Raw genomic sequence first — 111,968 nt, 5'->3', positions numbered from 1 at the left:
CCCGACAAGGGCTATGAGCTGGAGGACCTTACCGTTCTCGACAGCAAGGGCAAGGAGTTGGCGCTGACCGAGAAGAACGGCAAGTACAGCTTCAAGATGCCCGCCGGAAAGGTCGAGGTCAAGGCAACCTTTATCAAGGAAGCCGAGATCAGCCCGTTCGATGATGTGTCCACCAACGCCTATTACTATGAGGCGGTCAAGTGGGCGCAGGAGAAGGGCATCACGGGCGGCGTCGGCAACGGCCTGTTCGCTCCCAACCAGCCCTGCACCCGCGCGCAGATCGTCACCTTCCTGTGGCGCGCGGCAGGCAGCCCCGCACCCAAGAACACCGGCACCGCCTTTGGCGATGTGAAGCCAGGCAGCTTCTATGAGCAGGCCGTGGCGTGGGCCGTGGAGAACGGCATCACCGGCGGCACCGGCGACGGTATGTTCAGTCCCGACGCCACCTGCACCCGTGCACAGAGCGTGACCTTCCTGTACCGTGCGGCGGGCAGCCCCGCGGTCAGCGGCAGCGCCGAGTTCGGCGATGTGGCGACCAACGCCTATTACGCCGACGCGGTGGCATGGGCCGCCAAGAACGGCATCACCGGCGGCATCGGCGGCGGTCAGTTCGGCTCCGGCAACGACTGCACACGCGGCCAGATCGTCACCTTCTTGTACAGAGCGTACAACAAGTAATTCTGATCGCAGCAGACAGTCCGCAATTTAATTCAAAGCATCCATTAAAGCCGCAAGGCAGCTCTACGACGGAGCTGTCTTGCGGCTTCCTTTTTCTTGTTTTTCTTCAAATAGTTCAATAATCGACAAAAAACAGCAAATATCAGCCGGTTTTAGTAGGCCATTGTAGAGCGATTGTATGACACAAAGCGGCACTTATCGTGTATGATTGAGTTACGGAGGACAAGAATGATTATACGGAATTATAGCCGGACAGCCATTCTCCCGTTGTTCCCCCGCCATGCCGCTCATGCGGCCAAAACAGCAATTAAGGGTACACCTAACGACAGGACACTTTGCTTTTAGTTCAGCACAGCAGGGACTTTGGTTGAAAAGGCTGTCCGCTGGCCGAGAGGCCCGCCGTTGATACCCTTTCCCATCTTTCTATTTCAATCATATAGGAGGGGTATCTATGCCTTTGGTTTATTATCTTCCCGAATACGAAAAGGATAGCGCACAGGCTCCGCTGGACGCTGCGCGGCTCCTGCGGCTTCTCGGCGTGAACGGAAAGCTGGCAGGCTTCCATTATGCGGCCTATATGGTCGAGCAGGTGCGCGACCAGCCGGAGAACATGGTGCTGATCACGAAACGGCTCTATATGCAGACAGCGGAGCATTTCAACACGACACCGAGCTGTGTAGAGCGCAATCTCCGCACTCTCATCCAGAGTTGTTGGAGCTATCCCGACCACAGCCTTTTGAATCTGATCGCCGGCACGGAGTTGAGGCAACCGCCCACCAATTCCCATTTCATCGACATTCTGGCCGCATATCTGCGCAGCTGACAGAAACGGAGAAGGGCGGCGTATTGCCGCCTTTCTCTCTCCCTGTCATTGGAAATGTGGCTCATTTTGAGACAGATTTCGACACTGCCGCCATTCGGCACGGATGTACCAATCGCGGTGCCTCCGTGCGGGCTGGCGACAGCTTGGAAATTGAATAGGTCTATTGGATACATCCGATATGCGTCCGAAAGGAAAGCCGTGCGGGACTGAGCAGGCCATGATCCCAACTAAGAGAGGAGGTATAGGGGGAGCAGCCTTCCGCGCACAAACAGGCCGTGGCTGGCATGGGGGCGATGACACGCATATCGGGGAGATACGATTGTCCAGCCTCAGCCCGAGCGTTGAAGCGGCCTTGACAGGCTGTGAGCCGTCGCAGGCAAAGGGGGCAACCTGTGAGAACCGCAGGGGGTGAAATTCCCGTGTAAGGCGTGCCAGCGCCGTCCAATATGTTCCTGAAATGTACCTGTCAACAAACAAACCATATCAAAGGCCGCGCCTGCATGAGGACGCGGCTTTTGTCGATTTCAGACCGTACAAAAATATTTACAAGAGAGGGTGACAATATGGAAAAGAAATCCGCAAGCACCGTGCAGATGGAAAGGAAGATCGGCAATACCACTTATGTTGTCACCTCTCATTTCCTCGATGAGGGCAGCACCGCCGTTGATAAAATCAAGCGCCTGATCGACATAGATACCAAGACAACAAAATACGGCAAAAAAGTTTGATTTTTTGACCGTTTCTTTACAATTTGGTATAATAATATTGACCTGATAAACGCTTTTATCAATCATGGCGGCTGTCGGAACGGAGGGAATATGATTAGACAGTCCAAGCAATTCACGGCAATATATTGCCGTGTAGACAGCGGTGGAAACACCGCTATGATGGCAGATGCCATACGCCTTCAAGAACTTCAAGCAGTAGAATATGCTCACCAAAACGGCTTGATGCCGGTACAAGTTTTCTCGGACGCTGGCTTTAGCGGAAATACCATGAAACGCCCCGCCTTTCAGAAAATGCTGCAACAAATTGAAACGGGAAATGTGTCAGATGTTGTGGTTTGCAGTCTATCCCGACTGTCCAGAAATATGCTGTGTGCCAACCGACTTTTTGAAAATGCGCTCGTTCGGCACGGTGTTTCTCTCCATAGCGTAAAAGAAGGCTGCAACATTCAGCGTATGCTTGCTCCGTTCTCCTCTCTCATAGAGAAAGGGGGCTGGCGGTAATGACAGCTATTTCCAAGACGATAAAAACCGTGCTGGATAAATGGACGGCGTTCTACTGCCGCTTATCCCGTGACGATGATAACGAGGGCGACAGCAACAGCATACAGCACCAAAAGCAGATTTTGGAGAAGTACGCAAAGGACAGAGGCATTACGAACTACAAGTTCTATGTAGATGATGGTTACAGCGGCACAAACTTCAATCGTCCTGGCTTCCAAGAAATGCTGGCCGATATTGATGCAGGGTATGTTGATTGCGTGATCGTCAAGGATATGTCCCGGTTTGGACGAAACTATCTGGAAGTCGGAATGTACACCGAGATCATGTTTCCCGACAAAGATGTTCGTTTTATCGCCATCAATGATGGTGTAGACAGTGAGCGGGAGGACAATGATTTCACTCCTTTTCGGAACATCATCAACGAATGGTACGCGAAAGACACCAGCAAGAAAATCCGCGCCGTGTTTCGCGCGAAGGGCTTATCCGGCAAGCGCCTATCTACACAAGTGCCGTATGGCTATCTGATGGGCGAGAACGGGCAGCTCATCGAAGATACGGAAACTGCACCGGTAGTACGGCTTATTTTCCGGCTCGCCATTGAGGGGAACGGCCCCGGCAAGATCGCTCGTATTCTGCGGGAAAAGCAGATCATAACACCCGGCACACTGATCTTTCAGCGCACCGGGCGGACAGATCGTTATAATCCCGAGTTTCCGTGCCATTGGAACCCAAATAGCGTGGGGAACATTCTGGAGCAAAAGGACTACCTTGGGAATACCTATAACTTCAAAACAACGAAAAAGTCCTATAAGAGCAAAAAGACGATTTGTAATCCCGAAGAAAAACAGGCTGTCTTTGAGAATACCCATGTGGCGCTGATAGACCAAGAAACATGGGATTTGGTACAGAAGGCTCGTCAAAGCCGACGCCGCCCAACAAAGATGGGAGACATGGGAATGTTTTCCGGGCTGGTGTACTGTGCCGATTGTGGCAACAAGCTCCACCTATGCCGCACCAAATCATGGGAAAGGCATTTGGATAACTATGTTTGTGGGACTTATAAACGCAAGCGTGGAGAGTGCAGCGCCCACTACATCCGTTCTGAGGTGCTGGAAACGCTTGTTTTAGAGAATCTGCGAAAGGTCATCTCCCATGTCAGAAACTATGAGGCTGACTTTGTGCAGCAGGTTACAGAGAACAAGATGGCAGAGCAGATGGAAACGCTATCAGTCTCCAAACGCCAGTTGGAGAAGCAAATGCGACGCATCGCAGAGATCGACGGCATTATCAAACGGCTTTATGAGGACAATCTGAGCGGAAAGCTGTCCGACAGCCGCTTTGCCAAAATGAACGCTGACTATGAACAGGAGCAGCAAATTCTTGAAGCCAGCAGCGCAGATCTAAGAAGAACTGTTGACTTTTGCGAGGAGCAGACCGTGAACATCAAGAGCTTCTTAAAGTGTGTTCGGAAATATACAGAGCCGAGTGAACTGACCCTGGATATGCTTCACGAGCTGGTTGATAAAATCGTTGTTCATGCCCCCGACAAGTCCAGCGGCCACCGCACACAGCAAGTAGACATCTACTATAACTTTGTGGGGAAAATACCGCTATCCGAAGAAGTCGCAACAAGACAAACGGCGTGATATGCCGTAGCACATCACGCCGTTTGCCCGGAGCATGAAAACTTCTTTATTAACACACTCCTGAAGGCAGCGGGAGCTTTTTTACAAGTCGGAAGCGAAGCGGTCAGAGGACCATCGCCAGCAGGCGCGGCGTTACATAGGTCTCCATGAGCGCCGCCGCGGCGAGCAGCGGCAGAATGACATAGAGGAAGAGCGTCGAGACCTCGGAGAGTGTTCGCAGGATGCGGACCTCCTTGTCTCCGCGCACGCGCGCGGTCACGCGCGAGCAGAGGTACAGCCCTGCCGCGCAGAAAAGCACGAGCGCGGGCAGCTCAAAGATGCCGTGGGGGAGAATGCCGACGAGGTAGGAGCCGAGACCGACGCCGCTGCGTACATAATACACGCCCAGCGCGCCGATCAGGAAGAAGTTGAAGCCGAGCGGGAAGGCCGCAAGATAGGCAAAGGGGACAAGACCCCAGAGGATCGCCGAGAATGCGGCGGTGAGGTTGTTGGCAAAAATGGCGGCCGCCATGTCCCGCGTCTCGGTGACGGTGCTGAGGCCGGCGCTGTCGATCGCCTGCTCGAGCACGCCCATGACGTGATCGGTCAGCTGCGGAAAGAACCACGCGGCGGCGAAGCCGACAAGCGTGAGCAACGGCGCGACGATGGCGGCGCGGCGCGCCTCCTCGCCGTAGCCGCTCTGCCACGCCTCGCAGAGCGTGCGCCGGAGGTAGGAGCTGAGTTCGTTCATCCGCCGAGCTTTTCGATGCCGCACTTCACGCGGCGGATCGTCTCGTCCTTGCCGAGAATTTTGCAGATCTCGACCGCACCGCCGGGGGTGACGAGCTTACCGGCGCAGGCGATGCGCAGGGGCCACATGAGCGTAGCGTTCTTCACGCCCAGCTCCACCGCGAACGCGATGAGCATATCGTGGATGCCGTCGGTGGACCAGTCGTTCAGCGCCTCGAGCTTGGGGAGGACCTTCTGCAGCATATCGAGCGATACCGCCGCGTCGGTCTTGGACTTTTTGTTCGTGTAGAACGCGAGGTCGTAGTCGGGGAGGGCGTCGAAGAAATCGACCTTCTCGGGAATGTCGGTGAGCTTCTCGCAGCGTGCCTGCAGCAGCGCCGCGATCTCGGAAGCGGAGTACGCCTCATTCTTCACGCTCTGGCGGATGAACGGCTCGGCAGCTCTGGCGAAGTCCTCGGGCGCCATATTGCGGATATAGTTGGCGTTGAAGTAGGTGAGCTTTTCGATGTCGAAAATGGCGGGGGACTTGGAGATGCCCGCGATGTCGAAGGCCTCAGCCAGCTCGGACATGGTGAAGAACTCCTGCTCGGCGCGCTCGCCGCGCGGCGACCAGCCGAGGAGCGCCACATAGTTCAGAATGGCGGGCGTCAGGAAGCCCTGCGCCTTGAGATCCTCATAGCTCGGGTCGCCGTGGCGCTTGGACATTTTGTGCTGGCTGTCGCGCATGACGGGGGAGCAGTGGACATAGGTCGGGACCTCCCAGCCGAACGCCTCGTAGAGCAGGTTGTACTTCGGCGCGGAGGAAAGGTACTCGCTGCCGCGGACCACATGGGTGATGCCCATGAGATGATCGTCGATGACGTTGGCAAAGTTGTAGGTCGGCAGGCCGTCGCGCTTCAAAAGCACCTGATCGTCAAGCGTCTTGTTTTCCACCGTGATGTCGCCGAAGATGGCGTCGTGGAAGGTGGTGGCGCCCTCCTTGGGGATGCGCTGGCGGACGACGTAGGGCTCGCCGGCGGCGACGCGGGCCTTTGCTTCCTCAAGCGGCAGGTCGCGGCAGGGATCGTCCGCGCGGTCGAACTCGCCGGAATCCTCGGCGCTCTCCGTCTTTTCGCAGAAGCAGTAATAGGCGCCGCCGCGCTCGACGAGCAGCTCGGCGTATTTGCCGTAGGTGTCGCGGCGCTCGGACTGGATGTAGGGAGCCACGGGGCCGCCGACGTCGGGGCCTTCGTCGTGGTCGAGTCCGCACTCGGCCAGCGTGCGGTAGATGACGTCGGTCGCGCCCTCGATGAGGCGGCCCTGGTCGGTATCCTCGATGCGGAGGATGAAGGTGCCGCCCGCGTTGCGCGCAATGAGCCAGGTGTAGAGCGCGGTGCGCAGGTTGCCGACGTGCATATAGCCGGTGGGGGAGGGAGCGAAGCGCGTGCGGACCTTGCCGTGCGGGATCTTCGCCTCCATCTCGTTGAAGTACGTCATATCAAGGGACATGGGGTGACCTCCTGAAGCAAAAATTTCAGTGTTCTTCAGTTTACATTTTGTGCCCGCGCTTGTCAAGGTTCTCTTGTCTTTTTAGAATAAGTGTGGTATGATATCAAATTGAGAATATAGGCACTTCCCGCGCCCTGTGCGCTAATCACGATAGAAACGAGGAAAACATTATGGAAGCAAACGCTCCGGCCAAAAAGAGAATTTTCAGCGGCATCCAGCCCAGCGGCGAGCTGACGCTCGGCTCCTACATGGGCGCCATCAAGAACTGGGTGAGCCTGCAGGATGAGTACGACTGCCTGTACTGCATCGTGGATATGCACGCCATCACCGTGCGCCAGAATCCCGCCGACCTGCGCCGCCGCTCGGTCAACCAGCTCGCGCAGTACATCGCCTGCGGGCTTGATCCCGCGAAGAACATCATGTTCATTCAGAGCCATGTGCCCCAGCACGCGGAGCTTTCGTGGGTGCTCGGCTGCTACACGCAGTTCGGCGAGCTGAGCCGCATGACGCAATTCAAGGATAAGGCCGCCAAGCACGCGGACAACATCACCGCGGGCCTGTTCACCTACCCGGTGCTGATGGCGGCGGATATTCTCGTCTATCAGGCTGACCTCGTGCCGGTCGGTCAGGATCAGAAGCAGCACGTCGAGCTTTGCCGCGACATCGCGCAGCGCTTCAACGGCGTGTACGGCGACACCTTCACGCTGCCCGAGCCGTTTATCCCGAAGATGGGCGCGCGCGTGATGAGCCTCGGCGACCCGACGAGCAAGATGTCCAAATCCGACCCCGACGGCTGCGTTTACATGATGGACAAGCCCGAGGACATCATGCGCAAGTTCAAGCGCGCGGTGACGGACTGCGACGCCTGCGTGAAGTTCGATAAAGAGAATAAGCCCGGCATTTCCAACCTGCTTTCCATCTACTGCGCCGCGACCGGCAAGACCGTCGCGGAGGCGGAGGCTGAGTTTGCCGGACAGGGCTACGGCATCTTCAAGCCCGCCGTGGCCGAGTCGGTCATCGAGCTGCTGCGCCCCATCCGCGAGGAGGCCGAGCGCCTGACGGCGGACAAGGCATACCTTGAGAGCGTTTACAAGGACGGCGCGCAGAAGGCATCCTACCTCGCGGAAAAGACGCTGCGCAAGGTCTACAAGAAGGTCGGCTTCGTCGCCAGGTAAGAGGGAACATGGATATTCAGAAAGAGCTTTTGCTTTGGGTGGGCGCCGCGCTCGTGTGCGCGATGGTCGTGAGCTTCATCATGTGCCCGCTCGTGAAGTCGTTTGCCTATAAGATCGGCGCGATCGACGTGCCGAAGGACAGCCGCCGGATGCACAAGAAGCCGGTGCCGCGGCTGGGCGGGCTTGCGATCTTCCTCGGCTTCATGGTCAGCATCCTGCTTTTTGTCCACATCGACCACCAGATGAAGGGCATCCTGCTTGGAGCAGTCATCATCGTGGTGCTCGGCGTGGTGGACGATATGACGCCGCTGCGCGCGAAGTTCAAATTTCTCGTGCAGATCTGCGCGGCGCTGGTCGCCGTGTATCACGGCGTGGTGATCGAGATCCTGACGAACCCCAACGTCTTTTCCGACGCGCCCTACTGGTCGCTCGGCTGGATGAAGTATCCCGTGACGGTGCTGTGGATCGTCGGTGTGACGAACGCCGTGAACCTCATCGACGGGCTCGACGGTCTGGCCAGCGGCGTTTCGACCATCAGCGCGATGACGATGCTCGTCATTGCCATTCTTGTCTCCGAGCAGCAGGTCGCCATCGTGATGGCGGCGCTCGCGGGCGCGTGCCTCGGCTTCATGCCGTACAATAAGAACCCGGCGAAGATGTTCATGGGCGACACCGGCTCGACCTTTTTGGGTTACATTTTAGCGACCTATTCCATTCAGGGCCTCTTTAAGTATTACGCCATCGTTTCGTTCGCGGTGCCGTTTCTGGTGCTGGGCCTGCCGATCTTCGACACGGCCTTTGCCATCGTGCGCCGCGTGGCGCGCGGGCAGAGCCCCATGACGCCGGACCGCGGGCACATTCACCACCGCATGATGGATATGGGACTCAACCAGAAGCAGACGGTGGCGGCGCTGTATGTGGTGAGCAGTCTGCTGGGACTGTCCGCCGTCGTGCTCACGACGAGCGGCGAGCTGAAGGCGATGCTGCTGCTCCTTGCGCTTGCGGCGGTGGCCTATGTCGCCTCACGCGTCATTTTCCCGCGCGAGATCGCGGAGACCGCCCACGAAAAGGAACTGGAGCAGGAGGAAATGCAGGCAAAGTCTGCCGCGCCTGCGCCGGAGGAGAAGGAAGAAAAGCATGAAGAAAATTAAAGTGATGAGCGTCTTCGGCACACGGCCGGAGGCGATCAAGATGGCTCCGCTCGTCAAGGAGCTCGCGCAGCGCGAGGGCATTGAGAGCCTTTGCTGCGTGACGGCGCAGCACCGCGAGATGCTCGACAGCGTCATGCAGGTCTTTGACCTCAAGGCGGATGCCGACCTCGACATTATGACCCCGCGCCAGACGCTCTCGACCATCACCTGCAAGTGCCTGACCGGCATGGACGAGGTCATCGACCGCTTTGCGCCCGATATGATCCTTGTCCACGGCGATACCTCCACGACCTTTGCCGGCGCGCTCTCGGCCTTTTACCATAAGGTGAAGATCGGCCACGTCGAGGCGGGGCTGCGCACCTACGATAAGTATTCGCCCTATCCCGAGGAGATGAACCGTCAGCTCGTCACGCGGCTCGCCGACCTTTATTTCTGCCCCACGGAGAATAACCGCGCGAACCTTGCACGCGAGAGCGTGACCGAGGGCGTGTTCGTCACCGGCAACACGGTCATTGACGCTTTGAAAACAACGGTACGCAAGGACTATCGCTTTACGACAGAGCTGCTCAACGAGCTGGACTACACGAGCAGGAAGGTCATCCTTGTGACCTGCCACCGGCGCGAGAATTACGGACAGCCGATGGAGGACATCATGTCCGCGCTCGCGGAGCTTGCTGGGACGCACCCGGAGGCGGAGCTGGTCTATCCGGTGCATCTCTCTCCGGTGGTGCAGGAGTGCGCCCACCGGCATCTGGACGGCATCGGGAACGTACACCTGATCGCGCCGCTGAGCGCGGACGAGATGCACAACCTGATGGCGCGCTGCTATATGGTCATGACCGACTCCGGCGGCTTGCAGGAGGAGGCCCCGGCGCTCGGCAAGCCGGTGCTTGTCCTGCGGCGCGAGACGGAGCGCCCCGAGGCGGTCGCCGCCGGCACGGTGAAGCTCGCGGGCGTGGAGCGTGACGCGATCCTTGCGCTGGCAAACGAGCTGCTGAACGATCCCGCCGCCTACGCGGCGATGGCCCACGCGGTCAATCCCTACGGCGACGGTCACGCCTGCGCGCGCATCGCGGACGCGATCGAATGGTACTTCGGTCTGCGCGCGGAGCGGCCGGAGGATCACAGGGCTTAAAGGACTGCGGCGGAAAGGAGGCGGCAGGATGGGAAAACAGAAAATGACGCCGATCGGCATCGCGTGCATCCTGCTGGTCCTGCTCGTCGTCGCCTTTATGGTGCGCGGCAGTCTGCGCGAGCCGGAGAAGATCGTGCTGCCGCCGGAGCCGAGCACAACGGAGCCGAGCGGTCCCATTGTGGACAACGAGGCCGTTGACCGCGTGGAGGTCCGGCCCGACACGGTGCAGAGCGCCATTGAGGTGCTCGCGCGCCCGCGCGTTTACACGCGCACCATCACGGTCGAGCGCTACTGGAGCGGCGGCAGCGGCGTGAGCGTCATCACGGCGGCAGCCGCGGACGGCTGGCTGCGGCTCGACATCACGGAGACGGACGGACAGACCCGCCATGTCATTACCGGCGATGATGCGGTCTACATCTGGTACGGCAGCAGCCGAAAGGTCTATTCCGGCGCCTCTGCGCTCACGCAGGACGCGGAGCAGGGAATATTGACCTATGAGGACATCCTCGCGCTGCCGCCGGAGCGCATCGCGGCGGCGGATTACCGCGCGCTCGAGGGCGTGAACTGCATCTATGTGGAGACCGAGCCCGACGAGGCGGGCTATGTTGAACGCTACTGGGTCAGCGTAAGCTCCGGGCTGCTTGCCGCGGCGGAGCGCGAATGCGACGATGCGGTCGTCTACCGCATGGCGGCGCTGACAGTCAGCTACGACGGCGTGGACGCGGAGGACTTTACGCTGCCGAACGGCACGGTGCTCTATGAGCCGGTCGTTGCCGTGACCAAGGAGATAAGCGAAAACGACTGACCGCCGGTCAGTCGTTTTTCATAGAATGAGCAGCAATCCGAGAGCGATGAGCAGCTCGTCGTCCGCCTTTTCCTCAAAGAGGAAGAAGAGCAGGAGCAGCAGCATCAGGTCCGCGCCGTCGAGATCCTGCAGATGGAGCTTTTCCAAAAGACTGTCGAGAAACGGAATGCCCTCGCGGAACGCGCCGCTGTCGGCCTCCGGTCCGCCGCCGTTCGGCGGGGGAGGAGGCGTATCCCGCGGCGGCTCCCTTGGGGGAGACTCGCGATGCGGAGGCGGCGAGCGGCGCGGCTCCTCCTGCGGAACGCAGGTGTAAACGCCCTGATCGTTGCGCAGATAACGATTGTACACGGCTACTCCTCCCGCGTCGTCAGAAATACCTTGGCCAGATGGATGAGCTTGGCGAGCTGCGCCGCCCGCGCGACCTTGTCGCGCCGCTTGTCGCGCAGAAAGGGCTGCAGCGCGTAGAGAAGCGCAGAGGTCTCGCTGCTCTCGTTCCGGTTCATCTGGCTCAGCACCGGCAGGAGCCGCGATAAAAGCGCGGGGTCCAGCCCGCCGGTGAGCTGCGAGAGCATGGCATTCAGGTCGCCCGCACTCGGCATGGCATTTCCCGCCGCTGCTCCGCTCTGCGGCGGGGGAGGCGGGGCAGTGCTCCCGCCGTCCGCCGCTCCCGCACCTGACTGCGACAGGCTCTGCGCGAGCTGCATGACCTGCGCCATCGCGTCCTGGTTGGAGAGCAGACTATTGAGTTTGTCTTCCAGCTCGCTCATGCGGCCCGCCCTCCGTTTCGCTTATTTTTTCGCGCTCTCGCTGATGCGGCTCATCACCGCCATGCCCTCGGGGCTCTGCATCAGGCTCGAGAGCATCGCCGCGAGCTCCTTGGTGTTGCCCATCGCGGCGCTCTGCGCCGCGCGGTTGAGCGCTGCGCCGCCGTCCTGGCGGGTGAGCATCTGCATGAGCTTCTGTCCGTCGCCGGATTGCAGGAGCGACTGCGCCATGGCGGGATTCCTGCGGAATTTTTCAATGAGCTGAGCGGTATTTTGATCCATGTCTGTGCCTCCGTTCCGATTCGTTCAAAGCAGTATATGAGCGGGAACGAAAAAACGTGCCTGCGAAATCGCAGACACGCTTTCCGGTTTTCTGTTTTATGCCTTCTTGCTCTGCGCCTTCCCGAAGTCGCAGTCGGCGCGCAGCGGGCAGCCGTCGCAGTTCGCCTTGCGGGCGGTGCAGCGGTCGCGGCCGAAGAGCACCATGCGGTGGCAGAAATCGCTCGACTCCTCCGGCGGGAGGACGGCGCGCAGCTGCTTTTCCACGCTCAGCGGGTCCTTACTGCCGTCGGTGAGACCGAGACGGCCCGTGATGCGGATGCAGTGCGTGTCGCAGACGTAGGCGGGCTGGTGGTAGATGTCGCCGAGAATGAGGTTCGCGGTCTTGCGCCCGATGCCGGGGAGACTCGTCAGCTCCTCCATCGTGCCGGGGACCCTGCCGCCGTACTTTTCAAGGAGAATTTTCGCGCACTCGACGAGGTCTTTGGACTTGGTATTGTAAAAGCCGCAGGACTTGATGGCTTCGCCGACCTCTTCATAGCTGGCGTTGGCGAACGCCTCGAGCGTCGGGAACCTTGCGTACAGCGCGGGGGTGACCATGTTCACGCGCGCATCGGTGCACTGGGCGGAGAGCCGCACGGCGAAAAGCAGCTCATAATCCTTTTGGTATTGCAGCGAGCACATGGCGTCGGGGTAGAGCGTCTTCAGCGCCTCAACGATACGGCGGACAGCGGCTTTGGATTTCATGAGGTGACCTCCCGAATCATTCTTGCCAAAAGCATACCACACATTTCCCAAAAAATCGACAGAAAAAGTGTGGGCAAACGAGAAAAAATATGCTATGATAAAAGCACCGGGGAAATGGAGGTGCCGCCATGCGCTTACTCTTCAAGCAGCGCTTTTTTTCATGGTTCGACAGCTATGACATTTATGACGATAACGGTGCGACGGTCTTCACGGTCGAGGGCAAGCTCGCATGGGGCCATTGCTTACATATCCTCAACGCCGCCGGCGAGCACATCGGCACGGTGCAGCAGCGTGTGCTGACCTTCCTGCCGAAATTTGACCTGTATGAATTCGACCGCTGCATCGGCACGATCAAAAAGGAATTTACGTTTTTTGTGCCGCATTTCACCGTGGAGGGCAGCGATTGGGCGGTCGAGGGGCAGTTCATGGAATGGGATTACACCATCGTCAGCGCCTCGCGCGGCACGGTCGCGACGATCGGCAAAGAGCTGTTCCACTGGACGGACACCTATGTCATCGACGTGGCGGACCCCGCCGACGCGCTGCACGCGCTGATGGTCGTGCTGGCCATCGACGCGGAGAAATGCAGCCGCAGCAGCTGAGGAGGGGATAGCATGAGCACAAGACCGCTCGCGGACGAAATTCGCCCGCAGAGCCTGGACGAGGTCGTGGGCCAGCGCCATCTGATCGGACCGGGCGGCGTGCTGCGCCGTCTGATCGACGCGGGCACGAGCGCGAACATGATCTTCTACGGCCCCTCCGGCACGGGAAAAACGACCATCGCCAACATCATCGCCAACAAGACGAATAAAACGCTCTACCGGCTCAACGCGACGACCGCGAGCTTACAGGACGTGAAGGACATCATCGCGAGCGTCGGCACGCTGATGGCACCCGGGGGCATTCTGCTCTACCTCGACGAAATTCAGTATTTCAACAAAAAGCAGCAGCAGAGCCTGTTGGAGTTCATGGAGAACGGCTCCATCACGCTCATCGCGTCCACGACGGAGAATCCGTTTTTCTATGTTTACAACGCGCTGCTCTCGCGCTCGACGGTGTTCGAGTTCAAGCAGGTCGAGCCGCGCGAGCTGCTGCCCGCCGTTGAGCGGGCGCTCGGCATCCTCAAGGAGCGCAGCCCGCTCCCGCTTGCGTGGGAGGAGGGCGTGCCCATGCTCCTCGCGACCCAATGCGGCGGCGATGTGCGCAAGGCCATCAATGCCTGCGAACTGCTTTATGAGGCGGCGGAGACAAAGGACGGTGAGCTTCTGCTGACAAGCGAAGACGCCTTACAGGTGGCGCAGCGCAGCGCGATGCGCTACGATAAGGGCGGCGACGCGATGTACGACATGGCCTCGGCGCTGATGAAGTCGCTGCGCGGCAGCGACCCCGACGCGGCGCTCCATTACCTTGCGCGTTTCCTCGAGGCGGGCGACCTCGTGACGCCCTGCCGCCGGCTTTTGTGCTCGGCGAGCGAGGATATCGGCATGGCATACCCGCAGGCGGTCGCCATCGTGAAGGCCTGCGTGGATACCGCGATGCAGTTGGGACTTCCCGAAGCGCAGCTGCCGCTGGCGCAGGCGGCGATCCTGCTTGCCACCGCGCCGAAATCCAACAGCGTGGTCGAGGGCATCAACGCGGCGTGGGCCGACGTCAGGCGCGGCAGGACCGGCGATATTCCGCGTGAGCTGCAAAACGTTCACGCGGACTCCACGGGCCTTGAGCGCGAGCAGGGCTACAAGTACCCGCACGAGTTCCCGAACCATTGGGTGAAGCAGCAATACCTGCCCGACCCGATCAAAAACGCGGTCTACTATCGCTACGGCGACAACAAGGTTGAGCAAGCCGCGGCGAAATACTGGGAGGCGATCAAACATGCCGATGGACATTAGGCTCCGCGACAGGGTCGAAATGAAAAAGCCGCACCCCTGCGGCGAGAAGATCTTTGAGATCACACGCGTGGGTATGGACGTGAAGCTCAGATGCACCGGCTGCGGCCATGAGGTGATGCTGCCGCGCGCCAAGGCAGAGAAGGGCATTAAGAAGATTCTCGAACGGGAGGAGAAAGCCGATGAATAAGAAAACGCGCGCGATGGCGCTCATTCTGGTGGTCGTGATGATCGTCTCGCTGCTCGCGAGCATGGTCATTCCGTTTCTTGTATAATAAGAATTGAATGCAGGGCCGTCCGTACATTTTGTGCGGACGGCCCTGTTTCGTCCTTTTTCCGCGTCCGCGCTGTGGTATGCTGACGGCACGGAAGAGGGGGGGATGACCGGCATGGTGGTCTACTGGGACCTTGCGGCGCTGGTGAACGGCGCGGCGGACTATCTGCTGCTGCTGTCGGCGGCGCGGCTCGCGGGGCGGACGGTGCCGCGGCTGCGGCTCCTCGGTGCGGCGGCCTTCGGCGCGGCCTACGCCGTGCTCCGGCTCGTTCTGCCGTGCTCGCCGTGGCAGACCGCTGCGGCGTTCGTCGGGATGGCGCTGCTCGCCTTCCGCGGCACGGGACGGGCATTCAAACTGGGGCTGCTGACGCTGCTGCTCTCCTGCGCTCTCGGCGGAGGTGTGCTGCTGCTCGGCCAATGTTGCGGCACATTGGAGCGCGTCGCGCGCGGCGTGATCTTTGCACAGCTTCCGTGGGGCGTGCTGCTCGGCGCGATGGGCGTGACCTATCTGCTGCTCTCGACCGTTTTTCGCGGCGGAGCGCGGCACGACGGTGGGGAGCTGCTGCGCGTAACGCTCACGCGCGGCGGGAAGACCGTCACGCTTCGACTGCTGCACGACAGCGGCAATCTGCTCACCGATCCCCTCACCGGGGAGAGCGTTCCGGTCATCGGGCAGAGCGCCCTGCGCGCGCTGCTGCCGGAGCGTGAGGAGGGTTACATAACGCTTTCCTGCACGACGGCGGGCGGCAGCGGGACGCTACGGACGTTTTACTGCGACAGCATTCGCGTGAACGGCAGGGACTTGGGACGGCGGCTGGTCGCCGTTTCGCCGGACATTTACGGCGACAGCGGCTTTCAGGGCGTATGGCGCATGGAGGAACAGGAGGGGGCACATGAGTTGGTTCAGGCGGCTTTGGGATAGGCTCTGCGCGCGGCTTGCACGGTGCGGCCTGCTGCCGCGCAGCGGCATCTTCTACATCGGCGGCAGCGATTCGCTCCCGCCGCCGCTCTCGCGCGACGTGGAGGCACAGATGCTCGCGCGGCTCGACGAGGGCGACTTTGAGGTGCGGCAGATCCTCATTGAGCACAATCTCCGTCTCGTCGCCTACATCGCCCGCCGCTTCGACAACACCGGCATCAACATCGAGGATCTTATCTCCATCGGCACCATCGGTCTCATCAAGGCCATCAACACCTACCGCAGCGACAAGAACATCAAGCTCGCGACCTATGCCTCGCGCTGCATCGAGAACGAAATACTCATGTATCTGCGCAAAAACGCCAATCAGAAGGTCGAGGTCAGCTTCGACGAGCCGCTCAACACGGACTGGGACGGCAACGAGCTGCTGCTCTCGGATATTCTCGGCACGGACGGCGACACGGTGCTTCGCCCCATCGAGGACGACGTGGACCGCCAGCTGCTGACGACCGCGGTCAGCCGACTTTCCGAGCGCGAGCGTGAGATCATCACGCTGCGCTTCGGCCTCGGCGGGCGGGAGGAAAAGACGCAGAAGGAGGTCGCCGACTACCTCGGCATTTCGCAAAGCTACATCTCAAGACTGGAAAAGCGTATCATCGCGCGGCTCAAGCGCGAGATTCTCAAGATGTCTTGACAAATCGGTCAATATTGCATATAATAACAGCCGAAAATGCAAGGAAGCGGAAGAGTACGCGGCTCACGAAGCACAGAGAGAGGGCGGATGGTGCAAGTCCCTCGTGAGCGGGCCGCCGAAGTCACCGCGGAGCAGCCGGGCTGAACGATGCAGTAGGCCGGACGGGAACTCCCGTTACAGAGTCGCGAGTGTCCGCCGACCGGGCGGGAATTCAGGTGGTAACACGGACTTTTTGGTTCGCCCTGAGCAGAAATGCTCAGGGCGTTTTTCTTTGAAAGGAAGGCTCTATGGACTACTTTGTGCTGCGCTTTGACCACAGCTACCGGAAGGAAGATATTCTGGCTCTCAGCAAGCTGTCGAGCAGGATCATGCGCAAGTGGCGCAGCCGCATCATGCGCATCTTCTGCACGGTCTTGGGGATGGGGATTTTAGGGAGCGGCGTAGCTGTTCTGACGCTGCCGGGGATGACGCTGAATGGCATCGTATGGATCTTATTGGGCGTGATCCTGCTCCTCGTCTCTGTTTTCTACAACCGAATCAACGCATGGGGCACAAGGAAACAGACGCTTCAGGTCGAGAACTTGACGATAAAGTTCAGCGACGAGGGGCTGGCGCAGAGCAGCAGCAAGGCCGCGGCATCGGTGCCGTATCATGCGTTCGAGCGCTTGTATCACTATCGGGACCGCTATTTCCTCTTTGTGGACAAGCTGCACGCCTATATCCTGCCGAAGGATCGCTTTGTGGTCGGCGACAGTGCGGACTTCCGCGCGTTCATCGAGGCCAAGACCGGCAAAACGGTGGAATATATCTGAGCGAAAATCAAAACGATAACAGGAGAGAGAAGATGAAATTCGTATTTGAAGCCAAGGCGAGCGACTACGATCTCGCCGCCGAGCAGGAGATCCTGCTGCGCCACGTCAGCAACCGCAAGCGCAACTGGACGAGGGCTGTCATACTGTGCGCGGCGACGGTCGTGCTGTGTGTCCTGATCGTCGTATTCCGGCATAAGGACATGACGGAGGCCGTGCAGGTCGCGGCGCTGGTCGTCGGCGTGATCCTGTTCCAGCAGGGCTATCTGGACTATACGAGCGGCAACCCCAAGGCGTTTCTCAAGCTGCTCTACCGTGGGCGGAGGGATCAGACCTACGCCGACCTGAATAAGGTGCTGCGCATTGAGATCACCGAGGACAGCCCCGCCGTTGAAATTTACAACGAGGACGGCAAGGTCGGCGAGTGGGACTTCCAAAATCTCAACCGCGTGACCGAGAGCGACCGCATTTTTGAGCTTTGCCGCGGCGGCGGGCGCTCCAGACAATACCTTGCGCTGCCCAAGGACGCGCTCCGCGAGGGCACGGTCGAGGAGTTCCGCAGCTGCATGGATCGCTGGCTCAAGGGCGATAAGACCGTGGAATACTACGACATTTCCGAGCGCCGCCAAAAGCAGCTCATGAAGGCCAAGTATCAGCTTTTCAAGCATTAAAAATCAGAAATTTACCATAAAGACAGGAGAAAACCAATGAAAGAGCTACCGAAAGTGTATGAGCCCCAGCAGGTCGAGGGCCGCATCTACCGGATGTGGATGGACAACGACTGCTTCAAGGCGACCCCGGACCCCGACAAGAAGCCGTTTTCCATCGTCATGCCGCCGCCGAACGTCACCGGCCAGCTGCACATGGGCCACGCGATGGATGCGACGCTGCAGGATATCCTGACCCGCTTCAAGCGGATGCAGGGCTATGAGGCGCTGTGGCTCCCCGGCACCGACCACGCGGGCATCGCCACGCAGATCAAGGTCGAGGAGGAGCTGCGCACCAAGGAGGGCCTGACCCGCTACGACCTTGGCCGCGAGAAGTTCCTTCAGCGCGTGTGGGAATGGAAGGAAAAGTACGGCAACCGCATCGTCGAGCAGCAGAAGAAGATGGGCGCGAGCTGCGACTGGTCCCGCTCCCGCTTCACGATGGACGAGGGCTGCTCCAGGGCCGTGCGCGAGACCTTCTGCGAGCTGTACGACAAGGGCCTCATTTATAAGGGCAGCCGCATCATCAACTGGTGCCCGCATTGCCTGACGGCGCTGTCCGACGCGGAGGTCGAGTACGTCGATAAGCCCGGTCACCTCTGGTATATCCGCTACCCGCTCGCCGACGGCAGCGGCGACATCGTCGTCGCCACCACCCGTCCTGAGACGATGATGGGCGATACCGGCGTCGCGGTCAACCCCGAGGACGAGAAGTTCAAGCACCTCATCGGCAAGAAGTGCATCCTGCCGATCATGAACCGCGAGATTCCCATCGTGGGCGACGAGTACTGCGAGATCGGCTTCGGCACGGGCGCGGTCAAGATGACCCCCGCCCACGACCCGAACGACTTCGAGGTCGGCCTGCGCCACAACCTTGAGGTCATCCGCGTTATCGCCGACGACGGCACCATCAACGAAAACGGCGGCCCCTACAACGGCATGGACCGCTACGAGTGCCGTAATGCCATCGTCAAGGACCTTGAGGAGCAGGGCTACCTCGTCAAGACCGAGCCGTACTCCCACAACGTCGGCACCTGCTACCGCTGCCACAACGATGTCGAGCCCCTCATCTCCGCGCAGTGGTTCGTGAAGATGGAGCCGCTCGCCAAGGAGGCCATCCGCGTCGTGCAGGACGGCACCATCAAGTTTGTGCCCGAGCGCTTCACCAAGACCTATATCAACTGGATGGAGAATGTGCATGACTGGTGCATCTCCCGCCAGCTGTGGTGGGGTCACCAGATCCCCGCGTGGTACTGCGACGACTGCGGCCACATCAATGTCAGCCGCGAGGACCCAAGCAAGTGCGAAAAGTGCGGCAGCACGCACCTCACCCGCGAGGAGGACGTGCTCGACACCTGGTTCTCCTCCGCACTCTGGCCGTTCTCCACGCTCGGCTGGCCCGATCTGGACTCCGCCGACCTCAAGTACTGGTATCCCACGTCCGTCATGGTCACGGGCTACGACATTATCTTCTTCTGGGTCGCGCGCATGATCTTCTCCGGCATGGAGCAGATGAAGAAGGAGCCATTCAAGACGGTGTTCATCCACGGCCTCGTCCGCGACGACAAGGGCCGCAAGATGTCCAAGTCCCTCGGCAACGGCATCGACCCGCTGGAGATGGCGGAGAAGTACGGCGCGGACGCGCTGCGCTTCAACCTCATCACCGGCAACTCTCCCGGCAACGACGCGCGCTTCTACGTTGAGAAGTGCGAGGCTATGCGCAACTTCGCCAACAAGATCTGGAACGCGAGCCGCTTCGTGATGATGAACCTCACCATCGACCATGTCGAGCTGCCCGAGCAGCTGGAGCTGGAGGATAAGTGGGTGCTGAGCAAGCTCAACACGCTCGTGAAGGAAGTCACCGACAACATGGACGCCTTTGAGATCGGCGTCGCGTCCGCAAAGGTCTACGACTTCATCTGGGACACCTACTGCGACTGGTTCATCGAGCTGTGCAAGGCTCGCCTGACCGGCGACGACGAGTGCGCGAAGATCAACGCGCAGAACGTGCTGTGCTATGTGCTGATCGAAACGCTCAAGCTGCTGCATCCGTTCATGCCGTTCATCACCGAGGAGATCTATCAGGCTCTGCCGCATACGGCCGAGGACAAGGGCGAGTTCATCATGTTGCAGAAGTGGCCGGAGTACCGCACCGAGCTCAGCTTCCCGCAGGAGGAAGAGGCGATGGGACTCATCATCGACGCCATCACCGCCATCCGCGCCCGCCGCAACGAGATGAACGTCGCGCCCTCGAAGAAGGTGCATTACACCATCGCCACCGCGCACGCGGACACCTTTGCGCGCGGCATTCCGTTCTTCAAGCGCCTCGCCTCCGCGAGCGACGTGACCGTTGCCGACGCGAATATCCCCACGCCGGACGGTTCGATCGAGGTCGTGACCCATGCCGCGCGCGTGCTGATGCCGCTCGCCGAGCTGGTGGACTTCGAGAAGGAGCTGGCCCGCATCGCCAAGGAAAAGGCGAACGCAGAAAAGCAGCTCGCCGGCATTGAGAACAAGCTCTCGAATCAGGGCTTTATCGCCAAGGCGCCTGAGGCCGTCGTCAACGGCGCCCGCGAGGACGCGGCCAAGCTCCGTGCTCTCATCGAGAAGCTCGACGCCTCCGCCGCCGCGATGAAGAAGTAAAAGACATCCAAAACGCCCTGCCGCAGGACCTCCCGCGGCAGGGCGTTTACCATATAAGGCGTGTGATTACTTCTTTTTCATTTCCCTAATACACATGACAACGATATAGATCAGATAACCCAGGAAAATAACGACTGCGGGAAGGACCATAACGACGAAAAAGAAGATTGTGACGTATTGCGCTAACGCTTCATAGATGAACTCTCCCATAAAAGTCCTCCTCTCAAATTCCGGCTTGTCTATGATATTTTTATGGTAGCAGAGAGATGTGAGAAAGTCAACGGCAAAGTGAGGGCTTTTCAAGTCCCTGTTCTTTTGTTATACTTACCTTACTATCAAAGGAGGGTGACACACCTATGCAGAAGATCGAATTCGGCTCCACCGGCCTTGTGATCGAAAAGAACGGCTTCGGCTGCCTGCCCATTCAGCGCATCAGCGAGACGGAGGCGGTGAAGCTGCTGCACAAGGCCTGCGACGGCGGCATCAATTTCTTCGACACCGCCCGCGCGTATTCTGACAGCGAGCAGAAGGTCGGCGCGGCCTTTTCCGGGATGCGCGACCGGATCGTGCTGGCGACCAAGACCGGCGCGCAGACCGCCGAGGGCTTCTGGCGCGACCTTGAGACCAGCTTGCGCACACTCAAGACCGACTACATCGACATTTACCAGTTCCACAATCCGGCCTTCTGTCCGAAGCCGGGCGGCGAGGACGGTCTGTACGACGCGGCGCTCGAGGCAAAAAAGCAGGGGAAGATCCGCCACATTTCCATCACGAACCATCGCCTTGCGGTGGCGCAGGAGGCCATCGACTCCGGGTTATACGCCTCGCTGCAATTCCCGTTCAGCTATCTTGCCGGGGAACAGGAGCTCGCATTGGTCGAGGGCTGCCGCGCGCACGGCATGGGCTTTATTGCGATGAAGGGCATGGCCGGCGGCCTGCTCCGCGACGGCTTGACCGCGGCGGCCTGGATGGCGGCGCAGGAAAATGTGGTGCCCATCTGGGGTGTGCAGCGGGAGAGCGAGCTGGATCAGTTTTTGCAGTGCATCCGCGAGGGTGCGGAGCTGACGGACGAGCGCCGCGCGACGATCGAGCGCGACCGCCGGGAGCTTTGCGGCGAGTTCTGCCGCGGCTGCGGCTACTGTATGCCGTGCCCCGCGGGCATCGAGATCAACCAGTGCGCGCGTATGTCGCTGATGCTGCGCCGCGCGCCGGCGCAGGCGTGGCTCACCGAGGAATGGCAGGCCAAAATGCACCAAATCGAGCAGTGCAGGCACTGCGGACATTGCATAGCAAAGTGCCCCTACGGCCTCAACACCCCGGAGCTGCTGCAGGCAAACTACAAGGATTACTGGGAGGTTCTGGCGCAGAGCCGGAAGTAAAACCACCGTACCGTCAGAACAAAGAGCATATCGGGAAAGCGCAGGGAGACTCCCTGCGCTTTTTCAATGCTTTTTTGCCTTTGCGCTCAGCGACCTGACCCGGATGGCGAGAACCGCCACACCGCGCGCCTGCTCTTCCGTAAAGGTATCCTCACGGCCTGCCATGTGGCGCATGAGCGCGGAGAGCGCATCGAGCTTTTCCGCCCCCTCAATGAGCTCTGCCGTGCCGCTGCCGATGACGGAGGCATAGTAGTAGCCGTAGCCGCAGGCGTGGTCGGCGGACTGCAGCTCGCCGCGGCAGTCCATTTCAAAGGATATGCGTGGGTCGCGGCGCAGCAGCTCGAGCTTGCGGCCTTCCCTGGCGCTGTGGCAGTAGAAGGTAAAAACGCCATCCGCGAAGCGGTAGCCGAAATTGAGCGGGATGATGTAGGGGAGTCCCTGTTCATCAAGCATAGCAAGGCGAATAACTTTACATTCATTGACAATGGAGAGGATCTCCCGGCTGTCGGTGATCTCGCGGTCGTTTCTGCGCATGACACTGCCTCCTTATATCGGGCCGTTCGGCCCTTGATATGATAGCAGCATTTTACAATGTCCGATGGGAAAAGAGCAAGCGAAAAAAAGACAGAACAGGCAAAAAGAAACGGAATGGCACATTCTTTCGACAAAAAAACGGCTGCGGACAGGCTATACTGAAGGCGCACAGAGGTGCAGAACGAGCAAGAGGAGGTCGGGACATGGAGGTTCTGACAAGAACAAACGGAAGAGAGATGACGCTTGCGATCAGCGGAGAGCTGGATCACCACGGCGCGCACGGCGCGATGCAGCAGATCGACCACGCGCTCGACGCGGCGCTGCCGCTGTCGCTGACGATGGACCTTTCGGGAGTGTCCTTCATGGATTCCTCCGGGATCGCCGTGGTGCTGCGCGCACACCGCCGCATGGCGGCGCTCGGCGGAAGTCTGATCGTCACCGGCGTGCCGGCGCAGGCCCGAAAGGTTTTCGACGCGGCGGGGGTACCGCGTCTGGTCACAATGCAGTAAGGAGGAAGGATATGAAAAAGAGCAGCAACTACATAAAACTGGAGTTTCTCAGCCGCAGCACGAACGAGGGCTTTGCCCGCAGCGCGGTCGCGGCCTTTGCGTCCCAGCTCGACCCGACGCTCGACGAGCTCGGCGACATTAAGACGGCGGTGAGCGAGGCGGTGACAAATGCCATCGTTCACGCCTATCCCGATACGCTTGGAAAGATCGTGGTTCGCGTGCGCCTGCTGGACGGCGGCGTGCTGGAGATCGCAGTATACGACTGGGGACGCGGCATTGCGGACGTGGAGAAAGCACGCGAGCCGCTCTTTACGACCGGAGGCGAGGAGCGCAGCGGTATGGGCTTCACCATCATGGAGAGCTTCATGGATACGCTCAAGGTCCGCTCCCGCCCAGACAAGGGGACCGTCGTGACCATGCGCAAAAGGATCGCGCAGCGCACAGGCCGCGCATGAGCACAGCCGAGACCTTTGCCCTGCTCGAAGCGGCGCAGAGCGGCGACGAGGAAGCCGGCGAGCGTGTACTGCGGGAGAATACCGGCCTGATCTGGAGCGTCGTGCGCCGCTACAATGGCCGCGGCGTGGAGACGGAGGACCTCTACCAGCTCGGCTGCATCGGATTTCTAAAGGCTGTTAAGGGATTTGACCTTACATATGGAACGCAGTTTTCCACCTACGCCGTACCGAAGATCGCGGGTGAAATACGGCGATTTCTCCGTGACGACGGCGCGATAAAGGTGAGCCGGACTCTGCGCGAGCGGTCGCAGAGCATCTACAGTGCGCGGGAGAAGCTGCGGGTGCAGCTCGGACGCGAGCCTGTCCTCTCTGAGCTTGCGGAGGAGACCGGCTTGAGCGTCGAGGAGATCGCGGATGCCGACCTTGCCTCTGCCGCGCCGGAGTCCTTTCAGCAGGAGATGGGCGACGGGCTAACGCTGGAAACGCTTCTCGGCACGGAAAGCCCGGAGGAGAGCCTGATCGAGCAGCTTTCCCTTCGCGCGGCGATCGACCTGCTGCCGGAGCGGGAGCGCATGACGATCCTGCTGCGTTTTTTCAAGGCGCTGACGCAGGAGCAGACGGCGCGGGTGCTTGGCGTGTCGCAGGTGCAGGTATCGCGGCTGGAGCGCCGGGCGCTGCAAAAGCTGCGCACAGCGATGGAGACGGAGGGATAGCGTCCGGATCGGACTGAAGCTCCGTCAGCAGCGGCCAGAAGCGCTTCGGCATGTGCGACATGCGGAGCTTTGGGTTTTCCCGTTCGCGGATGGCGATGGTGTCATAAAAGCAACGCCAGAGCCGGCGATAGCGCTTTTCCGTCTCGTCGGGCGGAGCCATGACGAACTCCTCCAGCGGTACGATGGCAGAATGACCGTCGGCATAAAAGAGAGCCTCGCGGTGCGTGCGGTCATAGAGAAAAAAGGTCTCATTGTGGCAGCGCTGGCAGAAGTGACCGCGCAGAAGCGGCAGAACGCGGTTTTTCGGCTCGATTTCGGCGGCAAGCGCGCCGCCGATGTCGGAAAAGCGCACGAAGCCGCGGTATTGCTCCAGCTCGCCGTTCAGCTGCCGCACAGCGCGCAGCAGGGGATGGTACGTTTCATCGGAAAGGCGCTGCAGCAGCGGCTTTCCCTCGCGGTAGAGCTTGGCGGCAAAGCGATAGATGGCAAGCTCTTTTTCGGGCAGGCATGTCCAGTACGCGCGGCGCAAAAATGGTCCGACCTCCGGCGAAAAGCGCCGGAAGCCTTCGTATACGCGGCGTGCGTGCGCCGCGTCCGTCGTGACGGCGCGGACCTCATACAAGCATGGCTCGAGCTCTCCGGTGCGGAAAAACGCGGCGGGGAGCTCCTTTTGCGTGTAGCTTTCGTAGATGCAGCACAGAAGTCCATCGAAGCTGCCGTCGTATTCATAAACGACCTCGCGCCATGCCATAAAAAAACTCCTCATTATGCCGGCTCAAAGAGTGAGAGCTGGTCGAGCGGTCCCGCCGGGAGCGAGGCACGCTCCGTGGCGGTCAGATTGCGCCGGACCCCCTCGAGCGAGAGCCGCAGCGGTGCGGTGCTTCGGCCAGAGCAGGTGAGAAAATACTGCGCCCGCTTGAGCACGACGCCGAGCTTTTTGAGGTCCTCGGCGCGCAGCGCCCCGCCGCGGCGCGCGACAAGGATGCGCTTCGCGCTGACCACGCCGATGCCTGGAACGCGCAGCAGCGCTTCGTAATCCGCGCGGTTGACCTCGACCGGGAAGAAGTCGGGGTGCCGCAGCGCCCAGCAGCACTTGGGATCGAGCAGCGGGTCGAAGTCCGGCTGGCCTTCGTCGAGCAGCTCGCCGGCGCGAAAGCCGTAGAACCGCAGCAGCCAGTCCGCCTGATAGAGCCGGTGCTCGCGCAGAAGAGGCGGCTTGGTATCCAGAGACGGTAAGAGCGTATTTTCCACCACCGGCACATAGGCCGAGTAGAAAACACGCTTGAGGTGATAGGTGTCATAGAGCGACTGCGTCAGCGTCAGGATGCGGCGGTCGCTCTCTCCGGTCGCGCCAACGATCATCTGCGTGGCCTGCCCCGCGGGGGCAAAGCGCGGCGCGTGACGGTATTTGACCAGCTCGCGCCGGTTTTCCTGTCCGCGGTCCGCGATGAAGCGCATGGGCCGCAGCACGGCGGCTTTTGTCTTGTTCGGCGCGAGGGCGCGCAGCGACGCTTCGCTCGGCAGCTCGATGTTGACGCTCAGACGGTCGGCGAGCATCCCAAGCTGCTCGACCAGCTCCGGCGAGGTGCCGGGGATGGCCTTTGCGTGGATGTAGCCGTTGAAGAGGTATTCGCGGCGCAGAATGGACAGCGCGCGGATCATCAGCTCCGTCGTGTAGTCCGGCGAGCGCAGCACGCCGGAGGAGAGAAAGAGCCCTTCAATATAGTTGCGCCGGTAGAACTGGATGGTCAGGTCGGCAAGCTCCTCGGGCGTGAAGGTCGCGCGGCGCGTTTCGTTCGTGCGCCGGTTGACACAGTATTTGCAGTCGTACATACAGTCGTTCGAGAGCAGTACCTTGAGCAGCGTGATGCACCGTCCGTCCGCGGAAAAGCTGTGACAGCAGCCCATGACGCCGGATGAGGTGCAGCCGATCTTGCCGCGTTCAAAGCCGCGCTTGGCCCCCGAGGAGGTGCAGGCCGCGTCATACTTGGCAGCGTCCGCTAAAACGGAGAGCTTATCCAGAAGCTCCATACCGTTATCCGCGTGCACGGACGCGGCGCGTCTTGCGGCGCGGCTGGTCGAGATAGGTGATGACCTTCATCAGATTCGCCGTGACGGCAGTGATGCCGAGCAGCACAAAGATCGTCGTGGAAGCAGCCATGTTCATACCCTCCAAATCGTTCTAAAACTCTTGTTCTAATCGCATTATAAATAGAACAAACGTGCTTGTCAATAGAAAATAGAACAAATTTTTTATTTCTTTGCAAAATTTAGGGAAAAACGGTTGACCGGGGAGGGGAGATGCGGTAGAATCAAGGAGAATTTTGAGAAAACAGGTGGAACGCATGAGTGATTTTTCTTCCCGCTTCTGCGCGGCGCGCCGCGCGTGCATTGCGTGGGATTTTGCAAAGCTGAATCCGGAGCAGCGGCGCGGCGTCCTGACGACGGAGGGGCCGCTGCTGCTGCTCGCGGGCGCGGGCAGCGGCAAGACGACCGTGCTCATCAACCGCATCGCAAATCTTTTGACCTATGGCCGCGGGAGCGACTGCGGCGAGGTCCCCGCCGGTGCGTCGGAGGACGATCTCGCTTTCCTTGAGAATTATCCCGCTCAGCCGACCGCAGACGAGCGCCGCCGGATGCGGCAGCTCTGCGCGGTGGAGCCGCCGGCGCCGTGGCAGGTGCTCGCCGTGACCTTTACGAACAAGGCGGCGAAGGAGCTGCGCGAGCGCCTGGAGGCGTTCGGCATCGCGGGCGCGGGCGACATCTGGGCGCTGACCTTCCACTCGGCCTGCGTGCGCATTCTGCGCCGTGACATTGATAAGCTCGGCTTCTCCAACGACTTTACCATCTACGATACCGACGACTGCAAGCGCGTGGTGAAGGATATTCTCAAGGAGATGGATCTGGACGAAAAGACCTTTTCTCCGCGCGAGGTGCTCGCGGTCATCTCCAAGGCGAAGGACGAGCTGCTCTCGCCGCAGGACTTCTCGAAGAAGTGGGCGGGCAGCGGCGACTGGAAGCGCGAGCGCGTCGCCAAAATTTACGCGCGCTACGACCGCATCCTCTGCGAGGCGAACGCGCTGGACTTCGACGACCTTATTCTTCATACGGTGCGGCTGCTGCAAAACGAGCCAGATGTACGAGCGTACTACCAGCGCAAATTCCGCTACATCCTCATCGACGAGTATCAGGACACGAACCGGATGCAGTACGAGCTGGTGCGGCTGCTTGCGGACGGCCATCGCAACATCTGCGTGGTCGGCGACGACGACCAGAGCATCTATCGCTTCCGCGGCGCGGACATCTCCAACATTCTGAATTTTGAAAAGGAATACAAGGGTACGCGCACGATCCGTCTCGAGCAGAACTACCGTTCCACGCAGAATATTCTTGACGCGGCGAACGCTGTCATTAAAAATAACGTCGGCCGTAAGGGCAAGACGCTTTGGACCGACGCGGGCAGCGGCGAAAAGGTGACCATCAAGACCGTGTTCAACGAGCAGGACGAGGCGAACTTTGTCGTCTCCGGCATGATGACGGACTTCAACCGCGGCAAGAACTGGCGCGACAACGCGGTGCTCTACCGCATGAACGCGCAGTCGAACGCGCTGGAATACGCGCTCAAGCGCAACGGCATCCCGTATCAGGTCGTCGGCGGCATGAAATTCTTTGACCGCGCCGAGGTCAAGGATATGCTGGCCTACCTCGCGCTCATCAACAATCCTTCGGACGATCTGCGGCTGCGGCGCATCATCAATACGCCCGCCCGCGGCATCGGCAATGCGAGCGTCGAGCGTGTGCAGACGCTGGCCGCCGAGCAGGGCGTGCCGATGATGACCGTCCTCCGCGCGGCGGGGGAATACGCGGCGCTCAAGACCGCCGCGGCGCGGCTGGAGAAATTCGCCGCCATGATCGACGCGCTGCACGACGCGGCGGGAGACACGGAGCTTGCGGACTTCTACGACCTCGTGTGCGAGCAGTCCGGCTATCTCCGCGCGCTGGAGGACAAGGGCGATATGGAGAGCCGCGGGCGGCTGGAGAACGTGCAGGAGCTCAAGTCCAACATCCTCGCCTTCCTCGACGGCGAGCCGGAGGACGCGACGCTCGCGGGCTTCCTCAACGAGATCGCGCTCTATACCGACCTTGACAGCGCCTCGACCGACAACTGCGTGACGCTCATGACGATGCACAGCGCCAAGGGACTGGAATTTCCCTGCGTCTATGTCGTCGGCATGGAGGAGGGTATTTTCCCGGGAAATCGCGCCGTCGGCGACGAGGAGGAGCTGGAGGAGGAGCGCCGCCTCTGCTACGTTGCCATGACGCGTGCCAAGGAAAAGCTGACGCTGACGAACGCGCGGCAGCGTATGCTCTTCGGCCGCACGACGCCGAACGCGCCCTCGCGCTTTTTGAGCGAGATCCCCGCCGAGAACGTCAACTGGCTCTCAAAGCCCTCGGCGGAGCCGCGCAGCCGCTACGACGAGGACTATGCCGACGGCTACGGCAGCTTCGGTCGAAGCTCGGGCTTCGGCAGCGGCTACGGCAGCCGCGGCGGCTCGGTGACGACCGGCTTTTCCGGCACGGTCGCGCGCCCGACGCACGCGAAGGCCGCGGTCAGCGCCGCGGCGAAGCCGGCCGCGGGCAAACCGACGTTACAGCTTTCCGCGGGCGATCAGGTCAACCACAAGACCTTCGGCGACGGCATGGTGATCTCGGTCACGCCGATGGGCGGCGACGCGCTCATCGAGGTGGCGTTTGAACAGGTGGGCACGAAAAAACTGATGCTCAAGACCGCCGGCGTCCACATGACCAAAAAATAACAAGGAGCGAAGCACAGAAATCTCCTGTGCTTCGCTCCTTTTCAACGATTGTAATGCAGTTATGCTTTACAGCATTTCACCAAAGTCGCGGATGAAGCGGTCGCAGACGAGCGGCATTTCGTCCTTCGTGCCCTCGAAAAACGGGTCGTACACGCCGATGACCGTCATGCCGCTCGCCTTGGCGCTGCGGCAGGACTTGACCGAGTCGTCGAAGAAAATACACTCCTGCGGCGTGATGCCGAGCAGCTCCGTCGCCTTGGCGAAGATCGCGGGATCGCTCTTGTCCATGCCCAGCTCCTGCGCGAAAATGACGCGCTCGAAGCAGCGGTTCAGGTCGTGGACGGCGAGTGCCGTTTTGCAGTGCGCGGGGACGCAGCTCGTGAAGACCGCCATACGCTCGCCCTGTGCGCGGAGCTTTTCCAGATACTCGCGCACATGGGGCTTGAGCGCGACGTGAGCGTAGTTGTCCTTCGCCAGCTCCATCCACTCCGCCATGATCTCATCCGTGCTTTCGGAGAGATGGCAGTATTCCTTGGTGAACACGGCGGCGAGGGGGAAGATAGTGTGCGCCACGCCCTCGTAATACTCCTTGGTATAGGGGTAGCCGCGGCGGGCGAGAAAGGTGCGGTCCACCTCTGCCCAGATGCCGTTGGAGTCGATGAGCGTGCCGTCAAGATCGAAGAGATACATGGAAAGGCTCCTATTAAAAAAATTTTCACAGGGGGATTGCCAAACGCGGCGCTTTTTGCTACGATAGGCGATATTCTTGTTTCGTTAAGAATTATATCATCTTTGAAAGGGGCAGGCAAGTGCTATGAAAAAGAGAAATACAAAGCAAGTGATCCTGCCGCTCATCACTTCATTCATTTGGGGCAGCTCGTTCGTGGCACAGAGCCTCGGCGCGGGAAAAGTGGGCGGCTTTACCTTCACGGCGGCGCGTTCGATCCCCGCCGTGCTGGTGCTGGGGGCGCTCGTGCTCATCCTGCAGCGCGTGCGGCACGAGGAAAAATACACGCCGCAGCAGAAAAAGGACCTGCTGGAGGGCGGTCTCGTGTGCGGCATTTTTCTGACGCTCGGCACGAACCTGCAGCAGTTCGGCATTGCCGATACCACGGCGGGCAAGGCGGGCTTCATCACGGCACTCTACATCGTGCTCGTGCCGCTTGCCGGTATGTTCCTCGGGAAAAAGGCAAACAAACGGCTGTTCCTCTGCGTTCTGATCGCGGTGGTCGGTCTTTACTTCCTTTGCTTCACGGGCAGCGAGGGCGCGATGAGCTTCGGACGCGGCGACTTCCTCGTTTTCCTGTGTGCCTTTGCCTTCACGGGGCATATCCTCTGCGTGGACCATTATGTGCAGAAGGTGGACGGCATCGCGCTCTCCTGCGTGCAGTTCGCGGTGATGATGATCCTCTCCACCGTCTGTGCCTTCACCTTCGAAACGGTCGATTTCGCGGCGCTCGGCGAGTGTACGTTCTACATCCTCTACATCGGCATCCTCTCGAGCGCGGGCGGCTACACGCTGCAAATTCTCGCGCAGAAGGACGGCGACCCGACGGTCGTCTCGCTGCTGCTGAGCCTGGAGTCCTTCTTCGCCGTGGTCTGCGGGGCCATCATCCTGCACGAGCGCATGAGCGGACGGGAGTACCTCGGCTGCGCGCTGATGCTCACGGCGGTGCTCCTCTCGCAGCTGCCGGAGAAGACAGCGGAGCCGCAGAAAAAATAAGATAGAGAAAACGGAAAAACGGCTTGGGACACGATGGCGTGTCTCAAGCCGTTTCTTCATGGAATGTCAGGAGCAAAGGATCAGTCGTTTGCCTTGCCGCGAACGAAGTGGAGGACCAGACCGATAACGAGTCCCAGCAGCGCGGGAAGAACCCAGAACAGCCCGAGCTTCGCCAGCGGCAGGGTCTCCCGCAGCATCGCGAGGACGCCGTCCAGCCGACAGGTGGCGAGCAGCGGCGCGGGCAGCGCGGCGGCAAAGTCGTAGAGTGCGCCGGCGAGCGTCAGCGCGGTCGTCCAGACAAAGACGGCGCGGTCGTAGGCGAAGAATTTCCCGAAAAGGGAGAGCACGATCAGCGTGATGGCGAGGGGATAGAGGAACATCAGCACGGGGACGGAGTAGCCGATGATGGAGCTCAGGCCGAAGTTGGCGAAGAGCAGGGAGACAAGGCTGAAGATCACCGCCCAGACGCGGTAGGTGGGGCCCTTGGGGAAGAGGCCCGTGAAGGTCTCCGCGCAGCTGGTGATGAGACCCACGGAGGTCTTGAGACAGGCGAGCGTCACGGTCGCGGCGAGGATCAAAAGGCCGACGGAGCCGAGGTAGTGCTGCGCGATCTGCGCGAGGGCGATGCCGCCGTTTTCCGAGGTCTCGAACAGTCCGCGGCTCTGCACGCCGACGACGGTGACGGCGACGTAGATGGCGGCCATCAGCAGACAGCTGAAAATACCCGCGCGGACAGTGCTGCCCGCCACGGCGTCCGGCTCGGTCACGCCGAGGCCACGGATGACCTGTACGACCACGATGCCGAAGGCAAGGCTTGCCAGCGCGTCCATGGTGTTGTAGCCCTCGAGGAAGCCGGTGAAGAAAGGCTGGGCGGCGTAAGCGCCCTCCGGTACGACCGCGCCGACGGCGGCGCCGGGGCGGAGCATCGCCACGATGACCAGAATGCCGAGGAACAGCAGGAAGCAGGGGTTGAGCACCTTGCCGACCCAGACGAGGATCTTGCCCGGGCGGAGCGAGAAGAACAGCGCCGCGGCGAAGAAGGCGGCGGAGAACGCCAGCAGGTAGAGCCGCGTATTGCCGCCCTGCGGCAGCACCTGCTCCAGTCCCACGGTGAAGGAGGTGGTGGCGCAGCGGGGGATGGCGAAGAACGGCCCGATGGTCAGGTAGAGCAGGCAGGTGAAGAACATAGAGTAGGGCTTGCCCACGCGGCTGCCGAGCTCAAAGAGTCCGCCGGAGCGGCTGATGCCGAGCGCCGCTACGCCGAGCAGCGGCAATCCGACGCCCGTTACGCAGAAGCCTATGACCGCGGGCCATATGTTTGCGCCGGCCATCTGACCCATGTGAACGGGGAAGATGAGGTTTCCGGCGCCGAAGAACATACCGAAGAGCATACTGGCAACGTAGGTGTAGTCGCGGCCGCTGAGCTTCTGTTTCATTTTCATTTCTCCTTTTTCATTTCCACCCGCCGGGTTCGATCCGCGCGGTGCAGAATGTTTGAAAATCAGTTTACCACAGCGGCGGAGAATGGGCAATCGGCATAAGCGATAAAAAACCATGCGGGGAGCTTGCCTTTCTTCAAAGAACGAATAGACCTTCCGTGGACGGGCGGCGGAACGGCGTGGAAAAAGATTTTTCAAAAAGTGTTGACAAGTGTAACCAACTATGCTACATTGTGTTTACAACAGTAACCAAAATCCGGAAAAAGGAGGACGGCAAATGGAAAAATTTGATCTTGCGCCCGCCGAATGGAACATCATGGAATGCCTGTGGGAGCGCGCACCGCAGACCGGCCGCGAGCTGACCGAGCAGATGGAGGCCAGCATGGGCTGGAGCCGCAGCACGACGCTGACGCTGCTGCGGCGCATGGTCGGCAAGGGCGTTGTGACGTGCGACACGGAGGGGACGAAGAACACCTTTTCCCCCGCGGTGCGCCGTGAGGACGCGGCGCTTGCCGAAACAGAGACCTTTTTAGACCGCGTCTATCAGGGAAGCCTGAGCATGATGGTCAGCGCCATGACGCGCAGACAGGCCATCTCCAAGGAAGAGATTGACGAGCTTTATGAGCTGCTGCGGCAGATGGAGGAGGGAACAAAATGATGCAGTGGATCGTTTCATCCAGCGTTTTGATCCTGGTGGTCATCGCGCTGCGCTATGTGCTGCGCGGGAAGCTCAGCCTGCGGATGCAGTACGCCCTGTGGCTGCTGGTGCTTGTGCGCCTGCTCGTTCCGGTGAGCTTCGGCGCGAGCGATCTGAGCGTGATGAACGCCGTGCCCGAGCGCGCGCCGACCGTGCAGCAGGGGACTTACAAGCAGGACATCGTCGGCGAGCGGAACGACGCGCCCGCGAACGCCGGTACCGTCGGCATTCCGGCACAGAGCATGAACGAGGCGGCCCCGCCGGACCTCGTACAGAACGTCACGACCGCGACGGTGACCGCGCCGACGGTCGAAAAGACCGACTGGGCGCGGATCGCAAAAACCGTCTGGCTCGCCGGCGCGGCGGCGCTGGGACTGGTGTTCCTCGCCGTGAACCTGCGCTTCGGCAAGAAGCTGCGCCGCTCGCGTGAGCGCGTGGAGGAGACCGACGCCTGCCTGCCGGTCTACGAGAGCGGTGAGACGGATACGCCGTGCCTGTTCGGCGTGGCGAAGCCGAGCATTTACGTCACACCCGACACGCGCACGGAGGCGGAGACGCTGCGCTACGCGCTCGCCCATGAGCAGACGCACTACCGCCACGGTGACAACCTTTGGGCGGTGCTGCGCGGCGTGTGTCTGGCGCTGCATTGGTACAACCCGCTCGTGTGGTGGGCGGCGGAGCTTTCCCGCCGCGACGCGGAGCTGGCCTGCGACGAGGCGACCATCCGCCGCATCGGCGAGAGCGAGCGCGCCGCCTACGGCCGCACGCTGATCCGTATGACCTGTGAAAAGCGCCCCGCGCTGCTCGTCACCGCCACGATGATGACCGACAGCGGCAAGGGGCTCAAGGAGCGCATTTCCCTGTTGGTGAAGAAGCCGAAGACGGCGGCGTATACCGCCATCGCCGTGCTGCTCATCGCGGGCCTTTCGGTCGCCTGCACCTTCACCGGCGGCAGGGACGATGCGGAGCTGGCTGACCCATTCGGCAGGGATTACGAGGCGGCGGAGGTCATGTATCAGGCGCCGGAATATGATTTCAGCCTGACGGCCGATACCGCGCCGTATTTCCGCATCGGGGCGGACGGCCAGAGCCTTACGGTCGTTGATCTCAACCGAAACGGCCTGCCTGCAGAAAACCTCTACGGTGCGCTGGAGGAATATACTCTGACCAAGGAAAACTTCGACGATCGCTTCCGCGCCGCCGAGGACGGTACCTCCGGCTGGGCGGACAAGACGGGGAGCGCTGCGTCGCTGCGCCGCGAGAACGCGAAAGCGTGGCACTGCACGGCGGCGGAGGACCCCTCGTGGCCAGAGGAAATCTACCTTCTTCAGCAGAAGGACGGCACGCTCTATCTCATCATGGGCTATGACTGTGAGGCGTCCGAGCGCTTTCCGGACGGACTGCATTTCTTCCGCTGGCTGTTCCGCCTGACCGAAAAGGCCGTGCCGACCTATGACAGCATGGAGGCCTACGCCCTCTCCGTCATCAACGCGCTCAAGCAGCCGAACGGCTACACCTACTGCATTCTCCCCGATGGCGCGCAGAGCAGCGCGGACGGTACGCCGATCGAGGTCACCGAGGCGGCGGCCGATGTGCGCGTGACCGAGCTGGAGAAGCTCGGCGACTGCGCGGACCTCGCGCCGGACGGCACGCTGGAGCTGTGGAGCTTCAGCTATGAGGTCAAGCCCGAGGACAAGGCGGGCGCGCTGCCCGACCGCTTCTTCTGGGTCGGCGGCAACAACATCACCGACGACGGCTACATCTCCGACGGCTTCTATTACTACCTCACCGTGCTCCGCACGAACGGCGAGCCGGGCGTCTACAAGCTGCTCGACAGCCACATGGCGAACGACGGACTGTGGTACAACGGCTGCACCTACACGAGCGCCTATGAATACCTCTACGACTTCTACGCGGACTACGCGAGCCTTGACGTGCCGCGCTATATGATCCATGTCTATTTCAACGGCGATGAGCTCAGCCGTGAGAATGTGGCGCAGACCAGTGACGACTGCGAGGCGCGCCGCTATGACGGCGACGGCTGGTACATCTATCTTTCTACCGTCGTATGGAAAAAAACGAAGGGCGAGGACAGCTGGTACTCCGGCTATTATACCGGCAGCGCCCTGCGCGTGGACAAGAGCTACGACAGCGTGAAGGCGATGGAGGACTTCTACCGCGACAGCGGCTTTACGCTCAAGCAGTATCGCGAGGGCGCGGCGCTCAGCGGTCCGTGGCTGCGCTATGATGCGGAGAGCGGCACGCAGTTTGCAAACTATCTTGCCGAAAATACCGCCGAGGGCGGCTGCTACATCATCTCGACCTACTGGGTGCCGACCGACGAGATCGTGACGAACCAGTGGGGCGAGTGGGACAAGGGCGCGCAGGTGGAGCGCGAGGCGATCTGGCTGCGTGGGATGGCGCAGAGCTTCACGGTCGCGCCGGGACTTGAGAGACAGTATGAGGCCCCAGCGGAGGAGTCGGCTTCCCAGCCGACGGAGCCGGAGGTGACCGTGGAGCCTGCGACGGCGGAAAAGACACCCGAGGAGCTCCGCGCGGACATCCTGAAAACAGCGGATAGAACGCTTGAACAGGGCGGCTATCTTTGGTACATCGCGGACGGAGCGCTCAGCCGCTGCGACGCGAACGGCGGCGTCGAGCAGCTCTACAAGCTGCCGAGCAGCGAGCTTTCGCCGGTCCTGATCGAAAAGCTCAATGTTTACGATGATATGGTTTTGCTCGCCTATCGCGTGGGCGGGGGCTTTATGGGCAGCACGAAGCAGTGCTTATTTAACAGTAAAACAGGAGGCGTGGCCTATGAGCTTGCCGACTGCGCCGATTTTTTGATCGACGGGGACACGGTCGTCAAGACCGACAGCTTCGCCGCGCCGACGACGGGCAATCTGAGCATCTCTCGTGACCGGGGAAAGACTTGGGAAAAGCTCGGTGATCCGAGCTATATATACGACCGCCCCGTCACGCTTCGGGAGGACGGAAGCATAAGCGCTGACGCGACCTCCAATACCTTCCAGCTGGAGGGAGGGTATCTCTACACGACGGGCGCTTACTGGGGCGAGGGAAGCGCCCAGCCGGACGAGGCGGTACCGGTGCGTGTTGATCTCGCCACCGGTGAGACGGTGGTGCTCAACAACGAAACCGCCCCGACTGATGAGAGCCAGACAGCCGCATAAGGCATATTGCGGCGATCTGAGCAAAAAAACCGAATCACGCGGGAGCCGCGGGCGGGATCGCCCGCGGCTCTCTTTCTGCGCCGAAAAAAGAAAAGTTTTCAATTTACCCCCTATGCAAAACGGAAAAAATACGCTACAATGTAGCTGTTAAAATATGAACCGTTCGCAGGGAGGAACAGACAAACATGGAGAAACCGAAATATCGGCGCGTCCTGCTCAAGATCAGCGGCGAGGCGCTCGCGGGCGACAAGCACTTCGGCTTGGACTTCAGCGTCATCGGTCAGGTGACGGACGTCATCAAGGAGTGTGTGGAGGCCGGCGTACAGATGGGCATCGTCATCGGCGGCGGCAACTTCTGGCGCGGCGTGAAGAACGGCGAGGGCTACATCGAGCGCACCCGCGCCGACCACATGGGGATGCTGGCTACGGCGATGAACTGCATGGCGGTCGCCGACGTGCTGGAGCAGAAGGGTGTGGACGTGCGCATCCAGACCGCGCTGGAGATCAAGGAGGTCGCGGAGCCTTATATCCGCGCCCGCGCCATCCGGCACCTTGAGAAGGGCCGCGTGGTCATCTTCGGCTGCGGCATCGGCTCGCCGTTTTTCTCCACGGATACCGCGGCGGTGCTCCGCGCGGCGGAGATCAACGCGGACGTTATCCTGCTGGCGAAGAACATCGACGGCGTGTACAACGCCGACCCCGCGAAGGTCGCGGACGCGGTGAAGTACGACGCCATCTCCTACGAGGACGTGCTGGCCCAGCACCTCGCGGTGATGGATTCCACGGCGACCTCACTGTCGATGGACAACCACATTCCCGTGCTCGTGTTCGCGCTCAAGGACCCCAAGAACATCCTGCGCGCCGTGATGGGCGAGAAGATCGGTACGATCGTCGGCGAATGAGTCGGCGTCGCAAGATAAAATGCAAAAATCAAAATTTGAGGAGGCTATCCCCATGTTGAAGGATGAATACAAGGTTTACGAAGAAAAAATGAGAAAGAGCATCGACTCCGTCGCCGCCGACTTCGCCGCCGTGCGCGCGGGCCGCGCCAACGCCGCCGTGCTCGACCGCATCAGCGTGGACTATTACGGCACGCCGACGCCCATCCAGCAGATCGCGTCCATCGGCTCGCCCGATCCGCGTCAGCTGCTCATTCAGCCGTGGGACGCGAGCGCCGTGAAGCTCATTGAGAAGGCGATCCTGAACTCCGACCTCGGCATCAATCCGCAGAACGACGGCAAGGCCATTCGCCTGACCTTCCCGCAGCTGACCGAGGAGCGCCGCAAGGAGCTCGTCAAGCAGATCCGCAAGTACGCCGAGGGCGGCAAGGTCGCCATCCGCAACATCCGCCGCGATGCGATGGAGACCTTCAAGAAGAAGCAGAAGGCCAGCGAGCTGACCGAGGACGATCTGAAGATCGCCGAGAAGGACCTGCAGAAGCTCACCGACGATATGTGCAAGGAGCTGGACGCCCTGCTCGAGAAGAAGGAAAAGGAACTGATGGAGGTCTGATGGGACTTTTCACCAAAAGACAGCTCACGGGGCAGGTTGACAAAAACAGCCTGCCTCGTCATGTTGCCGTCATCATGGACGGCAACGGACGCTGGGCGCAGAAGCGCGGGCTTCCGCGCTCGGCGGGCCACAAGGCGGGCGCGGAGAGCTTCCGCCGTCTCGGTACCTACTGCAAGAAGCTCGGCATCGACTACCTGACGGTCTATGCCTTTTCCACGGAAAACTGGAAGCGCCCGCCCGAGGAGATCGACGGCATCATGCAGCTTCTGCGCCGTTATCTCCACGAGTGCATCGACACGATGGAGCGCGACGGCAACCGCCTGCGCTTTCTCGGCGACCTGAGCGTGCTGGACGACGACCTCAAGGAGCTGATCCGGGAAACGAATGAAATTTCCGCGCGCATCGAGGGCTTTCAGGCGAACGTCTGCCTCAACTACGGCGGGCGGGACGAGATCGTCCACGCGGCCCGCGCCTTCGCGCGCGACTGCGCGGCGGGGGAGAAGCGGAGCGACGCGCTGACGGAGGAGATGTTCTCGCAGTATCTCTATTCCAATGGCCTGCCCGACCCCGAGCTGCTCATTCGTCCGGGCGGAGAGAAGCGCATCAGCAACTATCTTCTCTGGCAGTGCGCGTACAGCGAGTTTTACTTCTGCGATACGCTCTGGCCCGACTTTGACGAGCGGGAGTTTGACAAGGCGCTTATCGCCTATCAGCACCGGGAGCGGCGCTTCGGCGGCGTGAAGCCGTAAGAGAAAAACAGCCCGAAAGGGGAAACACTATGAAACAAAGATGGCTTGTGGCCATAGTTGGCCTGCCTTTGCTGCTGCTGGTCCTGCTGGCTTGCCCACAGTGGGCGACGACGCTGCTGGTCTGCGCCATTTCCGGCGTTGCGGCCTATGAGCTGCTGCACGTGGCGGGGAAAAATATCGGCAAAGCGGTCTATGCCGTGACGATCCTCTGCGCAGTGGCACAGGTCTGGGTGATCTATGATGTGCGCAAATGGTACGAGGTCACCGTTCCGCTGCGCGGCGGCGCACCGTTTGACAAGTGTCTGATCCTGCCGTGGGTGCTGGTGATGTTCCTGTTTTATGAGGCCGTTGCCCGCTATGGGAAAGGAAACGATCTGCCCTTCACCGATGTGGCGACGGGCATCGTCGCGGGTGCCGTGCTGCCGACGATGTACAGCTGCATCCTGCTCCTGCGCTGCGTGCCGGAGTACGGCAAACTCTATGTGCTTGCGCCGTTTTTTATCGCTTTCGCGGGCGATTCGCTCTCGATGGGCTTCGGCATGTGGTTCGGCAAGCGCAAGATGGCGCCCCACGTCAGCCCGCACAAGACCTGGGCGGGCGGCATCGGCGGCCCTATCGGCAGCGCGCTCGGTATGCTGCTGCTCGGCTTCATCGGACAGAGATGGCTCGGTTATGCGCCGGACTATCTGGAGCTGGTCAAGGTCGGCGCGGGCGCCAACCTTTTCGGCCAGCTCGGCGACCTTTCCCTGTCGCTCATCAAGCGTGAGGCAGGCATCAAAGACTACAGCCATCTTTTCCTCACGCATGGCGGTATGCTCGACCGCTTTGACTCTACGCTCTTCATTGCACCCATCGTATATCTTTTTGTGGGGACTGGCGCGATATGACAAGGAGTATTGCTTTACTCGGCTCGACCGGCTCCATCGGCCGCCAGACGCTGGAGGTCGCGCGGGAGCTGGGGCTGACCGTCGCGGCGCTGACCGCTAATTCGAGCGTTGATCTCATCGAACAGCAGGCGCGGGAGTTTTGCCCGCGTCTTGCCGTGCTTTATGACAAAGCGGCGGCTGCCGAGCTGCGCGAGCGCCTGCGGGACACGAAAACGCAGGTGCTCTCCGGTATGGAGGGCCTGCTCGCCGCCGCGACCGCGGAGGACGCCGACACGGTGGTGACCGCCGTGGTCGGCATGATCGGTCTGAAGCCCACGCTTGCCGCCATCGAACAGGGCAAGCGCATCGCGCTGGCCAACAAGGAGACGCTGGTGTGCGCGGGCACGCTCGTGATGGACGCGGCGGAGAAGTTCGGCGCGGAGATCGTGCCGGTGGACAGCGAGCACAGCGCGATTTTTCAGTGTGTGCAGGGCTGCCGTGACCGCAGCGAGATCAAGCGATTGATCCTGACCTGCTCGGGCGGGCCGTTCTACGGTCTTACCCGTGAGCAGCTTGCGGGCAAGACGCGCGCCGACGCGCTTCGTCACCCCAACTGGACGATGGGCGCGAAGATCACCGTCGATTCCGCGACGCTGATGAACAAGGGCCTTGAGATCATCGAGGCCATGCGGCTCTACCGTCTGCCGCTGCGGCAGGTGGATGCCATCATCCACCGCCAGAGCATCATCCACTCGCTGGTGGAGTACCGCGACGGCGCAATGCTCGCGCAGCTCGGTACGCCCGACATGAAGCTGCCCATCCGCTACGCGATGACCTATCCCTATCGTGCGGAAACGCCGGACCGGACGCTCGACCTGCTCTCCTGTCCGCCGCTGACCTTTGCCGCGCCCGATGAGGAGACGTTCCGCTGCCTGAAGCTCGCGCGTCAATGCGCCGCGGTCGGCGGAACAGCCTGCGCCATCCTCAACGGTGCAAATGAGGAGGCAGTCGGTGCGTTTTTGCGGGACGCGGTGGGCTTCAACGACATTCCTGCGCTGGTGGAAGCGGCACTGGGAACGGTGGAGCAGGTCTCCGCGCCGACGCTGGAGGAGATCCTCGCGGCGGATCACGCGGCGCGCGAAGCGGTACGCGCGCACATCCAATAAGCAAGTTCCATAAGGAGTTATTTCATGTATATCATCGCTGCCATTTTGATCTTCGGCGTGCTCATTGCCGTGCATGAGCTCGGACATTTTCTTGCCGCAAAGGCCTGCGGCGTGCGTGTGAACGAGTTTTCCATCGGCATGGGCCCGGCCATCTTCCACACGACAAAGGGCGAAACGGAATATTCGCTGCGCCTTCTGCCCATCGGCGGCTTTTGCGCGATGGAGGGCGAGGACGAGGAAAGCGACGACCCGCGCGCGCTGGAGAAGCAGGGCTTTTGGAAGAAGCTGCTGATCTTCGTCGCAGGCGCGGCGATGAATTTTCTGACCGGCTTTGTCATCATGCTCTGCCTGTACGCGGGCGCCCAGGGCTTCTATACGGCGGAGATCGTCGAGCTTGACCCGGCATTTCCCCAGCAGGGCGAAAACGGCATCATGGTCGGCGACGTGATCTGGGCCATCAACGGCGAGCGCATCTATCTCAAAAGCGACGTTTCCACGGTGCTCGGCGTGGTCGATCTGGATGAAAACGGCACCATTGAAATGACGGTCAAGCGCGGCAGCGAGAAGCTCAAGCGCACGCTGACGCTGCAGACCTATACGGACGAAAACGGCGCGGAGGTGCGCCGCTACGGCTTCACCTATGGAGGCATCGTGGAAGCGACGCCGCTCGTGCGGCTGCAATACAGCTGGTACAATACGCTCGATTTTGTGCGCCTTGTACGCATGAGCCTGATGATGCTGGTGAGCGGCTCGGCAGGACTGGACGATCTCAGCGGGCCGGTCGGCATTGTCTCGACCATCAAGGACGTGGGCGAGGAGGCGCAGGAGGAGGCCGAGAAGAACAATCAGAACGGCTTCGCCGCGGCGGTGGAGAGCATTCTCTATTTCGGTGCGCTCATCGCGGTCAACCTTGCCGTGATGAACCTGCTGCCGCTGCCGGCGCTCGACGGCGGCAAGGTGTTCTTCCTCGTGATCAACACGCTGGCGCTGGCGATCTTCAAGCGTCAGATCCCGCCGAAATATGAGAACTATATCCACATGGCAGGCTTTGCCCTGCTGATGGCGCTGATGCTCTTCATCACGTTCCACGATGTGATGAAGCTGCTGTGAGGAGGGAAGAAGCGTGATGAAGCAGATCATGGTCGGCGGCGTGGCCGTCGGCGGCGGCGCGCCGGTCACCATCCAGTCGATGTGCAACACAAAGACCGAGGACGCAGGCGCGACCATCGAGCAGATCCTGCGCTTGGAGCAGGCGGGCTGCGAGATCGTGCGCGTGACCGTGCCGACGCCCGAGGCGGCGGAGGCGGTCGAGATTATCAAGAACAGCATTCATATTCCGCTCGTGGCGGACATTCACTTTGACTACCGCCTTGCCATCGCCGCGGCGGAGCACGGCGCGGACAAGATCCGCATCAACCCCGGCAACATCGGCGGGGAGGACCGCGTGAAGGCGGTCGTGGACTGCTGCCGCGCGCACAAGGTGCCCATTCGCATCGGCGTGAACGGCGGCTCGTTGGAGAAGGAGCTGCTGGCAAAGTACGGCCGCGTGACGCCGGAGGCGCTCGTGGAGAGCGCGCTGGGTCATGTCGCGCTGCTGGAGAAGTATGACTTCACGGACATCTGCATCTCCGTCAAAAGCTCCGACGTGCCGCTCAACATGGCGGCCTACCGGCTGCTGCACGAACGAGTGGACTATCCGCTGCATCTCGGTGTGACCGAGGCGGGTACGCCGTCGATGGGAGTGCTGAAGTCTGCCATCGGCATCGGCGGACTTCTCTGCGAGGGCATCGGCGACACGATGCGCGTTTCGCTGACCGCCGACCCGGTGGAGGAAGTCTATGCCGCCAAGCGCATCCTGCGCGCCTGCGGGCTGCGAAGAAGCGGCGTGAATCTGATCTCCTGCCCGACCTGCGGGCGCACGGCCTACGATATGATCCCGCTGGCCGAGGAGCTGGAGCGCCGCCTTGAGGACTGCGACAAGCCCATCACCGTCGCGGTCATGGGGTGCGTGGTCAACGGCCCCGGCGAGGCAAGAGCGGCGGATATTGGTATTGCGGGCGGCAAGGGCGAGGGCCTTATTTTCCGTCATGGCGAGGTATTGTACAAGGTAGCGCAGGAAAAGCTGCTGGACGCCCTGCTTGAAGAGATCGAGAAACTGTAAGAGAGAAGCGAAAAAATGGCACAAAGGATACCGTTTTTTGAATTATTTGAGGGCTTTGCGCCGCCCATCGGACTGCGTGTGCTGCTCACCGACGCCCGCGTGACCGACGTCACCGTGGAGCAGGAGAGCCGCACGATGGCGCTTGCGCTGACGGTGCTGCAGGAGATCACGGATTCCGAGCGCACCCTGCTCGAGCAGCTTTTGGCGGACCGCTTCGCGCTCAACGGCGTGCGGATCTCGCTGACGCAGGGCGGCTTTCCCAAGCAGGAGCCGCGTCCCTCGAGCGCGGGCGGCGGCGCGAGGAAGGAGTCGAGCGCGGGCAAGATCATCATGGGCCGCGAGATCAAGGGGCATCCCATGCCGATGAGCGAGCTGAACCCCAAGGCGGGAAACGTTGTGGTCGAGGGCAAGGTCTTCAAGTGCGAGTTCCGTGAGCTGCGCCAGCCGGGTATGTGGCTGGCGCTCATTGAGATGACCGACTACGAGGGCTCGGTCATCGTGCGCAAGCGGATGCTGGAGAAGGACGTCGCGCCGCTGCGCGACCGCGTTTCGACCGGTATGTGGCTGCGCGTCGCGGGCACGATGGAGCTGACCTACGACGGTCACGATATGCAGCTCAACCCGCGCGACGTGACCGAGATCACGCACGAGCCGCGCATGGACACTGCAGAGGTCAAGCGCGTGGAGCTGCACCTGCATACGCGAATGTCCAACATGGACGCGCTGACCGACACCGGCAGCGTCGTCAAGCTCGCCGCCAAGTGGGGGATGCCCGCCATCGCCATCACCGACCACGGTGTGGCGCAGTCCTTTCCAGATGCATGGCACGCCGGTGAGGGTAAAATAAAAATACTTTACGGCTGCGAGGGCTATTTTGTCAACAACATTGACGACCGCATCGCCATTCACGGGCATCAGGACATCGGCTTTTCCGACGAGATCGTCTGCTTCGACATTGAAACGACCGGCCTCAAGGTCACGCAGGAGGCCATCACGGAGATCGGCGCGGTGCGGCTCAGGAACGGCGAGATCGTTGAGACCTTCCAGACCTTTGTGGACCCCGAGCGCCGGCTGACGCCGGAGATCATCGGTCTGACCGGTATCACGGACGAGATGCTGCGCGGCGCGCCAAAGCTCAAGGACGCGCTGACGGCGTTCCTCGCCTTCGCGGGAAATGCGCCGCTCGCGGCGCACAACGCGGAGTTCGATATCAGCTTTATCCGCGCGGGCTGCCGGAAGTGCGGCATTCCGTTCGAGCCGACTTATATCGACACGCTCATTCTGGCGCAGAATCTGCTGCCGGGGCTGGGCAAGTATAAGCTGGATATCGTGGCGGAGCATTTGCAGCTGCCGCAGTTCAACCACCACCGCGCGTCGGACGATGCCGTGCCGGTCGCGCAGATGCTGACGAAATTCTTTCCCATGCTCGCCGAGCGCGGCGTGACGCGCCTGCAGCAGATCAACAACGAAATGCTCAAGCTGCGCCCGCTGGGAAGCAAATCCAACCGCTTCCCGAAGCACATCATTCTGCTGGCAAAGAACAAGGCGGGCCTGAAGAATCTTTACCAGCTCATTTCACTCTCCAACCTCAAGTATTTCAAGCGTGTGCCGATCATTCCGAAAAGCGAGCTGATCGCGCACCGCGAGGGACTTATCATCGGCTCGGCCTGCGAGGCAGGCGAGCTGTTCCGTGCGGTCGCGGACCACAAGGACTGGGAGGAGCTCAAGCGCATCGCGTCCTTCTACGATTATCTCGAGATCCAGCCCATCTGCAATAACCGCTTCATGCTGCGCGAGGGCGCGGCCAGGAGCGAGGAGGAGCTGCGCGATTTCAACCGCACCATTGTCCGGCTCGGCGAGGAGTTGGGCAAACGGGTCGTCGCCACCGGCGATGTGCATTTTCAGGAGCCGGAGGACGAGGTCTACCGCCATATCCTGCTGGCCTCCAAGAAATTCCCCGACGCGAACGCGCCGCTGCCCATCTACTTCCGCACAACGGACGAGATGCTCCGTGAATTTGAGTATCTCGGCAAGGAAAAGGCCTACGAGGTGGTCGTGACCAACACGCGCGCCATTGCGGACCAGATCGAGAACATTGAGCTGCTGCCCAAGGGCAAGCTCTTCCCGCCGCGCCTGGAAAATTCCCGAGAGGATCTGAACCGCCTCGTCTGGGACAAGGTGCACAAGCTTTACGGCGACGAGCCGCCGAAACTCATCAAGGACCGTTTGGACATCGAGCTGGGCGGCATCCTCGGCAAGTATGACGTGGTGTATATGTCGGCGCAGAAGCTCGTCCAGCGCTCGCTGGAGTGCGGCTATCTGGTCGGCTCGCGAGGGTCGGTCGGCTCGTCGCTCGTCGCCTATATGTCGGGCATCACCGAGGTCAACTCGCTCCCGCCGCACTACCGCTGCCCGAAGTGCAGGCACAGTGAGTTCATCACCGACGGCAGCTACGGCTGCGGCGCGGATATGCCGGATAAGAACTGCCCGGAATGCGGCACGAAGTACGTCAAGGACGGCTTTGACATTCCGTTTGAGACCTTCCTCGGCTTCGGCGGCGGCAAGGTGCCGGATATTGACCTGAACTTCTCGGGTGAGTATCAGGCGCGGGCGCACCGCCACGCCATCGAAATGTTCGGCGAAACGCAGGTGTTCCGCGCGGGCACCATCGGCACGCTGGCGGAAAAGACCGCCTTCGGCTTTGTCAAGAAATATCTGGAGGAAAACGGCATCCAGTCAGGCGCGGCGGAGATCGACCGCCTGACGGCAGGCTGCGTCGGCGTGCGCCGCACGACGGGCCAGCACCCCGGCGGCTTGGTCGTCGTGCCGGACGATCTGGAGATCGAGGATTTCTGCCCCGTGCAGCACCCTGCCGACGCGGAGGACAGCGACACCATAACCACGCACTTTGAATATCACTGCATGGAGGATAACCTCCTCAAGCTCGATATGCTCGGCCACGATGACCCGACGATGATCCGTATGCTCGAGGATCTCACCGGCGTGAACGCGCGCACAATCCCGCTCGACGATCCGGATACGATGAGCATTTTCACCTCGTCGAAGGTGCTGGGCTTTGAGAACGACGATCTGCTCGGTCCGACCGGCGCGGTCGCCATTCCCGAGTTCAACACGCGCTTCACGCGCCAGATGCTCATTGACACGCAGCCGAAGGACTTCAATACCCTTGTGCGTCTTTCCGGCTTCTCGCACGGCACGGACGTATGGCTCGGCAACGCGCGCGAGCTGATCGTCAGCGGCACGGCGAGCGTTCTGGAGACGGTCGGCTGCCGTGACGACATCATGCTCTACCTCATTTCCATGGGGCTTGACCCGAAGATGAGCTTCAAGATCATGGAGGCCGTGCGGAAGGGCAAGGTCAAAAAGGGCGGCTTTCAGGACGGCTGGGTAGAGGCGATGCAGGAGCACGATGTGCCGGAATGGTACATCGAGTCGCTCGCCAAGATTGGCTATCTGTTCCCGAAGGCGCACGCGGTCGCGTATGTTATGATGGCGTTCCGCATCGCGTGGTTCAAGGTGCATGAGCCGCTGGCGTTCTACGCGACCTTCTTCACCGTGCGCGCGAAGGCGTTCGACGCGGAATACTGCTGCGCGGGACTGGACGCGGTCAAGCGGAAGATCCGCGAGATCGAGAACAACAAGGACGCGTCGGCGGTCGAGCAGGATCTGATGACCACGCTCGAGGTCTGCTACGAGTTCTATCGCCGCGGCTTCCACTTTGACACCATCGACATCTACCGCTCCGACGCGACAAAGTTCACCGTCACCGAAGGCGGCCTCCTGCCGCCGTTCATCTCCGTCCACGGACTCGGCGAGGCCGCGGCGCTGGACACGGTGGAAAAGCGCAGGGGCAAGGAGTTCATCTCGGTCGAGGAATTCTCCATGTGCTGCAGCAAGCTTTCCAAGACGCACATCGAGCAGCTGCGCGCCCTCGGCGCGTTTGCCGGCATGGCGGACACCAGCCAGCTCACGCTGTTCGGATAAAAAACGCAGGACCTGCACTTGGCAGGCCCTGCGTTTTTTCATGCAGCAATGCAAAAGATGTGTTACAGCCCCAGCTCTACGGCGCGGCGCAGGCGCACCTTGCCGTCCAGCGCGGCGTCGATGGTTTGGATCAGCGCCTCGCGGTCGCGGTTGAGCGTGCCGCCGAGGGGAAGGTAGTTTGAGGCATGGTTCGAGCGGAACACGCTGCCCTCGGAGTCGATGTGTTCCAGGAAGAGCCGCGTCTCGCGCATCAGATCGGCGGGCCCCATCATCTGAAACTCGCCCGCCTCGATCCAATCGTGCAGGGGAGTGCCGGAGTAGACGCGCAGCGTCAGGAAAGCGATAAATTCCGGCTTCATCGCGCTCACGGCCTTTGCCGTGTCGATGGCGTGGGCCTGCCAGTCGCCGTTGAGCCCAGCCATGCCGTTGATGGCGGTGACGGAGATGGCGATGCCAGCCGCCTTGCAGCGCAGCGCGTTTTTCACGGTCTCCGCCGCGGTGACGCCCTTGTTGAACTTCAAGAGCAGATCCTCATTGCCGCTTTCCAAACCAATGTAGACGAGCGCCAGCCCGTGCTCACGCAGCTTGCGCAGCTCCTCGTCCGTTTTGCGTTCGATGGCCTTGGTGGTGGCATAGGCGGCAACGCGCGTACACTCGGGGAAGTATTCGCGGATGAAGTCCAGCACCTGCAGCAGATAGTCCATCGGCAGGATCAGCGCGTCGCCGTCGGCGAGAAAGATGCGCTCGATGCGCCGCTCGTAGCTGCGCGCCTCGGCGACGTCACGCAGGACCTCCTCCACCGGACGGATGGAGAACTTCTTATCCTTGTACATATTGCAGAACGCACATTTGTTGTGGCTGCACCCAAGTGTGCATTGCACGATCAGGCTGTACGCCTCGCTCGGCGGACGGTAAACGGCTCCGTAGTAGTGCATGGGCTTCCTCCTTGCCTGTTCAGTCTTCCAGCTTGGCCAGGCACTTCTTCATGAAGCGCTCGCAGTCGATGATGGCGCGCTCGTGCGTGCCCTCGCCGATGAGGCCCTTGTTATCGTATGCCTCGACCTTGAAGGTATACATCTTGCCGTTCTCGGAAATGGCGATCAGCTCGGCCTTGGCGGTGATCTCCGCGCCGATGGGGGAGGGGGAAACGTGGCGGACGTTGACCATCGTGCCGACGCTGCTCTTGCCCTCGGGAAGCTGCTCCTTCATGTAGTAGTAGGCCGCGGCCTCCATCCAGCAAATGAGGAAGGGCGTGGCGAAGATGTCCAGTCCGCCCGAGCCGAGCGCGCCGGCGGTGATCTCCTTGGTGACGACATTTTTGTATTCGTAAGTGTCTCCGATCTGCATGGGTTTGATTCCTTTCTTTCGTGCGATGTTTTTACTTGGCTGCCTTGACCTTGATCCAGAGCTTGCTCAGCTCGCGCATGAGCGTCTGGTTGTCGTGGAACATCTCGTCCTTCTCGTAGCCGGAGCGGGGAAGGTAGGCGGCATTCTCTGCGTAAAGGTCCTCGGAGGAGGTCATCTCCTCAAAGACCTCTGCGTTGGGAGAAGTATACCCCACCGTCTCCGTATTGTCAAATGCGGCCTCATAGGTAAGCATATAGTTGATGAACTCGTGGGCGAGCAGGGGATTTTCCGCGTTCGCGGGAATGACCATCGCGTCGCACCAGATGTTCGTGCCCTGCTCCGGCATATAGAAGCTCATGTCCTCGTTCTCGTCGAGAATGACGGTGGCGTCGCCGGAGTAGACGACCGCGAGATCCTTGTAGCCATTCATCATGCCGTCGATGACCTCGTCGGTGACGTAGACGGGCGACATGGTGTCGTTCATCTGCAGCAGCCATTCGTAGGCGGCGTTGATCTCGTCGGGGTCGGAGGTGTTCATCGAGTAGCCGAGCGCCTTGAACGCCATCATGAACGAGTCGCGCTCGGAGTCGTAGATGTAGAGGTGACCGGCGTAGTCGGTGTTGCGCAGCACCTCCCAGCCCTGTTCCTCCACCACGGCGGGATCGACGTTCTCGTGGTTGTAGACGATGCCGACGCTGCCCCAGAAGTAGGGAACGGACCACTCGTTATCGGGGTCATAGCTCATGCCGCGCACCGCGTCGTCCATATTCTCAAGGTTTGGAAGCAGGCTGTGATCGAGCGGCTGGAGATAATTCTCCTTCATCAGGCGTTCGATCATGTAGTCCGAGGGAATGACCACGTCGTACTTGTCGCCCGCCATGAGCTTGGTGTACATCATCTCATTGGAGTCGAAATTCTCCACGATGACGCGCACGCCGAACTGCTTTTCAAAGTCGCCGATGACGTTCTCACCGAGGTACTCGCCGGGGAGATAGAGCTTGAGGACGTTGCTGCCGTACTTTTCGACGGCGGCAGCGTTCTTGTGCTGCTGAGAAAGGCTGACGCCGACCGTTCCGCCGAGAATGGCGAGCACCAGCACGCCGGCGACAGCGGCCATCAGCCTGCGGCTTTGTGCAAAGGATTTTCCCTTTTCACTTCCTTCTTTTTCACGCTTTTCGTGCAGGATCGGGACAAGGTTGACGATGCCGAGCACCAGCGTGATGGCGACAATGACGAGCGTGGAGAGTGCGTTGATGGAGGGATTGACGCGCTTGGACATGGTGTAGACCAGAATGGAAATGTTATTCACGCCGTTGCCCGTGGTGAAGTAGGAGATCACGAAGTCGTCAAAGCTCATGGTGAACGCGATGAGCGCGCCGGAGACGATGCCCGGGCGGATCTGCGGCACGATGACGCGGGTGAGCGCCTGGAACGGCGTAGCGCCGAGGTCCATCGCCGCGTCGATGAGGTTCGGGTCGAGCGAGCGCAGCTTCGGCGTGACGGAGAGCATGACGTAGGGGATGCAGAACATGATGTGCGCGAGCAGCAGCGTCAGAAAGCCCTTCTTCACCGCCAGCACGCTGAAGAACATCAGCAGACTGATGCCGGTGACAATATCGGGATTCATCACGGGCAGGTCGTTCACGCGCTCGACCATCGCCTGAAGGACCTTCTTCGACTTCGACAGACCGATGGCGGTGACGGTGCCGACGATGGTGGAAACGACGGTAGCAAGAAGGGCGATGACGACCGTGTAGAGCACGGCCTCCATCATCGTGGAGTCCGCGAACATCTTTTCATACCAGCGCAGAGAGAAGCCGCCGAACTTCGTGAGCGAGCGGGAATCGTTGAACGAAAAGACGATGATATAGAGAATGGGGAGGTAGAAGAACAGCATCGTCAGCGTAAGGATAACCTTGGAGGCGGCAGAGGTTTTCTTTTTCATCGTCCGTCACTCCTTTCCGCGGCTGGCGGGCTGCACGTCGACCTTGCGCGTGAGCCACATCGAAAGCATGATGATGATCGCCATGATGAGGGAAATGGCGCTGCCGAAGTTCCAGTCGCCGGAGGTGAGGAACTGCGATTCGATGATGTTGCCGACGAGCACGAATTGACCGCCGCCGAGGAGCTTCGGAATGAAGAAGCTGGAAACGGCGGGCAGGAACACGAGCGTGATGCCGGAAATGACGCCGGGGAGGGAGAGCGGCAGCGTCACGCGCAGAAACGCCTGCACGGGCGTGGCGCCGAGGTCGTTGGCGGCCTCCAGCAGGCTCTTGTCCATCTTGGCGAGCGAGGTGTGGATCTGCAGGATCATAAAGGGAATGAAGTTATACACCATGCCGAGAATGACGGCGAAGCTCGTGTGGATCATCGAGACCGGCCCAATGCCGAAAAAGCCGAGAATGGTGTTGAGGATACCCTCGTCCTGCAAAATACCCATCCACGCATAGGTGCGCACGAGCATATTGACCCACGTCGGCATGGTGATGAGCAGGATCATGATGGTGTTCGAGCGGCTGTTCATCTGCGCGATGGCATAGGCGATGGGGTAGCCGAGCGCGATGCAGATGAGCGTCGTGAGCACGGCGATGTAGAGCGAGCGGCCAAGCACCTCCATGAACACGGTGTCGGTGACAAAGCGCTTGAAGTTATCGAAGGTGAACTGAAAGGTCAGCACCTCATTGCCGGAAACGGTGAAGGCGTAGAGCACGATGAGCAGCATCGGCAGCACAATCATCACGCTGATCCAGGCGACGTAGGGGTACGTCATGGAACGGAACTGCTTCACCACTGCCCCTCCTTCTTCATGACGTGAATGTCCTCGGGGCGGAAGATGAGGCCGACCTCCGCACCCTCCTCGCAGGCGCGCGTGGTGGAGACCTTGTACTCATAGCCCTCGGTGGAGAAGGTTACGTCGTAGACACCCGGCTCGATGGTCTCAGGGTCGAAATCGTACTTGACATCGGTGATCTCGACCTGTTCGCCGTCCTCGAGGGACCACGCAGACGCGCTCGCCCACGTTTCCAGATCGGTGTCGAGCGCGATGCTCTCCTGAATGTCCTCGACCTTCTTGAAGAAGTTCATCGCGTAGATCTCTTCCTGATAGACCTTGCTCTCCACGCGGTTCTCCGCCATGACCGCGGCCTTGACCGTGATGGACGTCCCGGCGGCGGTGGTGAAGGTGACAGAGTAGCTGCCGACCTCGGGCTTGATGTCGTATTCGACGTTCTTGATGGAGATGGGCTCCTCGGTCTCCACATCCCACGCCTCAGCAGAGGCGAGGGCGACGACCTTGGCGTCGTCCAGCTCGCCGACGTCCTCGACGTCAATGAGGAAGGCGCTGGCGCTGATCTTCTCACCGGCGTCGGCATTGAGCACGGGACGGTCCTGCGAGACCTGCATCTTGACGGTGATGGTCGTGCCGACGCGGGTCTCGACCACGGTATCGTAGTGCATCCCCTTGAAAAGCTGGGACTTCACCACGCCCTTGAGCATACCCTCGGAGCGGGGGACAATGTCAAGATGCTCGGGACGGATGACGACGTCCACCTTTTCATTTTTGTTGAAGCCGCGGGCACGGCAGGGGAACTTTTTATCCTCGAAGACCACGAGGTCGTCGCCCTGCATCACGCCGTCAATGATGTTCGTCTCGCCGATGAAGTTGGCGACGAACTCGTTGACGGGGTAGCGGTAGATCTCGGTCGGCGTACCGATCTGCTGGATCTCGCCCGCGTTCATGACCACGATCTTGTCGGACATGGTCAGCGCTTCCTCCTGGTCGTGGGTGACGAAGATGAAGGTAATGCCGACCTCCTGCTGAATGTACTTGAGCTCCTGCTGCATCTCCTTGCGCAGCTTCAGGTCGAGCGCGCCGAGCGGCTCGTCGAGCAGCAGCACGCTCGGCTCGTTGACGAGTGCGCGGGCGATGGCGATGCGCTGCTGCTGACCGCCGGAGAGCTCGGTCACGTTGCGGTCGGCGTAGTCCTCAAGGCTTACCAGACGCAGCATACGCATGACCTTCTGGGCGATAACGTCCTTCGGCTCCTTCTTGATGGTCAGGCCGAAGGCGATGTTGTCGTAGACGTTCATGTGCGGGAAGAGCGCGTATTTCTGGAATACGGTGTTGATCTCGCGCTTGTAGGGCGGGACGTTCACGATGTCCTCGCCGTCGAAGAGGACCTTGCCCTCGGTCGGCTGTAAAAATCCGCCGAGGATACGCAGCAGCGTCGTTTTGCCGCAGCCGGAGGGACCGAGCAGAGTGACGAACTCATTTTCGTAAATATCCAGGCTGACGCCCTTGAGGACGACCTGCCCGTCCTCAAAGCTCTTGACGATATTCTTGAACTGGATCAGTTTCTTCTGTTCAGGCATGGTTCCAATATCCTTTCCTTATATCGATAGAAGTCAGAACAGGGGAGGGGTCGAGACCCACAGCACGTGCGCGGTGGTCTTGCGCACATTTTTGAGCAGATGGAAGCTGCGTCCGTGGAGGTAGAAGGTCTCTCCGCGGCGCAGGGGGTGCTCCTCGCCGTCGCAGACCAGCACGACGCTGCCATCGACGACATAGCCGAATTCCTCGCCGTCATGCGGCTCGACCGTGAAGCTCTCGCCGCCCTCGGGCAGCTCGAGCAGTATCGGCTCCATCTGATTCTTCTGCGTGTTGGGAACGATCCAGTTGACCGTGCAGTCCTCGCGCTCGTCGACGAAGAAATCATCGGCGTGGAAGATGAACTGGTCGTTTTTATCCTCCTGAAAGAACTCGGCAAGATTCGTGCCGAGCGCCTCCAGAATGTCGCTCAGAGAGTCGATGGACGGGGAGGTAAGGTCGCGCTCTAACTGGGACAAGAACCCCTTTGTCAGCTCGCTTCGGCTGGCGAGCTCCTCCAGAGTCAGTCCCTTGCGCGTTCGCAGCTCTCGGATCTTATTTCCAATGTCCATACAATGACCTCCCGATTCCTAAGCGTTCGATTTGCTAAACTTTCGGTTTATTTTTATAAAACCAAACCTATTATACACAAAGAGGAAAGGATTGCAAGCATAAAATAAACAAAAAGTTTAATATTTTGAACGCTGACAGTTCCGCGGGCAAAAAAAGGAAGGACTCTGTGCAATCGGTACAGAGTCCTTCGCTGTTTTCGGCTTATTGATAGTCGCTCACAAGGAACAGAGGCTTGATGACCACGACCTCGTCATGCTCCTCCTGCTCGACCTGCACGTCGGCGGTGAGCGCCCTGAGGTCGGCTTTGAGCACGTCGAGCGCTTCCTCCTTGCTCTGCGCGCGGCCCTCGCGCAGAATGCGGATCATGCGGTCGAGCACGATCGGATGCGCGTAGCGGGCGGGGAGGGGAAAGTCCTCGGGCAGAACATTCGCCATGGCGGCCTGCGCCTCGTCCCAGGCACGCTCGACCGCCCTGCGGTTATTCTTTGCCGTGGGCAGAACGTGCGCTCCCGAGAAGAAAAACACGGCGGCAAAGCCGAAGAGCGCGAAGTAGACGCCGAAATCACTGCCGCCGCGCCACGAGATGATGCCGTACACCAATGCCGCCGCGCCCGCGAGGACGATCGCCAGCGCGACCCAACGGTAGGCGGGATTCGTATGCTCGTTGATGCGCTTGGCCTTGGCGGCTGCAGCAAGCTGAGCGGTCAGCTCGGGGTAGCCGGAGAGGAACTTGCGCGCGCGCTCCAGCTCCTCGCGCACGCTCTGCGCCTGCGGTGTGAGCTCCTTGAGGTAGCGGGATGCCTCCTGCTGCGCCTTTTTTGCAAGCCGCTGCTCGCCGCCGACGCTCAGGCGCGGAATCTCGGGATGGACCTGCCCCAGATAGGCAAGCAGCTCGTCCACGTCCTCCTCACGCTTGAAGGTGCATTGCTTCTCCTGTCCGTCGTCGTACTGCACGACGAGGTATGGGATGGAGCCAAACGCACCCTTGCCGCTGAAGCCGCCCTGGCTCATCGCCACGCGCTTGAAAACGCGCCGCACGGAGCCGAAGCCGACGTAAAAGTGCCGGTCGATGAGAAGATCATTGAGATATAGGGCCTTTTCTCCCACACCGCAGGGGCCGAAGCGGCGGCAGGACTTTCGGTCCGCGGCCGCGGTCTCCGCTTCCAGAACAGTGTTTCCGAGGCGTACAGGTGCAAAGCTCATAATCGCTCCTCCAAAGTGAGCAAAGCGGCGGGAGGGACGCTCTCGCCGCTTTGCGGAATAGGGTTTACTTGTGCAGGGTCTCGTAGTGCGGCTGGGTATGACGCTTCTTGATGGTGTACAGGAAGATGCCAAGGAACAACGCCGCAGCGAGGATGCCGACGGGATAAGCGACCGCCGTGTTGTACACGGTAGCGCCGTCGGCAGTCTTGGTGTTGAGGAACTGGCCGAGGCACTCATTGCCCAGCATGAAGTAGGTGATGGACACGGCGCTCATGAAGGTAGCGGGAACGGCGGTGATCCAGTAGTTCTTCTTCTCATAGAAGAGGTACATGGAAGCGGCCCACAGAACGATCATGGCGAGCGTCTGGTTGGTCCAGCTGAAGTAACGCCAGATGATGGTGTAGTCGATCTTGCCGAGGGCATTGCCGATGCCGAGAAAGGCGCCGACGCCGAGCACGGGGACGCAGAGGAGCAGACGGTTCTTCCAGCTCTTCTGGTCCATCTTGAACCAGTCGGCCAGAACCAGACGGGCGGAGCGGAACGCGGTGTCGCCGGAGGTGATGGGGCAGGCGATGACGCCGAGCATGGCAAGGGCAATGCCGATGCCGCCCATGGTCTTGGAGCAGACGTCATACACAGCGGTGGAGCCGCCGCCGCCAAGAGCAAGCAGCTCTTCACCGGTGTAGAGAGCGCAGCCGGCAGCCGCCCAGATCAGGGCGATGATGCCTTCGGAGACCATCGCGCCGTAGAAGACGAAGTGGCCCTGCTTCTCGCTCTTCATGCAGCGTGCCATCAGGGGGCTCTGCGTAGCATGGAAGCCGGAGATCGCGCCGCAGGCGACGGTGATGAACATGAAGCTCCAGATCGGAGTGCCCTGCGGGTGCATATTGGTGAAGTTGTTCCAAAGCTCGGGGATGGTGTAGCCCTTCGTGAAAATACCGAGCGCCACGCCGAGCGCCATAACAATCAGGCAGATGCCAAACACGGGGTAGATCTTGCCGATGATCTTATCGATGGAGAGGAAGGTCGCAATGAAGTAATAGATCAGAATCAGGATCAGCCAGAACATCTTGCTGGCGAGGATGCCTTCGCTGCCGCCCTTGGAGCACAGCAGCTGGAGCAGACCGGCGGGGCCGACGGCGAACACCGTGCCGACCATGACCAGAAGAACGACGCTGAACACGCGCATGACATTCTTCATCGCGCCGCCGAGGTAAATGCCGGAGATCTCGGAGATGGAAGCGCCTTCGTTGCGCTCACTCATCATACCGGAGAAATAGTCGTGGACCGCACCGGCAAAGATGGTGCCGAAGGTGATCCACAGGAAGACCACGGGACCCCACAGAGCGCCGCTCAGAGCGCCGAAGATGGGGCCGAGGCCCGCAATGTTCAGAAGCTGGATCATAAAGAGCTTCCACTGCGGCAGGACCATGTAGTCCACACCGTCGTTGATCTTGACGGCAGGGGTCTCACGGTCATCGGGGCCGAAGGTGTTCTCAACGACCTTGCCGTAGACGAAGTAGCCGCCGATCAGCAGTGCCAGACACAGGAAAAAGCTAATCATTTGTACTCTCCTCCTTAATTTGTCCCATGATGGCATGGGTATGCATCGGTTGGAAACGTTTCCACCCGACGCCAAACATCATAGCACGAAAGAAAAAAAGTTCAAGCGACAAAAAGAACAAAAATTTGATAAAAATTTTATGCGGATTTATGTATCGATTTCACATATCTCACGCAGGTATCGCGGAAAATGATGGAAGAATATTTATATATAAATTAAATATGTATTCTCCCGCATGTTCAGCCGAAGTATTTCCGCCGGAAGGGGACCTCGTCGGCGATGAACTCGCGCCCACGCAGGTAGTTGAGAATGCCCGCGTCGGTGGGGAAGTCAAAGCGCAGGCGGTAGGAGTAGAGCGCCTGCTGCGTCTCACCGTAGCGGCGGTTGACGCTGCCGACGCCGTATTTTCCGTCGCCGAGCAGGGGGTGGCCCATGTCGGCGAAGCTCGCGCGGATCTGGTGCGTGCGCCCCGTGAGCAGCTCGACCTCGATGAGGGAGAGACGGTCGCGCGTTTCCAGCGTTTCGTAGAGCGTGACGGCGCTGCGTCCGTCCGGCACGGGATGGTGATAGACGCGCACGGTGTTCGTTTTGCTGTCCTTGCGCAGGAAGCATTCGATGCGGCCCTTCGGCGGCTCGGGGCGGCCAAGGCAGATGCAGAGGTAGAATTTGGACAGCTCGCGTTCGCGGATCTTTTCGTTCAGGACGCGCAGCGCCTCGGCGTTTTTTGCCGCGATGACGATACCGCCCGTGTTGCGGTCGATGCGGTTGCACAGCGCGGGGGTAAAGGCGTTCTCCTCGCGCGGCTTCCATTCGCGCTTTTGATAGAGATAGGCGAGCAGATGGTTGACGAGCGTATTGACCTTCTCCCCCTCGTCGGCGTGGACGACCATTCCGGCGGGCTTATCAAGCAGCATGATGTTTTCATCCTCATAGATGATATGCAGCCTTGGGTTGACGATCGTGAGATAGACGTTCTCCTCGCTCGGCGTTTCAAAGAATTCGTCGTTGATGTAGAGCTGGAGCTTGTCGCCCTCGCGCAGACGGCAGTCTCGTTCGGCGCGCGCGTCGTTGACCTTGATGCGCTTGAGGCGGATGTACTTCTGCGCCAGCGAGGCGGGCAGCAGGGGAACGGCCTTGCCGAGAAAGCGGTCGAGCCGCTGATCGGCGTCATTTTTTTGGATGGTAAGCTCTCGCATGGTGCCGCTCCTTTCGCGCGTTAAAAGCATAGCAAGGCCATTCTACGACACCCACCGTCAAATGTAAAGAAAAGCAAAGAAAAAAGTTGTAAAAAATCCTCAAAAAATGTTTGACATTCTCAGCCGCGTCCTCTATAATACTACTCGTGTCATTGCGAGGTGTATCATGCTTTTAGACGTCAAACGAATCGTTAACACCCCCGGAGGCAGAATCCCCTTTGAGTTTTCAGAGGACTTTTCTGATGTGGACTTCGGCGGCGTGTGTCCGGCCGTTCGGCCTGTCTTAGTGGTAGGGCAGGTGCGGAACATCGCGGGGATGCTTCGTTTGGAGCTGGCGCTTGATACGACCCTTGCGGCTGTGTGCGACCGCTGCGGCGAGGTCTTTGACAAGCCCTTTCATCTCGACTGCGAGTATCTGCTCGCGACTGAGCTGGAGGACGAGGAAAATGACGAGATACTGCTGCTCGAGGACGGCACGGTCGATCTGGGAGAGCTCTCCCGCGAGGTGTTCATCCTCAATATGCCCACAAAGCTGCTTTGCAGAGAGGATTGCAGGGGCCTGTGTCCCGGCTGCGGCGTGAACCTCAATTATGAGGTCTGCCGCTGCAAAAAGGAAGTGGACCCGCGGCTCGCAAAGCTGGCTCAGCTGCTCGACAGGAGCGAAAACAAGTAATTTTTACTGCGATCCGCAGTTTTCGATCAAGGAGGTGTCAACATGGCAGTCCCCAAGGGGAAAGTATCCCGCGCAAGACGCGATAAGAGACGTTCTTCTCACTGGAAGCTGGAAACTCCGGGCCTCGTCGCTTGCCCGAAGTGCGGCGCTCTGCGCCTGCCTCACAGAATGTGCAAGGAGTGCGGTACCTATAACGGCCGTCAGGTCAAGGTCATCAAGTCCAACGTTGCCGCTGAGTAAGCACATCGGAAAACATCTACCAAAAAACGAGCGGGAAGAGCGATCTTCCCGCTTGCTTTTTACGCCCTGCGGACAATGCGTGGGCTTTGCGCAAAAAGGGCGCCGTTTTTCTTGCGAAATCGAAAAGGATACGCTATACTATATGTGTTAATTATGCGTTAAGGGAGGGCTGAGCGCGTGAGCACTGTCATTACATCCGTCGACGCAGGCTCTCCCGCCGAACGTGCCGGTATCCGCGCCGGCGAACAGCTTCTGATGATCAATCATCACGAGATCGTCGACGTGCTGGACTACCGCTTTTTCTGCTACGATCCGTCGGTGAGTCTCCGGCTGCGCGAGGCCGACGGGACCACACGCCACCTGACGATCGAAAAGGAGGAGGGCGAGGATCTCGGCCTCAATTTCGATAGCTACCTGATGGACGAGCCGCGCCCCTGCTCGAACCACTGCCTGTTCTGCTTTGTCGATCAGATGCCGCCGAATATGCGCGACACGCTCTATTTCAAGGACGATGACGCGCGCTTGAGCTTCCTCATGGGCAACTACATCACGCTCACGAACCTCACCGAGCGCGAGGCGCAGCGCATCATCGACCTGCGCATCAGCCCCATCAACGTCTCCGTGCAGGCGACCGAGCCGCAGCTCCGGCGCACGCTGCTGGGCAACAAAGACGCCGATAAGAGCCTGGAGTATATGCGCGCCTTCGGCGAGGCCGGCATCGAGATGAACGGCCAGATCGTCGTCTGTCCCGGCTGGAACGATGGCGAGCATCTGCGCCGCAGCATCGAGGACCTGATGGACATCGGCTTCAACTCCTGTTCGATCGTGCCGGTTGGGTTGACAAAGTTCCGCAAGGGCCTCGCAAGGCTCGAGCCGGTGACGAAGGAAAAGGCGGGGGAGATCATCGACCTTGTGGACGAGTACGGCGCGAGGTGCCTTGAGAAATACGGCACGCGGATGTTCTTCTGCGCCGATGAATTCTACATCAAGGCCGAGCGTCCGCTGCCCGGCGAGGAGTATTACGAGGAATACCAGCAGCTCGACAACGGCGTCGGGATGCTCCGCAGCACCATGAACGAATTTCTCAGCGGACTGGAGGACGCGGAGAGCGGCGATGTGGCGAGCTTCACCGTTGCGACCGGAAAGGCCGCCGAGCCGTTCATCGCGCGGCTCGTGGCGGAGGCGAAAAAGAAATTTCCGCAGCTTCGCGGCGAGGTCGTCGGCATCGTGAACGACTTTTTCGGCCACACCATCACCGTCTCCGGCCTTGTCACCGCACAGGACCTCATCGCGCAGCTCAAGGACCGGCCCACGCTCGGCGAGCGGGTGCTGATCCCCGCGAATATGCTCCGCCACGGCGAGGGCGTGTTCCTTGACGATTACACCGTCGAGCAGGTCGAGCAGGCGCTCGGGCGCAGGCTGACGATCTCCGAGACCGACGGCTATTCGCTCTGCGACGCCATTTTCCGGCAGGAGCCCTGATACAAAAATCTACCCCCGACAGGAGGAAAGCAATATGTCCAAGCCCATCGTTGCCATCGTCGGCCGACCGAACGTCGGCAAGTCGATGCTCTTCAATAAGCTCATCGGCCAGCGCCTTTCCATCGTGGAGGACACGCCCGGCGTGACCCGCGACCGCATTTACGGCGAGTGCGAGTGGTGCGGCCGCAAATTCACGCTCGTCGACACCGGCGGCATCGAGCCGCGCACCGACAGCCAGATCCTGACCTTCATGCGCGAGCAGGCGCAGATCGCCATTGAGAACGCGACGGTCATCATTTTCCTCACCGACATCAAGACTGGCCTGACCGCCTCCGATCAGGAGGTCGCGAATATGCTGCTGCGCTCGCGCAAGCCGATCGTGCTGGCGGTCAACAAGATGGACTCCATCGGCGCGCCGAATCCCGATTACTATGAGTTCTACAACCTCGGCCTCGGCGACCCCGTGGCGGTCTCCGCCGTCCACGGCCACGGCACGGGCGACCTGCTCGACGCCTGCGTCGCCTACTTCCCCGACGAGGAGGAGGCGGAGGAGGAGAGCGACGTGCTCAAGGTCGCCATCATCGGCAAGCCGAACGTCGGCAAATCCTCGCTGACGAACCGCATTCTCGGGCAGGAGCGCGTTATCGTCTCCAACGTCGCGGGCACGACGCGCGACGCCATCGACTCCTACTTTGAAAACGAGACCGGCAAGTATGTCTTCATCGACACCGCCGGTATGCGCAAAAAGTCCAGGATCGAGGAGAGTATCGAAAAATACAGCGTGCTGCGCGCGACCATGGCCATCGACCGCGCGGACGTCTGCCTCATCATGATCGACGCGACCGAGGGCGTGACCGAGCAGGACACCAAGGTCGCGGGGCTTGCGCACGAGGCGGGCAAGGCCTGCATCATCGTGGTCAACAAGTGGGACCTTGTCGAGAAGGACGGCAAGACCATGGACAAGATGCGCGAGGACATCCGCCGCGATCTGAGCTATATGACCTACGCGCCCATTCTGTTTATTTCGGCGGCGACCGGTCAGCGCGTGCCGCGGCTCTTCGAGCTCATCAACTACGTTCACTCGCAGGCCTGCACCCGCATCACCACGGGAATGCTCAACAACGTTCTCGAGGACGCGCAGACGCGCGTCCAGCCGCCCACGGACAAGGGCAAGCGCCTGAAGATCTACTACATGACGCAGGTGGGCGTGTGCCCACCGCACTTCGTCATCTTCTGCAATGACCGGCAGCTCTTCCACTTCTCGTACCAGCGCTACATTGAAAACTGCATCCGCAATGTGTTCGGTCTGGAAGGCACGCCCATCATTCTCTCCATTCGTCAGAAGGGGGATAAGGAGGAGTAAAGGAAATGTACTTGCTGGTAACTGGTTTCTATGCTTTCCTTTCTCATTTGGACTATCTTTACGCGGCGGTCGCCGCCTACCTCTGCGGCTGCTTCAACGGAGCGCTCTTTACCTCAAGGCTCTTTTTCCACGACGACGTGCGCACCCACGGCAGCGGCAACGCGGGCCTGACGAATTTCTACCGCACCTACGGCGCGAGGTACGCGCTGCTCGTCATCGCCTGCGATATGCTCAAGGCGGTCGCGGCGGTGAGCCTTGCGGCGTGGCTCGGCGCGCGCTTTGACCCGCGTATGCTGCCGGACCTTCCGCTGACCGCGGCGGAGCAGGCGGAGTATGTGCTGCATTTCAAATACTGGGCCGGATTCTTCTGTGTGATCGGGCACATGTTCCCCTGTACGGCAAAATTCAGGGGCGGCAAGGGCATCCTGTGCTCCGCGACGCTCACGCTGCTGCTCGACTGGCGCATTGCGCTGGTGTGCTGGAGCCTGTTTGCCGTGCTGTGGCTGACGACGCGCTATGTGTCGCTCGGCTCGGTGAGCGCGGCAGCGGTCTTCCCGGTCATGACGCACCTTGTGTTCGGCGACGCGTTTGCGACCGCATTTTCCGTTCTGATCGCGGCGCTCGTGCTCTTTGCGCACCGTGAAAACATCAAGCGGCTTCTGAACGGGACGGAGAATAAGTTCCGCTTCCACGTCAACGCACCGAAATCGGAGGGAGAGGCATGAACATCGTCGTACTCGGCAGCGGCGGCTGGGGCACCGCCCTTGCCATGCTGCTGGAACAGAATCGGCACGCGGTCACGCTCTGGTCGCATGACCACCAAAAGGCGGAGCAGCTTAAGCTGAAAAGGGAAAATCCTTTACTGCCTGGTGTGCAGCTTCCGGTTGAATTGCAGATCACAAATGACCTGAATTGCCTAAGAAACGCCGAGCTGGTCGTGTTCGCACCGCCGTCGTTCGCGCTGCGCGCGGTGGCGAAGGAGGCAGCGCCGTACCTGCCGGACGGCGTGCCGCTGCTCTCGGTCACAAAGGGCATCGAGCGCGGCACGCATCTGCGTATGTCGCAGGTCATCGCGCAGGAGACGGGCGGGGAGCATCCCATCGCCGTGCTCTCGGGACCCTCGCACGCGGAGGAGGTCGCGCGCGCCATGCCGACCGGCGTGGTCGCCGCGTCGAACCGCGCGGAGACCGCGGAGCTTGTTCAGCGCGTGTTTACCAATGAGCGCTTCCGCGTCTATACGCATGACGACATGGTCGGCGTTGAGCTGGCCGGCGCGCTCAAGAACGTGGCGGCGCTGTGCTGCGGCGTGAGCGACGGTCTCGGCCTCGGCGACAACACCAAGGCGCTGCTGATCACCCGCGCGATGGCGGAGACCTCGCGGCTGGCCGAACGCCTCGGCGGGCGCAAGGAAACGCTTGCGGGTCTGGCCGGCATGGGCGATCTGATCGTCACCTGCACGTCGATGCACTCGCGCAACCGCCGCGCCGGCATCGCCATCGGCGAGGGCCGGACGCCGCGGGAGGTCGTCGCCGACATGGGCGGCGTAGTCGAGGGCTACTATGCCGCCGTCAGCGCCAAGGAGTTGGCGGACTCGCTGGGTGTGGAAATGCCGATCTGCGAGGCGATGTACGACATTCTCTACAACGGCGCGGAGGTCCGGGGGATGGTCCACCGGCTGATGAGCCGCGCGCCGAAGCGCGAAACCGACAACGGATGGGTATAAACCGAAAGGCGGTCCGCACAGACCGCCTTTTTCAAACGGGAGAGAAAACAATGTGTCTTTTGGAGCAGCTGGAACGCTATGAGCCATACAACGAGCAGGAAGCGCGCGACCGCGCGCTTTTGCTCCGTGCCCTGCGCGAAGAAGCAGATGTGTTCACGCGCGAGAATGACCGGATGCACATGACGGCCTCGGCGTGGGTGACGAACGAAGCGCATGACGGCGTGCTGATGGCCTACCACAACATCTATGATTCCTGGGCGTGGCTCGGCGGGCACGCCGACGGGGAGGAGGACCTGCTCGCGGTCGCGCTGCGTGAGGTGCGGGAGGAGAGCGGTGTGAAGCACGCCCGTCCGGCGAGCGAGAATATTTTCTCACTCGAGGTCCTGACCGTGGACGGACATGAGAAGCGGGGCGCATACGTTTCCTCGCATCTGCACCTGAATGTGACCTATCTTCTCATCGCGGACGACAGCGACGCGCTGACCGTCAAGCCGGACGAGAACAGCGGCGTCCGCTGGTTCACACCGGAGGGAGCGATCGAAGCCAGCAGCGAGCCGTGGTTCCGCGAGCGCATTTATAAAAAGCTCAACGCCAAGCTCGCCGCGCTGCGGTGAAGGCAAAAAAGGATAGAAAAAAGCCGCTCGTTCAGAGCGGCTTTTACTGCTATCTTTTAGATCGCGCGGGTAACCTTACCGGAACGCAGACAGCGGGTACAAACATAGACATGGCGGGGCGTACCGTTGACCATCGCCTTGACGCGCTTGACATTGGGCTTCCAAGGACGATTGGAGCGTCTGTGGGAGTGGGAGACCTGAATACCAAAGGTCACACCCTTGTCGCAAAACTCGCACTTTGCCATCCGTTGCACCTCCTTGCTGTAATCAAATCAAGACTTGCGCATTGCAAGCATTGGCTATGATAGCAGATTCCAAACGAAATTGCAAGCAAAATTTTTCATTTTCTCAGATTTTTTTGCATTTTTTTCTCTGAGCGCTCCGAAGCGGACGGCGAACGAAAAAATGATGCCGCGTACCCTTGTAAAAACAGGGGAAAACCGATATAATGTATATGGAAAAATTTTGACCCGACGGGAGGCAAAGCATGAATACCGATCGCAGCGTAAAGGTAAAGGATATCGTTGAGAAATTTCAGATGGAGGTACTCTATCGCGGCACGGATTATGAAACGGAAACGCTGACCATCACGGACGTCAACCGCCCGGGGCTGCAGTTCGTCGGCTTTTTCGACTACTTTGACCCGCGCAGGCTCCAGATCATCGGCAAGGCGGAGACGATGTTCCTCAAGAGCTTTTCCTCCGCCGAGCGGCGCAAATGCTTTGAGGATCTGTTCAAGTACGAGATCCCTGCGCTGGTCATCTCCCGCAAGCTCGACGTGTTCCCCGAGTGCATGGAGATGGCGCAGAAATACGGCCGCACCCTGTTGCGCACGGAGCACACCTCGGTCGAGTTTACGAGCATGACCATCGACTTCCTCAACCACGAGCTGGCGCCCATGATCACGCGCCACGGCGTGCTGATGGACGTGTACGGCGAGGGCGTGCTGATCCTCGGCGACAGCGGCATCGGCAAGAGCGAGACAGCCATCGAGCTGATCAAGCGCGGCCACCGGCTCGTTGCGGACGACGCGGTGGAGATCCGCCGCATCGGCGATACGCTCACCGGCACCGCGCCCGAGCTCATCCGCCACTATCTCGAGGTGCGCGGCATCGGCGTGGTGGACATTCAGAAGCTCTTTGGCATGAGCGGCGTAAAGTCCGCGACGCAGATTGACCTGGTCATTCAGTTCGAGCGCTGGCAGGACGAAAAGTTCTACGACCGGCTCGGCCTCGACGAGGCGCACACGCAGATCATGGGCGTGCCCATCCCGCTTTTGACCATTCCGGTCTCGGCGGGCCGCAACCTCGCCGGTATCGTGGAGCTGGCGGTGATGAACAACCGCCAGAAGAAGTACGGCATCAACTCCGCCCGCGAGTTCGTTGAGCAGATCGACAGCCACATCGACCATCAGGCGGCGCAGGAAAAGAATCGGTAAATCGGTAAGGAGCATTTATGGAGTCCATGTTTTCATCAAACCGCCCGGGCTGGGCGGCGTTACTGGATGAAAAGGTCACGGCGTATCTGCCGGACCTCAAATATATACACGACGAGCCGCTTGCGCGGCACACATCCTTCCGCATCGGAGGGCCGGCGACGCGCATGGCGTTCCCGACCTCCGGCGAGCAGATCGTTCTGCTCACGGGCTTCGCACAGGAGTGCGGCGTCACGCCGTTCCTGCTCGGCAACGGCACCAATCTGCTCGTTGCGGACGAGGGGCTGGATACGCTCGTCATTCAGACGGGCGAGGGGCTGAACCGTATCGCGCTCGACGGCGGCATCATCACGGCGGACGCGGGCGTATCGCTCGCGCGGCTGGGCGTTTTTGCCTGGCAGCACAGCCTCACGGGACTGGAGTTCGCGCACGGCATTCCCGGCAGTCTCGGCGGCGGCGTGGTGATGAACGCGGGCGCCTACGGCGGCGAGCTGAAGGATGTGCTCACCGAGGTCACGGCGCTTTTCCCGGACGGCGTGCGGACGCTGCGCGGAGAGGAGCTGGCGCTCGGCTACCGCCGCAGCTTCTTCACCGACCATCCCGAGGCCGTCGTGCTGCGCGCAAAGCTCGCGCTTCACGGCGGGGATCAGGAGGCCATCAAGGCGCGCATGGAGGAGCTTTCGGCCAAGCGCCGCGCAAGCCAGCCGCTTGAGATGCCGAGTGCCGGCAGCACCTTCAAGCGCCCCGAGGGATACTTCGCGGGCACACTCATCGAGCAGTGCGGCCTCAAGGGCGCGCGCGTCGGCGGGGCAGAGGTCAGCCGCAAGCACGCGGGCTTTGTGGTCAACGCCGGCAGCGCGACCTGCACGGACGTCCTCGCGCTCATCAAAAAAGTACAGGATACCGTTTTCACGGCGACGGGCGTGACACTCGAGCCGGAAGTGAAGATCATTCGATAAAGGGGGAGCGGAGCATGGAGATCCTGGTCATCTCGGGCCTGTCCGGCGCGGGCAAGTCCAGCGCCGCGTCCTGTCTGGAGGATATCGGCTATTACACGGTGGACAATATGCCCGCCGCCATCATTCCGAAGTTCGCGGAGTTCTCCGCCGAGAGCGACGGCCGCTACGACCGTGTCGCGCTGGTGAACGACATCCGCGGCGGCGTGGACAGCTTTCAGGAGCTGCTTGAGGTCATCGACCGTCTGCGCGAGGGCGGCACGGTCTGCCGCCTGCTCTATCTGGAGGCGGACACGCAGAGCATCATCAAGCGCTACAAGGAAACGCGCCGCCGCCACCCGCTCATGGAGAGCGGCGCGACCATCGAGGATGCGGTGAAGCGTGAAACGGAGCTTCTGCGCCCGCTGCGCGAGCGCGCGGACTTTGTGATCGACACGACGCAGCTCTCCGCGGCGAAGCTGCGCGGCGAGCTCTACCGCCTCTTTGCGGAAAAGGGACAGCAGAGCCGCATGAGCATCAATGTCGTCTCCTTCGGCTACAAGTACGGCGTGCCGCTCGAGGCTGATCTGGTGTTCGATGTGCGCTTCATGCCGAACCCCTACTATGTGCCGGAGCTGCGCTATCAGACCGGCATGAACGACGACGTTTACAACTATGTCTTTTCCTTCCCGCAGACGAAGGAATTTCTATCAAAGCTCGAGCAGATGCTCGCGTTCCTCCTGCCGCTCTATCAGGAGGAGGGCAAGGCCGTGCTGGTCGTGGCCGTCGGCTGCACCGGCGGACGGCACCGCTCGGTGTCCATCGCGCGGGCGGTGACGGAGTACTTAAATAAGCTCGGCTACGCCGCCTACGAGAACCACCGCGATATCACACGCGGCTGAAAGGAGAACGCCCATGTCCTTTTCCTCCGACGCCAAGGCGGAGCTGTGCCGCGTGCCGCTCACGCGGCGCTGCTGCGCGCGCGCCGAAGCCTACGGTGTGCTGCTCTACGCGGGCAGCTTTTCCCCGACCGAGGTGCGCATCGTCACCGAGAGCGAGGACTTTGCCGCACGGCTGCCGAAGCTCTTTCAGAAGGCGTTCGGCGTTCGCTTCGACGCGCAGGAGAGCGGCAGCAAAAGCATTTTCCGCATCACGGACGGGCAGAAGCTCGCCGTCATTTTAGAAGCGCTCGGCTACGATCCCGACCAGCACTACGCGCTGCACGTCAACTTCGCGCTGCTGGAGGAGGAGTGCTGCCGCGCGTCGTTCCTGCGCGGGGCCTTTCTTGCGGGCGGCAGCGTGACCGATCCGCTCAAGCGCTACCATCTTGAGCTTGCCACGCCGCATTTGCAGGCGGGGCGCGAGGTCGAGGCGCTGCTGCGCGACATGGGCTATGAGCCGAAAAACGTGCAGCGGCAGGGCAACGGCGTGACCTATTTCAAGCAGAGCGACCACATTGAGGAGCTGCTCACGCGCATCGGCGCGCCCGCCGCGGCGATGGAGGTCATGGCCGCAAAGGTCGAAAAGGAAATGCGCAACACGGTCAACCGCCGTGTCAACTGCGACGCGGCGAATGTGGACAAGGCGGTCGCCGCCTCGCGCGAGCAGGTCGAGGCGCTCACGCGCCTGACCGACGCGGGCATCGTCGCCACGCTGCCGGTCAAGCTGCAGGAGGTCGCGGTCGCTCGGCTTTTGCAGCCGGAGCTGTCGCTCAGCGAGCTGGCGGGGACCTTCGACCCGCCGCTGACAAAATCCTGCCTCAACCACCGGATGCGCAAGCTCATGGAGCTTGCGGGCAAAGAGAAAGCATAAAGAGAGGAAAGCATCATGCCGTTTGCACATCTGCACGTTCATACGGAATACAGCCTTCTTGACGGCGCGTGCCGCATCAAGGGGCTGGCCAAGCGCGTCCGCGAGCTGGGGCAGACGGCGGTCGCCGTGACCGACCACGGCGTGATGTACGGCGCGATCGACTTCTACCGCGCGTGCAAGGCCGAGGGCGTCAAGCCCGTCATCGGCTGCGAGGTCTATGTCGCGCCCCGCACGCGCTTTGACAAGCAGCACGAGTTTGACGCCGAGGCGCGCCACCTCGTTCTTCTGTGCGAGAACGAGGAGGGCTACCGCAACCTCTCCTACATGGTCTCCAAGGCGTTTACCGAGGGCTTCTACATCAAGCCCCGCATCGACCTTGAGCTGCTGCGCGCGCACGCCAAGGGACTTATTGCGCTCTCGGCGTGTCTTGCTGGCGAGATCCCCCGCCGGCTGCGCAACGGCGAGTACGACAATGCAAAGGCATATGCCTTGACACTCTCGGAGATATTTGGCCCCGACCGCTTCTATCTTGAGCTTCAGAACCACGGCATCCGCGAGCAGGCGGTCGTAAACAAGGGCTTGCTGCGCATCCATGAGGAGACCGGCCTGCCGCTCGTGTGCACGAACGACGCGCACTACCTTACGAAGGCGGACGCCTACGCGCACGATGTGCTGCTGTGCATCCAGACGGGCAAGACCGTGGACGACGAGAACCGGATGCGCTACGAGCCGCAGAACTTCTACCTCCGCTCGACGGAGGAGATGGAGGCGCTTTTCGCCCAGTACCCCGGCGCGATCGAGAACACGGGGAAGATCGCGGAGATGTGCAATTTGGAGTTCACCTTCGGCAAGTACCACCTGCCGGAATTCAAGGTGCCGGAGGGCTACACCTCGCTGACCTATTTCAAAAAGCTCTGCGCGGACGGCTTTGCCGAGCGCTACGGCGAGGGGACGGAAAAGCAGAAGGCGCAGCTGGAATACGAGGAAAACATGATCGAGAAGATGGGCTTCGTCGATTATTTTCTCATCGTCTCCGACTTTGTGCGCTACGCCAAGAGCGTCGGCATCCCCGTCGGCCCGGGACGCGGCAGCGCGGCGGGCAGCATCGTGAGCTACTGTCTGCACATCACGGACATCGAGCCGATGAAGTACGGTCTTTTCTTCGAGCGCTTTCTCAATCCCGAGCGCGTGTCCATGCCCGATATCGACATGGACTTCGGCGATACCCGCCGCGGCGAGGTCGTGGACTACGTCCGCCGCAAGTACGGCGACGACCATGTGGCGCAGATCGTGACCTTCGGCACGATGGCGGCGCGCGGCGCGATCCGCGACGTGGGCCGCGCGCTGAATATGACCTACGCCGACTGCGATGTGATCGCCAAGCTCGTACCCAGCGGGCCGGGAAATCTGCACATCACGCTCGACGACGCGCTCAAGCTCTCGCGCGAGCTGCGCGAAAAGTACGAGAACGACGAGCAGGTGAAAAAGCTCATCGACACGGCGCGCGCCCTTGAGGGGATGCCGCGCCACGCCTCGACGCACGCCGCGGGCGTGGTCATCACCAAGCGCCCCGTGGTCGATTACGTCCCGCTGGCGACGAACGACGACGCGGTGGTCTGCCAGTATGTGATGACGACGCTCGAGGAGTTGGGCCTTCTCAAAATGGACTTCCTCGGCCTGCGCAATCTGACGGTGCTCGACGATGCGGTCAAGACCGTGCAGAAAACGCAGCCCGGCTTCAAGCTGGCGGACATCCCGGAGAACGATCCCGAGACCTATGAAATGCTCGCCGCTGGCAAGACTTCGGGCGTCTTTCAGCTCGAATCGAGCGGCATGACGGGCGTGTGCGTCAGTCTCAAGCCGCAGAACATTGAGGATATCACGGCTCTTATCGCGCTCTACCGCCCCGGCCCGATGGACTCCATTCCGAAGTTCATCGCCTGCAAGCACGATCCGAGCAAGGTGACATACCTCATTCCGCAGCTCGAGCCGATCCTGTCGATCACCTACGGCTGCATCGTCTATCAGGAGCAGGTCATTCAGATCTTCCAGCAGCTTGCCGGCTACACGCTCGGTCAGGCGGATATGCTCCGCCGCGCCATGAGCAAGAAAAAGGTCAAGGACATTGAAAAGGAGCGCGGCGCGTTCCTGCACGGCGACCCGAGTCGGGGCATCAAGGGCTGCATCGCGAACGGGATCAGCGAGAGCGCCGCGCAGGCGATCTACGACGATATCTACGCCTTCGCAAACTACGCCTTCAACAAGGCGCACGCCGCGGCCTACGCGGTCATCGCGTACCAGACGGCGTATTTCAAGTGCCATTTTCCGAAGGAATATATGGCGGCGCTGCTCACGAGCGTACTGGACAGCAGTGAGAAGATCGCGGAATACATCGGCGAGTGCCGCGAGTGCGCCATCGCGCTCCTGCCGCCGGACGTCAACCGGTCGGATGACCGCTTTACGGTCGAACCGGAGGGCATCCGCTTCGGTCTTGTCGCCATCAAGAACATCGGCCGCGGCCTGATCGCCCGCATGATGCGCGAGCGCGAGGTCAACGGTCCCTTTGCGGATTTTCAGGATTTCTGCTATCGCATGGACGGGAACGACATGAACAAGCGCGCGGTGGAGAACCTTATCCGCGCGGGCGCGTTCGATTCGATGGGCGTGCATCGCTCGCAGCTCATCGCCGTCTACGAAAAGGTCATGGACGGCATCTCGAACGGCAACCGCGTGAACATCGAGGGGCAGATGGACTTCTTCGGCATGGGCGGCGGAAGCGCGCAGCGTGAGCCGCTGCATCTGCCGGACATTCCGGAATTTTCCGCGCAGGAGCGGATGGCGATGGAGAAGGAGACCACCGGTCTCTATCTCTCCGGTCACCCGATGGACGCCTACCGGGAGCTGGCCCGTCGGCTCGGCGCCGCGCCGATTGGCCGCATTCTGGAGGATTTTGCGCAGGAGGCCGGACCGACGAGCTTTGCCGACGGTCAGAAGCTGAGCATTGCGGGCGTCGTGACCTCGAGCAAGGTCAAAACGACGCGCAGCAATACGCTCATGGCCTACGTCACGATCGAGGACAGCACGGGCGCGATGGAAATGCTCTGCTTCGCCCGCACGCTGGAGACGAGCGGCAGCTACCTCAAGGAGGGGCAGACTATCCTTGCTTCAGGCCGCCTGAGCGTGCGCGACGAGAAGGCCCCGCAGCTCATGTGCGATTCGGCGCGACCGCTCGACGACAGCGCAGCCGATGTGTCCGCAGGAGCGGCGGGGGAGAAGCGGCAGACGCTTTATCTGCGCCTGCCGTCGATGGACAGCCATGAAATGACGCAGTTCCGCCGCATCGCCTATCTCTTTGAGGGCAAGGAGCCGGTGCGTATCCGGCTCATCGACAGCGGCAAGCTCATCGGCACGACCGCGGCGCTGCATCCCGCCTTTGTCCGCGCAATGCGCGAGTTGCTCGGCGATGAGAATGTTGTGCTGAAATAAAAAGGAGACGAATACGTTATGCGTTTGCAAAGCGCGATCTTTACTCTGCCCGACGCCCTGCTGGACGGCGGTACCCTGCGCCCGGGCGCGGACAAGGTGCTCTCCATTCTGAAGATGGAGAGCGTGTGGCTCTACGCCGTCACGGCGCTCGACCGCACCGAAGCGCAGGCGCTGCTGCGTTCGGCGGGGATCGAGGGAGACTTCCGCGGTCTTTTGACTGAGCGCGAGGCAGGCTGCGCCGTTTGCAGCGGGACGATGCTGGAAAAGGCCATGCGGCGGCTGCGGTCGCAGAAGGCGGATACCGTGGTCTTTACCGGTACGCTCGCGCTCGTGGAGTCGGCGAAGGCAGCGGGCTTCCGCGCGGTCGCCGTCGGCGGCGCAGCGGAGGAGGACGAGTGGCGGCAGATGTGCGCCCTCGCCGACTACGAGCTGCCGCACTACGAGGACTGGCTCAGGCTGGAATAAAACGGCATACGAGAAAAGGAGGACGGCAGCGTCCTCCTTTTTCCATCCTTATTCCTTTTTCTCCCTTGGTGCTTCAAAGAGCGCATTGATCACGCTCGCGTAAAGCTGCTCGGTGTTCTTCCGGAAGCGGTCGGCAAGGTCCTTTGCCATGACCTCCTTAGGTACCATCAGCTCCATTTTCAAAAGCGGGCTGTCCTGCTCGTCGCAGAAGGCGAGGGAGACGGTGTAGGTGCCGTTGGGGCGCGGCGTGATCTCGGATCGGATCTGTGCGCGGCGGCGCAGCTTCTGATTGAACACGGTGATGTTCTTGTCCGCCGCGAGGCGCACGGAGTAGGGAAGGCTCGATTCGCAGATCTGCCCGTTGCGCAGGCCCTTCTCCGTGATGGCATAGAGCCCGTCCTCCGAGAGCGTGAGGTGCCCAGAGGTGACGAGGTCATTCATGCACTCGGAGAAATCGAAGAAGTCCACGCCGTCGTCGATCATCGCAAGCTCCTGCATGGCCTCAAACGGCACCGGCTCGATGAGCCGTGAGGCGATGTAGAGAAGAAGAAATTTGATCTCGAGCTTATCCTGAATGAAGCCCATGCGCGCCATAGGGCAGCCCTCCTGTCCGATATTTTCCTTATTATAGCGCGTTTCCTTAAATTTGTATAGTGGATTTTTCACCATTCCCGCCGCTCGGCATAGACTGGACTGAAAGAAAGCCAATCTTTCATCAGTACTTAGATCAGGAGGTATTTCCATGGCTGAAAAAGTGACCGCAGGCCCGATCACGAGCGCTAACGGCGTGCGCGAAGCGGTCTGTATCCATACGAAAAAGATCTTCTCATCCTGCAAGGATAAGGACTGCATCGAGGACCTGACCTTTTACCCCACGGCGACGGCCCAAAGCGTCATCGACGCCTCGCAGAGCATCCGCGGCGGCCGCGTGGAGCTGCTGCACGTCGGTGTGGATGTGGAGCCGGTGAGCTTCAACCGCGGCTTCTTCACGGTCGATATGCGCTTTTACTACCGCGTGATCCTGCAGGCGGTGAACAACGGGATGCGCGCGACGGAGATCGAGGGCCTTGCGACCTTCGATAAGCGCGTGATGCTCTTCGGCGGCGAGAGCCGCGCGAAGGTATTCTCCTCGTATCCCGTGCCCGGCGGCGCGGACTATCCCATCGACCTCACGGCAAACCTGCCGACCGCCGTGGTCTCTGCCGTCGACCCGCTGCTGCTGTGCGCGCGCATTGTCGACTGCTCCTGCGGGAACTGCTGCGACTGCACAGCGGTCACGGGCGTGCCCGCGGGCATTGCCGAAGCCTTCGACGAGCCCATTCTCTTCGAGCCGCAGACCAGGCGCGTGTGCATCTCCATCGGACAGTTCTCCATCGTGCGGCTCGAGCGCGGCACGCAGCTGCTCATTCCGGTGTTCGACTACTGCATCCCGAGCGGCAGCTGCCAGCCGGTCGGCAGCATTTCGTGCAGCTCCTGCGACGATCCCTGCGAGATGTTCGAGAGCGTCAGCTTCCCGGTGGACGATTTCTTCCCCGCCGGCATCGCGGAGTGCGGCGCGGATACGCCGACGAACTGCTGCAGCTGCAGCGGCAAATAAAAGCTACGAGCGCGAAGCGGCGGGAGCTCCCGCCGCTTTTTTCTTCATCCGCATTTTTTCAGGCGAACAGGCATGACCTGTCCGCTCCTCGCATAGAGTGGGGTATCTGACGGACAAGGGGGAGAGCGCATGAACGAAGCCAGGGCCATTGCGCGCTGCGAGGAGGCGGCGGCGCTGCTGCCGCCCCGGTTCCGACGCGCGGCGCTGCAAATGCCGGACCATCGCAAGCGATACACGGAGGAGTTCCGTCTGCGTGCCGGACAGCCCCCCGCCGCGCTGCTGCCCGAGGGCGAGGTCACGCTGCCGTACTTCGGCGCGGACAGCCGCGTGACGCCGCGCGATCTCGCGCAGATGGTGGACGCGGTGACGGACTACTCGCGCTATGCCTGCGCGGAGACGCTGCGGCAGGGATTTCTGTGCCTGCACGGCGGCTTTCGGCTCGGCGTATGCGGCACGGCTGTGCTGCGGAACGGTGCGGTCGCGAGCCTGCGAGATATTTCCTCGCTCTCGCTGCGCATCGTCACCGAGCGGATCGGCCTGGCCGAGCCGACGGCAGACAGCCTGTTCTGCGCGGGAGCCTTCCGGAGCACGCTCCTGCTCTCGCCGCCGGGCGGCGGCAAGACGACGCTTCTGCGCGACCTCATCCGCACGCTCTCGCTCGGAAGCGAGAACCGCGCGGCGCTGCGCGTCGCGGTGGTGGACGAGCGCGGAGAGATCGCTGTCTGCGCCGGAGGAGAGGCGCAGATGGCATTGGGGACGCACACGGACGTGCTCACGCTTTGCCCCAAGGCGCAGGGCATCGGCATGGTGCTGCGGGCGATGAACCCGCAGGTCATCGCGGTCGATGAGATCACGGCGGCCGAGGACATTGCGGCGATGGCGCACGCCGCCAACTGCGGCGCGGCGCTGCTCGCGACGATGCACGCCTCCGGCCTTGACGAACTGCGGCAAAAGCCGCTCTGGCCGCTGCTGCGCGACTCCGGCGTGTTCCGGCGCGCCGTCGTCATCGAGGGCATGGGCGAGGAGCGGCGGTACCGCGTGGAGGAGCTGCTGCCATGAAGCTGCTCGGAGCCGCCCTGATCCTCTGCGGCGCGGCGCTCCAATGCCATGCGCTGCTCGGCGCACGGAGGCAGGAGCGTGCCGCCCTGCGGGAGCTTTCCGCCGCATTGGGGGGCTTGGAGCGCGGGATACGCGCCTCGCTCATGCCGCTGCCGCGGCTGCTCGGACAGCGCGGCGCGGGGAAGTACGCCGACGCCTTCTTCGCCGACGTGCTCGCGCAGCTGGAGAACGGAACGCCGCTGCCGGACGGCTGGCGCGAGGCCGCCGCCCGGACACCGCTCGGCGAGCGGGAGCAGGCTGTGTTATCCGGTCTTGCCGACGCGCTCGGCGGGGAGGAGGACGCGGTGCTCCGCGCCCTGCGCGCGGCGGCGCAGGCGCTGCGCAGTACGCTCACGGAGCGGGAGCGGCAAAGCGCGCGGGATACCCGGCTCGTGACGACGCTCTGCTTCAGCCTGAGTCTCCTTGTCACGATACTGCTTATCTAAAAAGGAAAAACACTTTACACAGGAGATCGCTATGGACATTGATCTGGTATTCAAGATCGCCGCCATCGGCATCGTGGTCGCGGTGCTCAATCAGCTGCTCGTGCGCTCGGACCGGCCCGATCAGGCGATGCTCGTGAGCCTTGCAGGGCTGGTGACGACGATGATGCTGCTCGTGCGGGAGATCAGCTCGCTCTTTGAGCTGGTCAAAACGCTCTTCGGGTTCTGAGCGATGGAGCTTTTGCTGAAGGTATTTGCGCTGTGCGTCATCACGGCGGCAGTCGCCTCGCTGCTGCGGCGGAGCGAGGGAGAGCTGGCGCTGCTGCTGGCGCTGTGCGCCGCCGCCTGCGCGGCGGCTCTGCTCATCGCGGCAGGCGAACCGCTGGCCGCGCTGCTTCGCACGCTCGCGGACAAAACGGGACTTTCGGGCGCGGTGTTCACGCCGCTTTGGAAGGTGCTCGCCATTGCGCTGACGGTGCGCGTGGGCGGCGCCTTCTGCCGCGACGCCGCGCAGGGCGCGCTTGCCTCCGTGCTCGAGACCGCCGGCGCGGTCTGTGCGCTGACCGCAGCCGCTCCGCTGCTGCTCGCCGTGGTGGAGCTGGTGGAGGGCTGGCTGTGAGAAGGACGGTATTTCTCCTGCTCACGCTCGCGCTCCTGACCGTTCCGGTCTGCGCCGTGCAGCTTCCGGGCGAGCTTCTCGACGCGCTGCCGGAGGAAGCGGCGGCGCTGGCAGAGGGTGAAGGCATCACGGAGGGCGGCATACGACTCCTCGTGCAAGGCTTCTTCGACGCGCTGCGCGCGTCGCTGGACCGCTCGCTGCGCGGGGCGGTGCTGCTCGCGCTGACCGTCCTGCTCACGGGAGCCGCGGACGGCTTTGCGTCCTCGCTCGGCGAGAACGCCTCCCGCTTTGTGCCGCTCGTCGGCGTGCTGTGCGTGACGACGCTCTCGGCGGGCGACCTTTCCTCGCTCATCGGACTGGGAACGGCGACCATGCAGGATCTCGCCGACCTCACCAAGCTCCTGCTGCCGACGATGGCGGCGGCGCTCGCGGGCTGCGGCGGCGTGTTCACGGCGAGCGCCTGGCAGGTCGGCACGCTCTTTGCCGCCGACGCGCTCACAACGCTCATCCACGAGCTGCTGCTCCCGCTGGTCTACTGCCACATCGCTCTTGCCTCGGCGGGCGCGGCGCTGCCGGAGAGCGGTCTGGACAAGCTCGCGGACGGACTCAAAAAGCTCATCTCCTGGCTGCTGTGCGGCGCGGTGACGGCCTTCACGCTCTATCTGTCGGTCAGCGGCGTGCTCACCGGCAGCGCGGACCGCGCGGCGGTCAAGGCGGCGCAGACGGCGGTCTCCGGCACGGTGCCGGTGGTCGGGAGCATTCTCGCAGAGTCCGCCGAGATGGTGCTCAGCGCAGCCCATTCGCTGCGCGCGGCCATCGGGGCGGCCGGCGTGCTGGGCGTGCTGCTCGCCTGCCTCACGCCGCTCGTGCGGCTGGGCGTGCAGTTTTTGCTCTACCGCGCGGCGGCCTTCGTCTCGGCGGTCAGCGGCGTCAAGCCGCTTGAGCGGCTGCTCGAGCAGCTCGGCGACGCCTTCGCCCTCGTCCTCGGCATGACGGCAGCCTGCGCGGCGCTGCTGCTCGCGGCGCTGCTCGTATCCATTTCCATGGTGGTGATGTGATGGCATTTTTACGGCAATGGCTCCTCGGCGTGGTGAGCTGCGCCTTTCTCGTGAGCCTTCTCGATCAGCTCACGCCTGAGGGAAGCGTGCGGAAGCTCGCGCGCTTTTCCGGCGGACTGGTGCTCATTCTCTGTATGCTGCGCCCGCTCGGGACGGCGAAGCCGTGGGAGCTGGCGCTCGACCTCGACGGCTTCTCCGCCGACCGCGCGGCATTGGAGGAGCAATACCGCGACGTGAGCGGGCAGTCGCTCGCGGCGGTCATAGCGGAGCGGACGGGCGCATATATTGAGGACAAAGCACACGCCCTCGGCGCCGAGGTCACCGCGGAGGTCACGGTGCGCGAGGAGGACGGCGCGTTCGTTCCCGACCGCGCGGTGCTCTTCGGCGAGGAAAACGCGGAGCTCTCCGTGCTCCTCACGCAGGAGCTGGGGATCGCGCCGGAGAAGCAGGAATGGAGGGCGGAGAGATGAAGGATGCGTGGGCGGGGAAGTGGCTCGAGGGATTGAAAAAATACCGTCTCGCCGCGCTCGCGGCGCTTCTCGGCATCGTGCTGATGCTGCTGCCGGGAGGAAATGCGGAGGCCGAGCCAACAGCCAGCAGTCCGGACGCCGAGGCGTTCGACCGCGCCGCAGTGCAGGAGGAGATGGAGAACATCCTGCGCGCCATCGACGGCGTGGGCGAGCTGCGGCTGATGCTCACCGTGGACTCCGGCACGAAGCGCGAGCTGGCGCAGGATACGACCGCCGAGCGCAGCGGGAGCGAGGACATGAAGCGCAAGAGCGAGACGGTCGTCGTCGGTACGGGCAGCGGCACACAGGAGGTCGTGGTGACGAACCGCGTCTATCCGCGCTACGTCGGGGCGCTTGTAGTCTGCGAGGGCGGCGGCAGCGCGGGCGTGCGCCTTGCCGTGACGCAGGCGGTCAGCGCTCTGACGGCGCTGCCGAGCGACAAGATCACCGTATTACAGGGGAAACCATGAAAATCATTATTTTTGGGAGGAAGAACATGAAAAAGCTGTGGAAACGGAACATGGTGGCGGGAGCGGTCTTACTGCTCGTGTGCGGGGCGATCTTTCTGAACGGACGCTACGCGCAGCAGGTGGAGGAGACCGACAAGATCCTCGGGCAGGCCACGCTGGTGGACGGCACGGAGGGCGACGCAGAGGAGGTCTCCGGCGAAGCGCTGCCGGGCGACTACTTTGCGACCGCGCGGCTCACGCGCCAGCAGGCCCGCGACAGCGCGCTGAGCCTTCTGCAGGAGGCAAGCGGCGCGGCGGAGGTCGATGAGGCGGCCGCAGCCGAGGCTGCGCAAAGCATCCAGACGCTCGCGGCCTACACGCTCGCCGAAGCGCAGATCGAAAACATGATCACTGCCAAGGGCTACACGGACTGCGTGGTCTTCATGGCCGACGACGGCGTGAGCGTGGTGGTCTCGGCGGGCGAGGACGGACTTCAGACCGAGGACATCGCGAAGATCACCGACATAGTCAAGCAGGAGACCAATCTTACCGCCGACTGCATCAAAATATTAGAAGTAAATTAGCTGTTGTAATTTGCGGCAAAGGATGGTAGAATACTAATAATTTGAGCATAGCGTATGCTGAGTATCACTACCATACAGCAAGGAGAGACAGCAATGGGCGAAAACCGCGAATATCTGACGCAGTCCGCGAGCGACGGCAGCATCAACATTTCCGAGGATGTTGTGGTCGCGATCGCGTCCGAGGCCATCGGCGAGATCGAGGGCGTCGGCGCCATGATGACCACCATGACCGAGCAGCTCACCGAGCAGTTCATGGGCAAGAAGCCCGCACGCGGCATCCGCATGGACATTCAGGACGGCGAGATCACGCTGGACGTTTACCTGACGGTGAAATACGGCTTCGCCATTCCAGAGACCGCCGCCAAGGTGCAGGACGCCGTGATGAGCGCGGTCGAGACGATGACGGGCTTCTCCGTCCGGGCGGTCAACGTCCATGTGGGCGGCATCAGCTTCAACTAACAAGAAAGAGAAAAGGACGAAACGTCTATGGTTCGCAATACTGCAAGAGAGATTGCCGTGCATCTGGCGTATGAGCTGAGCTTCACCGACAAAACGGCGGAGGAGCTGGTCGCCGAGCGGCTGAGCCGCGACGGCTTTGCCGAGCTGGCAGGCGAGGATGAGCTTTACAGCGAAGCGCCCAACGCCAAGCAGGCGGAGTATATCCGCGCGCTCGTGTGCGGCGTGGCCGATCACGCGCCGGAGCTGGACGAATTCATCGCCAGGTACGCCAAGGGCTGGAGCTTTGACCGCATCCCGCTCGTGGCCTCCGCCATCATGCGCGTGGCGATGTACGAGATCCTCTATTTCCGCGACGTGCCGAACTCCGTCGCCATCAACGAGGCGGTGGAGATCGCCAAGAAGTACGAAACGCCCGAGACCGTGAAGTTCATCAACGGCATCCTCGGCTCGTTCGTGCGCGCGGAGATCAGCGCAGAATAAGCAAAGAGGCAGAGCACCGCGCACGGCGGCGCTCTGCTTTGTATATCCGGCATCTGCAAAGGAAAAACGCTTCACAGGAGAACGCATGGAACAGCAAATGATCTTCTCGGTCAGCGAGGCCAACAACTTCATCAAGGCTCTGCTCGACCGCGTGCCGCAGCTGCAGGAGATCTTCGTGCGCGGCGAGATCTCAAACTACAAGCTCTACCCCTCGGGCCACCACTACTTCACGCTCAAGGACGCCGAGGGCGCGATGCGCTGCGTGCTGTTCAAGGGAAACGCCCTGCGTCTGCGCTTCCGTCCCGAGAACGGCATGAAGGTCATCGCCTTCGGGCGCATCAGCGTGTTCCCGCGCGACGGGGCCTATCAGCTTTATGTCTCCGAGCTATCGCCGGAGGGCGCGGGCGACCTGCACGTCGCCTTCGAGCAGCTCAAGGCGCAGTTGGAGCGCGAGGGGCTTTTCGATCCCGCGCATAAGAAGCCGCTGCCGAGGTACCCGAAGACCATCGCCATCATCACCTCGCCCGCCGGCGCGGCGGTGCATGATATGCTCCGCATCCTCCGCGCGCGCTGGCCGCTGACGGAGGTCAAGCTCCTCGGTGTGCGCGTGCAGGGGACCGAGGCCCCGCCGGAGATCGCCGGCGCGCTGCGCTACGCGAACAGATACAAGGTCGCGGACCTCATCATCACGGGCCGCGGCGGCGGCTCCATCGAGGATCTGTGGGCGTTCAACGACGAGCGCGTGGCGCGCGCCATCTACGAATCGGAGATCCCCGTCATCTCCGCCGTCGGTCACGAGCCGGATGTCACCATCGCCGACTATGTCGCGGACGCGCGGGCGTCCACGCCGTCGAACGCCGCGGAGCTTGCCGTGCCCGACCGGAATGACGTCCGCGCCCGGCTCACGGCGCTGGAGCGAAGCATGACCAAAACGGAGGAAAGCCGCCTTTCCGCGCTGCGCGAACGGCTGACTGCCTTGGAGCGGAAGCGCGTGCTGCGCGACCCGATGGCCTTCATCGCGGACAAGCGCCTGCTGCTCGACTACACGCAGAAGAATCTCGCCTCGCTTGCGGAAAAGCAGGTGGGGGAGCGGCGACAGCGCTTTGCCGCGCTGTGCGCGTCGCTCCACGCGATGAGTCCGCTCGCGGTGCTCGCGCGCGGCTATGCCGTGGCACGGAAGGCGAACGGTACGGTGCTCCGCAGCGCGGACGAGGTGACCGTCGGCGAGACGATCGACGTGACGCTCGGACGGGGCAGCCTGGTCTGTACGGTCAACGAAACGAGAGGAGAGAACAACCATGGCAAAAAGCTTTGAGGATAACATCACGCGGCTCGAGGAGATCGTGTCGCAGCTTGAGCGCGGCGACGCGAAGTTAGCCGACTCGCTCAAGCTCTTTGAGGAGGGGACGAAGCTCGTCACCTCCTGCGGAAAAATGCTCGACGAGGCGGAGCAGAAGGTCGTGCGCCTGACCAAAGGCGCGGACGGCGCGCCGGTCGAAGCCTCCTTTGCTGCGGAGGAATAGTACATGGAACGAGAACTGTTTGCCCTCCGCATGGAGGAATACCGCACGATGGTCGAGGACTTTCTCGATGCACAATGCGTCGCCGCGGACGAGCCCTACGCGCGGCTGCTCGACGCCATGCGCTACAGTCTCACCGCAGGCGGCAAGCGCCTGCGGCCGATCCTGACGCTGGAATTCTGCCGCCTTTGCGGCGGCGATGTTCACGCCGCGCTTCCCGCCGCCTGCGGCGTGGAGCTGCTGCATACCTATTCGCTCATTCACGACGATCTGCCGTGCATGGACGACGACGATCTGCGCCGCGGCAAGCCGTCGAACCACAAGGTGTTCGGCGAGGCCACCGCCGTGCTGGCGGGCGACGCGCTGCAGGCTCTCGCCTTTGAAACGGTGCTCTCCGCGTCGCTTGCGCCGGAGCGCGCGCTGCGCTGTGGGCAGATCCTGACGCACGCCGCAGGTCACGCCGGCATCTGCGGCGGCCAGCAGCTCGACCTCGAATGGGAGGGCCGCTCCCTCGACCGCGGCGAGCTGATGGCGATCCATCTGCGCAAAACGAGCGCGCTCATCCGCGCGGCCTGTCTGATGGGTGTCGCCGCCGCGGGCGGCACGGCGGAGCAGGCGGATGCGGCACAGCGCTATGCCGACGCGCTCGGCCTTGCCTTCCAGATCCGCGACGATATGCTCGACGTGATCGGCGACGAGGCGACCTTCGGCAAGCCCATCGGCTCGGACAAGGCGGAGAAAAAGACCACCTTCGTCGATCTCCTCGGCCTTGCGGCATGTGAGCGTGAGGTCGTGCGTCTAACCGACGAGGCGATCTCCGCGCTCGGTCTGTTCGGCGGAGAAGCGGACTTCCTCGCCGCGCTCTCGCACAGCATGGAAACGCGGAACAAGTAACGCCCGGCAGGGCGGAGACCTTCGGGACTCCGCCCTGTTTTGCGTCGTTCACAAAAATTTTGCGGTGAATATCGCGCTGTATATCTTGTATATTTCCGCACGATGGTCTATAATGACCATAATTTGACATGACGGCGGTATCCCGCGCTCCTGCCGGGCCGCCCGAAAACAACTGCAAGGGGATACTACGTTGATCTTGGACCGAATTCATTCGCCGGAAGACCTCCGGGCGCTCGACGGCTCGGAGCTTCCGCTTCTTTGCGACGAGCTGCGTGGCTTTCTTGTCACACAGGTCTCGCACACCGGCGGGCACCTCGCCTCGAACCTCGGTGTGGTGGAGCTGACCGTCGCCATCCACCGCGTGTTCGACACGGCGCGCGACCGCCTCGTTTTTGACGTGGGGCATCAGTGCTACGTCCATAAAATACTCGCCGGCCGCGCGGACCGCTTTCCGACGCTGCGGCAGCTCGGCGGCATCTCGGGCTTTCCCAAGCCCTGCGAGAGCGTACACGACGCCTTCATCGCCGGTCACGCCTCCAACTCCGTCTCCGTGGCGCTCGGCATGGCGCGCGCCCGCACGATGCTGCACGAGGATTACAGCGTGCTTGCCCTCATCGGCGACGGCGCGCTCACCGGCGGCCTTGCCTATGAGGGACTCAACAACGCGGGTGCCTCCGGCGAGCCGCTGATCGTTATCCTCAACGATAACGGTATGTCCATCGACCGCAACGTCGGCGCGATGAGCGAGCATCTCTCGCGCCTGCGCACAAAGCCGGAGTACTTTGCCTTCAAGAAGGCGTATCACAACGCGCTGAGCGGCTCAGCGGTCGGACGCGCACTCTACCGCTTCAATCACTCGCTCAAAACGGGACTCAAAAAGGCCATGCTGCCCAACGCCACGATGTTCGAGGATATGGGCTTCGCCTACCTCGGTCCTGTGGACGGGCACGACCTCGCGCAGCTCACCACCACGCTCGAATGGGCGCGGGAGATGAAGCGCCCGGTGCTCGTCCATGTCCGCACGCAGAAGGGGCACGGCTACGCGCCTGCCGAGCGTGAGCCGTGGAAATTCCATGGCGTCGGACCGTTCGACGCTGCGACCGGCGCGGTGCCGCCGGCGAAGGAAAGCTTTTCCTCCGTCTTCGGCGCGGCGCTCACGGAGCTGGCCGAGGAGGACCCGCGCGTATGCGCGATCACCGCGGCGATGGAGGACGGCACGGGTCTCACGCCCTTTGCCGGGCGTTTCCCCGACCGCTTTTTTGACGTCGGCATCGCCGAGGGACACGCCGCCGCGATGGCGGCGGGCCTTGCCAAGCAGGGCGCGCTCCCGGTGTTCGCCGTGTATTCGAGCTTTCTCCAGCGCGCCTACGACCAGCTGCTGCACGATGTGGCGCTGAGCGGACTGCATGTTGTCTTTGCCGTGGACCGCGCGGGCCTGGTCGGTGCGGACGGCGCGACGCATCACGGCGTGATGGATACGGTATTTTTATCCGGCATCCCGAATATGACGGTGCTCTGCCCCGCGAGCTTCGCGGAGCTGCGCGCCATGCTGTGCCGCGCGCTTTTTGAAATGACCGGCCCGGTCGCCATCCGCTATCCGCGCGGCGGCGAGGGCGCCTTCACCGCCGATACGAGCGCCGGGGATTTTGCCGAGCTGCGCGCGGGGGAGGACATCACGCTCTGCGCCTACGGCACGCTCATCAACAACGTGCTCGGCGCGGCGGAGCTGCTGCACGAGGACGGCATCGAGGCGCGGGTGGTCAAGCTCAACCGCATTTCGCCCTTCCGCGGCGGCGAGCTTTCCAAGTGCTTCGGCACAACGAAGCGGCTGCTGGTCGCGGAGGAATGCTCGGGCGTGGGCTGCATCGGTCAGCGCATCGCGGCGATCCTCGCCGAGGAGGGGCACGAACCGCAGAGGCTCATGCTCTGCAACCTCGGGCGCAGATTCATCGAGCAGGGGAGCGTCGGCGAGCTGTACCGCCAATGCGGACTGGACGCGGAGAGCCTGGCTCGCACGGCAAAGGAGGTCTGCCAATGAGTACAAAGGAACGATTGGACGTCGCGCTCGTTGCGCGCGGCCTTGCCGAAACGCGCGCCAAGGCGCAGGCGAGCATTATGAGCGGCATTGTCTATGTGAACGGGCAGAAGGTCGATAAGGCCGGCACGCCGGTCGCCGCCGACGCGGTGCTTGAGGTGCGCGGCCACACGCTGCGCTACGTCAGCCGCGGCGGGCTCAAGCTCGAAAAGGCGATGGCGGAGTTTCCCATCACGCTCACGGACTGCATCTGCGCCGACATCGGCGCGTCTACCGGCGGCTTCACCGACTGTATGCTGCAAAACGGCGCGAAAAAGGTCTACGCCGTGGACGTCGGCTACGGTCAGCTCGATTGGAAGCTCCGCAGCGACGCGCGCGTGGTGTGTATGGAGCGCACGAACGCCCGCTACCTCACGCATGAGCAGATCCCAGACGAGCTGGATTTCGCGTCCGTGGACGTGTCGTTCATCTCGCTCAAGCTCATTCTGCCCGCGCTCGCGGGGCTTCTGAAGCCGGACGGCCACGCCGTCTGCCTCGTCAAGCCGCAGTTCGAGGCAGGACGGGAAAAGGTCGGCAAAAAGGGCGTCGTGCGCGATCCCGCCGTGCATCTGGAGGTGCTCGAGCACTTTCTGGAGCACGCAAAGGAAAGTCGCTTTACCGTCCTTGGCCTGACGTACTCTCCCATTCGCGGCCCCGAGGGGAACATTGAATATCTCGGCTATCTCTCCCGTGCGGAGGAGGAGCCGCCGGTCCATGACCTGAAGGCTCTGGTCGAGGCATCCCACGCGGCGCTGGAGGAAAAGAAAGGCGAAAACGATGCTTAAAAAGGTGATACTTTGTCCAAACCCCTACCGCGACCATGAGCTGACCGTCGCCAAGGAGGCCAAACGCATTCTCGACAGCGTTCACTGTCCGAACGTCGTGTGCGTGCCGTTCCGCAACGAGGAGAAGCCCGAGGGCTACGGCCTCGATATCCGTCCGCTCCAGCAGGAGCTGCGCGGCGCGGACATGATCATCGCCTTCGGCGGCGACGGCACGATCCTGCACCTTTCCAAGACCGCGGCACACCGCGACATTCCGGTGCTCGGCGTGAACCTCGGCTCGCTCGGCTTCATGGCGGAGCTGGAGCAGAAGGAGCTTGGCCGCCTCGGCGAGCTGATGGACGAAAAATACACGGTCGAGAGCCGCATGATGCTCGACGTCAGCGTGGTGCGCGAGGGGCGCGTCATCTACTCCAACCTTGCGCTCAATGAGGCGGTCGTGACCCGCGGAGCGGTGTCCCGCGTGATCCGGCTCCACATTCGGACCGAGCAGGGACGGCTGCTCGATGTGACGGGCGACGGCGTGATCGTCGCAAGCCCGACCGGCTCCACGGCCTATTCGCTCTCCGCGGGCGGGCCGGTCGTCGAGCCCACGGCGCGCAACCTCATCGTCAGTCCGATCTGCGCGCACAGCGTGCACGCCAACTCCTATGTGCTCTCGCCGGAGCGCACCGTCACCGTGCAGACGGAAAAGACCGGCTACAAGCCGATCTTTCTCTCCGCCGACGGCGGGCGGGCGTTCTCGCTGCGCAACGGCGACGCCGTGGAGATCCGGCGCTCAAAATATGAAACAAAGCTCGTAAGGCTTTCCAATAAGAGCTTTTGCGATATCCTGCAAAAAAAGATGTTGATGGGAGTGTTGGGACATGAAGAATAACCGACAGGAGAAAATTCTGGCCATCATTGAGGCCGAGCCGATCGAAACACAGGAGCAGCTTTTGGCGAAGCTGCATGAGCAGGGCATTGAGAGCACGCAGGCGACCATCTCGCGCGACATCAAGCAGCTCCACCTCATCAAGGAGCCGGTCGGCGGCGGGCGCTACCGCTACGCCGTGAGCGCGCAGAAGATCAAGCTCAACTTTGCCGGCAGATTGCAGGTCATCCTGCGCGAGAGCATCCTCAGCGCCGACCGCGCGCAGAACCTCGTCGTGGTGAAGATGATGCCGGGCCTCGGCCCCGCGGCAGGCTCCGCCTTCGACGGCATGGAGATCCCCGCCATCGTCGGCACGGTCAGCGGCGACGACACGGTGCTCGTCGTGCTGCGCGACGAGCAGAGTGCGGCGGAATTCTGCACCGAGCTGACCGCCATGATCAAGTAAGAAGGGGAGAAGGCCGCAATGCTTCAGCTTCTCCACATCGAAAACATCGCCGTCATCGAGCGCGCGGACATCTCGTTCCGCGCGGGCTTCAACGCGCTCACCGGCGAGACTGGCGCGGGCAAGTCCATCGTCATCGACTCGCTCGGCGCGGTGCTCGGCGCGCGCACCTCGCGCGACCTGATCCGCACGGGCGCGGCCAAGGCCTTCGTCAGCGCGGAATTTGACGGCGTGGACGCCTCGCTTCCTGTGCTCGCCGCGCTCGGCGTCGAGCCGGAGGACGGCGTGCTGCTGCTCCAGCGCGACATCTATGCCGACGGCAAGAACATCTGCCGCGCGAACGGACGGCCCATCACGGTCGCGCAGCTGCGCGCGTTGGGGACAAGTCTTTTGAATATCCACGGCCAGCACGAGGGCACGCAGCTGCTCGACGAGGAGCAGCACGGCGCGTACCTCGACCGCTTCGCCCGGCTCGACGGCCTGCCGGAAGCCTATACCGAGCGTTATCAGGCGGCGCGTGAGACCCGGCGGCAGATCGAGGCGCTTGAAATGGACGAGGCGGAAAAGGCCCGCCGCGTCGACACGCTGCGCCATCAGATCGCCGAGCTGGAGCGCGCGGAGCTGCGCGACGGCGAGGAAGAGGAGCTTCTTGCGCGGCGCGAGCTGCTGCGCAACGCCGAAAAGTTCATGGACGCCTTCGCCGCGGCGGACTACGCCCTCTCCGGCGGGGACGACGGCCTCGGCGCGGCGAGCCAGCTCAAGAACGCGGAGAACGCGCTCCACAGTGTGCGCGCCCTCGGCGCTCGCTTCTCCGAGCTGTGCGAGCGGCTGGAGAGCCTGTATTCCGACGTTTACGATCTCGCCGAAACGGTGCGCGACCTGAGAAGTGAGATGGACTTTTCCCCGCAGGAGCTCGACGCGGTGGAGAGCCGTGCCGACCAGCTCTACCGCCTCAAGAAAAAGTACGGCGCGACGGTCGGCGAGATGCTCGATTACCTCGAGCGCAGTAAAAAGGAGCTTGACGAGATCGAATACGCGGACGATCGCATCGTGCAGCTTCAGGGGACGCTTGCCAAGCAGGAAAAGGAAATGCTCGCCGCGGCGCGCACGCTTTCCGACGCGCGCAAGGCTGCGGCAAAAGTGCTCGAGGAGCGCATTCTGCGGGAGCTGCGCGAGCTGGACATGAACAAGGTCCGCTTTTCCATCGACTTTACAGAGCATGAGCCGGACGCGACGGGCATCGACACGGTGCGCTTCCTCATGAGCGCGAACGCGGGCGAGGATCTCAAGCCCATCCACAAGATCGCCTCGGGCGGCGAGCTCGCGCGCATCATGCTCGCGCTCAAAAACGTGCTCGCCGAGCAGGATCATGTGATGACGATGGTCTTTGACGAGGTGGATACCGGCGTCTCGGGCCGCGCCGCCCAGCGCGTGGCGGAGAAGATGGCGAAGCTCTCGCGCAGGCGTCAGGTGCTCTGCGTGACGCATCTGCCGCAGCTCGCCGCGATGGCGGACACGCACTTTTCCGTCGAGAAGGGCGAGGAGAACGGACGCACCTTCACGCGCGTCGTGGAGCTTGACCGCGCACAGCGCTGCGCGGAGCTTGCGCGGCTGACCGGCGGCGCGGCGGCGACCGAAACGCAGCTGCGCGGCGCGGAGGAGTTGCTGAGCGCGGCGGACGCGTTCCGCAGCGCGCTGTGATCTCTTCGCTTTGATTCGCTTTAACGTAAAAAAGAATTGCATTTTTCGCCGTATGGCATTACAATATCAGTTGATTTGCTGATCTGAAAAAAGGAGAACCGCTGCCGATGGACCAGTACGCGCAGCGCATCACGCGGGACTATCCCGTGCGGCGCAAGGCACAGGAAAAAGAAAATATGCGCACCTACCTCATGGGGCAGCTGCGCGCGCTCGGCTACGACGCAAAGCTCAACGACTGCGGCAAGGCGGTGAACGTCATCGCGGGCGATCCCGAGCGGGCGAGCATCCTCTATGCCGCGCACTACGATACGCCGCTGCGCGAGCCGCTGCCGGCGATCCTCTGCCCGACGCGGCCGGTGACCTATATGCTCTATCAGGCGCTCACGCCCGTGCTGGCGCTGGTGCTCTGCTTCGCGGTCTCCCTCGGCGTGACCTTCGCGCTGAACCTTCCGAACCTGACGCTGCCGCTCTTTCTCGTGCTGCTGATCGGCGCGCTGGCGTATCTCAAATACGGCCCGTCGGAGAAGAACAATGTCAACGCCAACACCTCCGGCGTGGCGGCGCTGCTCCGCACCGCCGAGCAGCTCACGCCGCGCTACCGCAACGACGTCTGCTTCCTCTTTCTGGACGGCGGCAGCAACAATATGCGGGGCGCCAAGGGCTTCCGCAAGCGCTATCCGAGCGCCAAGGAGAAGCCCGTCCTCTGCCTCGACTGCGTGGGCAGCGGAGACGAGCTGCTGATCCTGCCGGGCAAGGGCGCCCGCTGGAACGGCGAGCTGCTCGACGCGATCAATTCGAGCTTTGAAAACTCCGAGCGCAAGACCTGCTACGACAAGGTGGACGGTCTCGTGCATTTCCCCGGCGACCAGCGCGCCTTCCGGCAGGGCGTCGCGGTCTGCGCGGTGCGCCGCGTCCCCGGCTTCGGGCGTTTCATCTGCCCGACTGGGAAGGATAACCGCATCGACGATGAAAATTTAGAGCTTCTCAGCCGCGGTCTCGTGAAATTGGCGGCGGCTTACCAAATCAAAAAGTGACAGGGAGAATATACAATGGGTATTTATGAAGAGCTGCAGGCGCGCGGCCTGATCGCGCAGGTCACGAACGAGCCGGAGATCCGCGAGATGGTCAACAACGGCAAGGCGACCTTCTACATCGGCTTTGACCCGACGGCGGACAGCCTGCACGTCGGTCACTTCATGGCGCTGTGCCTGATGAAGCGTCTGCAGATGGCGGGCAACCGCCCCGTCGTCCTCGTCGGCGGCGGCACGGGCTACATCGGCGACCCCTCCGGACGCAGCGATATGCGAAGCATGATGACGCCGGAGACCATTCAGCACAACTGCGACTGCTTCAAAAAGCAGATGGAGCGCTTCATCGACTTCGGCGAAGGCAAGGCCATCATGGTCAACAACGCCGACTGGCTCTTAAAGCTCAATTACATCGAGCTGCTGCGCGAGGTGGGCGCGTGCTTCAGCGTCAACAATATGCTCCGCGCCGAGTGCTACAAGCAGCGTATGGAAAAGGGCCTGAGCTTCCTTGAGTTCAACTACATGATCATGCAGTCCTACGACTTCTATTACCTCTTCCAGCACTACGGCTGCAATATGCAGTTCGGCGGCGACGACCAGTGGAGCAATATGCTCGGCGGCACGGAGCTGATCCGCAGGAAGCTCGGCAAGGACGCGCACGCCATGACCATCACGCTGCTGATGAACAGCGAGGGCAAGAAGATGGGCAAGACCGCCAGCGGCGCGGTGTGGCTCGACCCGAACAAGACAAGCCCCTACGACTTCTACCAGTATTGGCGCAACGTCGGCGACGCGGACGTTTTGAAGTGCATCCGTATGCTGACCTTCCTGCCGCTCGAGCAGATCGACGAGATGGACAAGTGGGAAGGCAGCCAGCTCAACCGCGCCAAGGAGATCCTTGCCTACGAGCTCACCGCGCTCGTCCACGGCGAGGAGGAGGCAAAGAAGGCGGAGAACGCGGCCAAGGCACTCTTCGGCGCCGGCGGCGACAGCGCCAATATGCCGACCACCGTGCTCGCGGACGCCGACTTTGAAAACGGCGGCATCAACATCCTCTCGCTGCTTGTCGCCACGGGGCTGTGCCCGAGCCGCGGCGAGGCGCGCCGCCTCGTCCAGCAGGGCGGCATCGTTGTGGACGAGAAGAAGGTCGAGAGCATCGACGAGAGCATCCCGCAGGAGAAGTTCGCCGGCGACGGCATCATCATCCGCAAGGGCAAGAAGGTCTTCCACAAGGCTGTGACCAAGTAAGCACCATGCATGAAAGCCTCCGCAGCGCGGTCTGCGGAGGTTTTTTTGCCGTCGCGCCGCAAGGGCTTGCGTTTTGAACGCCTGTTTGATATAATATACTCTACTGCACTGCGCAGATCGCGGAGCGCTGCACGCCGCCGTGCATCGCTCCGCACCGAGGGAGGGGAGCGCCATGCGGATACTCGGCATCGACCCGGGGCTTGCCATCGTCGGCTTCGGCCTGATCGAGGCGGAGACCGGGAAAACGCAGATGCTGCAATACGGCGCGGTCACCACGCCGGCAGGGCTTCCGCTCGCCGCGCGGCTCGTGCAGCTCGAGCGCGATATGGAGGAGCTGATCGCGCAGCTCCGGCCGGAGGCCATCGCGGTCGAGGAGCTGTTTTTCTCCAACAACATCACCACCGGCATCGCCGTCGCGCACGCGCGCGGCATCATCCTCTGCACCGCGGCGAAGAGCGGGATACCGCTCTTTGAGTACACGCCCATGCAGGTCAAGCAGGCGGTCGTCGGCTATGGCCTTGCCGAAAAGCGACAGGTGATGGACATGGTCAGGCGGCTTTTGAAGCTCAAGGCCGTTCCGCGTCCCGACGACGCGGCGGACGCGCTCGCCCTGGCGATCTGCCACGCGCGCAGCGCGACCTCGCTGCTCGCGCGCGCACAAAATCCGGTCAAGCAAACCGTCTAAGGAGGACGCTCCATGTTCTATTATCTCGAGGGCAAGGTCGCGCACGTCGAGCCCTACCTCGCGGTCATCGACTGCGGCGGCGTGGGCTACGCCTGCCGCACAACGAACCACACCATCCGTCAGCTCAAGAAGGGTGAAGTCAAACGGCTTTACACCTACTTGAATGTGGGCGACGGCATTTTTGAGCTCTACGGCTTCGCCACCGAGCAGGAGCTCAATAGCTTCAAGCTGCTCATCGGCGTTTCCGGCGTGGGGCCAAAGGCGGCGCTTGCCATCCTCTCCGTCGGCACACCGGAGCATCTGACGATGGCGATCATCACCGGCGACGAAAAGGCGCTGACCGCCGCGCCCGGCGTCGGAAAAAAGCTCGCCCAGCGCATCCTTCTGGAACTGAAGGACAAGATCGCTAAGGAAACGCAGGAGATCGGCCTGCCGTCCGCGTCCGCGGGGACTGCCGCTGGCATCGGCGGCAAGGCGGCGGAGGCCGCCGCCGCGCTTGCGGTGCTCGGCTACACGCAGCAGGATATTTCCGTGGCGCTCAAGGGGATCGATGCGGAGGATCTGCCGCTTGAGGAGATCATCCGCCAGAGCCTGAAAAAGATGGTAAAGTGACGGGCGAAAGGGAAGTGACATTTTGAGCATCGACTTCGGTACCGACATTTATGAAGAGCCGATCGTGGCAAAGACCTTCCTGAGCGAGGACGCGCAGGAGGGTTCGCTGCGCCCGAAAACGCTCCGCGAATACATCGGGCAGGAGAAGGCCAAGGGCAACCTCGCCGTCTTCATCGAGGCGGCAAAGCGGCGCAATGAGTCGCTCGACCACGTTCTGCTCCACGGCCCTCCGGGCCTTGGCAAAACGACGCTCGCGGGCATCATCGCCGCCGAGATGGGCGTCAACATCCGCATCACCTCCGGCCCCGCCATCGAAAAGGCGGGCGACCTTGCCGCGCTGCTCACAAATCTGAGCGAGAACGACATTCTCTTTGTCGATGAGATCCACCGCCTCAACCGCGCGGTGGAGGAGATCCTCTATCCCGCGATGGAGGACTACGCCATCGACATCATCATCGGCAAGGGCCCCAGCGCGAACTCCATCCGGCTCGACCTGCCGCACTTCACGCTCATCGGCGCGACCACCCGCGCGGGCCAGCTCTCCGCGCCGCTGCGCGACCGCTTCGGCGTCACGCTGCGTCTGGAGCTTTATACGCCCGAGGAGCTTGCGAAGATCGTCACGCGCTCTGCGGGAATCCTGAATGTTTCCATCGCCCCCGAGGGCGCGATGGAGATCGCGCGCCGCTCGCGCGGCACACCGCGCATCGCCAACCGGATGCTCCGCCGCGTGCGCGATTTTGCCGAGGTCAGGGCCGACGGCGTCATCACGCGCGAGGTGGCGGACGAGGCGCTGCGCGCGTTGGAGATCGACCGGCTCGGCCTCGACCCCATCGACTACCGGATGCTGCGCGCCATCATTGAGAACTACGGCGGCGGCCCGGTCGGCATCGACACGCTCGCCGCGACCATCGGTGAGGAATCCGTCACGCTCTGGGACGTGTACGAGCCGTACCTCATGCAGCTCGGCTTCCTCACGCGCACGCCGCGCGGCCGCTGCGTGACGCGCAAGGCGTATGAGCATCTCGGCCTGAGCGTTCCCGCGTCCCTTGCGGACGAGGCGGAGCAGCTCAGCTTAAACTGAATCAATAAGGAGACTTTCATCTATGGGCAAGCTATTTGGCACCGACGGCATCCGCGGAATCGTGGGCGAGAATCTGACCGTCGAGCTGGCATTCCACACCGGTCAGGCCATCGCCGCCGTTTTGAAGGAGGAGAAGGGGAGAGCGCCCCTCATCACCATCGGCAAGGACACGCGCATTTCCTCCGATATGCTCGAATCCGCGCTCATCTGCGGCATCTGCTCCGTCGGCGGCGACGTGATGCCCTTCGGCGTGCTGCCGACTCCGGCGGTCGCGTACCTGACGGTTCTCAAGGGCGCGGACGCGGGCATTGTCATCTCCGCGAGCCACAACCCCTTCGAGCACAACGGCATCAAGGTCTTTAATGAAAAGGGCTACAAGCTGCCCGACGCGACGGAGGCAAAGATCGAGGAAAAGATCCTCTCCGGCGAGACCATTCCCGTCGCCACACGCGGCGAGATCGGCGTGCTGCACCACGGTCTCAAGCAGTCGAAGCTCGAGTACATCCACCATCTCACCACCACCATCGACTCCGACCTCTCCGGTCTGCGCGTGCTGGTGGACTGCGCCAACGGCGCGGCGAGCGCCACCGCGCCCGAGCTGTTCGGACGCTTCAAGTGCTATGCCGATTTCATCCACCGCGAGCCGAACGGCACGAACATCAACGACCGCTGCGGCTCTACGCACCTCGAAAGCCTCGGCCAGCGCGTCGTGGCGGGGAAGTACGACGTGGGCGTGGCCTTCGACGGCGACGCCGACCGCTGCCTGATGGTCGACGAGCTGGGCCATGAGATCGACGGCGACAAGATCATGGCGGTCTGCGGAGCCTATATGAAGCGCAACGGCAGGCTCACCGGCAACACCATCGTGGCGACCGTCATGTCGAATCTCGGACTGCACGAGTTCTGCCGGAAGAACGGCATCGACCTCGTCTGCACCAACGTGGGCGACCGCAATGTGCTCGAAAAGATGGTGGAGTGCGGCTACAAGCTCGGCGGCGAGCAGTCGGGCCACATGATCTTCACCGACTACGCCACCACCGGCGACGGTCAGCTCTCCGCGCTCCAGTTTCTGCAGATCCTCGCGCTCTCCGGCAAGAGCGCGTCCGTGCTCACCGCCGACTGCCCGCAGTACCCGCAGGTGCTGCTGAATGTCGTCGTCAGCCACGACCGCGGCGTGAAGGAGGCCATCATGGCGAGCGATGCGCTCAAGACCGCCGTCGCGGACGAGGAGAAGTTCCTGCGCGGCGAGGGCCGCATCCTCGTGCGCCCCTCCGGCACCGAGGCGCTCATCCGCGTGATGGTCGAGGCCAAGACCGAAAGCGTCGCGCAGCTGGTCGCCGAGCGGTTGGTGAAGGTCATTCGATCGGTCTGATTCGTCGATTTGTCGGTGAGCGGGCGACAAATGAAACAGGAATTGTATCTTGTTGCCCGAATTTTATCTTTTTTTCAGTTTATTTTCGTAAATACTTGACAAAACCGTGCAAGTACAGGTATAATGCAGTATGGTAAATGTGGCAGAGGATAGAAATACCCCGATGGAGCCCTCGGACGAGGCGCTCTGCCGCCGCGCTGCCGACGGCAGCCGCGAGGCGGAGGAAGCGCTTGTCCGGCGCTATTCCGGTCTTGTGCGCTCGTGCGCGCGCCCGCTCTTTCTGGCGGGCGGCGACAGCGAAGACCTGATCCAGGAGGGGATGTTCGGGCTCATCCGGGCCATCCGCGAGTACGACGGCGCAAAGGCCGCGTCCTTCCGGACCTTTGCCGAGGTGTGCATCCGCAACCGCCTCATTTCCGCGCTTCGCGCGGCCTCGCGCGACAAGCATTCACCGCTCAACCAGTCCGTTCCCTTGGATACCCCTTTCTTTGATGGCAATTCCTATCCGTTCGGCGCTCTGCGCGCCTCCTCCGCCGATCCGGAGGAGCTTATCATCGACCGCGACCGCGTGGCCGAAGCGCTTGAGAGCACCCGAAAGCAGTTGTCCGAGTTCGAGGCGAAGATCTTAGGGTTGTATTTAGACGGTCTTTCCTGCCAGGAGATCGCAAAGGCGGTAGGGAAGTCCCCAAAGTCTGTGGACAACGCCGTGCAGCGCGTTAGGCGCAAGGCAGCGCGGCAGCTTTCATCCGGCGATATCAGCAAACGCTGAACGCATATATTTTTTTCTAAAAGCAAAGAGAGGGTAAAATCATGTACGAAGACAAGACTTTAGTTTGCAAAGAGTGCGGCAACGAGTTCGTGTTCACCGCCGGTGAGCAGGAGTTCTACGCGGAGCGCGGCTTCCAGAACGAGCCCCAGCGCTGCAAGGCCTGCCGCGACGCTCGCAAGAACGCCGCCCGTGGTCCCCGCGAGTACTTCACCGCTGTCTGCGCTGCCTGCGGCGGCGAGGCGAAGGTTCCCTTCGAGCCCAAGTCCGATCGTCCCGTCTATTGCAGCGACTGCTTCGCCAAGATGAAGGAGCAGGGCTAAGTCATTGCTTTGACTTTTCCGAAAGCGACCGTCTCCGGACGGTCGCTTTTCTGCGTTCTGTTCCGGTCGTCCGCGTCCGTATCGAACGAATGCGGCACGTTTGCATTTTTTCCTATTGAAAAAACGCGGAAAATGGGGTAAACTATCTCCGACATTCTTTTCCGGAGGTATTTTCAAAATGGTTGAGATCACGAAAGACACCATCATCGGTGATATTCTTGACGTCGCTCCGCAGACCGCGCCGATCTTCTTCGGCATCGGGATGCACTGCCTCGGCTGCCCCGCGTCCCGCGGCGAGACCGTGGAGGAGGCCTGCGCCGTGCACGGCGTGGACGTGGACAAGCTCCTTGCGCTCGTGAACGAGGAAGCGAACAAGCCCGCCGAGGAATAACCGGACAGGCCGGAAGGCGCATACGCTCGTATGCGCCTTTTTCTGCTGCAAAGGAGGTCGCGCCGTGACAAGAGAATTATCGCTTCAGCCGCGGCTCGCGCTGCTCGCGTCGCTCGTGCCGCAGGGCGCTGTGCTCGCCGACGTCGGCACCGACCACGGCTACATACCGGTCTGCCTGCGGCAGAGAGGCGTGATCGACCGCGCCATCGCGTCCGACATCGGGCGGGAGCCGCTGGAGCACGCCCGCCGCACCGCGGAGGAATATGCCGTCGGCGGCATCGACCTCCGTCTCTGCGCGGGGCTTGACGCCATCGCGCCGGAGGAGTGCGACACCGTCCTCATCGCCGGCATGGGCGGCGAGACCATTTGGGGCATCCTTGCCGCAGCGCCGTGGACGCGCGACGGGCGGCACACGCTGCTGCTCCAGCCGCAGACGAAGATCGAGGAGCTGCGGCTCCGGCTCTGCGAGAACGGCTACGCCGTCACGCGCGAGCACCTTGTGCGCGACAAGGGAAAGCTCTACGTCGTGATGACCGTCACGGCAGGGGAGCGATACACCCCCGGCGCGGAGCAGCTCTACGGCGGCCTTGCGCTCGAGCGCGAGGCGCTCTACGGGGACTATCTCGCCCATCAGATCGCGCGTCTGCGCCGCCGGGCCGAGGGCCTGCGGCAGTCGGGCAGCGGCGAAGCGGACGGCTTTGCCGCGCTGGCGGACGCGCTGGAAGCAAAGAAAGGGAAGTGGGAACATGACAACGGCACATGACATTGAACGCAGTCTCTACGACTGGGCGCCGCGCGAGCTGGCGATGGCCTGGGACAACGTCGGCCTGCTCGTCGGCGATCCGGCGCAGGAGGTCCGAAGAGTCCTCGTGGCGCTGGACATCACGCAGGGCGTTGCGGAGGAGGCGGTCGAGCGCGGCGCGCAGATGATCGTCTCGCACCATCCGGTGATGAACTGCGCGTGGCACGAGGTGCAGACGCTCCGCGCGGACGACGCGCAGGGAAGGCTTCTGCGCTATCTCGTGCGGCACGGCCTCGCGGCGTGCTGTATGCACACCAATTTGGACGCGGCGGACGGCGGCGTGAACGACTGTCTGGCGCACGCGCTGGGTCTTTCGGGCCTTTCCATGCTCAATGAGGAAAAAATCGGGCGCATCGGCACACTTTCCTGTGAAATTCCTCTTGAAGAGTTCCTGCCTGCTGTGGTAAAATCATTAGGATGCAGCGGTCTGCGGTTCCGCGACGGCGGAAAGCCGGTCCATCGCGTAGCTGTCGGCGGCGGCGCCTGCCGCGACTACATCCCGCAGGCCATCGCGCAGGGCTGCGATACCTTCGTCACCGCCGACCTGCGCTACAACGACTTCCTCGATACCCACGGTCTCAACCTCATCGACGCCGGCCATTATCCGACCGAGAACGTCGTGTGCGAGGCGGTCCGCGCGTATCTCGCGAAGTCCTTCCCTCTGCTTGAGGTCGTACGCTCCGCGTCGCATCACGACGCCATTCAATACTATCTGTAAGGAGAAGATCAACTATGTCCGGACATTCCAAATGGCACAATATCCAAAAGACCAAGGGCGCGGCAGACGCCAAGCGCAGCGCGGCGTTCACCAAGATCGCCAAGGAGATCATCGTCGCCGTCAAGCAGGGCGGCAGCGGCGACCCGGCGAATAACTCCCGCCTCGCCACCGTCATCGCCAAGGCCAAGGCGAACAATATGCCCAACGACAACATCAAGCGCACCATCGACAAGGCGCTCGGCTCCGGCAACACGGACAACTACGAGTCCGTCACCTACGAGGGCTACGGCCCCGGCGGCGTCGCCGTCATCGTCGAGGCGCTGACCGATAACCGCCAGCGCACCGCACCCGAGGTCCGCCACTACTTCGACAAGTTCGGCAAGGGCATGGGCGCGCAGGGCTGCGTGAGCTGGTCGTTCGACCGCAAGGGCGTCATCATCATCGACAACGAGGACGGCGACTACGATGAGGACACCGTCATGATGGACGCGCTCGAGGCCGGCGCAGCCGACTTCACCGCCGACGGTCCCGTGTTTGAGATCACCACCGATCCCGACGCCTTCAACGACGTCATCGCCGCGCTTGAAGCCAAGGGCTACACCTTTGCCAGCGCCGACATCAGCCTCGTCCCGCAGACCTACGTCAAGCTCACGAGCGAGGAGGACGTCAAGAACATGGAAAAGCTGCTCGATATGCTCGAGGACAACGAGGACGTGCAGAACACCTACCACAACTGGGAGACCGAGGACTAAGGTACATAGAAATAACGAAAAGACCGACGGCGTGCCGTCGGTCTTTTCATATTCATTGCGAGCAAGACTGTAAGCCGGGTTCTGTATCTGGCAGTCATCTATCTACGCGCCGCGTTGCCGCGGAGCTCCAGCCACCCCGGGAGCGGTCGGGCAAACCTTGGGGCGCGAAGCCCCTGCTCCCATACCGGTGTTGCTCCGGATAGAGTTTACAGCGTCGGACACTCTCGAGCCGACGGGTGCGCTCTTACCGCACCTTTCCACCTTTTCCCATATTGCTACGGGTAGTCTATTTCTGTTGCACTTTTCCTCAGATCGCTCTGGGCGGGCGTTACCCGTTATCCTTGCCCTGTGGAGCCCGGACTTTCCTCACAGCAAGCCTTTCGGCTTTGCCGCGCGACCGCCTGTCTTACTCGCGCTCCTTATTGTAAAGGACGAAGCGGGCAAAGTCAAGAAACAAAAATTTGTGCAGGGAAATCGTTGATAAAATACGGCGGGCGCGGTATAATTTTATATATTGTGAATGTTCAGAGGGGAGTATTTGTGTATGACGCTGCACGAATATCTGCAAGGCATGAAGGGAAAGACCGCCGCGGTCATCGGCCTCGGCGTGAGCAACCGTCCGCTCGTGGAGCTGCTGGCGCGGAACGGTGTGAAGGTCATCGCCTGCGACAGGAAGGAGCGCGCGGCGCTCGGCGGCGCGGCGGCGCACTACGAGGCGCTCGGCGCGGTGCTGCACCTCGGCGAGGGCTATCTGCGCAATCTGGACGCGGACGTCGTCTTCCGCACGCCCGGGATGCGGCCCGACGTGCCGGAGCTGCTGGAGGCGAAGGCGCACGGCGCGGTCATCACGAGCGAGATGGAGGCGTTCTTCGCCGTCTGTCCGTGTCCGATCATCGGCGTGACCGGCAGCGACGGCAAGACCACCACCGCGAGCGTCATTGCCGAGCTTCTCAAGGCCGAGGGACGGCGCGTGTGGCTCGGCGGCAACATCGGCCGTCCGCTGCTCGCGGACGCGGAGCAGATGACGCCGGACGATCTTGCGGTGCTGGAGCTTTCGTCGTTCCAGCTGATGGATATGCCGTACTCGCCGCAGGTCGCGGTGCTGACGAACCTCGCCCCGAACCATCTGGACGTGCACCGCGACATGGCGGAGTACATCGCGTCCAAGGAAAATATTTACCTGCACCAGAGCGCGCGGGACACCGCCATCTTCAACGCCGACAACGCCATCACGCGCGATCTGAGCGGCAAGGCGGTCGGACGCGTGCGTCTGTTCTCGCGGCAGGAGGAGGTCGCCGACGGCGCGTTCGTGCGCGGCGGCGCGATCTGGCTGCGCGATGCGGCAGGGGAGCGCGAGGTCCTGCCGCTGGCGGACATCCGCCTTCCCGGCTGGCACAATGTGGAAAACTATATGGCGGCGCTCCTTGCCGTGGACGGACTTGTGCGCGATGAGACCGTCCGCCGCGTCGCGCGGGAGTTTGCCGGTGTGGAGCACCGCATCGAGTTCGTGCGCGAGCTGCACGGTGTCCGCTATTACAACGATTCCATCGCCACCAGTCCCACGCGCACCATCGCGGGGCTGCGCGCCTTCCCGCACAAGGTCGTGCTGATCGCGGGAGGGTATGACAAGCACATTCCCTTTGCACCCCTTGCGCCCGAGGTGGTCGAGCACGTCAAGACGCTCATCCTCTGCGGCGCGACCGCCGACGCCATCGAGCGCGCGGTGGTGGAGAGCGAAGCCTATGAGACCGCAGCGGAGCGGCCGCGGATCCTCCGCTGCAAGGACCTGCAGGAGGCGGTGGACGCCGCCTACTTCTGCGCCGAGAGCGGCGATGTGGTGACGCTCTCGCCCGCCTGCGCCGCCTTCGACTGCTACGCAAACTTTATGGAGCGCGGCAGGGCCTACAAGGAAATGGTGAAAAAGCTCGGCGAATAGGGAAAAGCCGTGGGCGCATAGATTCTCCCGAAAGGGGGAACGCCCATGCGCCGCTATATGCGCCGCGGCATGACGGGGTGGGAGAAACGCCGGCTGCTGCTTTTCCTTGTCTGCGCCGCGCTCATCGCGCTCGCCGTCACCGCGATGACGCAGCTTCGGCCCATTCTCACGAGCCTTGCCACCGCGCGCGTCTCGAACGCCGTCACGCGCGTCGTGAACACCTCGGTGAACGAAACGCTCTACGACGCCGGTGTGGACTACGACCGCCTGATCTCGCTGGAAAAGGACAACGAGGGACATATCACGGCGGTCAAGAGCAACATGGCGGAGTTCAACCGATTGCAGTCCGCCGTGCTCGCGGACGTGCTGCAAAGGCTCTCGGAGGTCTCCACGCGCGAGCTGGCCATCCCGCTCGGGAGTCTGACCGGCTCGCCGCTGCTCGCGGGCCGCGGGCCGCTCCTGCACATCAAAATGCAGTCGGTCGGCTCGTCCTCGGCGCACTTTGAGAATGCCTTCGCCTCCGCGGGCATCAACCAGACGCGCCACGAGATCCGGCTGGTGGTGGACGTGTATGTGAGCGTCCTGCTGCCGGGCTTTTCGACCGTCACCAAGGTCACCAACCGCTGCGCCGTCGCCGAGACGGTCATCGTCGGCTCCGTGCCGGATACCTACACCTACTTCGACACACGCGAGGATATGTCCTCCACCGCCGAGGACTTCATTATGAACAACGCCGGATAAAAGGGGAGAACGCCATGGACTACAAGGAACGCATAAAGGAGCTGCGCGACACGCTCAACGCGCACTCGTACCGCTACTATGTGCTCGACGAGCCGAGCATCAGCGACTATGAATACGATATGCTCCAGCGCGAGCTGGCCAATCTGGAGAAGGAGCACCCCGAGGAGATCACGCCGGACTCGCCCACGCAGCGCGTGGGCGGCATGGCGCTGACGAAGTTCGAGCCGGTGACGCACGCCGTCCCGCTCGAGAGCCTGCAGGACTCCTTCTCCGACGCCGAGGTCGTGGACTTCGACGAGAAGGTGCGCGAGCAGCTCGAGCACGTCGAATACAGCGTAGAGCCGAAGGTGGACGGTCTGTCCGTCGCGCTCGAGTACCGCGACGGCGTGTTCGTCCGCGGCGCCACGCGCGGCGATGGGCGCGTGGGCGAGGACGTGACGGAGAATCTGCGCACGATCCAGTCCATTCCCATGGTGCTGCCGGAGAAGCTGCCGCGCCTCATCGTGCGCGGCGAGGTCTACATGGCGAAAAAGGTCTTTGCCGCGCTCAACGCCGAGCGCGAGGAGAACGGGGAGCAGACCTTTGCCAATCCCCGCAACGCCGCCGCCGGCTCGCTGCGCCAGCTTGACCCGAGGATTGCGGCGAAGCGCCGGCTGGATATTGCCGTTTTCAACCTCCAGCTCGCCGAGGGGCGGACCTTCACGACCCACGCCGAGACGCTTGCTTATCTGCGCACGCAGAAATTCAAGGTCATCGGCAACAAGGTGGTCGACAACGTGCAGGACGCGCTTGCGGAGATCCGCCGTCTCGGCGAGGAGCGCGCGGAGCTGCCCTACGATATGGACGGCGCAGTTGTAAAGCTAAATAGCCTTACAGACCGTGAAATTCTCGGCTCGACGAGCAAGGTGCCGCGCTGGGCCATCGCCTACAAGTACCCTCCCGAGGAGAAGGAGACCCGCGTGACGGACATCGTCGTGCAGGTGGGGCGCACGGGCGTGCTGACGCCGAAGGCGGTCTTTGAGCCGGTGCATCTGGCCGGAACGACCGTCACGAACGCGACGCTCCACAACCAGGACTTCATCGACGAGAAGGACATCCGCGTCGGCGACGCCATCGTGGTGCGCAAGGCGGGCGAGATCATTCCTGAGGTCGTGCGCGTGCTGAAGGACAAGCGTCCCGACGGCACGCAGCCCTACCGTCTGCCGGACCGCTGTCCGGTCTGCGGCGCGCCGGTCTACCGCGCCGAGGGCGAGAGCGCCACGCGCTGCACGGGCGCGGAGTGTCCCGCGCAGCTGCTGCGCAACCTCACACACTTCACCTCGCGCGAGGCGATGGACATTGACGGCGTCGGCCCCGCGCTGCTCGAGCAGCTGGTGAACGCCGGACTTGTCCGCAAGGCGTCCGACCTTTACAGTCTCGATGTGCAAACGCTTGCGCAGCTCGACCGCATGGGCCTCAAGAGCGCGCAGAACGCCGTCGCCGCCATTGATCGCTCCAAGCAGAACGATCTTTCCAAGCTGCTCTGCGCCCTCGGCATCCGCCAGATCGGCACAAAGGCCGCGCGTGTGCTCGCGCAACGCTTCGGCTCGATGGACGCGCTGATGAACGCCACGGTCGAGGAGCTGACCGCCGTGGATGACATCGGCGAGATCACCGCGCAGTTCCTGCAGCGCTGGTTCGCGGACGGGCAGTCCCGCGACCTCATCGAAAGCCTGAAAAACGCAGGCGTCAACATGACCAGCACGGAAGCCCCGCAGGACCTGCGCTTTGCGGGCAAGACCTTTGTGCTCACCGGCTCGCTCACGCGCTTCACGCGCGACGAGGCCGAGGCGCTCATCGCCGGCCACGGCGGCAAGGCCGCCGGCTCCGTCTCCAAAAAGACAAGCTATGTGGTCGCCGGAGAGGCCGCCGGAAGCAAGCTGCGCAAGGCGCAGGAGCTGGGCGTTCCGGTGCTCACGGAGGACGAATTTCTGGCGCTGCTCGGCGGCAAGGCCGAAGATGATCCGGAAAACGGCGAAAGCGGCGAACAGCTCGGCCTGTTTTCCTGAAAAGGAGAGCATTTGATGAACATTCGCACGGCAGAGCGCCGCGATCTTTCCGCGATGCTCGATATTTACAACTACGAGGTGAAAAACGGCACGGCGACCTTCGACGTAGAGCCCCGCGCGGGCGCGGTGGGGGAGGCGTGGTTCGCCGCGCACAACACCGGCAACCATCCGCTGCTCGTGGCGGAGGAGGACGGTAAGGTCCTCGGCTACGCCTCGCTCTCGCCCTACCGCGACTTCGACGCCTATCTGCAAACCGTTGAGCTTTCCGTTTACGTCGCGCCCGAGAGCCGCGGGCGCGGCATTGCGAGCGCGCTGATGGAGGCCGTTCTCCGTCTGGCGCGCGAGGACGCGGGCACGCACACGGTCGTTTCCGTCATCGCGGGCGGCAACGCGGCGAGCGTCCGCCTGCATGAGAAATTCGGCTTCACCTACTCCGGGACTCTGCATGAGGTGGGGCTGAAATTCGGCCGCTACCTCGATATCGTCAACTACGAGCTGCGCGTGGGCTGAGCAAAACGCGCCCGAAAAAAACATCGAAAAATCCGGAACTTTTTTCTGCTTTCCTTCGTCTATTCATGCAGGGCCGCGGCACGCGGTCAAAAAAACGATCTACTAAGGAGAACCATTCGCATGAAACGAACACTTTCCCTCATTCTCATCCTCACGATGCTGCTGTCTCTCGCCGCCTGCGGCAGCAAGGACGCCGCGCCGGCCGACGACGACAACGCGCCGCCGCAGGAGCAGGGCAGTGGAGATCCGCAGTCCGGCGGAACGACCGGGACGCCCGACGAGCCGGAGCAGCCCGAGCAGACGCAGCCGGCAGAGCAGGAGCCGACGGACAACAGCAAGCCCGAGCAGGAGCCGGCCGGGGAGCCTGAAAAGGAGCCTGCCAAGCAGCCTGAGCAGAAGCCCGAGCCCAAGCCGGCTGAAAAGCCTGCGGAGGAAAAGCCCGCAGAGCCGCCGACCGAGACGCCCAAGCCCGAGACCCCGGCAGAGGACAAGCCCGCCGCGGCTGTCGACGACGCGCTGACGATCCTCAACGCGATCTGGAATACATACAGCGATGAAGAAAAGTTCCCTGCCGCCGGTGGGGATTCCGAGCACGCCGTAGACGGCGCGCCCGGCAGCTTCGACGCGAGCAATGCCGACAGCCTCAGCTATCTGCTCACCTTCCCGGCGGACGACGCTTCGCTCATCGACAGCGCCGCCTCGCTCGTTCACATGATGAATATGAACACCTTCACCTGCGGCGCGTTCCATGTCGCCGACGCGAACAACGTCGCCAGGCTCGCGGACGACCTGCGCACGACCATTCAGGCCAAGCGCTGGATGTGCGGCTTCCCGGATAAGCTGGTCATCGTCACAGTCGGGCAGAGCGTGCTCTCCGTGTACGGAAACGAGGAGCTGGTCAACACCTTCCGCGATAAGCTCCTGACGAGCTATTCCGCCGCCACCGCCGTCTATGACGAGGCCATCAACGCATAAAACAGCAGAGAAGAAAAGAGGGATGCCGCGCATTCCTCTTTTCTTTTTGCCGCTTGCGAGCGGGCCGGTTTTCGTATAAAATGTGGTCAGAGCACATCGCCGCACGGAGGAAGCGCCATGCCAAAGCCAAAGTGGAAGTTGAACACCATCTACATATCCGAGCGGCTGCAGGAGAGCCTGCGGCCGATCTCCCGCTGCGCGCTGACCACCGTGGTCGCCCCGATGGGCTACGGAAAGACCACCGCGGTGAACTGGTATCTGGAGGAGCGTGCAAAGGCCGGGCCGCTGCGCGTCGTCCGCATCAGCGTGTATTCCGACAATCTTGCGATCTTCTGGCGGAGCGCGCAGGACGCCTTTGCCCGCGCGGGCATCGACCTGCTGCGGGAGTATGCCTGTCCCACGGACGCCGCCGGCGGCGGGCTGCTGGCGGACGATCTCTGCCATGAGCTGGCGGGGGAAACGCCCTGCTATCTGTTCATCGACGATTTTCACCTGCTCACAGACCAACGCGTGACCGCCTTTCTCTGTATGCTTGCGGGCCGCCTGCCCGCCAACGTCCACCTGATCATCGCCAGCCGCGACCGCTTTCTGCCCGCCGCGGAGATCGTCCGGCTGGGGGCGAGGGTCTACCGGCTCGGCACAGAGCAGCTGCGGCTGAACCACACGGAGCTGGCTGTTTACGCGCACCGCTGCGGCACGGAGCTTTCCGACGCGCAGGCGGAATCGCTGCTCTACTCCAGCGAGGGCTGGTTCTCCGCCGTCTACCTGAACCTGCGGACGCTCTCGGAGCATGGGACGCTGCCCGAACGTGATTCCGATATTTTCACCATGTTCACCGCTGCCATGATCGAGCCTCTGCCGCAGCGGCAGCAGGAATTTCTCGCGGTGATGGGTCTTGCCGACGAATTTACCGTGGAAATGGCGCGCTTTGTCACCGGGGACGCCGACGCGGAGGAGCTGCTCGCCGTGCTGACCGCGCAGAACGCCTTTGTCAAGCGTCTGCCGGACGGCGTGACCTACCGCTTCCACCACATGATGAAGGAATGTGCGGAGCGCACCTTCCGGACGCTGGACGCGGAGACGCAGCGGCGCTGCCGGGAGCGCTACGGCGCATGGTACGAGGGGCGAGGGCAGTATCTTCACGCCATGGCGGCCTACCGGCGCTGCGGGGACTACGACGCGTTGCTGCGCGTGGTGCAGGAGGATGCGGGCATCCTGCTCGCGTCGCTGCCCCCGTCGGAGGTGCTGGCCGCTCTCGACGAATGTCCCGCCGATGCTCTGAAGGCGCACCCGTTCGCACTTCTGGTGTTGATGCGCAGTATGTTCAACTGGCGCAATATCCCGAAAATGCTGGAGCTCAAGGCGCTCCTGCTCGCCGCACTGGAGGAGCATCCCGAGCTGCCCGCGCAGGAGCGCGGCAACCTGCTGGGCGAATGCGACCTTATCATGAGCTTCCTCTGCTATAACGACATCAGCGCCATGAGCCGTCTGCACCGCAGCGCCAGCGCGCAGATGTCCCGTCCCGCCATCAGCATCCGCTCGAACGGCGGCTGGACCTTCGGCTCGCCGTCCGTGCTGATGATGTTCTACCGCGCCCCGGGCGAGCTTGCGGGCGAGCTTGCCGAGATGGCCGAATGTATGCCGCACTACTATAAGATCACCAACGGTCACGGTCAGGGCGCGGAGACCATCATGCGCGCCGAGGCCGCCTTTGTGCAGGGACGCTTCACCGACGCGCATATCGCACTGGAGAGCGCCTACGCGCAGATCGAGGGCAACGGGCAGGAGAATATGGCGCTCTGCTGCGACTTCCTCGCGCAGCGCCTCTCCCGGTATGCGGAGGTCGATCCTCACCGAAGCTTTGCCGAGCGCCGTGCGGAGCTGCTGCGGCACCACAACGCCTCGTGGCTCAACCTCTGGAACGCCGTCAGCGCCTACTGCCACGCTCTGCGGGGCGAGACCGAACTAATTCCGGAGGTCTTTGCCGAGCACCGCCTCGCCTCGGTCAGCATCCTCGCGCCGGGCCGGCCGATGATCGAGATGATCGAAAATCAGGTGTATCTTGCCCAGGGCGCTTACGCCAAGGTGATCGGCCGCAGCGAAGGTCTGCTCGCCCTGTGCGAGGGGATGCACTATGCGCTCGTCGCGCTGCACATTCGCCTTCAGACCGCGTCGGCCTATGAGCGGCTGGGCAAGCGCAGGGAAGCCGAGACGCTGCTGGCGCAGGCGCTTGCCGACGCCGCACCGGACGGCATCGTGATGCCGTTTGCGGAGAATTACCGCTATCTCAAGCCGCTGCTTGCCGCAGGCACGCAGACCGCGCTCACGGCGCGGGTGCTCGCGCTTGGCGAGGCAGGGGAGCGGCGGCAGAGCGGGACGGTCCGCCCCGCAGCGTTCGCCGTGCTGACGGAGCGGGAATATGCGCTGGTCGGCCTGATGGCACAGCGGCTGACGAACCGGGAGATCGCGGAAAAGCTGTTTCTCTCCGAGGGCAGCGTCAAGCAATATGTAAACCAGATCTATTCCAAGCTCCACATCGAGGGCGACCAGCGCACGAAGCGCAGGCGGCTCGCGGAGCTGCTCACGCAAAAGGCATGACATTGGGAGGACGTCCGCAGGGACGCCCTCCCGTTCCTTTATCGGTCGAAGCTGGGGTTGACGAAGTAGACGTTCTTCTCGCCGAGCTTTTCCTTGGCAAGCCGCAGCCCCTCGCCGAAGCGCTGGAAGTGCACGATCTCGCGCGCACGCAGGAACTTGATGACGTCGTTGACGTCGGGATCGTCGGAAAGGCGCAGGATGTTATCGTAGGTCACGCGCGCCTTCTGCTCGGCGGCGAGGTCCTCGGTGAGGTCGGCGATGGTATCGCCCGTGACCTGCATCGTCGCCGCCGACCACGGATAGCCGGAGGCGAACTGCGGGAACACGCCGGTCGTGTGGTCGACGAAATAGGTATCGAAGCCGGCCTCCTTGATCTGATCTACCGTGAGGTTCCGCGTGAGCTGATGGACGATGGTGCCGACCATCTCAAGATGCCCCAGCTCCTCGGTACCGATATCGGTCAGCAGGCCCTTGAGCTCGGGGTAGGGCATTGAGTAGCGCTGGCTCAGATACCGCAGCGAAGCGCCGAGCTCGCCGTCCGGGCCGCCGTACTGGCTGATGATCGCCGCGGCGAGCTTCGGGTTGGGGTTGGCGATCTTCACCGGATACTGCAATTTCTTTTCATAAACAAACATCAGTCGTTCCCTCCCAGATCCCACGGCCACGGATTATCGAGCCACTTATAGCTGCCCGGCGTCAGGTCGGTCTGAAGCAGCGGGCCGTACTTCTCCTGATACTTCTCCCGTCCCTCGCGCGCGAGCTTGATATACGACCAGTAGAGCGCCAGCACCTCCTGATCGTCGCGGTGCGTGGTGAGGTACAATCCCAGCTCGTCGATGGCGAAGTCAAGCGCCATCAGCTCGCTGAGCGCCGTGTTGGCGGCGGGGAAGCGGGTCTCCATGTCGGCGTGGAAGGGCAGGTTCAAGCCGGGGAACAGCGTGCCGGCCTGCAAAGCGTCCTGCTGGGAATAGCGTGCGGGGTTGTCGCACTGCACGGGAACATAGGGAAAGGCCAGCGGCGCACAGCTGCCCGGCAGACGGCCCTCCGTCGTGCCGCAGATCTTCACCGCCGTATCGTTCTTTTCCAAATGGGTCTCCTCCTTCTTGGCATTGAGCATTGCGCTCATACCAGTATACGCCGCGGCAAAAAAGAGGAAACAGGGCTTTTCTTTCCGCCCGATGTCTGCTACAATATGTCCATGGAAGAATAGAAAAAAGTCCCCGCGCATAGCGTTGCACGGGGTGAGGAAATTGATCGTTCTTCTGCGTAAAAAATTTTTGGCATTCGCAGCCCTGGTTCTGGGCGGCACCTTCATGCTGTGCGGCGTACTCACGCGCGAAGCCCGACCGGTCTTTCGGCCGGAGGGGATCCCGGAAACGCCCGTGATCGTCATTGACGCGGGACACGGCGGGGAGGACGGCGGCGCCGTTGCGGCGGACGGCACGGCGGAAAGCGGCATCAATCTTGCCATCGCGCAGGATCTCGACGCGCTGCTGCGCCTTCTCGGCTGTGAGACGAAGCTGACCCGCACGGAGGATGCCGCCATCTATTCCGACGGCGCGAGAACACTGCGGGAGAAGAAGGCCTCCGACCTTAAAAACCGTGTTGCGCTGGTGAACGAGACGCCGAACGCCGTGCTTTTGAGCATCCACCAGAACAGCCTTCCGGCCTCGCGGCGCGTCCACGGCGCGCAGGCGTTCCACGCCCGCACGGAGGGCAGCGAGGCGCTCGCCGAGAGCGTACAGGTCGCGCTCAACGCGGCGGTGAACCCGGGAAACGAGAAAAGCCGGAAGGTCATTGACAAAAGCGTTTATCTGATGAAAAACATCAGCTGTCCCGCGGTGCTGGTCGAGTGCGGCTTTCTCTCCAACGCGGAGGAGGCCGCAAGGCTCTGCGAGACGGACTATCAGCGCAAGCTGGCTGTGACCGTCGCCGCCGGCTTTCTCGCGGGACTCGCCGGTGGGCAAGCGGCAGCATAAGAAACAGAAAAGGGGAGACCCCATGAAGGCAAAAACCGTATTTTACTGCACCGAGTGCGGCAACGAGACCGCAAAGTGGGCGGGGCGCTGCCCGGCCTGCGGCGCATGGAATTCCATCGTGGAGCAGGCCGCGCCAAAGGCGTCGGCGGCAGGGAAGGGGCGCACCAAGGCGCTCGTGCGCAGCAAGGCGCATCCGATCGCCGAGCTGCAGACCGAGCAGGAGCTGCGCTTTTCGACCGGCATGGGTGAGCTGGACCGTGTGCTCGGCGGGGGAGCCGTCAAGGGCTCGCTGGTGCTCGTCGGCGGCGCGCCGGGCATCGGCAAATCAACGCTGATGCTGCAGATCTGCAGTCAGCTCTGCCGCTTTGCCAAGGTCCTGTATGTATCCGGCGAGGAATCGCCGCACCAGCTCAAGATGCGCGCCGAGCGGCTCAAGGTCGCGAGCGGGAACCTTTATGTGCTCTCGGAGACCTGTCTCGGCGACGTGCTCGAATGTGTCAGCGAGGAAGCGCCGGACATTCTGATCGTGGACTCCATCCAGACGCTCTACAACGAGGAGCTGGATTCGCCCGCGGGCAGCGTCAGTCAGGTCAAGGACTGCACGATGACGCTCATGCAGCTCGCCAAGGGGCAGGGCATCACGGTGTTTGTGATCGGCCACGTCAACAAGGAGGGCTCCATTGCCGGCCCCAAGGTGCTCGAGCACATGGTGGACTGCGTGCTCTATTTCGAGGGCGACCAGCACATGACCTACCGCATCCTCCGCGCGGCGAAGAACCGCTTCGGCGCGACGAATGAGATCGGCGTCTTTGAGATGGAAAACGACGGTCTCATTGAGGTCGAAAATCCCTCGGAAATGCTGCTCTCCGGCCGTCCTGCCGACGCGCCGGGCACCTGCGTGACCTGCGTGATGGAGGGCGCGCGGCCCGTGCTCGCGGAGATCCAGGCGCTGCTGGCAAGCTCGTCGTACCCGACGCCGCGGCGCACGAGCAACGGCTTTGACTACAACCGCGCGGCGATGCTGCTGGCGGTGCTGGAAAAGCGCGGACAGCTCAAGGTGTCACAGTGCGACGCGTATCTGAACATCATCGGCGGTCTGACGCTGGACGAGCCTGCCGCCGATCTCGCGGCCATTCTGGCGCTGGCGTCGAGCTATCTCGACAAGCCCATCGGCGCGCAGGTCGCCGCCATCGGCGAGGTCGGTCTGACCGGCGAGTTAAGGAACGTGAACAATCTGTCGCAACGGCTCAGCGAGGTGCGGCGGCTCGGCTTCACGGAGTGCATCATTCCAAAGCAGCATGGGAACCGTCTTGGACGTCCGGACGGCCTGAAGCTGACGGAGGTGCAGAATGTCGGTGAAGCGCTGCGCGTGCTGGCGAGGTCGTAACGCCGCTGACCGCAGAGCGCGGGATATAGTGTACGCAGGCGTTGCTGCGGCACGACGGCATCCCGCAGGCTGTGGAATACTTGAAGCCGCAGCGTCCGCCGGACTGGAACACGCAGTTGGCATGACAGAAAAGCTCGCTCATTCGATCAGACCCTTTCCAATGAAAAGTTTTCTCGGAAATAGTTTGCGCGAAGGAGCGACGGATTAAACCGTTTTTTGAATCTTCAGTATACTCAATGCCTTTAAGCAGTTAATCCTTACGGAAAGGAGAAACGCAAAAACAGCAAAAACCGTTTTATGGCTACCCTCTTTTGAACAAAATTTTTATTTTGTTCAATTATATCTTTAGGTCGATCGAGGTCCCCCACTTTGAACGACAGCTGTTTTTGTGAAAGCTCATGAACGATTACCGTACCGAAGCGCCGCCGATCCTGCGCGACTTTCTTTCCTACCATGAAACGATCAAGGCGCACTCCCGAAAAACCGTGGACGAATACTTTCTCGATCTGCGGAATTTTTTCCGTTATCTCAAGCAGACGCGCGACCCATCGCTGCGCGGCCTGGAGCTGAATGAAATATCCATCATGGACGTCGACCTCGATTTCGTGTCCTCCGTCACGCTCACGGACATCTACGGCTATATGACCTATCTGAGCCGCGAGCGCGTACTGCATCAGAACAGCGACGCCTCCGGCTATGGTCTCAACGCTGCCTCCAGAGCGCGTAAAATCGCAACAATCCGCTCTTTTTACAAGTATTTGACCAACAAAGTCCACCTAATCAAGGAAAATCCGGTCAAGGACCTCGATTCGCCGAAGCTCAAGAAAACGCTGCCGAAATACCTCACCTTAGAAGAAAGCGTGCAGCTGTTGTCCTCGGTGGACGGACAGAACCGTGAGCGGGATTACTGCATCCTGACGCTCTTTCTGAACTGCGGCCTGCGTATTTCCGAGCTCTGCGCGCTCAGCACCACGGACATTCAGGACGACGCGCTGCGCGTGCTCGGTAAGGGCAACAAGGTGCGCGTCGTCTACCTCAACGACGCGTGCAAGGAGGCGCTCAACGGCTATCTCGCCGTGCGCCGCCCCATCGTCGGGCGCGATCAGAATGCTCTCTTCCTCTCCTCCCGCAACGAGCGCGTCAGCCGCTCGACGGTCCACGCGCTGGTGAAAAAGCACTTGAGCGAGGCCGGACTCGACTCGACGCAGTATTCCGCGCACAAGCTGCGCCATACGGCGGCGACGCTGATGCTGCAAAACGGCGTGGACGTCAAGGCCGTGCAGGAGGTTCTGGGCCACGAGCACCTTAATACGACGGAGATCTACACGCATATCGACAACGAGGCGCTGCGCGTTGCTGCAAAGGCAAATCCCTTGTCACGCGTGAAGCCGCCGAAGAAAAATGAAACAGAAAAATGAGAAAGAGACGGAGCATTCCGTCTCTTTCAATCATCCCTGCCGGTATACGCCGCCGATGTGCAGGAAGCGCGCACGGACAAATTCATAGGTGGACAGCGGGCGGTCATCGGCGTCGAAGCTGTGCGCGGCGACGAGGATGTCCGAATAGCTGCGCGGACGGTCCGCCGCCACGACGACCGGCGAATGCTGCCAGTCGGCGCCGTCGAACGAGAGCTGCACGATATCGCCCGGCCGGATGCGCTCCGGTGAGACTTCCCCTGCGAACGGGCCGGCGGACGGCGTGCGGCGCTTGAGAAAATTGTAGAGATACTCCACGCCCGTCCACGCGGGCGCTTTGTCGTTGGCATTGATGTAGTACCAGCCAAAGGTCGGCGTGTCGTTCATCACACCCGCACCGGCATAGATGCATTGGGACGCAAAATTCGTGCAGTCGCCGCCGATGCCTTCGTAGTCGTAATAGCGCGGATTGCGCCCGTAGGCCCAAAGGTGCGCATAGCGCACTGCCGCGGCGCGGTCATATGGCAGTAAAGCGAGCATGGCCTCTCCCCTCCCCTCTCCCAATGTATGCAAAAAGGCGAAAATCGGCCACAATATGTCGTAGGAATGAATTGACTTTGCGTCCATATTTCGGTATACTGTCAAATTGAGCGAATGAAATTTTGCAAGGAGGTCTTCCATGAACACGCAAGAGCTTTCCAAGGTCTGCCGTCAGGTGCGCCGCGACATCATCACGATGACGGCCAATGCCGGCAGCGGCCATCCCGGCGGCTCCCTTTCGGCCGTCGAGCTGATGACCAGCGTTTTCTTCAACCACATGCGCGTCGATCCCAGCAATCCGCACGATCCCGACCGCGACCGCTTTGTGCTCTCCAAGGGCCACGCGGCGCCGTGCTATTACGCGGTGCTTGCCGCCAAGGGCTTCATCTCCCGCGATGAGTACGCGAACTTCCGTCAGCTCCACTCCATTCTGCAGGGCCACCCCGACGCCAAGAAGGTCCCGGGCGTGGACGCCTCCACCGGCTCGCTCGGTCAGGGCGTGTCCATCGCCGTCGGCATGGCGCTCGGCGCGAAGCACCTCGGCAAGGATACGAAGGTCTTTGCCCTCGTCGGCGACGGCGAGAGTCAGGAGGGGCAGATCTGGGAGGCTTACATGGCCGCCGCCCACTATAAGCTGGACAACCTCACCATCATCATCGACAACAACGGCTTGCAGATCGACGGCTCAAACGATCAGGTCATGAGCCTCGGCGACCTCGGCGCAAAGCTGCGCGCCTTCGGCTTCGACGTGGTGGAGCTGCCGGACGGCAACGATCTCGACGCGGTGGAGGCCGCGCTCTCGAAGCCGACGATGCCCGGCAAGCCCAAGGCGATCCTCGCCCACACGGTCAAGGGCAAGGGCGTTTCGTTCATGGAAAATCAAGTCGGCTGGCACGGCAAGGCGCCCAACGCCGAGCAGCGCGATCAGGCTTTGAAGGAATTGGAGGGTTAACGAACATGGCTGATAAAATTGCGACCCGCCAGGCTTACGGCGAAGCGCTGATCGAGCTGGTGGAAAAGAACGATAAGGTCGTCGTGCTCGACGCCGACCTTGCCAACGCGACCCAGACCTGCAAGGTCGCCAAAGCGCACCCCGAGAAATTCTACAACTTCGGCATTGCCGAGGCCAACATGGTCGACGCCGCCGCCGGCATGAGCACGATGGGTCTTGTTCCCTTCTGCTCCACCTTCGCGATGTTCGCGGCCGGCCGCGCCTACGAGCAGATCCGCAACTCCGTTGCCTATCCGCACTTCAACGTCAAGATCTGCGCCACCCATGCCGGCGTGAGCGTCGGCGAGGACGGCGGCAGCCATCAGTGCATCGAGGACCTTGCGCTCATGCGCGTGATTCCCGGCATGACGGTCATCTGCCCCGCCGATGCGAACGAGGCCAAGGCCGCGACCATGGCGATCGCCGATTTCGACGGCCCCGTGTATATGCGCCTCGCCCGCCTCGCCACGCCTGTTTTTGAGGGCGACATGGTCAAGCCCTTTGTTCTCGGCA

At 61.9% G+C, this 111,968-nt stretch carries 114 protein-coding genes, 1 other RNA gene, 1 pseudogene and 1 other annotated feature (2 of these 117 only partly in view); of the genes and pseudogenes, 88 read left to right on the top strand and 28 right to left on the bottom strand.

The annotated features are described in order from the left end of the window. The 5 genes from KQI17_RS01005 to KQI17_RS00985 all read left to right on the top strand — a co-directional run. Positions 1–678: the 3' end of an S-layer homology domain-containing protein gene (locus tag KQI17_RS01005; RefSeq protein WP_216494346.1), read on the top strand. The gene continues 3,657 nt to the left of window position 1, outside the view; the window shows 678 of its 4,335 coding nt (coding positions 3,658–4,335); its start codon lies off the left edge, out of view; it ends in the stop codon at positions 676–678. 451 nt (positions 679–1,129) lie between these two features. Continuing rightward, positions 1,130–1,501, top strand: coding sequence for a sporulation initiation factor Spo0A C-terminal domain-containing protein (locus KQI17_RS01000; protein WP_216494345.1), 372 nt, complete (start codon positions 1,130–1,132; stop codon positions 1,499–1,501). A 563-nt stretch (positions 1,502–2,064) separates the two neighbouring features. Beyond that, complete coding sequence (locus tag KQI17_RS00995) at positions 2,065–2,229, top strand: transposon-encoded TnpW family protein (protein WP_216494344.1); 165 nt, start codon at positions 2,065–2,067, stop codon at positions 2,227–2,229. Positions 2,230–2,319: 90 nt separating this feature from the next. Next, positions 2,320–2,730, top strand: a complete 411-nt coding sequence (locus KQI17_RS00990) for a recombinase family protein (protein ID WP_256445937.1) — start codon at positions 2,320–2,322, stop codon at positions 2,728–2,730. After that, positions 2,730–4,376, top strand: a complete 1,647-nt coding sequence (locus tag KQI17_RS00985; protein WP_216494342.1) for a recombinase family protein — start codon at positions 2,730–2,732, stop codon at positions 4,374–4,376. The genes KQI17_RS00990 and KQI17_RS00985 overlap by 1 nt, the downstream gene beginning before the upstream one ends. A 103-nt stretch (positions 4,377–4,479) precedes the next feature. On the opposite strand, the gene KQI17_RS00980 is transcribed toward KQI17_RS00985, so the two are convergent. Further along, positions 4,480–5,106 (bottom strand): stage II sporulation protein M, encoded by a 627-nt coding sequence (locus tag KQI17_RS00980; protein ID WP_216494341.1) that lies wholly within the window; start codon positions 5,104–5,106, stop codon positions 4,480–4,482. Next, positions 5,103–6,593: a glutamate--tRNA ligase gene (gene gltX / locus KQI17_RS00975; protein ID WP_216494340.1), complete on the bottom strand. Its 1,491-nt coding sequence runs from the start codon at positions 6,591–6,593 to the stop codon at positions 5,103–5,105. The genes KQI17_RS00980 and gltX overlap by 4 nt, the downstream gene beginning before the upstream one ends. A gap of 170 nt (positions 6,594–6,763) precedes the next feature. On the opposite strand from gltX, the gene trpS reads away from it, so the two are divergent. The 4 genes from trpS to KQI17_RS00955 are packed head-to-tail and all read left to right on the top strand — an operon-like array spanning position 6,764 to position 10,859. Then, on the top strand, positions 6,764–7,768 hold the full coding sequence (gene trpS / locus KQI17_RS00970; protein WP_216494339.1) for a tryptophan--tRNA ligase: 1,005 nt from the start codon (positions 6,764–6,766) through the stop codon (positions 7,766–7,768). Positions 7,769–7,776: 8 nt separating this feature from the next. After that, entirely contained in the window at positions 7,777–8,919 is a 1,143-nt protein-coding gene (locus tag KQI17_RS00965; protein WP_216494338.1) for an MraY family glycosyltransferase, read from the top strand. Next, positions 8,906–10,054: a non-hydrolyzing UDP-N-acetylglucosamine 2-epimerase gene (gene wecB, locus KQI17_RS00960; protein WP_216494337.1), complete on the top strand. Its 1,149-nt coding sequence runs from the start codon at positions 8,906–8,908 to the stop codon at positions 10,052–10,054. Before KQI17_RS00965 ends, wecB begins: the two co-directional genes overlap by 14 nt. A gap of 28 nt (positions 10,055–10,082) precedes the next feature. Beyond that, positions 10,083–10,859: a hypothetical protein gene (locus KQI17_RS00955; RefSeq protein ID WP_216494336.1), complete on the top strand. Its 777-nt coding sequence runs from the start codon at positions 10,083–10,085 to the stop codon at positions 10,857–10,859. 18 nt (positions 10,860–10,877) lie between these two features. Here KQI17_RS00955 and KQI17_RS00950 read toward each other — a convergent pair whose 3' ends face one another. The 4 genes from KQI17_RS00950 to nth all read right to left on the bottom strand — a co-directional run bounded on the left by KQI17_RS00950 (position 10,878) and on the right by nth (position 12,649). Next, positions 10,878–11,207: a hypothetical protein gene (locus tag KQI17_RS00950; protein ID WP_216494335.1), complete on the bottom strand. Its 330-nt coding sequence runs from the start codon at positions 11,205–11,207 to the stop codon at positions 10,878–10,880. Positions 11,208–11,209: 2 nt separating this feature from the next. Continuing rightward, positions 11,210–11,626, bottom strand: coding sequence for a hypothetical protein (locus KQI17_RS00945; RefSeq protein WP_216494334.1), 417 nt, complete (start codon positions 11,624–11,626; stop codon positions 11,210–11,212). Between the two features lie 21 nt (positions 11,627–11,647). Further along, entirely contained in the window at positions 11,648–11,905 is a 258-nt protein-coding gene (locus KQI17_RS00940) for a hypothetical protein (protein ID WP_216494333.1), read from the bottom strand. 96 nt (positions 11,906–12,001) lie between these two features. Further along, complete coding sequence (gene nth, locus KQI17_RS00935) at positions 12,002–12,649, bottom strand: endonuclease III (RefSeq protein WP_216494332.1); 648 nt, start codon at positions 12,647–12,649, stop codon at positions 12,002–12,004. Between the two features lie 128 nt (positions 12,650–12,777). Here nth and KQI17_RS00930 point away from each other — a divergent pair, with 128 nt between their 5' ends. The 8 genes from KQI17_RS00930 (at position 12,778) to KQI17_RS00895 (ending at position 20,581) form a co-directional block, all read left to right on the top strand. Continuing rightward, on the top strand, positions 12,778–13,251 hold the full coding sequence (locus KQI17_RS00930; RefSeq protein ID WP_216494331.1) for an LURP-one-related/scramblase family protein: 474 nt from the start codon (positions 12,778–12,780) through the stop codon (positions 13,249–13,251). 12 nt (positions 13,252–13,263) lie between these two features. Further along, a complete protein-coding gene (locus tag KQI17_RS00925; protein WP_216494330.1) occupies positions 13,264–14,538 on the top strand; it encodes a replication-associated recombination protein A in 1,275 nt (424 codons plus the stop codon). After that, positions 14,522–14,725, top strand: coding sequence for a DUF951 domain-containing protein (locus tag KQI17_RS00920; protein ID WP_022018179.1), 204 nt, complete (start codon positions 14,522–14,524; stop codon positions 14,723–14,725). Before KQI17_RS00925 ends, KQI17_RS00920 begins: the two co-directional genes overlap by 17 nt. A gap of 190 nt (positions 14,726–14,915) precedes the next feature. Beyond that, entirely contained in the window at positions 14,916–15,731 is an 816-nt protein-coding gene (locus tag KQI17_RS00915) for a sigma-E processing peptidase SpoIIGA (protein WP_216494329.1), read from the top strand. Next, the gene (gene sigE, locus KQI17_RS00910; RefSeq protein ID WP_216494328.1) at positions 15,703–16,422 is read left to right on the top strand and encodes an RNA polymerase sporulation sigma factor SigE; all 720 of its coding nucleotides are present in this window, start codon (positions 15,703–15,705) and stop codon (positions 16,420–16,422) included. Before KQI17_RS00915 ends, sigE begins: the two co-directional genes overlap by 29 nt. Positions 16,423–16,454: 32 nt before the next feature. Further along, positions 16,455–16,670: a binding site (T-box leader), on the top strand. Between the two features lie 39 nt (positions 16,671–16,709). After that, positions 16,710–17,234, top strand: coding sequence for a YcxB family protein (locus tag KQI17_RS00905; protein ID WP_216494327.1), 525 nt, complete (start codon positions 16,710–16,712; stop codon positions 17,232–17,234). A gap of 32 nt (positions 17,235–17,266) precedes the next feature. Next, complete coding sequence (locus KQI17_RS00900; RefSeq protein WP_216494326.1) at positions 17,267–17,902, top strand: hypothetical protein; 636 nt, start codon at positions 17,267–17,269, stop codon at positions 17,900–17,902. Between the two features lie 36 nt (positions 17,903–17,938). Next, positions 17,939–20,581 carry a valine--tRNA ligase gene (locus tag KQI17_RS00895; RefSeq protein ID WP_216494325.1) on the top strand — a complete coding sequence of 881 codons (2,643 nt, stop codon included), beginning with the start codon at positions 17,939–17,941 and terminating at the stop codon, positions 20,579–20,581. A 66-nt stretch (positions 20,582–20,647) separates the two neighbouring features. Here KQI17_RS00895 and KQI17_RS00890 read toward each other — a convergent pair whose 3' ends face one another. Then, the gene (locus KQI17_RS00890; RefSeq protein WP_216494324.1) at positions 20,648–20,791 is read right to left on the bottom strand and encodes a hypothetical protein; all 144 of its coding nucleotides are present in this window, start codon (positions 20,789–20,791) and stop codon (positions 20,648–20,650) included. Positions 20,792–20,937: 146 nt separating this feature from the next. Between KQI17_RS00890 and KQI17_RS00885 the strand changes: the two genes are divergently transcribed. Further along, positions 20,938–21,960, top strand: a complete 1,023-nt coding sequence (locus KQI17_RS00885) for an aldo/keto reductase (RefSeq protein WP_216494323.1) — start codon at positions 20,938–20,940, stop codon at positions 21,958–21,960. Between the two features lie 63 nt (positions 21,961–22,023). Here the strand turns inward: KQI17_RS00885 and KQI17_RS00880 are convergent, their stop codons facing one another. Further along, positions 22,024–22,494 carry a pyridoxamine 5'-phosphate oxidase family protein gene (locus tag KQI17_RS00880; RefSeq protein WP_216494322.1) on the bottom strand — a complete coding sequence of 157 codons (471 nt, stop codon included), beginning with the start codon at positions 22,492–22,494 and terminating at the stop codon, positions 22,024–22,026. 203 nt (positions 22,495–22,697) lie between these two features. Here KQI17_RS00880 and KQI17_RS00875 point away from each other — a divergent pair, with 203 nt between their 5' ends. The 3 genes from KQI17_RS00875 to KQI17_RS00865 are packed head-to-tail and all read left to right on the top strand — an operon-like array spanning position 22,698 to position 24,171. Then, positions 22,698–23,003 (top strand): STAS domain-containing protein, encoded by a 306-nt coding sequence (locus KQI17_RS00875; protein WP_022018786.1) that lies wholly within the window; start codon positions 22,698–22,700, stop codon positions 23,001–23,003. 11 nt (positions 23,004–23,014) lie between these two features. Continuing rightward, complete coding sequence (gene spoIIAB / locus KQI17_RS00870) at positions 23,015–23,458, top strand: anti-sigma F factor (protein ID WP_216494321.1); 444 nt, start codon at positions 23,015–23,017, stop codon at positions 23,456–23,458. Next, positions 23,455–24,171, top strand: a complete 717-nt coding sequence (locus KQI17_RS00865) for a sigma-70 family RNA polymerase sigma factor (RefSeq protein ID WP_216494320.1) — start codon at positions 23,455–23,457, stop codon at positions 24,169–24,171. Before spoIIAB ends, KQI17_RS00865 begins: the two co-directional genes overlap by 4 nt. On the opposite strand, the gene KQI17_RS00860 is transcribed toward KQI17_RS00865, so the two are convergent. Genes KQI17_RS00860 through KQI17_RS13750 form a run of 3 tightly spaced genes read right to left on the bottom strand, consistent with a single transcriptional unit; the run spans position 24,053 to position 26,332 of the window. Next, on the bottom strand, positions 24,053–24,922 hold the full coding sequence (locus KQI17_RS00860) for a TIGR03915 family putative DNA repair protein (RefSeq protein ID WP_216494319.1): 870 nt from the start codon (positions 24,920–24,922) through the stop codon (positions 24,053–24,055). The genes KQI17_RS00865 and KQI17_RS00860 overlap by 119 nt on opposite strands. A 14-nt stretch (positions 24,923–24,936) precedes the next feature. After that, the gene (locus tag KQI17_RS00855; protein WP_216494318.1) at positions 24,937–26,202 is read right to left on the bottom strand and encodes a putative DNA modification/repair radical SAM protein; all 1,266 of its coding nucleotides are present in this window, start codon (positions 26,200–26,202) and stop codon (positions 24,937–24,939) included. A gap of 4 nt (positions 26,203–26,206) precedes the next feature. Then, complete coding sequence (locus KQI17_RS13750) at positions 26,207–26,332, bottom strand: hypothetical protein (RefSeq protein ID WP_022018790.1); 126 nt, start codon at positions 26,330–26,332, stop codon at positions 26,207–26,209. Between the two features lie 184 nt (positions 26,333–26,516). Between KQI17_RS13750 and KQI17_RS00850 the strand changes: the two genes are divergently transcribed. Further along, entirely contained in the window at positions 26,517–28,988 is a 2,472-nt protein-coding gene (locus KQI17_RS00850) for an ATP-dependent helicase (protein WP_216494317.1), read from the top strand. A 66-nt stretch (positions 28,989–29,054) separates the two neighbouring features. Here the strand turns inward: KQI17_RS00850 and KQI17_RS00845 are convergent, their stop codons facing one another. Next, positions 29,055–29,678, bottom strand: a complete 624-nt coding sequence (locus KQI17_RS00845) for an HAD family phosphatase (RefSeq protein WP_216494316.1) — start codon at positions 29,676–29,678, stop codon at positions 29,055–29,057. Between the two features lie 124 nt (positions 29,679–29,802). Here KQI17_RS00845 and KQI17_RS00840 point away from each other — a divergent pair, with 124 nt between their 5' ends. Next, the gene (locus KQI17_RS00840; protein ID WP_216494315.1) at positions 29,803–30,711 is read left to right on the top strand and encodes a DMT family transporter; all 909 of its coding nucleotides are present in this window, start codon (positions 29,803–29,805) and stop codon (positions 30,709–30,711) included. 80 nt (positions 30,712–30,791) lie between these two features. Here KQI17_RS00840 and brnQ read toward each other — a convergent pair whose 3' ends face one another. Beyond that, entirely contained in the window at positions 30,792–32,147 is a 1,356-nt protein-coding gene (gene brnQ, locus KQI17_RS00835) for a branched-chain amino acid transport system II carrier protein (RefSeq protein ID WP_216494314.1), read from the bottom strand. Positions 32,148–32,427: 280 nt separating this feature from the next. Between brnQ and KQI17_RS00830 the strand changes: the two genes are divergently transcribed. The 10 genes from KQI17_RS00830 to KQI17_RS00785 all read left to right on the top strand — a co-directional run bounded on the left by KQI17_RS00830 (position 32,428) and on the right by KQI17_RS00785 (position 46,497). Further along, positions 32,428–32,808 carry a BlaI/MecI/CopY family transcriptional regulator gene (locus KQI17_RS00830; RefSeq protein ID WP_216494313.1) on the top strand — a complete coding sequence of 127 codons (381 nt, stop codon included), beginning with the start codon at positions 32,428–32,430 and terminating at the stop codon, positions 32,806–32,808. Beyond that, entirely contained in the window at positions 32,805–36,038 is a 3,234-nt protein-coding gene (locus tag KQI17_RS00825; RefSeq protein WP_216494312.1) for a M56 family metallopeptidase, read from the top strand. Before KQI17_RS00830 ends, KQI17_RS00825 begins: the two co-directional genes overlap by 4 nt. A gap of 185 nt (positions 36,039–36,223) precedes the next feature. Beyond that, a complete protein-coding gene (gene pyrH, locus KQI17_RS00820) occupies positions 36,224–36,940 on the top strand; it encodes a UMP kinase (protein ID WP_216494311.1) in 717 nt (238 codons plus the stop codon). A gap of 52 nt (positions 36,941–36,992) precedes the next feature. After that, positions 36,993–37,550: a ribosome recycling factor gene (frr, locus tag KQI17_RS00815; RefSeq protein ID WP_216494310.1), complete on the top strand. Its 558-nt coding sequence runs from the start codon at positions 36,993–36,995 to the stop codon at positions 37,548–37,550. Continuing rightward, positions 37,550–38,299 carry an isoprenyl transferase gene (locus tag KQI17_RS00810; protein WP_216494309.1) on the top strand — a complete coding sequence of 250 codons (750 nt, stop codon included), beginning with the start codon at positions 37,550–37,552 and terminating at the stop codon, positions 38,297–38,299. Before frr ends, KQI17_RS00810 begins: the two co-directional genes overlap by 1 nt. Before the next feature lie 29 nt (positions 38,300–38,328). Further along, complete coding sequence (locus KQI17_RS00805; protein ID WP_216494308.1) at positions 38,329–39,186, top strand: phosphatidate cytidylyltransferase; 858 nt, start codon at positions 38,329–38,331, stop codon at positions 39,184–39,186. Next, on the top strand, positions 39,183–40,331 hold the full coding sequence (locus KQI17_RS00800; protein WP_216494307.1) for a 1-deoxy-D-xylulose-5-phosphate reductoisomerase: 1,149 nt from the start codon (positions 39,183–39,185) through the stop codon (positions 40,329–40,331). The genes KQI17_RS00805 and KQI17_RS00800 overlap by 4 nt, the downstream gene beginning before the upstream one ends. Before the next feature lie 24 nt (positions 40,332–40,355). Next, positions 40,356–41,441, top strand: coding sequence for an RIP metalloprotease (locus KQI17_RS00795; RefSeq protein ID WP_216494306.1), 1,086 nt, complete (start codon positions 40,356–40,358; stop codon positions 41,439–41,441). A 13-nt stretch (positions 41,442–41,454) separates the two neighbouring features. After that, a complete protein-coding gene (gene ispG / locus KQI17_RS00790; protein ID WP_371821935.1) occupies positions 41,455–42,492 on the top strand; it encodes a flavodoxin-dependent (E)-4-hydroxy-3-methylbut-2-enyl-diphosphate synthase in 1,038 nt (345 codons plus the stop codon). Between the two features lie 15 nt (positions 42,493–42,507). Continuing rightward, positions 42,508–46,497 carry a PolC-type DNA polymerase III gene (locus KQI17_RS00785; RefSeq protein WP_216494305.1) on the top strand — a complete coding sequence of 1,330 codons (3,990 nt, stop codon included), beginning with the start codon at positions 42,508–42,510 and terminating at the stop codon, positions 46,495–46,497. Between the two features lie 62 nt (positions 46,498–46,559). Here KQI17_RS00785 and KQI17_RS00780 read toward each other — a convergent pair whose 3' ends face one another. The 9 genes and pseudogenes from KQI17_RS00780 to KQI17_RS00740 form a co-directional block, all read right to left on the bottom strand. Then, positions 46,560–47,432 (bottom strand): radical SAM protein, encoded by an 873-nt coding sequence (locus KQI17_RS00780; RefSeq protein WP_216494304.1) that lies wholly within the window; start codon positions 47,430–47,432, stop codon positions 46,560–46,562. 19 nt (positions 47,433–47,451) lie between these two features. Beyond that, on the bottom strand, positions 47,452–47,844 hold the full coding sequence (locus tag KQI17_RS00775) for a thioesterase family protein (protein ID WP_216494303.1): 393 nt from the start codon (positions 47,842–47,844) through the stop codon (positions 47,452–47,454). 31 nt (positions 47,845–47,875) lie between these two features. Continuing rightward, positions 47,876–49,789, bottom strand: a complete 1,914-nt coding sequence (locus KQI17_RS00770) for an extracellular solute-binding protein (RefSeq protein ID WP_216494302.1) — start codon at positions 49,787–49,789, stop codon at positions 47,876–47,878. A 6-nt stretch (positions 49,790–49,795) separates the two neighbouring features. Further along, the gene (locus tag KQI17_RS00765; RefSeq protein WP_022019046.1) at positions 49,796–50,632 is read right to left on the bottom strand and encodes an ABC transporter permease; all 837 of its coding nucleotides are present in this window, start codon (positions 50,630–50,632) and stop codon (positions 49,796–49,798) included. 569 nt (positions 50,633–51,201) lie between these two features. Next, positions 51,202–52,215, bottom strand: a pseudogene (locus tag KQI17_RS13835) (ABC transporter ATP-binding protein); the annotation flags it as partial. Between the two features lie 33 nt (positions 52,216–52,248). After that, positions 52,249–52,782 (bottom strand): helix-turn-helix domain-containing protein, encoded by a 534-nt coding sequence (locus KQI17_RS00755; protein ID WP_216494300.1) that lies wholly within the window; start codon positions 52,780–52,782, stop codon positions 52,249–52,251. A 202-nt stretch (positions 52,783–52,984) separates the two neighbouring features. Next, positions 52,985–53,986: an ATPase P gene (locus KQI17_RS00750; protein ID WP_216494299.1), complete on the bottom strand. Its 1,002-nt coding sequence runs from the start codon at positions 53,984–53,986 to the stop codon at positions 52,985–52,987. A 64-nt stretch (positions 53,987–54,050) separates the two neighbouring features. Then, positions 54,051–55,550 (bottom strand): carbon starvation protein A, encoded by a 1,500-nt coding sequence (locus tag KQI17_RS00745; RefSeq protein WP_216494298.1) that lies wholly within the window; start codon positions 55,548–55,550, stop codon positions 54,051–54,053. A 239-nt stretch (positions 55,551–55,789) separates the two neighbouring features. Then, positions 55,790–56,746: an RluA family pseudouridine synthase gene (locus tag KQI17_RS00740; RefSeq protein ID WP_216494297.1), complete on the bottom strand. Its 957-nt coding sequence runs from the start codon at positions 56,744–56,746 to the stop codon at positions 55,790–55,792. 325 nt (positions 56,747–57,071) lie between these two features. Here KQI17_RS00740 and KQI17_RS00735 point away from each other — a divergent pair, with 325 nt between their 5' ends. From KQI17_RS00735 to KQI17_RS00705, 7 genes are all read left to right on the top strand, one after another. Beyond that, complete coding sequence (locus KQI17_RS00735) at positions 57,072–57,419, top strand: DUF177 domain-containing protein (RefSeq protein ID WP_253285611.1); 348 nt, start codon at positions 57,072–57,074, stop codon at positions 57,417–57,419. Positions 57,420–57,461: 42 nt separating this feature from the next. Further along, positions 57,462–57,659: a 50S ribosomal protein L32 gene (rpmF, locus tag KQI17_RS00730; RefSeq protein WP_022019053.1), complete on the top strand. Its 198-nt coding sequence runs from the start codon at positions 57,462–57,464 to the stop codon at positions 57,657–57,659. A 177-nt stretch (positions 57,660–57,836) separates the two neighbouring features. Then, positions 57,837–59,141: a DUF512 domain-containing protein gene (locus KQI17_RS13830; protein ID WP_216494295.1), complete on the top strand. Its 1,305-nt coding sequence runs from the start codon at positions 57,837–57,839 to the stop codon at positions 59,139–59,141. Positions 59,142–59,175: 34 nt separating this feature from the next. After that, positions 59,176–60,504, top strand: a complete 1,329-nt coding sequence (gene der / locus KQI17_RS00720) for a ribosome biogenesis GTPase Der (protein ID WP_216494294.1) — start codon at positions 59,176–59,178, stop codon at positions 60,502–60,504. Positions 60,505–60,509: 5 nt separating this feature from the next. Next, positions 60,510–61,229: a glycerol-3-phosphate 1-O-acyltransferase PlsY gene (gene plsY, locus KQI17_RS00715; RefSeq protein WP_216494293.1), complete on the top strand. Its 720-nt coding sequence runs from the start codon at positions 60,510–60,512 to the stop codon at positions 61,227–61,229. Beyond that, positions 61,226–62,227 (top strand): NAD(P)H-dependent glycerol-3-phosphate dehydrogenase, encoded by a 1,002-nt coding sequence (locus KQI17_RS00710; RefSeq protein WP_216494292.1) that lies wholly within the window; start codon positions 61,226–61,228, stop codon positions 62,225–62,227. The genes plsY and KQI17_RS00710 overlap by 4 nt, the downstream gene beginning before the upstream one ends. Positions 62,228–62,277: 50 nt before the next feature. Next, the gene (locus tag KQI17_RS00705) at positions 62,278–62,841 is read left to right on the top strand and encodes an NUDIX hydrolase (protein WP_022019059.1); all 564 of its coding nucleotides are present in this window, start codon (positions 62,278–62,280) and stop codon (positions 62,839–62,841) included. A gap of 56 nt (positions 62,842–62,897) precedes the next feature. Here the strand turns inward: KQI17_RS00705 and rpmB are convergent, their stop codons facing one another. Beyond that, positions 62,898–63,086: a 50S ribosomal protein L28 gene (gene rpmB, locus KQI17_RS00700; RefSeq protein ID WP_022019060.1), complete on the bottom strand. Its 189-nt coding sequence runs from the start codon at positions 63,084–63,086 to the stop codon at positions 62,898–62,900. Positions 63,087–63,328: 242 nt separating this feature from the next. On the opposite strand from rpmB, the gene hprK reads away from it, so the two are divergent. From hprK to KQI17_RS00670, 6 genes are read left to right on the top strand one after another with little or no spacing between them, the layout of a single operon-like run. Next, positions 63,329–64,279, top strand: a complete 951-nt coding sequence (gene hprK, locus KQI17_RS00695) for an HPr(Ser) kinase/phosphatase (RefSeq protein WP_216494291.1) — start codon at positions 63,329–63,331, stop codon at positions 64,277–64,279. Positions 64,280–64,296: 17 nt separating this feature from the next. Further along, positions 64,297–65,235 (top strand): UDP-N-acetylmuramate dehydrogenase, encoded by a 939-nt coding sequence (gene murB / locus KQI17_RS00690; protein WP_371821934.1) that lies wholly within the window; start codon positions 64,297–64,299, stop codon positions 65,233–65,235. A 14-nt stretch (positions 65,236–65,249) separates the two neighbouring features. After that, positions 65,250–66,113, top strand: a complete 864-nt coding sequence (gene rapZ, locus KQI17_RS00685) for an RNase adapter RapZ (protein WP_216494290.1) — start codon at positions 65,250–65,252, stop codon at positions 66,111–66,113. Positions 66,114–66,126: 13 nt separating this feature from the next. After that, complete coding sequence (whiA, locus tag KQI17_RS00680) at positions 66,127–67,023, top strand: DNA-binding protein WhiA (protein ID WP_216494289.1); 897 nt, start codon at positions 66,127–66,129, stop codon at positions 67,021–67,023. Positions 67,024–67,038: 15 nt separating this feature from the next. Continuing rightward, positions 67,039–70,509 carry a DNA polymerase III subunit alpha gene (locus tag KQI17_RS00675; RefSeq protein WP_216494288.1) on the top strand — a complete coding sequence of 1,157 codons (3,471 nt, stop codon included), beginning with the start codon at positions 67,039–67,041 and terminating at the stop codon, positions 70,507–70,509. 18 nt (positions 70,510–70,527) lie between these two features. Beyond that, positions 70,528–70,974 carry an HAD family hydrolase gene (locus tag KQI17_RS00670; protein ID WP_216494287.1) on the top strand — a complete coding sequence of 149 codons (447 nt, stop codon included), beginning with the start codon at positions 70,528–70,530 and terminating at the stop codon, positions 70,972–70,974. Positions 70,975–71,022: 48 nt separating this feature from the next. On the opposite strand, the gene KQI17_RS00665 is transcribed toward KQI17_RS00670, so the two are convergent. Continuing rightward, positions 71,023–71,568 carry a DUF4364 family protein gene (locus tag KQI17_RS00665; RefSeq protein WP_022019067.1) on the bottom strand — a complete coding sequence of 182 codons (546 nt, stop codon included), beginning with the start codon at positions 71,566–71,568 and terminating at the stop codon, positions 71,023–71,025. 148 nt (positions 71,569–71,716) lie between these two features. On the opposite strand from KQI17_RS00665, the gene KQI17_RS00660 reads away from it, so the two are divergent. The 31 genes from KQI17_RS00660 (at position 71,717) to KQI17_RS00510 (ending at position 96,335) form a co-directional block, all read left to right on the top strand. Beyond that, positions 71,717–72,571 carry a hypothetical protein gene (locus tag KQI17_RS00660; protein WP_216494286.1) on the top strand — a complete coding sequence of 285 codons (855 nt, stop codon included), beginning with the start codon at positions 71,717–71,719 and terminating at the stop codon, positions 72,569–72,571. A 129-nt stretch (positions 72,572–72,700) separates the two neighbouring features. After that, a complete protein-coding gene (locus KQI17_RS00655) occupies positions 72,701–73,630 on the top strand; it encodes an ATPase, T2SS/T4P/T4SS family (RefSeq protein ID WP_216494285.1) in 930 nt (309 codons plus the stop codon). Beyond that, entirely contained in the window at positions 73,627–74,115 is a 489-nt protein-coding gene (locus KQI17_RS00650) for a stage III sporulation protein AB (protein WP_216494284.1), read from the top strand. Before KQI17_RS00655 ends, KQI17_RS00650 begins: the two co-directional genes overlap by 4 nt. A gap of 31 nt (positions 74,116–74,146) precedes the next feature. Continuing rightward, positions 74,147–74,341: a stage III sporulation protein AC gene (spoIIIAC, locus tag KQI17_RS00645; RefSeq protein WP_216494283.1), complete on the top strand. Its 195-nt coding sequence runs from the start codon at positions 74,147–74,149 to the stop codon at positions 74,339–74,341. A 3-nt stretch (positions 74,342–74,344) separates the two neighbouring features. Further along, positions 74,345–74,731, top strand: coding sequence for a SpoIIIAC/SpoIIIAD family protein (locus KQI17_RS00640; protein WP_216494282.1), 387 nt, complete (start codon positions 74,345–74,347; stop codon positions 74,729–74,731). Further along, the gene (locus KQI17_RS00635; protein WP_216494281.1) at positions 74,728–75,789 is read left to right on the top strand and encodes a stage III sporulation protein AE; all 1,062 of its coding nucleotides are present in this window, start codon (positions 74,728–74,730) and stop codon (positions 75,787–75,789) included. Before KQI17_RS00640 ends, KQI17_RS00635 begins: the two co-directional genes overlap by 4 nt. After that, the gene (locus KQI17_RS00630; protein ID WP_216494280.1) at positions 75,789–76,259 is read left to right on the top strand and encodes a stage III sporulation protein AF; all 471 of its coding nucleotides are present in this window, start codon (positions 75,789–75,791) and stop codon (positions 76,257–76,259) included. Before KQI17_RS00635 ends, KQI17_RS00630 begins: the two co-directional genes overlap by 1 nt. After that, complete coding sequence (locus tag KQI17_RS00625; RefSeq protein ID WP_216494279.1) at positions 76,241–76,768, top strand: stage III sporulation protein AG; 528 nt, start codon at positions 76,241–76,243, stop codon at positions 76,766–76,768. The genes KQI17_RS00630 and KQI17_RS00625 overlap by 19 nt, the downstream gene beginning before the upstream one ends. Positions 76,769–76,794: 26 nt before the next feature. After that, positions 76,795–77,331, top strand: coding sequence for a SpoIIIAH-like family protein (locus tag KQI17_RS00620; RefSeq protein WP_216494278.1), 537 nt, complete (start codon positions 76,795–76,797; stop codon positions 77,329–77,331). A gap of 93 nt (positions 77,332–77,424) precedes the next feature. Beyond that, positions 77,425–77,790: an Asp23/Gls24 family envelope stress response protein gene (locus KQI17_RS00615; RefSeq protein WP_022018325.1), complete on the top strand. Its 366-nt coding sequence runs from the start codon at positions 77,425–77,427 to the stop codon at positions 77,788–77,790. Between the two features lie 27 nt (positions 77,791–77,817). Then, positions 77,818–78,270 (top strand): transcription antitermination factor NusB, encoded by a 453-nt coding sequence (gene nusB, locus KQI17_RS00610; protein WP_216494277.1) that lies wholly within the window; start codon positions 77,818–77,820, stop codon positions 78,268–78,270. A gap of 85 nt (positions 78,271–78,355) precedes the next feature. Continuing rightward, the gene (xseA, locus tag KQI17_RS00605; protein WP_216494276.1) at positions 78,356–79,585 is read left to right on the top strand and encodes an exodeoxyribonuclease VII large subunit; all 1,230 of its coding nucleotides are present in this window, start codon (positions 78,356–78,358) and stop codon (positions 79,583–79,585) included. Next, positions 79,569–79,793 (top strand): exodeoxyribonuclease VII small subunit, encoded by a 225-nt coding sequence (gene xseB / locus KQI17_RS00600; RefSeq protein WP_216494275.1) that lies wholly within the window; start codon positions 79,569–79,571, stop codon positions 79,791–79,793. Before xseA ends, xseB begins: the two co-directional genes overlap by 17 nt. Before the next feature lie 3 nt (positions 79,794–79,796). After that, entirely contained in the window at positions 79,797–80,684 is an 888-nt protein-coding gene (locus KQI17_RS00595) for a polyprenyl synthetase family protein (protein WP_253285610.1), read from the top strand. Positions 80,685–80,823: 139 nt separating this feature from the next. After that, complete coding sequence (dxs, locus tag KQI17_RS00590) at positions 80,824–82,722, top strand: 1-deoxy-D-xylulose-5-phosphate synthase (RefSeq protein WP_371821937.1); 1,899 nt, start codon at positions 80,824–80,826, stop codon at positions 82,720–82,722. Further along, on the top strand, positions 82,719–83,543 hold the full coding sequence (locus KQI17_RS00585; RefSeq protein WP_216494273.1) for a TlyA family RNA methyltransferase: 825 nt from the start codon (positions 82,719–82,721) through the stop codon (positions 83,541–83,543). Before dxs ends, KQI17_RS00585 begins: the two co-directional genes overlap by 4 nt. After that, on the top strand, positions 83,536–84,417 hold the full coding sequence (locus KQI17_RS00580; protein WP_022019136.1) for an NAD(+)/NADH kinase: 882 nt from the start codon (positions 83,536–83,538) through the stop codon (positions 84,415–84,417). The genes KQI17_RS00585 and KQI17_RS00580 overlap by 8 nt, the downstream gene beginning before the upstream one ends. Continuing rightward, positions 84,407–84,859, top strand: a complete 453-nt coding sequence (locus tag KQI17_RS00575) for an arginine repressor (RefSeq protein WP_216494272.1) — start codon at positions 84,407–84,409, stop codon at positions 84,857–84,859. The genes KQI17_RS00580 and KQI17_RS00575 overlap by 11 nt, the downstream gene beginning before the upstream one ends. A gap of 18 nt (positions 84,860–84,877) precedes the next feature. Beyond that, positions 84,878–86,557 carry a DNA repair protein RecN gene (recN, locus tag KQI17_RS00570; protein ID WP_216494271.1) on the top strand — a complete coding sequence of 560 codons (1,680 nt, stop codon included), beginning with the start codon at positions 84,878–84,880 and terminating at the stop codon, positions 86,555–86,557. Between the two features lie 107 nt (positions 86,558–86,664). Beyond that, positions 86,665–87,591 (top strand): M28 family peptidase, encoded by a 927-nt coding sequence (locus tag KQI17_RS00565; RefSeq protein ID WP_216494270.1) that lies wholly within the window; start codon positions 86,665–86,667, stop codon positions 87,589–87,591. A 15-nt stretch (positions 87,592–87,606) separates the two neighbouring features. Continuing rightward, positions 87,607–88,833 (top strand): tyrosine--tRNA ligase, encoded by a 1,227-nt coding sequence (tyrS, locus tag KQI17_RS00560; RefSeq protein WP_216494269.1) that lies wholly within the window; start codon positions 87,607–87,609, stop codon positions 88,831–88,833. A gap of 172 nt (positions 88,834–89,005) precedes the next feature. Beyond that, on the top strand, positions 89,006–89,518 hold the full coding sequence (gene ruvC / locus KQI17_RS00555) for a crossover junction endodeoxyribonuclease RuvC (protein WP_216494268.1): 513 nt from the start codon (positions 89,006–89,008) through the stop codon (positions 89,516–89,518). Positions 89,519–89,530: 12 nt separating this feature from the next. Then, the gene (ruvA, locus tag KQI17_RS00550; protein WP_216494267.1) at positions 89,531–90,130 is read left to right on the top strand and encodes a Holliday junction branch migration protein RuvA; all 600 of its coding nucleotides are present in this window, start codon (positions 89,531–89,533) and stop codon (positions 90,128–90,130) included. Between the two features lie 22 nt (positions 90,131–90,152). Beyond that, on the top strand, positions 90,153–91,211 hold the full coding sequence (gene ruvB / locus KQI17_RS00545) for a Holliday junction branch migration DNA helicase RuvB (protein ID WP_216494266.1): 1,059 nt from the start codon (positions 90,153–90,155) through the stop codon (positions 91,209–91,211). A 22-nt stretch (positions 91,212–91,233) separates the two neighbouring features. Continuing rightward, positions 91,234–92,583, top strand: coding sequence for a phosphoglucosamine mutase (gene glmM / locus KQI17_RS00540; RefSeq protein WP_216494265.1), 1,350 nt, complete (start codon positions 91,234–91,236; stop codon positions 92,581–92,583). Between the two features lie 139 nt (positions 92,584–92,722). Then, entirely contained in the window at positions 92,723–93,352 is a 630-nt protein-coding gene (locus tag KQI17_RS00535; protein WP_371821933.1) for a sigma-70 family RNA polymerase sigma factor, read from the top strand. 41 nt (positions 93,353–93,393) lie between these two features. Further along, positions 93,394–93,672: a zinc-ribbon domain containing protein gene (locus tag KQI17_RS00530; protein WP_216494264.1), complete on the top strand. Its 279-nt coding sequence runs from the start codon at positions 93,394–93,396 to the stop codon at positions 93,670–93,672. Between the two features lie 178 nt (positions 93,673–93,850). Further along, positions 93,851–94,063, top strand: a complete 213-nt coding sequence (locus KQI17_RS00525; RefSeq protein ID WP_022018232.1) for a DUF1858 domain-containing protein — start codon at positions 93,851–93,853, stop codon at positions 94,061–94,063. A 64-nt stretch (positions 94,064–94,127) separates the two neighbouring features. After that, complete coding sequence (locus tag KQI17_RS00520) at positions 94,128–94,826, top strand: class I SAM-dependent methyltransferase (protein WP_216494263.1); 699 nt, start codon at positions 94,128–94,130, stop codon at positions 94,824–94,826. After that, entirely contained in the window at positions 94,810–95,583 is a 774-nt protein-coding gene (locus KQI17_RS00515; protein ID WP_216494262.1) for a Nif3-like dinuclear metal center hexameric protein, read from the top strand. The genes KQI17_RS00520 and KQI17_RS00515 overlap by 17 nt, the downstream gene beginning before the upstream one ends. A gap of 14 nt (positions 95,584–95,597) precedes the next feature. Further along, a complete protein-coding gene (locus tag KQI17_RS00510; protein WP_216494261.1) occupies positions 95,598–96,335 on the top strand; it encodes a YebC/PmpR family DNA-binding transcriptional regulator in 738 nt (245 codons plus the stop codon). A gap of 54 nt (positions 96,336–96,389) precedes the next feature. Here the strand turns inward: KQI17_RS00510 and rnpB are convergent. Further along, an RNA gene (gene rnpB, locus KQI17_RS00505) (RNase P RNA component class A) lies at positions 96,390–96,748 on the bottom strand. A gap of 131 nt (positions 96,749–96,879) precedes the next feature. Between rnpB and murD the strand changes: the two genes are divergently transcribed. The 6 genes from murD to KQI17_RS00475 all read left to right on the top strand — a co-directional run bounded on the left by murD (position 96,880) and on the right by KQI17_RS00475 (position 105,143). Further along, entirely contained in the window at positions 96,880–98,271 is a 1,392-nt protein-coding gene (gene murD, locus KQI17_RS00500) for a UDP-N-acetylmuramoyl-L-alanine--D-glutamate ligase (RefSeq protein ID WP_216494260.1), read from the top strand. A gap of 45 nt (positions 98,272–98,316) precedes the next feature. Continuing rightward, positions 98,317–99,012, top strand: a complete 696-nt coding sequence (gene yunB / locus KQI17_RS00495) for a sporulation protein YunB (RefSeq protein ID WP_216494259.1) — start codon at positions 98,317–98,319, stop codon at positions 99,010–99,012. Between the two features lie 14 nt (positions 99,013–99,026). After that, positions 99,027–101,060, top strand: coding sequence for an NAD-dependent DNA ligase LigA (ligA, locus tag KQI17_RS00490; RefSeq protein ID WP_216494258.1), 2,034 nt, complete (start codon positions 99,027–99,029; stop codon positions 101,058–101,060). Positions 101,061–101,075: 15 nt separating this feature from the next. Next, positions 101,076–101,570, top strand: coding sequence for a GNAT family N-acetyltransferase (locus KQI17_RS00485; protein WP_216494257.1), 495 nt, complete (start codon positions 101,076–101,078; stop codon positions 101,568–101,570). A 120-nt stretch (positions 101,571–101,690) separates the two neighbouring features. Then, entirely contained in the window at positions 101,691–102,545 is an 855-nt protein-coding gene (locus tag KQI17_RS00480; RefSeq protein ID WP_216494256.1) for a hypothetical protein, read from the top strand. A gap of 117 nt (positions 102,546–102,662) precedes the next feature. Beyond that, positions 102,663–105,143 (top strand): LuxR C-terminal-related transcriptional regulator, encoded by a 2,481-nt coding sequence (locus tag KQI17_RS00475; protein WP_216494255.1) that lies wholly within the window; start codon positions 102,663–102,665, stop codon positions 105,141–105,143. A 38-nt stretch (positions 105,144–105,181) separates the two neighbouring features. Here the strand turns inward: KQI17_RS00475 and KQI17_RS00470 are convergent, their stop codons facing one another. Next, complete coding sequence (locus KQI17_RS00470) at positions 105,182–105,778, bottom strand: manganese catalase family protein (protein ID WP_216494254.1); 597 nt, start codon at positions 105,776–105,778, stop codon at positions 105,182–105,184. Further along, the gene (locus tag KQI17_RS00465; protein WP_022018202.1) at positions 105,778–106,230 is read right to left on the bottom strand and encodes a spore coat protein CotJB; all 453 of its coding nucleotides are present in this window, start codon (positions 106,228–106,230) and stop codon (positions 105,778–105,780) included. Before KQI17_RS00465 ends, KQI17_RS00470 begins: the two co-directional genes overlap by 1 nt. A 190-nt stretch (positions 106,231–106,420) precedes the next feature. On the opposite strand from KQI17_RS00465, the gene KQI17_RS00460 reads away from it, so the two are divergent. The 3 genes from KQI17_RS00460 to KQI17_RS00450 all read left to right on the top strand — a co-directional run bounded on the left by KQI17_RS00460 (position 106,421) and on the right by KQI17_RS00450 (position 109,927). Continuing rightward, positions 106,421–107,122, top strand: coding sequence for an N-acetylmuramoyl-L-alanine amidase (locus KQI17_RS00460; RefSeq protein WP_253285608.1), 702 nt, complete (start codon positions 106,421–106,423; stop codon positions 107,120–107,122). Between the two features lie 22 nt (positions 107,123–107,144). Beyond that, on the top strand, positions 107,145–108,509 hold the full coding sequence (radA, locus tag KQI17_RS00455; RefSeq protein ID WP_216494252.1) for a DNA repair protein RadA: 1,365 nt from the start codon (positions 107,145–107,147) through the stop codon (positions 108,507–108,509). A gap of 398 nt (positions 108,510–108,907) precedes the next feature. Continuing rightward, positions 108,908–109,927 carry a tyrosine recombinase XerC gene (locus KQI17_RS00450; protein ID WP_216494251.1) on the top strand — a complete coding sequence of 340 codons (1,020 nt, stop codon included), beginning with the start codon at positions 108,908–108,910 and terminating at the stop codon, positions 109,925–109,927. 30 nt (positions 109,928–109,957) lie between these two features. On the opposite strand, the gene KQI17_RS00445 is transcribed toward KQI17_RS00450, so the two are convergent. Then, the gene (locus KQI17_RS00445) at positions 109,958–110,464 is read right to left on the bottom strand and encodes an amidase domain-containing protein (protein WP_216494250.1); all 507 of its coding nucleotides are present in this window, start codon (positions 110,462–110,464) and stop codon (positions 109,958–109,960) included. Positions 110,465–110,603: 139 nt separating this feature from the next. Here KQI17_RS00445 and KQI17_RS00440 point away from each other — a divergent pair, with 139 nt between their 5' ends. Both KQI17_RS00440 and KQI17_RS00435 read left to right on the top strand, forming a co-directional pair. Further along, complete coding sequence (locus tag KQI17_RS00440; RefSeq protein ID WP_216494249.1) at positions 110,604–111,416, top strand: transketolase; 813 nt, start codon at positions 110,604–110,606, stop codon at positions 111,414–111,416. Positions 111,417–111,421: 5 nt separating this feature from the next. Further along, positions 111,422–111,968 carry the 5' portion of a transketolase family protein gene (locus KQI17_RS00435; protein WP_216494248.1) on the top strand. 386 nt of this gene lie beyond the right edge of the window, so the window shows 547 of its 933 coding nt (coding positions 1–547); it begins with the start codon at positions 111,422–111,424; its stop codon lies off the right edge, out of view.

Source organism: Oscillibacter sp. MSJ-31, from assembly GCF_018918025.1.
Classification (GTDB): domain Bacteria; phylum Bacillota; class Clostridia; order Oscillospirales; family Oscillospiraceae; genus Hominicoprocola.
This window is presented reverse-complemented; position numbering and strand designations above follow the sequence as displayed.

What these genes read in the sequence shown, in the direction of transcription:
- KQI17_RS00995 (WP_216494344.1), top strand. Translation starts at nt 2,065, where the DNA reads ATGGAAAAGAAATCCGCAAGCACCGTGCAGATGGAAAGGAAGATCGGC.
- spoIIAB (WP_216494321.1), top strand. Translation starts at nt 23,015, where the DNA reads ATGAAAAAGAGCAGCAACTACATAAAACTGGAGTTTCTCAGCCGCAGC.
- KQI17_RS00795 (WP_216494306.1), top strand. Translation starts at nt 40,356, where the DNA reads ATGTATATCATCGCTGCCATTTTGATCTTCGGCGTGCTCATTGCCGTG.
- KQI17_RS00655 (WP_216494285.1), top strand. Translation starts at nt 72,701, where the DNA reads ATGAACGAAGCCAGGGCCATTGCGCGCTGCGAGGAGGCGGCGGCGCTG.
- KQI17_RS00805 (WP_216494308.1), top strand. Translation starts at nt 38,329, where the DNA reads ATGAAACAAAGATGGCTTGTGGCCATAGTTGGCCTGCCTTTGCTGCTG.
- KQI17_RS00675 (WP_216494288.1), top strand. Translation starts at nt 67,039, where the DNA reads ATGCCGTTTGCACATCTGCACGTTCATACGGAATACAGCCTTCTTGAC.
- KQI17_RS00625 (WP_216494279.1), top strand. Translation starts at nt 76,241, where the DNA reads ATGGAGGGCGGAGAGATGAAGGATGCGTGGGCGGGGAAGTGGCTCGAG.
- KQI17_RS00915 (WP_216494329.1), top strand. Translation starts at nt 14,916, where the DNA reads ATGACCGGCATGGTGGTCTACTGGGACCTTGCGGCGCTGGTGAACGGC.
- KQI17_RS00640 (WP_216494282.1), top strand. Translation starts at nt 74,345, where the DNA reads ATGGAGCTTTTGCTGAAGGTATTTGCGCTGTGCGTCATCACGGCGGCA.
- KQI17_RS00665 (WP_022019067.1), bottom strand. Translation starts at nt 71,568, where the DNA reads ATGGCGCGCATGGGCTTCATTCAGGATAAGCTCGAGATCAAATTTCTT.
- brnQ (WP_216494314.1), bottom strand. Translation starts at nt 32,147, where the DNA reads ATGAAACAGAAGCTCAGCGGCCGCGACTACACCTACGTTGCCAGTATG.
- KQI17_RS00850 (WP_216494317.1), top strand. Translation starts at nt 26,517, where the DNA reads ATGAGTGATTTTTCTTCCCGCTTCTGCGCGGCGCGCCGCGCGTGCATT.
- KQI17_RS00440 (WP_216494249.1), top strand. Translation starts at nt 110,604, where the DNA reads ATGAACACGCAAGAGCTTTCCAAGGTCTGCCGTCAGGTGCGCCGCGAC.
- KQI17_RS00800 (WP_216494307.1), top strand. Translation starts at nt 39,183, where the DNA reads ATGACAAGGAGTATTGCTTTACTCGGCTCGACCGGCTCCATCGGCCGC.
- sigE (WP_216494328.1), top strand. Translation starts at nt 15,703, where the DNA reads ATGAGTTGGTTCAGGCGGCTTTGGGATAGGCTCTGCGCGCGGCTTGCA.
- KQI17_RS00450 (WP_216494251.1), top strand. Translation starts at nt 108,908, where the DNA reads ATGAACGATTACCGTACCGAAGCGCCGCCGATCCTGCGCGACTTTCTT.
- KQI17_RS00920 (WP_022018179.1), top strand. Translation starts at nt 14,522, where the DNA reads ATGCCGATGGACATTAGGCTCCGCGACAGGGTCGAAATGAAAAAGCCG.
- KQI17_RS00565 (WP_216494270.1), top strand. Translation starts at nt 86,665, where the DNA reads ATGGACCAGTACGCGCAGCGCATCACGCGGGACTATCCCGTGCGGCGC.
- KQI17_RS00830 (WP_216494313.1), top strand. Translation starts at nt 32,428, where the DNA reads ATGGAAAAATTTGATCTTGCGCCCGCCGAATGGAACATCATGGAATGC.
- KQI17_RS00885 (WP_216494323.1), top strand. Translation starts at nt 20,938, where the DNA reads ATGCAGAAGATCGAATTCGGCTCCACCGGCCTTGTGATCGAAAAGAAC.
- glmM (WP_216494265.1), top strand. Translation starts at nt 91,234, where the DNA reads ATGGGCAAGCTATTTGGCACCGACGGCATCCGCGGAATCGTGGGCGAG.
- KQI17_RS00670 (WP_216494287.1), top strand. Translation starts at nt 70,528, where the DNA reads ATGCGTTTGCAAAGCGCGATCTTTACTCTGCCCGACGCCCTGCTGGAC.
- KQI17_RS00900 (WP_216494326.1), top strand. Translation starts at nt 17,267, where the DNA reads ATGAAATTCGTATTTGAAGCCAAGGCGAGCGACTACGATCTCGCCGCC.
- tyrS (WP_216494269.1), top strand. Translation starts at nt 87,607, where the DNA reads ATGGGTATTTATGAAGAGCTGCAGGCGCGCGGCCTGATCGCGCAGGTC.
- KQI17_RS00575 (WP_216494272.1), top strand. Translation starts at nt 84,407, where the DNA reads ATGAAGAATAACCGACAGGAGAAAATTCTGGCCATCATTGAGGCCGAG.
- radA (WP_216494252.1), top strand. Translation starts at nt 107,145, where the DNA reads ATGAAGGCAAAAACCGTATTTTACTGCACCGAGTGCGGCAACGAGACC.
- ruvC (WP_216494268.1), top strand. Translation starts at nt 89,006, where the DNA reads ATGCGGATACTCGGCATCGACCCGGGGCTTGCCATCGTCGGCTTCGGC.
- KQI17_RS00875 (WP_022018786.1), top strand. Translation starts at nt 22,698, where the DNA reads ATGGAGGTTCTGACAAGAACAAACGGAAGAGAGATGACGCTTGCGATC.
- KQI17_RS00965 (WP_216494338.1), top strand. Translation starts at nt 7,777, where the DNA reads ATGGATATTCAGAAAGAGCTTTTGCTTTGGGTGGGCGCCGCGCTCGTG.
- KQI17_RS00660 (WP_216494286.1), top strand. Translation starts at nt 71,717, where the DNA reads ATGGCTGAAAAAGTGACCGCAGGCCCGATCACGAGCGCTAACGGCGTG.
- KQI17_RS00650 (WP_216494284.1), top strand. Translation starts at nt 73,627, where the DNA reads ATGAAGCTGCTCGGAGCCGCCCTGATCCTCTGCGGCGCGGCGCTCCAA.
- xseA (WP_216494276.1), top strand. Translation starts at nt 78,356, where the DNA reads ATGGAACAGCAAATGATCTTCTCGGTCAGCGAGGCCAACAACTTCATC.
- KQI17_RS00925 (WP_216494330.1), top strand. Translation starts at nt 13,264, where the DNA reads ATGAGCACAAGACCGCTCGCGGACGAAATTCGCCCGCAGAGCCTGGAC.
- KQI17_RS00515 (WP_216494262.1), top strand. Translation starts at nt 94,810, where the DNA reads ATGACAACGGCACATGACATTGAACGCAGTCTCTACGACTGGGCGCCG.
- KQI17_RS00930 (WP_216494331.1), top strand. Translation starts at nt 12,778, where the DNA reads ATGCGCTTACTCTTCAAGCAGCGCTTTTTTTCATGGTTCGACAGCTAT.
- wecB (WP_216494337.1), top strand. Translation starts at nt 8,906, where the DNA reads ATGAAGAAAATTAAAGTGATGAGCGTCTTCGGCACACGGCCGGAGGCG.
- KQI17_RS00840 (WP_216494315.1), top strand. Translation starts at nt 29,803, where the DNA reads ATGAAAAAGAGAAATACAAAGCAAGTGATCCTGCCGCTCATCACTTCA.
- yunB (WP_216494259.1), top strand. Translation starts at nt 98,317, where the DNA reads ATGCGCCGCTATATGCGCCGCGGCATGACGGGGTGGGAGAAACGCCGG.
- pyrH (WP_216494311.1), top strand. Translation starts at nt 36,224, where the DNA reads ATGGAGAAACCGAAATATCGGCGCGTCCTGCTCAAGATCAGCGGCGAG.
- KQI17_RS00750 (WP_216494299.1), bottom strand. Translation starts at nt 53,986, where the DNA reads ATGAGCTTTGCACCTGTACGCCTCGGAAACACTGTTCTGGAAGCGGAG.
- rpmB (WP_022019060.1), bottom strand. Translation starts at nt 63,086, where the DNA reads ATGGCAAAGTGCGAGTTTTGCGACAAGGGTGTGACCTTTGGTATTCAG.
- KQI17_RS00755 (WP_216494300.1), bottom strand. Translation starts at nt 52,782, where the DNA reads ATGGACATTGGAAATAAGATCCGAGAGCTGCGAACGCGCAAGGGACTG.
- murD (WP_216494260.1), top strand. Translation starts at nt 96,880, where the DNA reads ATGACGCTGCACGAATATCTGCAAGGCATGAAGGGAAAGACCGCCGCG.
- KQI17_RS00620 (WP_216494278.1), top strand. Translation starts at nt 76,795, where the DNA reads ATGAAAAAGCTGTGGAAACGGAACATGGTGGCGGGAGCGGTCTTACTG.
- der (WP_216494294.1), top strand. Translation starts at nt 59,176, where the DNA reads ATGTCCAAGCCCATCGTTGCCATCGTCGGCCGACCGAACGTCGGCAAG.
- hprK (WP_216494291.1), top strand. Translation starts at nt 63,329, where the DNA reads ATGAATACCGATCGCAGCGTAAAGGTAAAGGATATCGTTGAGAAATTT.
- KQI17_RS00445 (WP_216494250.1), bottom strand. Translation starts at nt 110,464, where the DNA reads ATGCTCGCTTTACTGCCATATGACCGCGCCGCGGCAGTGCGCTATGCG.
- KQI17_RS00940 (WP_216494333.1), bottom strand. Translation starts at nt 11,905, where the DNA reads ATGGATCAAAATACCGCTCAGCTCATTGAAAAATTCCGCAGGAATCCC.
- KQI17_RS00530 (WP_216494264.1), top strand. Translation starts at nt 93,394, where the DNA reads ATGTACGAAGACAAGACTTTAGTTTGCAAAGAGTGCGGCAACGAGTTC.
- KQI17_RS00955 (WP_216494336.1), top strand. Translation starts at nt 10,083, where the DNA reads ATGGGAAAACAGAAAATGACGCCGATCGGCATCGCGTGCATCCTGCTG.
- KQI17_RS00785 (WP_216494305.1), top strand. Translation starts at nt 42,508, where the DNA reads ATGGCACAAAGGATACCGTTTTTTGAATTATTTGAGGGCTTTGCGCCG.
- nusB (WP_216494277.1), top strand. Translation starts at nt 77,818, where the DNA reads ATGGTTCGCAATACTGCAAGAGAGATTGCCGTGCATCTGGCGTATGAG.
- KQI17_RS00990 (WP_256445937.1), top strand. Translation starts at nt 2,320, where the DNA reads ATGATTAGACAGTCCAAGCAATTCACGGCAATATATTGCCGTGTAGAC.
- KQI17_RS00485 (WP_216494257.1), top strand. Translation starts at nt 101,076, where the DNA reads ATGAACATTCGCACGGCAGAGCGCCGCGATCTTTCCGCGATGCTCGAT.
- ligA (WP_216494258.1), top strand. Translation starts at nt 99,027, where the DNA reads ATGGACTACAAGGAACGCATAAAGGAGCTGCGCGACACGCTCAACGCG.
- rapZ (WP_216494290.1), top strand. Translation starts at nt 65,250, where the DNA reads ATGGAGATCCTGGTCATCTCGGGCCTGTCCGGCGCGGGCAAGTCCAGC.
- KQI17_RS00470 (WP_216494254.1), bottom strand. Translation starts at nt 105,778, where the DNA reads ATGTTTGTTTATGAAAAGAAATTGCAGTATCCGGTGAAGATCGCCAAC.
- murB (WP_371821934.1), top strand. Translation starts at nt 64,297, where the DNA reads ATGGAGTCCATGTTTTCATCAAACCGCCCGGGCTGGGCGGCGTTACTG.
- KQI17_RS00510 (WP_216494261.1), top strand. Translation starts at nt 95,598, where the DNA reads ATGTCCGGACATTCCAAATGGCACAATATCCAAAAGACCAAGGGCGCG.
- ruvA (WP_216494267.1), top strand. Translation starts at nt 89,531, where the DNA reads ATGTTCTATTATCTCGAGGGCAAGGTCGCGCACGTCGAGCCCTACCTC.
- KQI17_RS00825 (WP_216494312.1), top strand. Translation starts at nt 32,805, where the DNA reads ATGATGCAGTGGATCGTTTCATCCAGCGTTTTGATCCTGGTGGTCATC.
- trpS (WP_216494339.1), top strand. Translation starts at nt 6,764, where the DNA reads ATGGAAGCAAACGCTCCGGCCAAAAAGAGAATTTTCAGCGGCATCCAG.
- KQI17_RS00780 (WP_216494304.1), bottom strand. Translation starts at nt 47,432, where the DNA reads ATGCACTACTACGGAGCCGTTTACCGTCCGCCGAGCGAGGCGTACAGC.
- KQI17_RS00860 (WP_216494319.1), bottom strand. Translation starts at nt 24,922, where the DNA reads ATGGCATGGCGCGAGGTCGTTTATGAATACGACGGCAGCTTCGATGGA.
- frr (WP_216494310.1), top strand. Translation starts at nt 36,993, where the DNA reads ATGTTGAAGGATGAATACAAGGTTTACGAAGAAAAAATGAGAAAGAGC.
- KQI17_RS00595 (WP_253285610.1), top strand. Translation starts at nt 79,797, where the DNA reads ATGGAACGAGAACTGTTTGCCCTCCGCATGGAGGAATACCGCACGATG.
- gltX (WP_216494340.1), bottom strand. Translation starts at nt 6,593, where the DNA reads ATGTCCCTTGATATGACGTACTTCAACGAGATGGAGGCGAAGATCCCG.
- KQI17_RS00475 (WP_216494255.1), top strand. Translation starts at nt 102,663, where the DNA reads ATGCCAAAGCCAAAGTGGAAGTTGAACACCATCTACATATCCGAGCGG.
- plsY (WP_216494293.1), top strand. Translation starts at nt 60,510, where the DNA reads ATGTACTTGCTGGTAACTGGTTTCTATGCTTTCCTTTCTCATTTGGAC.
- KQI17_RS13750 (WP_022018790.1), bottom strand. Translation starts at nt 26,332, where the DNA reads ATGGCTGCTTCCACGACGATCTTTGTGCTGCTCGGCATCACTGCCGTC.
- KQI17_RS00710 (WP_216494292.1), top strand. Translation starts at nt 61,226, where the DNA reads ATGAACATCGTCGTACTCGGCAGCGGCGGCTGGGGCACCGCCCTTGCC.
- KQI17_RS00810 (WP_216494309.1), top strand. Translation starts at nt 37,550, where the DNA reads ATGGGACTTTTCACCAAAAGACAGCTCACGGGGCAGGTTGACAAAAAC.
- KQI17_RS00480 (WP_216494256.1), top strand. Translation starts at nt 101,691, where the DNA reads ATGAAACGAACACTTTCCCTCATTCTCATCCTCACGATGCTGCTGTCT.
- KQI17_RS00615 (WP_022018325.1), top strand. Translation starts at nt 77,425, where the DNA reads ATGGGCGAAAACCGCGAATATCTGACGCAGTCCGCGAGCGACGGCAGC.
- nth (WP_216494332.1), bottom strand. Translation starts at nt 12,649, where the DNA reads ATGAAATCCAAAGCCGCTGTCCGCCGTATCGTTGAGGCGCTGAAGACG.
- KQI17_RS00980 (WP_216494341.1), bottom strand. Translation starts at nt 5,106, where the DNA reads ATGAACGAACTCAGCTCCTACCTCCGGCGCACGCTCTGCGAGGCGTGG.
- recN (WP_216494271.1), top strand. Translation starts at nt 84,878, where the DNA reads ATGCTTCAGCTTCTCCACATCGAAAACATCGCCGTCATCGAGCGCGCG.
- KQI17_RS00880 (WP_216494322.1), bottom strand. Translation starts at nt 22,494, where the DNA reads ATGCGCAGAAACGACCGCGAGATCACCGACAGCCGGGAGATCCTCTCC.
- KQI17_RS00905 (WP_216494327.1), top strand. Translation starts at nt 16,710, where the DNA reads ATGGACTACTTTGTGCTGCGCTTTGACCACAGCTACCGGAAGGAAGAT.
- KQI17_RS01000 (WP_216494345.1), top strand. Translation starts at nt 1,130, where the DNA reads ATGCCTTTGGTTTATTATCTTCCCGAATACGAAAAGGATAGCGCACAG.
- KQI17_RS00585 (WP_216494273.1), top strand. Translation starts at nt 82,719, where the DNA reads ATGAGTACAAAGGAACGATTGGACGTCGCGCTCGTTGCGCGCGGCCTT.
- KQI17_RS00855 (WP_216494318.1), bottom strand. Translation starts at nt 26,202, where the DNA reads ATGGAGCTTCTGGATAAGCTCTCCGTTTTAGCGGACGCTGCCAAGTAT.
- rpmF (WP_022019053.1), top strand. Translation starts at nt 57,462, where the DNA reads ATGGCAGTCCCCAAGGGGAAAGTATCCCGCGCAAGACGCGATAAGAGA.
- KQI17_RS00525 (WP_022018232.1), top strand. Translation starts at nt 93,851, where the DNA reads ATGGTTGAGATCACGAAAGACACCATCATCGGTGATATTCTTGACGTC.
- KQI17_RS00895 (WP_216494325.1), top strand. Translation starts at nt 17,939, where the DNA reads ATGAAAGAGCTACCGAAAGTGTATGAGCCCCAGCAGGTCGAGGGCCGC.
- KQI17_RS00740 (WP_216494297.1), bottom strand. Translation starts at nt 56,746, where the DNA reads ATGCGAGAGCTTACCATCCAAAAAAATGACGCCGATCAGCGGCTCGAC.
- KQI17_RS00985 (WP_216494342.1), top strand. Translation starts at nt 2,730, where the DNA reads ATGACAGCTATTTCCAAGACGATAAAAACCGTGCTGGATAAATGGACG.
- KQI17_RS00745 (WP_216494298.1), bottom strand. Translation starts at nt 55,550, where the DNA reads ATGATTAGCTTTTTCCTGTGTCTGGCACTGCTGATCGGCGGCTACTTC.
- spoIIIAC (WP_216494283.1), top strand. Translation starts at nt 74,147, where the DNA reads ATGGACATTGATCTGGTATTCAAGATCGCCGCCATCGGCATCGTGGTC.
- KQI17_RS00770 (WP_216494302.1), bottom strand. Translation starts at nt 49,789, where the DNA reads ATGAAAAAGAAAACCTCTGCCGCCTCCAAGGTTATCCTTACGCTGACG.
- KQI17_RS00705 (WP_022019059.1), top strand. Translation starts at nt 62,278, where the DNA reads ATGTGTCTTTTGGAGCAGCTGGAACGCTATGAGCCATACAACGAGCAG.
- KQI17_RS00775 (WP_216494303.1), bottom strand. Translation starts at nt 47,844, where the DNA reads ATGCAGATCGGAGACACTTACGAATACAAAAATGTCGTCACCAAGGAG.
- KQI17_RS00890 (WP_216494324.1), bottom strand. Translation starts at nt 20,791, where the DNA reads ATGGGAGAGTTCATCTATGAAGCGTTAGCGCAATACGTCACAATCTTC.
- KQI17_RS00630 (WP_216494280.1), top strand. Translation starts at nt 75,789, where the DNA reads ATGGCATTTTTACGGCAATGGCTCCTCGGCGTGGTGAGCTGCGCCTTT.
- KQI17_RS00580 (WP_022019136.1), top strand. Translation starts at nt 83,536, where the DNA reads ATGCTTAAAAAGGTGATACTTTGTCCAAACCCCTACCGCGACCATGAG.
- xseB (WP_216494275.1), top strand. Translation starts at nt 79,569, where the DNA reads ATGGCAAAAAGCTTTGAGGATAACATCACGCGGCTCGAGGAGATCGTG.
- KQI17_RS00845 (WP_216494316.1), bottom strand. Translation starts at nt 29,678, where the DNA reads ATGTATCTCTTCGATCTTGACGGCACGCTCATCGACTCCAACGGCATC.
- KQI17_RS00865 (WP_216494320.1), top strand. Translation starts at nt 23,455, where the DNA reads ATGAGCACAGCCGAGACCTTTGCCCTGCTCGAAGCGGCGCAGAGCGGC.
- whiA (WP_216494289.1), top strand. Translation starts at nt 66,127, where the DNA reads ATGTCCTTTTCCTCCGACGCCAAGGCGGAGCTGTGCCGCGTGCCGCTC.
- KQI17_RS00945 (WP_216494334.1), bottom strand. Translation starts at nt 11,626, where the DNA reads ATGAGCGAGCTGGAAGACAAACTCAATAGTCTGCTCTCCAACCAGGAC.